Origin of the sequence: Thalassolituus sp., from assembly GCF_034111725.1 — a bacterium.
Lineage (GTDB): Bacteria > Pseudomonadota > Gammaproteobacteria > Pseudomonadales > Oceanobacteraceae > Thalassolituus.
Map to the genome: position 1 here is coordinate 1 of NZ_JAWUWR010000051.1, position 113,956 is coordinate 113,956.

The following is a 113,956-nucleotide window of genomic DNA, read 5'->3' on the forward strand; positions in this document are numbered from 1 at the left end:
GACCCTGTATCAAGATGTAATGCAGGATCTTGAACTCAAAGACTCAGTGGATATTTCTTTCCCTGATCTTATGAGCAGGTTTTGTTCAACAAAAGTTAATGGAAGGCAAAAGCTTCTTGAAAAGATTAGGAATCGTTTCGATTACTGTTTGAAATTTCATGAACTCTATCGAGGAGCAACTAGATTTCATAGAGAACTTGCTCCATTTTGGATGATTCAAGACATAATAACAACCAATTGGGACGATTACTTTGAAAGGGAATGTGACGCTATTCCAATTGTGACTCCTGAAGATTTTGCATTTTATAAAATAAAACAGCGAAAAGTATTTAAGATTCACAAGCGCCGTGCTGATAAAAGTCGTCGCGCAGGGCTAGTTACAAACCCCATTTGATGCTGTTGAGTTAACTACGTGAGGACGGGTGCCGCAAGGCACCCGCTGATCGACAAGTGACTAAACTTAAAGCTTACCGCTCATTAGCACCTGAATAAGACCCGGACGAGAAAGATCGGCATATAGCGCTGATAATTCTTCAGGCGTTTCTCTGAAGTCTTCGCGAATCCAACGCACGATCACCGAAAAAGACGCTCCCGCCAAGAAATCCACGACATAATGAATCTTACTATCGCTGCTGATCTTTAATTTGTGAGCTTCAACAAAACGATCGATCACATGGCCAACATAGCGCTTAAACTCATTCAGCAAAATCGCTTCGACATCCGGCGCTACCAATAAGCGAGCTAAATCTGCATGCTCCTGCCACTGGCGAAACATAATCGTCGCAATCTCAGGATCAACCGTCGGCGAAGCCGTCAGAATTGGATCAATTTGCTCGGCAAATTGTAAAAACATTTGCTCAATGTAATAACGTAGTAAATCGTCTTTGGAGCGAAAATGTAGGTAGAACGTGGGACGAGCAACACTTGAATGCTCACAAATATTGGCAACCGAAATTTTTGAATAAGGACGCTCTGCCATTAACTCCAGCAATGTATTGATGAGCAGACGGCGCGATCGCTCTACCCGCTTATCAAGTTCTTTGTTCATTTCGCTTAAACGCTCCATGTGTATCGACATCAGCCATCATAGTGTTATGTAGTCGCAAGTTTACCTTATTAGGTGGCCGCTAAGAATGGTCAGCCGCTGCCAATCCTCAGATCAATTGCCCTAACAAGCAAAAAAACCGCCCGAAGGCGGCTTTTTCATCATTGCTTCAGCGCTTACGCCGTTACAAATAAAGCTTCGTCTAATTCATACAGGCTTTCTGAACCACCTTTCACAACAGCACTTAAACCGATGTAACGAGGTAATACACGCTTGATATAGAAACGAGCAGTTGCCAACTTAGCTTTGTAGAAGTCTTCATTTGCTTTAGGCAAAGAGACAACAGCCATACGCGCCCACACAAAGGCGTATGCGGCATAACCAAACACGTGCAAGTATTCCAGAGAAGCTGCACCAATTTCGTTTGGATTGCCCTGAGCTTGATCGATAACCCACTGAGTAAGATCTGCTAGGTTTTCCATAGCAGCCTTCAGAGGCTCAATAAACTCAGCAGCTGCAGCATTTTCAGCCTGACTAGCAATGAAGTCGTTAACATCTTGCTCGAACAATTTGAAGAACGCACCGTTATTACCAACGATCTTACGTCCCATCAAATCTAATGCTTGAATACCGTTAGTGCCTTCATAAATCTGAGTAATACGGATATCACGTACATACTGCTCTTGACCCCATTCACGAATGAACCCGTGACCACCAAATACTTGCTGACCCGTGATCGCGACTTCCAAAGAAGTGTCGGTCAAAAATGCTTTAGCAATTGGCGTTAACAAAGCCAACATAGCATCAGCGTGTTTTTTCTCTTCTGCATTATCAGAGAATTTAGCACGATCTAACCAACCGGCCACGTAGGTCGAAAATGCACGACCACCTTCGTTGAACGAACGCATGGTCATCAGCATACGACGCACATCTGGATGCACAATAATCGGATCTGCTACTTTATCCTTAGCAACAGCACCTGTTGGTGCGCGACTTTGAATACGATCTAACGCATATTCAACCGCATTCTGATATGACGCTTCTGCTGCACCAACACCTTGGATACCAACACCTAAACGTTCGTAGTTCATCATAGTGAACATGCATGCTAGACCTTGGTTTTCATCACCCACCAGCCAGCCTTTAGCGCCATCAAAGTTCATCACGCAAGTAGCAGAACCTTTGATACCCATCTTGTGTTCGATCGAACCACAAGACATAGCATTGCGCTCACCTAGAGAACCATCATTATTTACCAAGAACTTAGGCACTAAGAACAATGAAATTCCTTTTGGACCAGCAGGCGCGTTTGGTAATTTAGCCAACACCAAGTGAATGATGTTCTCGGCCATATCATGCTCACCCCAAGTGATAAAAATCTTGGTGCCTGACACTAAATACGAACCGTCAGCTGAAGGCTCAGCTTTGGTGCGAATAATCCCTAAATCTGTACCAGCATGAGGCTCGGTTAAATCCATTGCACCCGACCAAACGCCAGAGTACATATTCGGCAGATACTTTTCTTTAAGTTCTTGCGAACCATGAGCGTTCAACGATAAGCAAGCGCCAGCGGTTAGCATCGGTGCTAAACCGAATGCCATGTTTGAGCCTTGAACCATCTCTTCAACTTGGCCAACTAAGGTTTTCGGCATGCCCATACCACCGAACTCTGGGTTACCACCCAAGCCGTTCAAGCCAGCATCTACGTAAGTTTGATAAGCATCCTTAAAACCAGGAGCGGCCGTTACAACGCCGTCTTTCCAAGTTGAGCCAACTTCATCACCTTCGCGATTAATCGGTGCCAGCACTTGGCTCGCGATCTTACCGCACTCACCCAGAATGGCGTCCGCGGTTTCCATATCAACCGCACCTTCCAATCCAGCTAAAGAAGCCCACAACTTATCTGCTTCAAATACTTCGTCTAGAACAAAGCGCATATCGCGCAATGGAGCCTTGTAATCTGCCATGTTTAACCTCGTTTTGTCGTTAACGACCACCAGTCGCGAGTCAAGATGTCCAGCGAATAGCTCAAAAGGCCGCTATTTTAACCACTATCCAGAGAATGGGTAGTAAAGAAAGTAAAAAACCGCGCCGGCATTATGGCCAAAGCGCGGTTTTCTTTATCAATAGATCAGAATTAGAACGCGAAGTGTTCTTCAGCCAGATCCATAAGACTGTCAGCACCCGCTAGCATAGTCGCTGCGTGTGCTTTAGTACGTGGCAAAATACGCGCGAAGTAGAACTTAGCGGTTGTTAATTTAGCCTTGTAGTAGTCTTCTTCAGTGGTGCCGTTAGCCAATGCATCTTGTGCAACTTTAGCCATACGAGCCCATAGGTAACCCAATACGGCATAACCAGAGTACATTAGGTAATCAACCGAAGCCGCACCCACTTCATCACGGTTCTTCATAGCGGTCATACCAATCTTCATGGTCAAATCGCCCCACTCTTTGTTCACTTCAGCCAATGGCTTAACAAGAGCAGCAAGTTCTTCGTTGCCTTCTTCAGCTTGGCAGAACTTGTGAACCATCTTAGTGAAGTTACGCAGTGAACCGCCTTGAGTCATCAGAACCTTACGGCCTAACAAGTCGAGTGCTTGAATACCGGTAGTACCTTCATAGATTGTAGAGATACGAGTATCACGAACAATCTGCTCCATACCCCACTCAGCGATAAAGCCATGGCCACCGAATACTTGCATACCCAAGTTAGCTGATTCCAAACCGCTTTCCGTTAGGAATGCTTTAGCAATTGGCGTTAAGAAGCCCAACAGTTCATCAGCTTCTTTACGTTGCTCTTCAGTTTCGCCTTTGTTAACGATATCGTTTTGCTGTGCTGCCAAGTACACAAGTGCACGGCCACCTTCAGCGAAGGCTTTTTGGGTCAACAACATACGACGTACATCTGGGTGAACAATGATAGGATCAGCCGCTTTTTCAGGCGCCTTAGGACCCGTCAATGAACGCATAGCCAAACGGTCTTTTGCGTAAGCCAAAGCACCTTGGAAAGACGCTTCAGACGCAGTTGCACCTTGCAATGCAGTACCAATACGAGCGGTGTTCATAAAGGTGAACATACAGTTCAAACCTTTGTTTTCTGGTCCGATCAACCAGCCTTTAGCACCGTCGAAGTTCATAACGCAAGTAGCGTTACCGTGGATACCCATTTTGTGTTCGATAGAACCACAGATCAGCGTATTACGCTCACCTAGAGTACCGTCTTCATTTGGTAGGAACTTAGGTACGATGAATAGAGAAATACCTTTAGTACCTTCTGGTGCACCTGGAAGGCGAGCCAACACGATATGGACAATGTTGCCAGACATATCGTGTTCACCAGCAGAGATAAAGATCTTGCTACCAGTGATTGCGTAAGAACCGTCAGCATTTGCTTCGGCTTTAGTTTTCAGAATGCCTAGGTCAGAACCACAATGTGACTCAGTTAGACACATAGTACCTGTCCACTCACCTGATACTAATTTAGTCAGGTAAGCTTCTTTTTGATCATGAGTACCGTGCAATGCAATGGTGTTCATTGCGCCGTGCGATAGACCTGGGTACATACCCCAAGACCAGTTAGCAGTACCAACCATCTCTGACATAACAGTGCCAAGAGATTCTGGTAGACCCTGACCGCCGTGCTCAACATCGTGAGCCAGTGAAGGCCAGCCGCCCTCAACAAACTTAGCGTACGCTTCTTTAAAGCCTGCCGGCGTCGTAACAGAACCATCGTCGTTACGAGTACAGCCTTCGATATCACCAATGCGGTTCAGCGGAGCCAATTCTTGCTCACAGAACTTCGCGCCTTCAGTCAGAATCGCATCAACCATGTCTGGTGTTGCAACATCTGCAAAAGCAGGAATGCTGGCATAATGACCAGGCATATCCAATAGTTCGTCCATTACGAACTTAATTTCACGTAGAGGAGCTTTATAATCTGGCATTAGGGTGACCTCGTTGCCTGTAATGTTCTTGCAGCTAGGCTGCTGTTTAGGGTTTGGATCAGTCAAACTGATCTAGATTCAAACAAGTGTTTGAAACATACGTTCGCATTGACCAATTGTCAAGCCCACCTGCGACGGATCCGTGCCATAAAAAAACCGACTGACGTCGGCTTCTTAATCGTTTTGTTTCAGTATCACGATCTAAATTGGATCAGGCTTCATCATCAAGTAGAGAACCCGCTTGCACAGCTGGGGGCTGAGTAATGCGCAGTAAAGTCTCGTTTATACGGCGTAATTTTACATTAAACTCAGCAAAGCGTTCGGCGGCACTAATGCGTTCCTGCTCGTCATCACCGCCACTCTCAGCTTCTTTTTGCGTTTTCTTCGCCGCTTTCAATTCTGCATCTAATGAGGTCTGCTGATCCGACTTTTTAGATTGTTCTAGATTAAGTAAATCTTGCTGCTGTTGGACTAACTCGCTACGAGCCTCCGCCATGCGCTGAGTCGCCATCGCTGCCACACGTCGATCTTGAGCCGATGGCTCAGCGGGCGCTAACGCTGCTCTGCGCACTTGTTGCATCTTAGCTAAGGTTGCTTCAGGGTTGCCGCTAACTTGTGATACATCGATAGATACTTCACCGGCAACCGCATAGCGCGCACCGTCTGGTCCTTGTTCAAAAGTAAAGGAGGCGGCCCCTGCCAACTCACCACCAACACTCGCGTGGGCTTGTTCATGCGAACGCACCTCAAGATCTCGTTGGCGCAACTGATTCAGTTCGGCGAGTACAGCCTCCTCTAAGGATGTCTCAGAATTTCTTTCGGAGCTTACTTCCGCTGCTACATCTTCGCTATCAACCGGTTTAGGTTTCGGTGAAAGCGAATAGGTATCAGATTCTTTGCGCTTACCAAATACAAAAGCGCCTTCTTCCGACGAAGCGACAGAACCGATGGCAACGATATCTGGAGAATATAGGCTTTCATTGGTGGCAGGCTTACCCGTCAGCGAGGGACGAAGTGAAGGATCAATAGAATACGATACAGCGCCGACCAAGGAACCGGAAGGTGTTGACGAACCGGAAACACCGACTGAAATTTGCATGCTAAAATCTCACGCTCGACCAGCTAGGCCAATGTGTCAATAAGTGTGCCCAACTGTTGATCTGACGCTTGCATTACTTTCGCATTGGCATCGACGGCTTGCTGACCTTGCTTCATGTCAGTCATGGCCGAGGCTAAATTGCCAGTTCCTTCAACAGGACGTTGGGTAGTTGCATCTGCAACCGTTTGCGCGGCACGTTGTACTTGGTCAGAACCTTGGCTAACGCCATAAGATGCTGTTGTAAACGCAGAACCAGTAGTTGACCCGATATTCATATGCACCTCGGGATGTTGATGTATCTGTATACAATTTAACCAACATTGAATTTAAACGCTACCCAAAAGCCAAGGCTAGATAGCGTTTAGACGCATTTGTCATATTAGACAGCTGATGCGTTATAGAAAAGCTCTTTGTCCGCGCTTACGGCTGCCGGTTGAACCAAGATCTCTTCCAACTCTTGCGGGGCTTGAGTGACTTTATGGTCGGAGTTAATACCCAATTTACGGAACAAGGCTTGGTCTTTGTTTGCTGCTGGGTTTGGCGTAGTAAGTAGGCACTCACCATAAAAGATCGAATTGGCACCCGCAAAGAAACACATGGCCTGCATTTCTTCGCTCATTTCTTCACGCCCAGCACTCAAACGCACATGGGATTTAGGCATCATTATACGTGCAGCAGCGATCGTGCGAATGAAGTCGAGTGGATCTAAATCACCTTCGTTTTCCAATGGCGTGCCAGCAACCTTAACCAATTGATTAATTGGTACTGAGTCCGGATGGGCCGGTAGATTCGCTAACTGCACCAGCAAACCAGCGCGATCTCGGTGAGTCTCTCCCATACCCAAGATGCCACCAGAACACACCTTCATTCCGGCATTGCGGACGTTAGCTAAAGTATTCAAGCGATCAGAATAAGTCCGCGTGGTAATAATTTCGCCGTAATACTCAGGCGAGGTATCAAGGTTATGATTGTAATAATCCAACCCTGCTTCAGCCAACGCGTCGGCTTTTTGATTGTCCAACATACCGAGCGTCATACAGGTTTCTAAGCCAAGCTCTTTGACGCCCTTCACCATTGCGATCACATAGGGCATGTCTTTCTCGCGTGGCGAACGCCAAGCCGCACCCATACAAAAACGATCAGAGCCTGCAGCCTTAGCCGCTTTTGCTTTTTCAATAACCGCTTCGACCTCCATCAGCTTTTCTTTCTCAAGCTTGGTATCGTAGCGCGCGCTCTGCGGGCAATAAGCACAATCTTCTGGGCAAGCACCGGTTTTAATCGACAACAAGGTGCTTACTTGAACGGCATTGGGATCAAAGTATTGGCGATGAGTCGTCTGGGCACGGAACAGCAGATCATTAAAAGGAAGCATTAGCAGTTGTTCAACTTCTGCCACCGTCCAGTCATGACGGATATCGTGGGTATTCTCAGCTGCATGCGCCATGGTGTAACCTCTTAAAACTAAATGCTGTATCACTACCACGGATGATAAAGATACTCATGAATTGGTCAACTAGATCAAGATTTATCGCTAACAACTGGTTGTTTTTTAATCAAGCATTAAAGCAGACTAGCGTCTGCCTCTACTGCTTAGCGTCTGCACCAGAAGAAGGAATCATCTGCAACGAATGCCGCGACGCCCTGCCCAAACAAGGATTGTGTTGCGCGCAATGTAGTGAACCAACAACCCAGCCCGGACGTTGCGGCAAGTGCCAACAGCACCCACCGACTTATCACTACAGCCACTGTAATTTTCATTACCAAGCACCACTCAGCGACTGGATTCGAAACTGCAAAGACAAACATAATGGCTTTTGGCTCAAATATTTCATTCGCTGGATGATAGACAATCCGCCCAATAGTCTCGATAGCATTGATGCCCTAGTATACATACCCAGTGACCGCTGGCGCTTAGCCCGGCGCGGCTTCAATGTTAGTGAATTAATCGCGCGTAAACTTAGCCGCGAGTTTGATATCCCCATTATTGAAGGATGTCTGCAAAAAAAATACGGGAAAGATCAGCGTGGATTGAGCGCGCAGCAGCGACGAACTCAACTTAAATCCCGATTATTAGCGGGGAGCAAAAATCTAACTAACAAACACGTCGTAATTATCGACGACGTGATGACCACTGGCGCAACAGCGGATCTCGCCGCGACTCACCTGCTCCATCAAGGTGCCCGACTAGTGGGAATTTGGTGCTTGGCAAGAACATTACCAAACAACAAATAATGTCGGCTAACAGCGCTGTCTGCTTGAGCATAGAACAGGCATAATGGCGCTCTTTTAATAGAGGTAACATTATGTCGTCTCATCCGTACGCCACGTTAACACCCGAACGTGTTATGGACGCCGTCGATTCACTTGGTTATCTCTGCGATGCTCGCATCTTAGCTTTAAATAGTTACGAAAATCGCGTCTACCAAGTTGGTATCGAAGACCAACTGCCACTAATTGCCAAGTTCTACCGGCCTGGGCGCTGGAGTCGCGCAGCGATTGCTGAGGAACATCAGTTTTTATTCGAACTCGAACGCGAAGAGCTTCCTGTGGTTGCTCCTATTTTGCATGGTGGCGAAAGTGTCTTTGAGTTTGATGGCTTTTATTTTGCGTTATTTCCTCGCCGCGGCGGACATGCGCCAGAATTAAGCAACGAAGACGACTTAGAATTATTAGGACGTTGGCTTGGGCGCCTACACAACATTGGTAGCCGCAAGCCGTTCGCCGAACGCGCGACTATTCGCGGAGGTGACGACATTCGCCTCGCCGCAGAACAAGTACTTAAATGCGGCTTAATGCCCGATGACTTTCGTCCCGCTTATGAATCATTAATTCGAGATTTACTAGCCCACATCGACCAGCAATATCCGGCTGATAAACTTAAAACGTTACGGCTACACGGTGACTTACACACAGGAAATTTATTACTGCGTGAAGATGTTTTACACATGGTCGACTTCGATGATTGCATTCAAGGCCCTGCGATGCAGGATATTTGGATGTTGCTTAGTGGTGATCGTGCGGAACAACGCCAGCAATTAATGGTCATTAGTGAAGGCTATGAAATGTTTCGACCATTCCCTAACCACGAGCTGCGCTTAATTGAGTCTTTGCGCACCGTGCGAATTGTACGTTACGCAGCTTGGCTATCGCAGCGCTGGGATGACCCCGCATTTCCTATTGCCTTCCCTTGGTTCGAAGGGCACAGGTTTTGGTCTGAACACCTTTTATCACTGCGCGAGCAACTAGCCGCATTGCAAGAAGAACCGCTTTCTATTTCTGTTTATTGATACAGAATTTCTGCAATTAAATAAGGATTTATCATGAAAAAGACCCTTGCACTTATCACTGTCTTAACGACCAGTTCTCTTGTGATGGCCGAAGAGCAAACGTCTTCAGACCTGGCCAATAATCTCTATATTGGCGGTACACTAAGCCATAACATGGTGGATTCTGCCTTTGGCGATGGTAGCGTCGACGCTCCCGGTTTTGGCTTATTCCTTGGCTATAAGTTAAACGACGACATGCCTGATATCGATACCAGCTTAGAAATTGGCTACAGCCAAACCGATGAATTTTTCGATGGTAGAAATAATGAAATTAACGGTATCTGGGTTGCTGCGGTTGGAGAAAAACGCTTACCTGAAATCAGCCCCAAAGTCTCGGTATTGGCTCGTCTTGGTTTAGATTTCGGGGACGACGATGGCATATTGATGGGCGCAGGCATGGGCTTCCACCCATCTGATCGCGTTGCTCTGCGTGGTGAGTACCTGAATAAAGATTCATCCAGTGTTATTCAACTAAGTGCCGTATTAAATTTTTAATACTGGTCCAATTCGCTGATTAGCATGTAATTACATAAATAAGTCACAATAAAAAAGGGCCTTTCGGCCCTTTTTTATTCTGTCGAGAGCGTGTTAACGAACACCTTCACGACGCAAGGCTGCTGGCGTGTAATCTGCCTGCGAACGCTTGAAGTTATACTCGTAACCACCGTGTTCTTCGCTATCTAAGCCGAGTACTAGGTAGCGACCAGAGGTTAAATCATACAAGGTTTCAACGGAATACCAAGGCACGTTTTGATCGTAGTACATTACGTTATGAGATTCAGCAACGCGCCATAAAGAACCACGACCGTCGTAGTGGTCAATCTCAGTCGCCTGCCATGTATCTTCATCGAAGTAGAATACGCGCTTAGCATAGATATGACGCTTTCCTTCTTTTAGGGTTGCAGTCACTTTCCACACACGATGCAATTCGTAGCGAGTTAGATCTTGGTTAATATGACCTGGTTTTACGATATCGCTATCTTTCAACTTACCGTCTTTCAAAGCGTAAGAGTTATACGGGATATACACTTCCATTTTGCCATCTAGTTGCCAGTCATACCGATCTGGAGAACCGTTGAACATATCGAAGTTGTCCGCTGTACGTAAACCATCTGATGCTGTACCTGGTCCGTCATAAGCAACCTGAGGAGCACGACGTACACGACGCTGACCCGCGTTATAAACCCATGCTTTACGAGGCTCTTTTACTTGGTCGAGAGTTTCGTGAACCAATAGTACGTTACCCGCTAAACGAGCTGGTGATAGCACGTCTTGCTTAAAGTAGAACAAAACGTTGGCATCAACATTGGGATCGTAATCCGTCAGTTTATTGCGGAACGTGAACTCATCTTGAAAGCGCACGACGGTGAAATCACCATTAACTTGCGGAGTAGCTTGACCAACTACACGAGCAACACTGCCGCCGCGATAACGGGTGATATGGTTCCATACCACTTCAACACCGCTTTGTGGGAATGGGAAAGGAGCGCCTTCTACGAAGTTGCTCAAGCCATTACCGTCATCCAACAATACAGTTTCAGTCGCATTGACCTTTGTCGCTGCGTAAATAGCCTCAGGATAACCTGAGGTGCGGCGAGTTTCATACACTGGCATTTTGTAAGTATCTGGATACTTAGCAAACATCGCTTTCTGACCATCAGTTAAATTCGCTGAATAATCTTTGTAGTTTGCTGCGGTAATCACAAACTTAGGCTTATCTTCAGGAAATGGGTTAGTAATTTTACCCTTCGCATCCAATCCACCCTTACCAACAGGAATACCACCTAACCACGCAGGAATATTACCTTCCGCTTTTTTGATTGCACCCATTGGAGTGAACTCATCGCCACCCAACTTTGCGGCTTGCTCCGCGGGAACACCTGCATTAGCGCCGGCGATCATCAGGGACAGCGCTACAGCGCCGCCCCATATTTTTGCTTGTTGTTTAAACATAATAAACCTCTGTAAATCGGATCTGATCAACACACTCAGAATGAATATTTAGCTGACAGACTAATGTTGTCGCGGTCTTTAAGTTGGTTGTACTTACCACCAGAGAAGTTGGTGTAAGACACATCAACAGACGTTTGGTTTAGGTACACAAACGACACACCTAGGCCAACAGTCAAACGATCATCAATGAACTGAGAACCGGGTTCAGGACCATTACCTTTATCAAAGGCAACCGACATATTCGGAGACATGTTGACGCCAGCAAATGCGTTGTTGAAGTCCATACCACCACGTAAACGGATACCGCCGGATAACTTGGTCACATAACCATCGTCAGAACAGTTGCTTGTATTGACGTTTGCAGCAGAACCGCCGTCTGTACAGAAATTGGTGTCGCCACCCAAATCCCAAACGCCATCGTTATTACCGATACCATAAGCACCAGAACGACCATAACGCGCATCATCTGTATCTGGTAAATCAGGAATAAAGTTCAAACCAAATTCGGCAACCAATGAAATACGGTCTGCACCGAAGGCACGATCGAAGAATTTGATAATGGTGGTTTGCGCCTGCCAAATATCAATTTCGTCATAGCCCTTAGCAATTTCGCCGTAAAGATCAGATGCAGAACCACCTTCTTCAGCACGCTGTTGGTACAAGCGGCTGTATGGCGCACCGTTACCAGAAAGGATTAACTCAAAGGCGTTCCACTGAAGTGGCGCATCTGGCTTGTAACTGATTTCACCACCGATAGACATACCGCTTTCAGTGCTACGCGCAAAACTCACACCCATAATCTGGATGTCTTCTGGGTAAGCAATTTGATACAACGGACGGTAAGTGTCGTAAGTAGCGTTGGTGTTAACCTGCGCACCTGTTGTACCTGTGATCGTCCCGGTAGAGTCATAGTTCGTGACAGCACCGTTGATGAACGGGGTACGGCTATGAATATTCATATAGTACAAGCCAAATTCCGTATCACCCAGTGCTTCGGAGTACCAGCGTAAGGCAGCACCAAACTGACCAGAGTCTTTCGGCTGATCATCAGGCAAGCGCTCAGTAACAGGAGACACACGAGATGATAAAGGCACACCCGCATCAATTTCAGCTTGGCGGAACGCTAACATATCGCGTTCATCCGCGATGCCACCAAGAATAACTGGCGCGCATCCATCTGCTATGAAATCAACGGTAGAAAAGAAAGTACCGCAAGGGTCAGTACGCGTCTTTTCCCACTCAAGTTGATAAAAGGCTTCTAACGTTACATCGCTGGTAATACCGATAGAGGTATAGGCCATACTAACGGGTAGCAAACCTTCTTTAACTTCAGCGCCCGGCTTACGGAAAGCAGACGCATCCACTGGGTTGATACTGTTAATGCCGCCCTGAATAAAGGTACTCTCACCCCAACTCAAAACCTGACGACCTAAACGGAATGTTACTGGCGTATCGCCAAGATCATAGTCGGCCCACACATAAGCATCTAATAACTCGGCACCTTTACCCGCTGCATTCTTGCCAGCATCGTTAATTGGCTTGAAATCCGTATCCTGATCCATCAAAGCCGCATCGTAATACGCACGACCACGGAAGAAACCACCATAGTTTTTGTAGTTCAACTCAAGGTCTGATGAGAACTTCAAAACATGAGTATAAACATCGCCCTGACTGTAGTTCAACGTACCATCGTCATAGTTGTACGAAGAACCTTGACCAGTAAAACCAAAATCACTGCCGTTGGCTGGCATGATCTGATCTTTATCTCGATCTTCTACACGCCACGCAATACCGTAACTGATGGTGTTATCAAGCTGGGCGCTGAAATCGCCAAAGTTAAATTCAACCGCATGAGCGGCGCCCATTGCGCTGGTCAATGCCAGTGCTAATGGGGCTTTCTTAAATACTTTATACATAGCTTTGCTTGTCATCTTTTTATACTCCGCAAGGCTTAATTAGATGTTTCGAGAACAGATGTGTCTTCAACAACAAACCCTTTCTGATCGCCTGGCAAACCTAAAAGCTGGGTTGCGCCATATGGATCAAAGAAAGTAATAATTTGTTGGAAGGTTTCAGCAAACACATCCTGCGGATCAGCAGAAGAGAAAGTGCTGTGTGTACCCTGAGCAATGCGAACATTGGCGCGTACAATCGAGTCATTCGCGGCATTCGGGAAGTAGTACTGTGGATCCATGTTAATCGCACCACCTTCAACGGCAGTTTCCTGCGTTACAAAGGTCGTAATACCCATTTCAGTTACTAGTGGATCTGTACCGGCTAGATACGATTTAGATGTATCTAAGACTGGAGTTAGCGCATTGTTAGGAACCACCTGATCAGATAATTCATCAGCGTCACCCTCGATACCAACGTCTTCGTATACAAGAACCGGAAGCGTTTCTAGATTCGATGCGAAGTTAATCGGATCAACAGAATCAATAGACGCCTGCAAGACACTAAAGAACGACTCGATACTGGTTGAACCCTGAGCAATACCAGAAGCTGCCAAACCACCTAACACTCGCGCACCAATGGTTGGCGAGTTTTCAAGTAACTTAACAACACCACCACCTGGATTACCTAAAGCAGCGGCTTTAACCAATGGTAAATCAGAGTTGTAGGCTTGCACTGAAGCATCGTTATTCACCGCTAAGAAAGTCGTACCAATGATGCCGCCCAGTGAATGACCGATAAAATAGACGTTCGCAGGATCTAAATCATCTGCAGTGCCATCAGCATTAACATCCATATCACCAATCGATGCGTTCAGGTTCATCATATCGAGAACGGTTTGACGCATACCATCACGCAAACGCGAGAAGTTCTGCAAGTTGATGTATAGCTCTCCAGAAGACCCGACAGAATCCGCTGTTACTGGATCACCATTAGCGTCTAAAGCACCGTTAAAGACCATAGCAATATTCGAGCTATCAGCAGCTTTTGCCACGTTATTGTGACGTTCTTTCAGTGCTGCCAATTCAGGAGCATTTTCGGCACCAACCGCAGTCACCCACCCCGCACGTGCCGCAGCAAATGGGCTATTGGTTGACACGTCAGCTGCCGCGACTTGCTCAACGTTGAACAAGCGCACTGAGTTCGCTTCGCTTTCATTATCGAGTGGAGCAACACCGTGCATAACATGGTCAATCGCAACCATAGCAATACACTGACCAGCCAATGCATTACCGACTAATACGCCAGCCGTGCGATCAACCGTGATACCGTGCTGGTAAATCACAACCGGCCAACCGTCAGCAGGCTTACCAGAGGCTGGACCTGCGCCGTCTGGATCACAGCTAGCATCAGGCATAGTCACCATAACCGGAATTACAGAGTCGCCCACTTTGTCAGCAAAAGGGAACCGATAAGTAACGTTGAAAGAACCGTTAACGTCTTCCGGAGCACCATCGAGTCCCAAAGCAATCGCAGCATCATTGCTACCCGTCCAGCTACCTAAACTAGCGTCAGTAACACCAGCTTCGGAATCAGCTAAAAACGATGGGATCTCTAAGGCACCTTGGAAAATATTGCCACCAGACGATAAGGCTGCAACTTGTGCAGCGACAGTCGAGCTGAGATCCGAAGCCAATTGAGCATCGACAGCCGCCTGAATAGTCGCTTCATCAGCGCCATCCAATGCTGGGTTTGCACGCACTTGAGCTTCAATCGCTGCCGCTACTATTGGCGTTAACTGAGCGGTCAGTAGCGTGTCGTAAGGAACAGCAACTGGCGTCGTTGGAGCTGATATAATCGGCGCATATGTGCGGGATTGTGGGCGATCAACGATAGAGTCGATGCCTGCACCACTGCCATCAGCAATAACAGTAATCAGACCTTTATAGTAGCTAGGGCTTAAAGTACTGCTAGATTTCAAAACAGTACGAGTGGTGCTGTCGATTGGCAAACCAGCCATCGTAGCAGCGTTGATTTGTAACGCGACACCTTGGGCAATAGTGTCGAGCGTTCCGGCTGCAGTAGCATCCGCCGTCGCTTGATCGCCACCACCACCGAGAACAGTCGCTACCACACTCGCAGTAATCGCCGCTTCAGCTGCATCAACCGTGGTGATCTGTGTTGTTAAGAAGGTTGCCGGAGCAGCCATTGCGTTAAGAACATCAACCGTACCACCGGTAGTAAAGGCATAGCTCAGTACCACATCGTCTTGAGTAACTGCATTGCTTGTTGCCACGGCAAGGAAGCCGCCCGCAATTTGTTCCCAACCTTTAACAGCGGCACGAACCGGAGCCAACGCAGCAGACGGCAACTGTAAAGAGCCACTTAATAATTCGTATTCTGCCGATCCTGTTACCGCTTCACCGCTCGCGGATGTAATACTGTTCGTCATCGCAACGATGTACTTAGTTTTTGGATCTAAAGGCGTTTTCGGCAAAATCTGAATTGCGTGCGTTGCGCCACCATCTAAGGTGATATAGCGAGCGTCATAATCAGTACCACCAACTGGTTGGTCAGAAGCCACTGGAGATGCGCCGCCATTCGCAATAATCGAAGTGATGTCTAACGCATCGATAGCAGCGTTGTCTTGAGCATTTTTCAGTTTGATCAAAAATACAGTCTGGCCGGCAATAACGCTTTCAGGAGCTAACGCAGCGTTAAAGTTGACGTAGAACGCCGCAGTATTAGAGAAACCATCAAGCTTGTTGATCGCTGTCGTCACTGGTGGCGTTGTATCTGCAGTATTCGCCGTACCATCGGAAGTCGATGCATCAGCAAACAGCAAATCAATGTTAAGTGGCAGCTTACGGCTACCTGCAGAGAAAATTGGGGCAACGCTATTTGGCGTTGATCCTGCACTTCCGGCTGTTACTGGAGAAAGGTCTATCTTGTTATTATCACCTTCCACGCTACTAATATTACAACCGGCCAGTCCTGCGGTCGCTGCTGCAACGGCCAGACTGAGGAGAGTCTTCTTCACCATATTGCTACCTGTATGAGTTTTTATGGTTATCGGTAAACATCGTGTACATGGACGATCCACATACGGACATGCTACCGACTATAATCTGGCAGACACGCACCCTCATCACTCGAAAGTATGATTCCTTGCGTAAGCACAGCTCATTTTGTATCTGATCGTAATCAAACATAGTTGAGATATTGAAAGGTGACAAACCCGACACCCGCTTTCGGACTGTGATTTACCTATCCCTTCCACTAGAATGGACGCCGTTTATTACTCAGTGTTTGCAGGAGACTCTCATGTCGAATCAGGATTCCGTAGTTATCGTTGCCGGTGCGCGCACACCGATGGGCGGCTTTCAAGGCAGCCTTAGCGCCGTTAGTGCAACCGATCTAGGTGCTATAGCCATCGCAGAAATTATTAAGCGCGCTGGCATTCAGCCTGCTGACGTGCAAGAAGTGATCATGGGGAACGTACTGCCAGCAGGGCTCAAACAAGGTCCAGCGCGCCAAGCAATGCGTAAAGCCGGATTATCGGATGCAACTGGTGCAACCACCATCAACAAGCTGTGCGGCTCGGGCATGAAAGCCACCATGATTGCCCACGACGCCATCAAAGCAGGTTCGGTTGATGTCGCTGTCGCAGGCGGCATGGAATCAATGTCCAACGCACCTTACATCTTAGAAAACGCGCGCACTGGCTACCGCATGGGGCATGGCGACCAAGCAAAAGATCACATGTTTTTAGACGGCTTAGAAGATGCTGAAACCGGCAAGCTCATGGGGGCTTTCGCTCAAGAAACTGCCGATAGCAAAGGCTATACCCGCAAACAAATGGATGATTATGCTATTCGTTCACTGACACGCGCCAAAGCTGCCATCGAGTCAGGCTTAAACGCTGCTGAAATCGTTTCTGTAACCGTGACTACTCGTAAAGGTGAAACAGTTGTCAGCCAAGACGAACAGCCGTTTAACGCGAACATCGACAAAATCCCAAGCTTACGTCCTGCCTTCCGTAAAGACGGTACCATTACCGCCGCCAACGCTTCATCAATTTCTGACGGTGCCTCTGCCTTATTGTTGATGCGTGAATCTGTTGCCCAAGCAAAAGGGGTTAAACCTATTGCTCGTATCGTCGCTCATGCAACGCAATCACAGCACCCATCTGAGTTTACCATTGCTCCATGCGGCGCGATTGAAACCGTGTTGGCTAAGGCTGGCTGGAATAGCCAAGAAGTTGACCTTTATGAGATCAACGAAGCATTCGCTATGGTTGCGATGATGCCGATTGATGCGCTAGGTCTTGATGCCGAAAAAGTGAACATCTACGGCGGCGCTTGCGCTCAAGGGCACCCTGTTGGCTCAACCGGTTCACGTTTGATCGTGACACTAATGAATGCATTGAAAAACACCGGTGGTACAAAAGGAGTAGCAGCTTTGTGCATCGGTGGCGGCGAAGCAACAGCCGTTGCGATCGAAATGTTATAAGACGTTGAATTAAGGTCAAACTTGGCCTTAATTCATGCATAAAAAACCGGCAATTGCCGGTTTTTTATGCAAAATAAAATCTGATTAAAATACGATGGTTTTATTACCATGCAGTAAAACGCGATCTTCTAAGTGACTGCGCACTCCGCGAGCCAACACAGATTTCTCTACGTCTTTACCCAAGCGCACCATATCTTCAACAGTATCGTTATGGCTAATGCGAATAACGTCCTGATCAATAATAGGCCCAGCATCAAGCTCCTGAGTGACGTAATGACAGGTCGCTCCGATTAATTTAACACCACGCTCAGCCGCTTGATGGTATGGCTTGGCGCCTACAAACGACGGTAAAAAGCTGTGATGAATATTGATCACTTGGCCTACATATTTCGTGCACAACTCAGGGGGAATAATCTGCATGTAGCGTGCAAGTACAATTGTATCTGCTGCGTGCTCTTCAACAATGGCATTTACGCGACGAAAATGTTCCGCTTTATTGTCTTTATCCACTGGTACGTGAAAAAACGGGATCCCATGCCACTCAACTAAGGAACGTAAATCGTCATGATTAGAAATAACACACGGAATATCGCAATTGAGTTCTTTGCTATGCCAGCGGTGCAACAAATCAACAAGGCAATGGCTCTGTTTACTTGCCATTAGAATTACTTTCTTTGGCGCACCCGAATCACTCACCTGCCAGCTCATCCCGAACTCATCCGCAATCGGCGCAAAGCTTTCTTTCAGGGCTTCAAGATCAAATGGCAATGAATCCGCACGAATGCAATGACGCATAAAAAACCGACTAGTCACTGGATCTGAGTAGTGGTTTGCTTCCACAATCCATCCACCATGCGCGGAGAAAAACTGACCGACTTTGGCCACAATGCCAACCCTGTCAGGACAGGATATTGTTAAACGGTAGACTCGTTCCATAACCTTCCAAATACGTAATTAAGGCCGAGCTGGCCCTTGCAGTCTGAGACAGTTAGTGGTGAACTCTCGTCAGCTTTTAATAAATATTTCAAAAAACAGAGATGGACCTATGTTACTCCTAAGATCCCTGCTCCTCACCTTGTTTGTTAGCCTACCAGCTTATGCCAACAATTCTGAGCTCGAACGCAGTGTCTTTCAATTGTCAGTCGACGTCAAAATGCTATTGCTGAAGTATTACCACGTCCAAGCTGATGAAGGAAATACCCAGCGCATTGCCGAACTTAGCCAGCGTCGTAGTGAAGTAGAAGTACTGCATGAGCACATTAGCAATCAATTGGATGGCTCCTATCTACCGTATAAACAAAACATCCAACAGCGTTGGATAACGTTTGACAGTTATTTGAAGCAAAACCTAAATGAAATCCAAGAAAGTAATTACCCTGAATTGCAGGTTGTAACTCTGATGCGCGAAGCGCAGCGCGCCATGCTTAATGAGCTAGAAAGACTGGGAGAAAATTTGAGACAAAATTCAGAAACAAAACCTTCTGAATACGAACAATGGAGCCGCAATCAAAAGAATCTTATGATCTCGGTCGTAGAACGCTATATAGAACGGGCCGCATCTTCTATCGGTGCTCCCCTAACCACAGATCAAATTGATCTCGCAGCCCTTTGTAAACAATTTGATCGTGGTTTAGTCGATATGAAAAGCCAAGCAACGTCAGACGAAGCCCAAGCTTTACTCTCGAAAATTCAGAGCCAATGGATATTTATTCAAACAGCGGCCACCAATACAGACGCTAAGCTAGTGCCCTTTTTAGTCATGCGCTACACCGATAATATTCTTGATCGGTTAACCTTACTCGATCAACACTCCTAATCGTTCAGCACCTATAATCGGCAGCAATGTCGTATTCGGGTGCATGACACTTAACTGTCGCACTGCTATAGTCAATGCAACTGTGGCGGAAAAGGATCGTACCAAACGTCTATGGGATTGTATGTTTTTGACATGGGACGGCGCATTGAAACGCCCGTGTCAGCCCCTTCGTTGCAAATCAAAGCAACACCAGCAACTCAAGCTGTTGCTAAGATACACTCGAATCTAAAATCGCCTTCGCAAAACTCTCAGCAGGCCATTCACGACTACCAAGAACACACTGAGCATGAGCCTCAGATTGTTGCTTATGCTACCGACATCATGGCAACCGAACTTAAAACCTTAAGCACAACGGCCACCGTCGGCGATGCATGGCTAGCCATAAAAGAAAGCGGATATCGACATCTCCCCGTCATCGACGAACACCATGCGATCCATGCAATTGTTTTCGACCGTGACATTATGGCAACGCTTATCGAAACACCTAAAGCCATTGGCAATAATATTTTGCAGCATGCTATGCATCCGGTTTACTGCATATTAGAAAACACCGATATACGCCAAACAGCAAAAATTTTATATCAACATGATCTCGGCGCTCTGCCGGTGATCAACCGTCAACATCAGTTGACAGGCATCATTACCCGCACTGATCTGTTGCGGTTATTAAGCCATTACGGCCCCATGGAACTGTGGGCATAGGAGTACTATATGGCAAGACACTACGAACTGATTCACCCAAAGACCCACCTACGCGTACTCTCACGTTACGAAATCCAGCAACTTAAAGATGTAAGTAGCCGCACTCATGAATTATTGCGACGCTGTTCTTATGCTGTATTGAGCGCAGGTAGCCTAAATGATGATTATTTAGAACTAGAGAAAGAATATAAAGACTTTAATATTGTCGTCGACCAAGAAGACCGTGGCATCATCTTACGACTTACTGGTGCTCCCGCTAGTGCTTTTGTCGATAACGAAATTATCCGCGGCGTGCGTGAACAATTATTTTCGGTGTTACGCGATATTTTATACGTCGATGAATCGATTTTAAAAGCTCACCGTTTTAACCTTAATAACAGCGAAGACATCACTAATGCTGTTTTTCACATTCTAAGAAATGCCAATATTTTACAACCCGACATGCAACCAAACTTGGTAGTTTGCTGGGGTGGCCATTCGATTGCACCGCACGAATATAAATACACCAAAGACGTTGGTTACCAGTTAGGCCTACGTGGTATGGATATTGGTACTGGTTGTGGCCCGGGTGCTATGAAAGGGCCGATGAAAGGTGCAACCATCGGCCATGCAAAACAACACATCCGCGACGGACGCTATATTGGTATTACTGAGCCGGGCATTATCGCAGCAGAAGCGCCCAACCCTATTGTGAATCAACTCGTGATTCTTCCAGATATCGAAAAGCGCCTAGAGGCTTTTATTCGTTTAGCCCATGGCATCGTTATATTCCCCGGCGGCCCGGGCACTGCAGAAGAGCTCCTTTATTTACTCGGAGTATTGTCTCACCCTGATAACGCGAGAATACCGTTTCCCCTAATTATTACAGGGCCAAAAGAAGCGGAGGAATATTTATACGATATTGATCGCTTTATTGGTGAAACTCTCGGTAAAGATGCGCAGCAGCGTTATGAAATAATCATAGCCGATGAAGAAAAGGTCGCTCGCCGAATGAAAGCTGGGATTCATGAAGTCGAGACGTTCAGACGTGAGCACAATGATGCTTTTTTCTATAATTGGGCACTGACCATTCAAGATGAATTTCAACATCCGTTTGATCCGACTCATGAAGCCATGCAGTCATTAGCCCTCAACCATACGTTACCGAGCCACGAACTCGCTGCGAATTTAAGACGTGCATTTTCTGGCATTGTAGCCGGCAATGTGAAAGCCGATGGCGTGAGTCGAGTACGAGAGCACGGGCCATATCAGATCACTGGTGATCGGGACATACTAGAAGGAATGGATCGACTACTCAGGGCCATGGTAGAGCATGGAAGAATGAAGATAAAAGGTAATTACAAACCTTGTTACGAAATAGTCTCTAGCTAAAAAATCGTATCTAAATAAAAAGCCCTGCATTGCAGGGCTTTTTTATAACTATATTTAAATGCTATTTTTTAGGCAGCGTCGACGTCGCTTTACCCGTTAAGTTAGCGACGTAATTCATAATATGAAAAATGACATTTTGCTCATGAACGCCACTCACTAAGTGTGCGCCCGGACCAGTCGCAAAAATACCGACATCTTCACCAGAGTGAGTCTCCGACTCTAAAGGAATTAAGGTTTCTTGGTGATATCCCGGTGCTTGGGTATTGATAGAATTTAGATCCTTACGCCCCTGATCAATAGGATGCTCATAAGCTAGATCAGCATCTGTTTCGTCACCTAGATCTTTAAAGCCACGCCCATTAGCATATCCAAGCGTGGTATAAGGCATATTATCCAAAGCCAGTGCTTCTTGATCACTACTGACAGAAACAACTTTACCTAAAATCGGATTACCACGCTTTGGGTAACCGGCCATGGTAAAAACATGGCTATGGTCCGACGTCACAATAATCAAGGTTTCATTCGGATTTGTAGATGCTTGAGCTCTAGCCACCGCTTGGCTAAGTTCAATGGATTCATGCAAAGCATTAAAGGCACTTCCTGCATGATGGCCGTGATCAATACGACCCGCTTCAACCATTAAAAAATACCCTTTATCCTTTGCCTCTAACAACTGAATCGCTTTAGCTGTCATCTCACTAAGCGATGGCTCACCTGAAATATCCTTTTTACGATCCATTTCGTAGCGCATATGCGATTCATTGAACAAGCCTAGTACTGGTAATTGTGCAGCTTTAGTGAGCGACTCAAACCCAGTCTGATCCATAACATATTGACCATAGGGATATAGCTTTTTCCATTCAGCAATTAGATCGCGATTGTCCGTACGATCACCTTCAATAGCACTTACGGCATCAGGCGAATTAAATGCAGCATCTTTCGGCAGAAAGTGACGTCGTCCACCACCCATAGCGACATCAATGCCATCAACACTGACGCCATACTCTTGTTGAATACGCTCTTTAAAATGCACAAATTGATCGGCAATATCGACACACCCTTGAGCAATCGCCTCGGTAGGCATATCCGACACATCTTCCCAGTCGCGATCAGGGCTATGAGCATAGGTTGCGGCAGGAGTAGCATGCGTTAAACGTGCAGTCGTAACGATGCCCGTCCCCATACCTGCGATTTCAGCCAGTTCGAGCGCAGAGATGACCTCAGTCCCCTTGCTACTAGCACAATCGCCCCGACTCACCTCTTCACTCAAGCCAATTATACCAGCGTCGGTTTTAACGCCCGACATCATTGCTGTCATAGTGCCAGCGGAGTCGGGGGTTTGCGCATCGACGTTGTAGGTTTTAGAAAATCCTGTAAATGGTAATTTTTCAAAACTTAATTGATTTTCTTCGCCACTTTCACCTCGCAGCTGACCATCCAAAATACGCGCTGCTGTAATGGTCGCGATACTCATACCATCACCGATAAACAAGATAACGTTTTTGGCACTACCCACTTCATTGTGAATGGTTTGAAACTTAGTGAGGTCGCTCTGCAACGAATTCTCAGCAGATTGATACCAAGGGTTGATACTCATGCTAGCTTGCAGACTAGGTGCTAACGGCTCATTCTCAGCAGTCTCTTTCGCTTGTTCAGTGATCGAAGTAATCTTGCTACAACCGGTAATAGCCAGCACGATTACCAAGGTAGCTATTTTTTGTCCAACCCTTTTCTTATTCACAATCACGCTCTGCATGAAACACCCTACTTAGAAAGAAAAGCTAATATAAATTAAAACCGGCGCTCAATAGTAACTCAGAACTTCCGTTATTCCGGTATCGCCTTCTAATTCCACTTCTTTCAAAACTTTGTCACGTGCATTTAAAACAGGCTCGCGCCCTAAACGATAGCTTTGTTCATCAACAATCACCTTATAGGCTTTGTTCAGTGCTATTGCTCGCTCTGGTGTGGGCATCAACAGTACCGAGATATCGTTTTTCAACTGCTCAAACATGTCAGCTTTTGCTTTACCATCTTTAGTGAAAAACTTGTTTAGTACCTCTTCATTATCGCGATATTCATTACCCGTAGGGTTATGCTGCAGGTAATACGCATACTCGCCATGACCATCTTCACGAATCGGATCGGCAACACCCTCTACACCACGCTCACTCCAGTGGTACCAACCCTCTTTATGAGAAGTCTCTTTAAACTTACGCGTAAAGGATATTGTTGTATCGTTGCTAGCACCGACGTATCCGTGACAACCAAGACATGCAAAGGTTTCTTCATAAGTTTGCGGTCGCAAATCACCGGTAGAATCTTCTATAAAGCCCTGATACGTCCAACCATGCGGGGTGTTCATACCATCTTCCATGTTACCGATCACGACTTTAGTGCGCTCCGGAAAATCGTGACGTTCTTTCGTTTCTTTTGTCACTATGGTGCGTAACTGATAGTAGTTTCTCCAACTATTTTTACGCGAATAACGCAGCTCCTTCATACGGGTTGCCATCTTAGTTTGATCACCGTCAACATCGATATAACGGACAGTGTGTAAAAACTCGGTGCCTTCTGGCAATAGACGAGCAGCAAGATGAATATCGCCCTTCTCTAGTAAAACACGGGCCATACCTACATAGCTCATCGTCTTGCCATTTCTAGGATCCCATTCGTACTTAACGTTAGTCGCAATTGCTAATTTCCCATCTTTATCGAGATCGACATTTAAGCTGGTTTCATCAACAGACGGAATCGCCACGTCTCGTTCATTCATTAAGGATTCTAAAATAGCGAAGTTAGTACGATAAATAACCAAATCAAAGTCGCCTGCTTCATTATTACGAAATGCCTCAGGTAAGCGCATCATGACATCATCAGTTGCACCGTTAGTAGGTAAAAAGGCTCCCGGAAATGGATAGTAGGCGTAGACTCGCCAGCCGGTATAAGTACCTTTAGGGTCATGATCAAAACCGAGATCATCGAAATTGAAATAGACGTCTGGAATAAAACCATCCCAACTACCGTTTTTGTTTCTATCCCAATTTTCAGGCACCGACTCTAAGCGTTTTTTAATGGCTATTTCACCGTCTTTATTGAAGTAGTTGTCAGTACGCACGTAAGAAATAATCGATTCATCGGAAATCGCCTTAATCTCTTCGCTACGATCTTTAAATATATTGTCCCACTCATTCTTTAAGCCTGACTCAGGAAAAACATAAGATAATTGAACATCAATATCATTGAGAAAATTAGGCTCTTTACTGGGGGTATGGCACACATAACAAGGATTGTGTTCGACCCCGTCGGCGACGGGGTCGGTAAAACACTGCGGAGGAATATACGCCGTAGCATTAATCGAGATATCGGCTGTCATTGTAGATTTAGACTGCTCAGACTTAACCGCTTGCGAATTTGATGAAGAACTATCTTCGCAACCCACCATGCAGACCACAAACAAACACAGGGCAATTTTTAAGTGGTGCATACTGACTTCCAAACAGAAAACAAAAAGGGCGACCTAAGTCGCCCTTAATGATATGGCAGATATGTTACTGAACGTTTACAGCGGGGAATGGACCGATATAACCCGTGTAAGCACGTGCTTCGCCCGAACCTGTATCCTTATCAGAGTCAGACTCACCATATGGATGCTGTACAACAGAAGTCATGTAAGACCAGCCGTTAATATTAGGATACCAATAAGGAGAGGTAGTCTCTGCACCATAAGGCGTTGTTTGGATACGAGTTAAACCTTTCTCAGCAAAGTCGTAAGCCCAAATAACGTCATTCTGATGACCAGAACCGGTATCTTCACCAACAATCAGAGCGTCATAGCCAGATACATAAACAACGTTATCCGGATTAGCAATGCCGTCGATATGACATTTATTATTGTCTTCAAAGCCGGCAGCTTGTGCTTCACCAGGGTTACCGTAACCTTTACCCGCAATTGGACGACCAAGGATCAAACCTTTCATATTGCGAGCAACATAGTTTGATTCCATATCTGAGTTTGAACTCAGTTCCATTTCATATACCGCACCACACTTATTTTGTTCTGTTAGCTGAATATGATCTGGACCACCAATATCCTTAGAGTTACCCGCTAGCATACCGCTAGAGATTTCTGACATACCGACGTACATTTTATGACGCTTGCTATCGTAGGTAATACCTTCTTCCTTACGGAATTCGGTAGTAGCACCCTGCATAGCAGCATAACGACGAGTTTCTAAACGTGAAGCCACAGTTTCCATACCGTCTTTAAGCTTCAAACATTCTTGGCCTACACCATTTGCACTAATCGACGTGAAGCCTTCACTACATACCTCTGCAACGGGTGCTTCGGAATCAAAAATGTCATTGAATGTCACTTTTGTTTTGCCGTTAGTACCATGTACATAATCGCTAATTTCAGCATTTGTTGCATGGCCAAGCTCAACCCACGTTAAATTGGCAGAGCCGGCGCCTTCAGCACTAGTTTGATTCCATTTAGCAGCATAAGTAGTACCCGCGCTTAAATCGCCAGCAGTATCGGCAATAAACATGTATAAACCAACGTTAGTACCATCGTCAGTCATATATACAGTTTTAGAATCTGGCATTACGTAAGACAATTCAAATGCTAAACGACCCATTGCATAGTGCTTAGTAACTTCAGTCGTTGCATCTTCATTAACTGTGATTTCAATATTCCAACCGTAGAAGTACGGGTTCCACTGAGTATCACCAGTGTAGTAATCAAGCATCGAATTGCCTGCCGCTTCAACAGCAGTTGGCAGTGCCTTAGCGTTCGGCTCATATTCTTCAGAAGCTAGATGCGTTGTCCAAGGTGTTACCGATCCTGCGCAATGAACCCAACCACCATCGATCCCAGACTGGTCAATTTGAGAAAGCGTTTTAACGGTTAAAGCACCATTTTCTGCGTTTTGATCTAATTCCATCAGGAACATCGCGCCAGGGCGAGATTCAAACTGAGAAACTGAAAAAAGCTTATCACCCACCGGCAGCAATGAAGTGTATTCATTGGAATCGGAGACACGAATAGAACCATCTTCCTCGGTTAATACTGTACCGGTTTCATCCACTAGCTGGCCAAAAGTCACGCCAGTAATTTCAGTCCCTGAACGAGCAAGCGTCTGGTACTCGCCGCCGTAGAACTTACCATCAACCAATACTTGCGATACGAAAATCTCACGTTTATCGGCATCGGTTTGCGGTGCATCGACACCAATAAATTTAGCAAAGGGAACCTTACCATCAGCACCGTTAGCACCATCAGCACCGTTAGCACCATCTGCACCGTTAGCACCATCTGCACCAGGAGCTCCTGGCGCACCATCTACAGTAGTGGTAGTAGTGACACCATTAACACCGTCTTTCCCATCTTTACCGTCGCCGCCACAAGCTACCAAGCTCGCAGAAGATACTAAAATGATCGCCTGCAACAGGTGATTTTTTTGAAAAAAAGCCATCGTAATCTCTCTCTACGTTATTCGGTTAGGAACTATTCCGTGGCAGAATCCTAGAGAAGAGAAATGACAAACAGCGTGCAATTAGATGACAAATTAAAAACAATCTAATGACAATTGATTAGATTGGATAAGAGAGGCGAGCTTCTGACGCGGCAAGGCTCATTAATACCGGCGCACGGCAACCACCACCCGACGATTGTCTTTACGCTGCTGCTCTAGACTCTCGCCATCAATCACTGGCTTAGGACGACTATCGGCAAAACCCGAGGCTTTTAAGCGCTCTTTCGCAATACCTGACGCTAACAGATACTTAACCACATGGGTTGCTCTTGCAGAAGACAGTTCCCAGTTTGACGGGAACTGTTCGGTTGTTATCGGTACACCATCCGTATGTCCTTCGACCTCAACCATATGGCTATCGCCACTGACGTCACGGATAACCCGACTTAACTCTTGTAACAAGGGTAGAGCATTGTCTTTTAAGTCTGCTGATCCAGAATCGTAGAGCGCTACATTCGCAAATTCAATTTGCACACCACGTTGATCCAACGTAACACTGACCTGATCTTCAAGCCCATTTTCTTTAACAAAGTCGTCTAAACCGCGCTTAATATCGGTGAATGGAGTCGTTGGTTGTTGCGAGGCATTGACCTCAGCTAAGCCTTGCTGCAAAGCCTCAACCTTGCCTTGATTTAAATCAGACACCGATAAAATCATGACGAAGAACGCCAGCAATAGCGTAATAGCATCCGAATACGTAACTAACCACGAACTCGATGAATCATCGTAATTAGGGCGACGACGACGCAGGCCACGCTGTTTCGCGGCGTGATTCATTCAAGCTCCTCAGTCAATGCTTTCATGCGCGCGTTGGGTCTTAAATAAGCATTTAACCGATCTTGAATGTAGAGAGCGTCGCGCTTCTCAGCGAGCAGTACAAAACCTTCCATAATTAATTGATGGCGAAAGTACATGGTCTCTTGCTTTTCAGTTACCTGATTGGCGGCGGGCTTAAAAAATAGGTTGGCCAAAACCACACCATACAAGGTGGTAATTAATGCGAGCGCTAAGCCTTTGCCTAAACCAGCCATATCGCCGTTAAGATTATCCAACATGATGATCAAGCCGACAATCGTGCCCACCATGCCGAAACCCGGAGAATACACAGCCATGGTATTCAACACCTTAGATTCCAAGGTATGACGCTGCCAGGTGGCATCCATCTGATCGGTTAATAAAATACGAATATCATGATTTTTATAGCCTGCGCCTATCATCTCAATACCATCACGAACATATTCGTCTTTTAAATCTGCTGATGTCACGGAAGACTCCAGCGCGGCAACGCCTCCTTGCCGATAAATCGTACTCCACTCAACAAAGCGTTGAGCCACCTGTCGTAAATGACGTTGTGATGTCGGCGAATGCAAGAAGGTCTGCATCATACTTTTTACCGCGCACAGAACATCAATCGTAGAATAACTAATTAAGGACGCTGCTAACGTGCTGCCCAAAACCAAAGCCAAACTCGAAATACTGACAAATATTTGATAGTTGCTTGTCGAGCTCATTACCGCGAAGATAAATAAACCAATTCCAGCGCAAAAACCAATTAAGGTACTAAAGGAAAAACGGAACACGATAGCTTACCCCTGTGAGATCTGAACCAGTTCATCCATCGAGAAACGACCCGCGCGAATAACGGCGCGCATCGCCTGTACAATATTCAAACGTGCCTGTTCTATAACTTCGGTACTATTTTCGCTTTCTGCTACTTTTAATTCCGCAATCACACCTGCACGTAATTTTTGTGGCAAGGCGGCAAGAACATGGCGTTTAAACTCAATAGAGCTATGACATAGTGCACTCGCTAAGACACTCCGATCCAACTCGCGCAATTCGTTGGATATCACACGATCTGGAGTCCGAGCTAAATCCGCGAAGGTAAAATAGACCTGTCTCAAGCGGTAATAGGTTTCTGGTTTTTCAGATTTAAGTGTTTTGAGTAAGCGTGTTTCTTCGGTCATTGTCATGCTATCCAACATGCGAATAAGCACTGACAAGCCATCAGCAGATATATTCTCGAATGAGGGAACGGTCAATGAAGCACGCGCCAAGCGATCAGCGACATCTTTGAATGCCGACACAGGTAAACTTTCAAACTGACCTAATTCAAAAGCAACATTGGCTAACTCTTTTTCATTAAGACGTAAAAACATATCGGCTGCTCGTTGCGCCGGCAATTGCGACATCACCAGGGCTTTAATGCGAGTATCTTCGTCCTTAATTAAATATAAAACCTGAGAATCATTTAACTTACTTAAAAAAGAGAATGGTGCATTATCATTATGTTCATCCGTTTGTTTGGTCAAACGCTCGGTAAATTGCTCCATACCTTCTAGTAATTGTGACTCACTCCAATTGCCTTCTTTCAGCATGTCATCAATTTGCCGCCATTGAGTAGGCGTCACTTGCGGCGCTAAGCTGGCGAACAAGCCCTTCCCCATAGTCATCGATAAAGCGGCAACCTCAAATGCTTGGGCACTCTGCAATGCTTGCGCAACACCCTGTTGAAAACGATGCGGTTGCGATAGACCTTGGCTGACGAGTTTCTGCCGAGCTTCATTAATACGATATTTAAGCTGGGCTTTTTCGTCGTCGGCGTGACTGCTCATTGTATTATCGGCGTTATTACCAACGGCACTCACGTCTACCGAACCATTAGCTAATGGACGGTTATTAACTGTTTCACCGCCGCTGAGAATACGACGCCAAAGAGCAAAAAACAGAGCAACGGTCAGTAAGGCAACGAGTAACATGGACGCTAGCCAAATCCATGGGCCATATTGCGCCCAGAAGGTTTGCACACTCGGTTTTGGTTCTATGCGATTAAATTCAGTGCGAACAACATTTAAGGTGTCGCCGCGCAATTCATTTAGCTGGGATTTCCGCGTAATTAAGTTTTTCAGAAACTCACCCTGCTCATCCTTTAAGGTGTTATCAACCACTAAAGTAATCGTTAACTTCTTAATAACATTACGATAACCAATGGTTTTTTCCGTTGCTTTTATGGCTGGCGAGCCCTGATTTGCAGCCTCTTTTAATTGGTCTGCATACTCACTTACTGCGTCGCGCTCTTGTTGCAACTTGCGTACTTGCTGCTGCAATGTTTGCATCTGCTGTTGGTTTTCCATTAAGAGCGGCAGTTCGTTGACCGGTAAGCCAGGTAACTCTTCATAATCCGCGGGATTAATGGCTTCTACCGGTTTCAGTGAAATACGAGAGCCTACTTGCGGCTTACTTGGTAAATCAGGCGCTGCTTTTGCTGGAGTCCCCTCCTGCTTAACAAAGGAACGCGTGCGCTCTAAAATAGCATCTACCTGAATAATAAATCGATCTTCACCAAGATAAGCTTGGATATCGCGTCCTAGACGCGCTTCCATTTCATTTTTAAAGCGCGCTTCCTCTACTTCGTCTTTTTTAACCGGTACTTCATAGGCTTCTTCTGCCTGAAGTAAACCGCTGATAAGCAGTAGTGGTAATGCTAAGAGAGATTTCGATAATATTTTCATCACCATCTCCTCAGCGTAATCGCGCTAAACTGGCTTTAACTTGATCCAACTCTGGATCTAGGCGTAAAGCCTCTTCCCAGCTGGTACGTGCTTCTGCAACCAAGCCCATTTTATAGTAGATACTGCCTTTTAATGCGTGAGCTTGAGCTGAATCTGGAACTTTATCTAACGCTGCATTGGTTTCATCTAAGGCATCCCAATACTGCTTTTTATAAAATAGACTTTGAGCATTGAGAATGTGCTTAGTCATTCCTTCAATACTGGCGATTTTACGCGCTTGCGTATCTTCAATGTCATTAGCTGCTGCGCCTTGTTCTGCCAGCGCTTTATCCTCAGCACTCTGTTCAGCATCATCGTTTACCAGAGGATCACCCGAGGCTTTTTCTTCATTACTGGATGGTAAATCCATAATAAACTTCACATCGCTATCGCCAGCATCCAAGGTCAGTAAAATATCGTAGCCTTCACCATAACGATGAATATGCATCAGTCCATGTTGTTTTTTTGCTTGCTCGGCTACTTTTTGCAAGGTGATTTCTTCTGGTTCAGGCGTCGCTTTCGTTTCCTCCACCCATTCAGAATTACCATAACCTTTAAGCATGCGATTTGAGCGTTCGTAGCTGCAACCTGAAACAACGCTAACCAGTACGATCGCAGAAATGAAAAGCGTTAAATTTTTCATAGTCATTCCTAAAATCGTAAACCAAGGGTTAAATCGTAGCTGGCACCACCGAATTTTCCGGTACGTTCGTAATCGGCGACATCCAGCCAACGAGCATCACCTTCAGGTATGTAAACCACGCCGTAATCAACAAAGCCGTCTTTAAAGAAAGGGAATTCAAAGCCAAAACGAAACACCAATGAGTTAGTATCGTTATAAAATGATTGACCTATTCCCATATAAACTTTGGTATCGAGTAGCGAATCCATTGCTGGAATATCGGCAATAATGCGACCTTCTAAATTAATGCCGGATACATCGAAATAGTCGGTATTGGAAAAGTTTTTGAAGTATTCAAGCGCTAATGTGTACTCAATACTGTCGTCTAGGCTGGTCGTTTCACGACGGCGAATGCCAAATACTGTCATACCTTTTACGTCTTCTGTCGCGTTAGTAACCGTGTTATCGCGCTCTGCACTAATACCCCATGCACCGACGGTAAACTCATAGGTAACACTGTCAAAACCTTCGGTTTCTTGTTCTAGCGTAGTCTTCTTGGAGTATTCTTTTATCCACAATAATTTATTGTCGCGCGCATCGACCATACGTAAATTAATAGTGAATTTATTTTCATGCACCGAGGCATTCCAAAACATAAATGCATCGGCACGTACTTGCTTACCCAGTTTACGTAGTGATTGGTTGTCTTCCGCAGGATGAGATATTTCTAATTTATCGGCTTTCATTGCCACTTGAGTAGTACGGCATTCTAAGCATTGAATAACTTCAAAACGTTCACTATCCATCATGCGATGCATCAGTTTATTTTCGATCATCAAATGCACTTGTTTAGGTATTTGGCGATGTAAGCGATCACCATTGTGATACAACGCAACGCGACGAATATTTGGATCTAGATCAATTAAATCCTCTAAAACAAGCGTTTGATCATCGTCCAATAACTGCTCAAAGCCGGTATACAAGCTGGAGGGAGCTACTTCTGCATCTAGTGCTGGAACATTATCTTGGGCATTTGCCGCAGCTATAAAAGTTGCGAGTAACGCCGTTAGAAATAATCGAAAGTTCATGCAATTTCCTTTCTTCAGGAATCTACGAAGGCTTTGCAGAGCATAGTTGATATTTCAAAGCTAACAGTTTGGTAACGTAGTTATAACCATTTATTAAACAATCGTTTCTTAATTAGAAAGGGCATTTGGTCATGCAACGTCAAAAAGTGATCGGAATTAACATTTAGAGGATAAAGCTTTGATTAAAAAGCAGACAAAAATACGCCGCTTTTCTGACGAGAACGGAGAAGCGTCAGTTAGAAGTCGTCGTTAAGAATGAACAACGTCAGAGAAATAATTATTTGTTTCGGATAGTAACAATGGTGAAATTACTGATATCAAATTCGAATAAGCCATTATATTGAACGAACCCATCGTACTGGTGGCTCATAAAGTGTTAAATAATGCATCACTGGCATGAGCGAGCTCGACATCTGAAGTGGTAATACCTTCGACATCATGTGACCACCAAAAGACATCTACACGACCCCACTGAACGTTGAGCTGCGGATGATGATTAGCCGCTTCTGCCAGCTCGCCAATGCGATTCGCAAATGTCAGGGCCGCCATAAAGTTTTTAAACGTATAGGAACGAGTAATACTTTGCGCCTCGGCAATCAACTCTGTATGCCATTGCGGCAATTCACTAAAAGCTTGCTGTAACTCTTGATCTGATAACTTTCTGCGCATATCAAATTCCTTCTGACGTTAAGCCTAGATATTTTAAGTGGACAACTAATAAAGCACAAAAAAGGAGCCGAAGCTCCTTTCATGTCGTTACTGATTCAACCCAAGTGGCGGATCAGTTAACTTCCGTTGCATTGATACGAGCAAACCACTCCTGTGGACCTGTCTTGTGGACAGACTCACCTTTGGTATCCACAGCTACGGTTACCGGCATGTCTTCTACATCAAACTCGTAGATCGCTTCCATACCCAGATCCGCGAAACCAACAACTTCCGCACCTTTAATCGCTTGGGATACTAAATACGCAGCACCACCAACAGCCATCAAGTAAACCGCTTCGTTATCTTTAATGGCTTCGATAGCAATATCACCGCGCTCTGATTTACCAATCATTCCGAGCAAACCGGTTTTTTCCAGTACGGTACGAGTAAACTTATCCATACGTGTTGCCGTTGTTGGGCCTGCAGGACCAACGACTTCTTCACGTACAGGATCAACTGGGCCTACGTAATAAATAAAACGACCTTTCAGATCAACGGGCAACTCTTCACCGCGAGCAATCATCTCAACCATGCGCTTATGTGCCGCATCGCGACCAGTCAGCATCTTGCCAGATAACAATACGGTTTCACCGGTTTTCCAATCTTTAACGTCTTCAGGCGTTACTGTATTCAAGTTCACACGACGAACGCTATCACCGACTTCCCAGCTAATTTCTGGCCAGTCTTCTAGCTTTGGTGCTTTCAACTGCGCAGGGCCAGATCCATCCAATACGAAATGCGTATGGCGAGTCGCAGCACAGTTAGGAATAATCGCCACAGGCTTGTTCGCAGCGTGTGTTGGGAAATCAGCCACCTTGATATCGAGAACCGTAGTTAAACCGCCCAAACCTTGAGCACCGATACCTAGCTTGTTTACTTTTTCGTATAGCTCTAAACGCAATTCTTCAGCACGATTCTGCGCGCCGCGCGCTTGCAACTCTTGAATATTCACTGGCTCAAGTAAGGCCTCTTTGGCCAGCATCATGGCTTTCTCAGCAGTACCACCGATGCCTATACCCAGCATACCTGGAGGACACCAGCCCGCACCCATTTTTGGCACTTGCTCTAATACCCAATCAACAATGGAATCCGACGGATTCAACATGGCGAACTTGGATTTAGCTTCAGAGCCACCGCCTTTTGCCGCAACATGCACATCCACTGTATTACCAGGAACCAGTTTCATGTGAATAATCGCAGGCGTATTGTCTTTAGTATTGGCACGCTTACCATCGGGATCAGCCAATACAGAGGCGCGAAGCACGTTGTCTGGATGTGTGTAAGCGCGACGAACGCCTTCATTACACATGTCTTCAACACTCATATCGCTTTCAAACTTAACATCCATACCTATCGTCAAAAACACAGTAACAATACCGGTATCCTGACAAATAGGACGTTTACCCATCGCACACATGCGCGAGTTGATCAGAATTTGAGCCATCGCATCTTTCGCGGCTTTAGATTCTTCACGCTCGTAGGCAGCATGAACTGCATCAATAAAATCTTTTGGGTGGTAGTACGATATGTACTGCAGCGCGTCAGCAACGCTCTGGATCAGGTCTTCTTGCTTGATCACAGTCATGGTCGGCTCTCTCTCAAAGGCTTATAGGCGTAATAGTGAAATATCTGAAAAGCGCTTCACGTTAGCCAACGGCAATGGATGGGCGTAAAAACGCCCACATCAGTGGGCGTCGGTCTGGTAGGTATTGTAGCGCAAGCGGTGTCAGTCTAAAACGCCCACATGCCTTGTTCTCAATTTAGAATGGCCACCATTCTTCTTGCTCTGAACGAGGTTTAGCTTTCAAGCCCTCTGGTGCGTCAATGCCACCTTTCGCTGGAATTGGTGCATTAGAGCTTGATTCACGGCGAGAACTATTCGTACTCGCATCGGCCATATCGCTCAGATCACGCTCTTTGCGACCGTTTTGCGTAATTAAATCACGGCCATGATGAATCATCTTAGTATCTTCCATTTCCTTCATCGCCAAGGAATGGGGGACCAACTGCAACGGGCCATCGCCAGTAGTCAGACCATTATCACCAACAATCACATTAACTGGATCTATTTCAGAGTAACGCAGGTAATAAACCTTGCCAGCTTCAACTTGAAAATCGAAGTCTGCATACTTAGCGAAAACAAAATCACCTATGCCTTCTAAGCCGAATATGCCTCGACGCACGACGATATCGTAGGTGCCAGGTTCCATTTCATACCAAGTGTAACCGCCGCCCTTGAAGTTAAATAGACGCTCGTTATTGACGTTGAAGCTAGGAGCTTCAACTTCATCCATAGCCCAGACGCTAATGGGACGATAGATATATACCAAAGCGGTATTTTCATAATCCCAACGGTAGCCCACAGATTTATAGTAATGACCCTTAGGGCCAAACAGCCACTTAGGGTAAGACCCAAAATTATCACCGATTGACTGGTGAAAATTAGTGCAACCCGTCATCGCCATTACGCTGGCAAAAATAGTTACAGGGATCAAGAAACTACGAGACAGTGTTTTTATCATTATTATCTTCCGCCTATTTGGCATTCGGTCTTTATACTGTTTAAGAATAACCGAGTTTGTTCATACTCACATGAATGTATCAGACCTGTGATGCAGTGCTCTATTGTTACCGTTGAACGACTTTGATGCAATCGGTAAAGTAGGACATAAAGTGTACACAAAGTGATCTTTGATCTATAATGACACAGTTGTAAAAAATAACAAAAACAAACAAAAAAGGGGTTGTTGTAATGATGCGCTGTCTATCTCGCGTTACCCTGCTGGCCACTGGTCTGCTTCTATGTACTTCGGCACTGTCATATGACGATGTCGTTAAGGCTTACTACTCCCCGCAATTGGACGAGGCAGTTGATGCTGCCAAGCATACGCCAGATAAAACTGAGTATGTCGGTCATGCTTGGTACAATCGTACAACGTCAAAAAGTTTTCCGCTTCCTAAGCTCCTCAATACTGAGATGGAAAACTTAGTGATTGAAGGCGCAATGGGACCAACGGCTGCCGGTGAAGCAGCGTCTGTTGAATCTCAAAAGCCCGTCCGCGATACTGCTCTTGGCCGCAACATTGCCGAAGATGACGTGACTGACACAGAGCAAGGCACTAGCCCAAAAGAAAATAATGATGCGCCACAGAAAAAAGAAACGTTGTTACGAAACGTGACTTATAAAGGCCAAAATTATGATTTACGCGTGAAGGATGCCCGTTCTAGTGCAACCATAACGGCACAAGTGCGTCGCTAAACGGGCCGTCATATGTATAGAAAAATAACGTCCTCTATACTCCTTTGCGCGCTAGCGACTTTAGTCATCGCTGATGCATCCTATCCCAGTGACAAGGATGATTATTATTCGGACGATCTTGAAGCGGCTGTCACCGAAGCAAAGCAACGCACTCATCATTACGATTACAGCAATACCTTGCGCTACAACCGCACGACTTCACAAAGTATTGAAATTCCGCGTTTACAAAATCAAGACCTTGCTTACACCGCAATTGAAACGCCAGCACTAGCGCCAACAGCTTCATCAGCAGAATCATTAAATGTTGAGCAATCAGCGGATCCTTTATTAAGCAACAAGGACGCGCATGTATTACCAGCGATTCAGGAGCCAAAGGTCACCTTACCTAACCCTAACATAGGTAATACATCTACCTTAGCATCTCCAGTAACCGTTACCGTGCGCTAAAAACCTGTATAACTAAAAAAATGGCCGACTAGTCGGCCATTTTTTCGCGTAACGTTTGCCTAGCTTTATCACCTAACACCATTAACACTCGATCTCTGTTCCACAAAATACTGGCATCACCTAGGATTTTATCGCCAGCAATCATCATCTCACGATACAAATCATCGACGAGCTTTAGCGTATCTATTTTGTAACCCTGAGTATTATTCGAAAACTCTGTCTGAATCTTTTGGATAGCATCAATTAACTCGATTGATATGTCACAATCCTGCTCAATAAGTTGGCGCACAATCCATCCTGAAAATGCCAAACCAACACATACATCCTCCCAATAGCGAAATGGACGATTAATGTTAGCGTGCGCATCGATAAATATAACTGCTGCCTTGACGTCAACAGCCTCTAACGCAATAGCAGAATGAACAGCATCTGGCACAAATGGCTGTGATTTATCTGAGGGGATAATTCGAATACCGTCGCTGTTGGCATCGATCTTAAGAGCAACAATATCATCATCACGCTTGGCTAATATATACAGCCAGTCCATGCCTTGCCCCATCATCAGTGCATGTGACTTAACGCCTGATAGCCAACCGCGCTCTTGATCTAAACGAGTTTTCATCGACGATAGTGATTTCAATCCTTTCTCGGAAACGCAAAATGCGCCCCATTGTTCAGCCTCTAACGAGGCATCAACAAAACGAATCGCGGCTTGATAACCACAAAAGAAAGCTGTTGATGGCGTATCGCTGCGCAAGCCTGAAGAAAACGCAGCGCCGGCTGGACCAACACTGCGTAACAAACGTCCATAGGTTAGTCTGAGGGTAAAGGGTGATTTCTTTAGCGACAATTCCGGTTGCTTTAGAGTGACCATCCATCCCTCAGGCAAAATCATGGAGCCGTACCACCGAGAGCATTTTGAATACGATCGAGACGAATTTGAATATCTTCTATTTCAAGCTTCATCCCACCAATATCACCCGATGTTCCAGCTTTGCGCATTTTTTCTACCGTGGCATTCAAACTAGCCAATGTAGTTTCAACCGTTTGTACTGCTTCTTTATTTTGCGCAATCGCTAACTCGGCTTCGGCAGGCAATGAACTAGCGGCAATTTCAACACGATCAAGGCGTTGACGAACAGCAGCGATTGCGACGTTAGCATCCGCAATTGATTTCGCAGCAGCATCGACAGTTGTCTGCATTTGCGCCTGTGATTTCTTCAAACCATCAACACCTGAACGCGCAATCGATACGCTTTTAGTATTATCTTCAATCGCAGACTTATTACGTTTATTCGCAACATCCCACAATTTACGAATTTCTTGATCATGCTCACGTAATAACGATTTTAAAGCATCTACGGATAAATCAGCATTTTCACCGGTTACCGATAACTTCTCATTTAATGAGTCGATGTTAACAGCCTGGTCGCGAATAACGGCTTGCGCGCTCGTTAATGCCGCTTGAGTTTCTTGCAATTGAGTAAATAAGAAACCCGCCCCTGCAACTGCGACTAGACCTATGACCAAAGCTGCAATGCCCAGGGTTTGATTAGCTTTTGGCGCAGGAGCAACAACTGCTCGTTGCGGGTTAGCCGTTTGTGCAGCACGTTGCGCAGCTTGGCGACGGGCCTGCTGTTGACGCAATGCGCTATCATCAGCGGATGCCGTCATTTTAGGCGCCACTGGTGCTTGCTCTTTGTCCATTATCATTCCTCTACTTTGCAGCTAGTGCGATCGACTTAATCAAATCGCATTTTTATAAAAATATTCTGATTAAGTACTGCTTTTGTTTGTTTTTCAACTATATAGGTAATAAAGCTTAAGCAAGTTATACCTGCATTGACGCCATTGTTCAGCTCTTTTTCTGATAAACGGTGGCAGATTTAAGTTCATATGCATTAATCACAGAAACTAATGGCGTCCATCGCGGCCTTAGTAGCTTAAATGTTATGAATAACCCTATGCTTTACGTGAATAGCACGCGATAGCAACTGGGTGCTATTATTCACCATCCGTTTTATGGATCTGGCATTTGTGCTTTCAATTGCAATTTTGCCCTTGAAATCCACTAACCTGCCCCCATTTCTGAAGGATATGCACCCAAGAGTGCGACCAAGCAACCTGACTCAGCACTAGAATGGAGACACACCATGGCGTTTGAACTTCCTGCCCTACCGTACGAAAAAACTGCTCTAGAACCTCATATTTCTGCAGAAACTCTGGATTTTCATCACGGTAAGCATCACAACACTTACGTTCAAAAATTGAACGGATTAATCGGTGGTACTGAATTCGACGGTAAAACCCTAGAAGACATCATCAAGACTTCATCTGGTGGTGTTTTCAATAACGCTGCTCAGATCTGGAACCACACCTTTTACTGGAACAGCCTAAGCCCTAACGGCGGTGGCGAGCCAACTGGCGCAATTGCTGACGCAATCATTGCTGCATTTGGATCTTTTGCTGATTTCCAAGCTAAATTCAATGACAGCGCAGTGAACAACTTTGGTTCAAGCTGGACTTGGTTAGTTAAGAAAGCAGATGGTTCTTTAGACATCGTTAATACTTCAAACGCTGCAACACCGATCACTGAAGAAGGTGTTACGCCGTTATTGACCGTTGATTTATGGGAACACGCTTACTACATCGATTACCGCAACGTGCGTCCTGATTACCTGAAAGGTTTCTGGGCACTGGTTAACTGGGACTTCGCGAACGCTAACTTCGCTTAATAATTCCAGTTTGATAAAAAAGGGAAGCTCAGCTTCCCTTTTTTACATCCACATAAAAGACCCTCAAATATGAGCCCCCAGCCTTTTAAATTACTACTTGCCTCAAGCTCACCTTATCGCCGAGAACTCTTAAGTCGATTACGCATTCCCTTTGAATGCGCCTCACCAGATATTGACGAATCGCAGCAAGCAGACGAGACACCTGAGCAATACGTCGGTCGCTTAGCCTTAGAAAAAGCCCAAGCATTACGCCAACAATATCCTCATCATTGGATTATTGGCAGCGATCAGGCCTGCGTGCTAAATGGTGCAGCAGTCAGTAAACCGGGCAATCGAGAAACAGCTATTAGGCAGTTAAAACAAGCTTCAGGAAACAAAATTCGTTTTCATACAGGGTTAGCTCTATTCAACGCCAACACCGGAGAATCATGGAGTTTAGTCGAGCCCTTTGATGTTTGTTTTCGCCAGCTGAGTAGCGACGAAATTGAGCATTATGTAGATATAGAGAAGCCGTATGACTGCGCCGGTAGTTTTAAAGCAGAAGGATTAGGAATTGCGCTGTTTAATGCACTAGAAGGTCGCGATAGCAATGCCTTGATAGGGCTACCACTGATTGGTTTAGTCGATTTATTTCAACAAGCGGGAATAGATGTCCTGCAATTAGCGGTTGCTCAATAGCCTATTGAGCCCCCGCAACAGCATTCTTCGATTCGCTTACTTCTCGCGAATTGGCAATCCTTTAAATAGATTGTTAATTTCAGCATCGATACTATCAACGCCTAATTTTTCAGACACCGTAAACTCCCAAATACCGTTGAATTTATCTTGAGTTAATTCACGGGCACCAGTGGAGCTACTAACAATCGTTGGACGCAAGAACACCATTAAATTGCTTTTAACTGTGCTAGTCGATTTAGAGCGGAACAACCAGCCAATTAATGGAATATCGCCCAATAACGGCACCTTACTCACCACTTCTCTAACATCATCACGAATTAAACCACCTAGCACTATGGTTTCTTTATCCGCAGATAAAATCATTGTTTTAATCGAACGCTTGTTAGTGATCAAGTCGGCGCTACCATCAACACTCGTCTGAGCAACAGATTCTGCAGTGGCTTCGACTTCGAGACGAATCGCTTGACCATCATGAATATGTGGTTTCACTTTCAGCGTAATACCAACATCTTCACGAGTAATCGTAGTAAACGGATTGGCGTTACTACTTGATGCCGTTGAACCGGTACGAAAAGGAACGTTTTGACCAACAATAATTTCCGCTTCCTGGTTGTCCAACGTCATGATACTTGGCGTCGATAATAGATTGGTGGCGGTATTGCTTTGCAAAGCCTGAATCACCACACCAAAATCAACTTCGCCATTAATTTCACTATAGCCACCTAATGTTAAGCCACTACCGACCGCAGAACCTACGTCACCCGTCGCAATGCCCGTGGCAATAGACGATAACGATGGGCCAGCGTTACTGAAGTTAGTACCCGCAACAGGCGCATCTAAATTACCGGTAGCCCATTGCACACCCAAAGCAGCACTGTTGTCACCGGTAACTTCAACGATGGCAGACTCAATTAATACTTGCGCACGGCGCACATCCAACGATGACACCAGCTCTTGTATTTCTTTCATCAACGACGGCTCGGCACGTACAACCAAAGCATTCAAATCTTCATCCGCATGAATAGCCGCTTGCCCTTTCGCTTGATTTTCGTCTTTACCCGCAGACGTATCGGCCATTAAGGCTTTCAACATTTCTGCAAGCTTAGTAGCGTCTGCATAATGCAAACGAATCACTTGCGCACTGCCACTGAAATACGAAGGTTGATCAAGCTGCTCTATCAACTGACGAATACGTTCGCGCGCGGTTTTCTCACCTTTAATAATTAAACGATTACTACGTTCATCAGCAACAACACGAATGCTGCCCGAGGTGTTGTCTGTATTACTTGCATTGCCTTGAGAAACTTTCGCCGGATCTAAACTTTGTAGCATTGTCACGACGTTCCCAACCCAAGCTTCCTTAAGCTGAATGACTTCCAGCTCTTCGCTACCGGATTTATCCAAACGATCAATGATTTGTTCGATACGGCGAATGTTCACCGCGTGATCAGAAATAATTAAAGCATTGGATGATTTAACACCGGCTAAATGACCATACTTAGCCACTAACGGGCGTAGGATTGGAACCAGATCAAGCGCTGGCGTGTTCTTAATCATGATGACTTTGGTCAGTAACTCTTGGCTACCAATGCCGGCCTTTTCTTCTAAATCGCGGCCGTTTTGCTTCACATCGTTTTGTTGCACGACAAGGATCACTTCACCCGCAGGTACGGCTGCAAAGCCATGCAGTTGCAACACTGACAAAAACAGTTCATACACACCGTGACTGTTCATCGCTTCACTAGTGATAACGTTAACCTTGCCTTTTACCCGAGGATCTACCACAAAGCTTTTGCCGGTAATATCGGCAACTTGACTAATAAATGCGCCGATATCTGCATCCTTCAGATTAATCTGCCAACTTTCCTGCGCCTGAATCGGGCTTACTACACTAATCAGTAGCAATACCGCCAAAACCCATTGTTTCAACACACTTAATTCCTTAATCCAAAACTCTGATTGACCATAAAGCGACTATTTCCGCGCTGTACTTCTATTTGAGCCGAACCTTCACTCATTACTTGTTCCAGTAAGCTAGAGTCACTTGAAGCATCACCCAATTGCTGTCCATTCACTGACAGCACAATATCCCCAGGTTTAAGATCAACCTGCGTCAGTATCGATCCAGCAGTTACCTTATAACCACTACCCGATCCTTGTGACTCTAATCCTAAACCACTCAACATTTCTTCAGGATCTTGCTGCGCGGCTTCGCTTGCTACCATCATAAAATCCTGAGTACTGCGCACTCGACTAAAGCGTTCGCGTAACGATTTAGCACGATCGTCGATATCCGGCGGTTCATTGCGTTCTGGCACTTGACTGGCAACACCAATACCGGCACTTGATACTTCATCAAACTTCAATGTTTCGAGCTTTCCTGCCGTGTCTAAGATCACTTTGTTTTTATACACTGCGGCTAATCGCGTACGACCTTCCACCACATCACCGATACGATAAAAATCTCCGCCACTGCCTTTACGCGCAATGATCGCACTTGATTCCTCTTCTACCGAGGATTGAGTCGCGCCCAATAAGGACAGACGCAGCCGTGTATCAGGGGCATCGACAGTCTTAACTTCAACAACTTCAGCAACGCCCACCTCGCCAAACACATGGTAAGAACCAGCACCGGCACTGTCGAAACTCGCTCGATTCGATCCACCCTTAGCTGGAGCCTTTAGATACAGCGGCTCAGGGGCGATAATTAGCCACACCAAAAGCGCCATCAACCAGGCCAACAGAAGCGTTAATACGATCTTACCAAAGCGCACCGCTAAGCGCTGCCAAGGTTTTATATCTGCTGCTTGTTCCATCAAAGGAAACTACCCCAAAAACAAAGGACTCAGGTTATAGAATCTTATGGGACACTTCAAAAATAACCGTGTCCTCCGTCGCCTGTTTATCCGGCCATTGCTGACCAACCAAATCCACGGCGCGTTTACGCATTGATGCACCACCCCAGCCATCTGCCTGCAAGAACACGCGAGCAATATCTTTACCTTCTGGTGTTTTAACATTCATAACAGCGGTATCGCCTTCCATCGCCATTTCACCAATAAGCATAGGCAGAACAGCGTCGACCTGATTGCGCTGAACCGGAAATTGCACGTTACCACCACTGTAAATAAGACGCCCAGCCAAACTCAGAACTTGTTTGCTGACTAAATCAAACTCACCATTCAGTTGAGACAACTCGGCGTCACCCTTTACAGACACTCGCATGCTTTTCAGTGCCTTAGCCGCAACTTGGCTATCTAGGTAACCCGACACGTCAGTTAGTACGATAGAGGCGGGGGTCATCGTTGCCAGATCCAAAGCTACGGCCGCTTCACCATGCAAGCGCACGCGCTCGTTATCGACACTTAAGGTCAATTCAGGCTGAGCACTCAACAACGACAGTGGACTTAAACGCCAAGTGACTTGCACAGGACCAACCTCTGGCGCATCAGCGATCATACGTCCTTGCCAAAGTGTGCCCGTAGGATTCTGAATACGAATCGGCATGCGGCCTAATGCTGGTTCAGCATATTGCCAAATAAAATGGAGCGGTGTATTCACCACTAGAACAATAAGAAAGGTCAGGATGCCCAGCAACAAGTACCAGCGAGCAGCCCAGATGGATTGCAACATGTTTAATTAATGATTCCGTGTCGAAGACTGCGGCCCATTCTACGCATAAGGGCGGCAAAGTTTAATGGGTGATTGTGACAGTCATGTAAAATGACGTCATCCTGCTGATCGCGCCATTGCGTCAATACCAGCACAACTATTGTTCCTTAAGCTGGTTTTAGCAGCTCATGCCTCGCTCGCGTCAACAATTTCGGGCAAATTTCTTAAGCCGGAAATCAACTTTTCTTTTTCATTTCGCGACAAACGTTTTACCGCAAACTCACACTTCAAAGCAGCACTTCGACTACCAATATAGCGCTGAAACTCTAAGGTCAAAGGGCCACGTCCACGCAGTGATTTCGCGGCTTTTATCCCACTACTCGAATGTTCATGAAAACGCCGCTCGACGTCCGTCGTAACGCCACAGTATAAACTACCGGCGTCGGTACGAATCAAATACAGACTCCATCCTGCTAATCCAGTTCCATCGTCCTCTGTGTCGATTATTGACAACACACTCTTCGACTCCGCTACCACTTTTATCCTTGCCGTAACTCAGAAAAACCGTATCGTACCTAGAGTAACCTCGAAAGCCAGCACCGTTACACTTTTATGCAAAGGCTCTCTCACATTCTTTTACCCAATAAGATCTCACCATGCATTCAGTTTTTCGCGATCCCATCAGTGGCTTAACCCATTTAATCGGTGCACTTTTTGCTATTGTTGCCCTCTACATCCTGACTGTTCAGGCCGCTACATACGGTGGCATTTGGCACATGGTATCGTTCTCTATTTTTGGCGCGACGTTATTCTTAATGTTTGCCAGCAGCGCACTGTACCACCTATTACATGCACCCGATCACATCATCGTCTGGCTCAAACGCCTAGATCACATGGCTATATTTCTACTGATCGCAGGAAGCTATACCCCCTTCTGCCTCGTTCCGTTACATGGACCGGTTGGTTGGGGTTTGTTTTCTGCCGTTTGGGGGTTGGCTTTAGCCGGCGTATTCTTGAAACTATTTTGGTTAAGTGCACCGCGCTGGCTCTCTACAGTTGTGTATCTCTTAATGGGTTGGATCATAGTATTCGCTATTGAGCCAGCGACTGAGACTATTCCTGAAGGTGCTTTATGGTGGTTACTTTATGGCGGACTTGCATACACCTTAGGGGCGATTGTTTATGCCACTAAAAAGCCGGACCCTTGGCCGCGCTGGTTTGGCTTTCATGAAATTTGGCATCTGTTTGTGATGGCGGGCGCTTTTTGCCATTTTTGGGCAATCGCCTTCTACTTAGCGGAAGTAAAGGTAGCTTAATGGACACAATAACAACGGGCTTATTCATTGGCCGAGGCGTCACGATTCCTTGGAGCGAACTAGAAATACGTGCAGTGCGCGCTCAGGGCGCCGGCGGTCAAAATGTGAATAAAGTATCAAGCGCAATTCATTTACGTTTCTCGGTGCCGAATTCCTCAATTCCGTCGAGCTGGAAAGAACGCTTATTGGCAACGGCCGACCAACGCCTAACCCAAGATGGCGTGCTAATTATAAAAGCCCAACAATTTCGGACCCAAGAACAAAACCGCGAAGACGCTATTGCGCGCTTACGACAGGTACTACTGGCTGCGAGTACTGTGCCGAAAACACGAATGGCAACTCGCCCTACACTCGCATCGAAAAAGCGTCGAGTAGAAAGCAAAGTTAAGCGTGGTCAAATAAAGGCATTGCGAGGCAAGGTTGATTAGCCAGCAGCACTGGCGCGACGATGCTTGCGGATTTTGTCATACGCGGTTTGAATTTCCTGCGTCTTTTCTTTCGCCAAGCGCATCATAGATTCGGGTAAGCCCTTGGCAATTAGCTTGTCGGGATGATGTTCACTCATCAGCCGACGATATGCTTTCTTCAATTCAGCGTCGGCGACAGTGGGCTTCACTCCAAGAATGGCGTAAGCATCATTCAACTCAGATGTTTTGCTCGCACGAGGAGCCTGCTGACGGCCTCCAGCTCGCCCCTGCGATTGCTGACTGCGCGCACCAGCGCGAACTCGATTATGAATCCATTCAAACTGAAATGCGCCAACGCCCAAGGCTTTGCAAATTTGCGAGAATAATTGCTTCTCGTCACGACTCAACTGACCATCGGCGTAGGCAACGCTCAATTGAATCTCAACAAACATCTGAATGAGATCATCGCGATCACGGCAGGCTGAACTGAGCGATTTAAGATCAGGCGCTAAATCGTAATTCGTACCTTTACCTTCAGTGAATAGTCCAATGGCTTTTTGACGCTGATCTCCGGTTAACCCCATTTGATCCATGATGGCCGTTGCGGCGGCGATTTCTCGCTCACTTACACGACCATCGGCTTTGGCAATACAACCCATCACACGAAAAACAGTCGCGAAGTAGACTTCTTGCACACGAGTATTTTGCTTACTTGACCCTTTACTATCTTTGAATGGCCCTCGCTCCGGGTTTCCTTGCGTCCACTCAGATTCACGCTTACCCAGTAGATTCTTTGAAATTGTTTGATCAAATAAGTGCCCAGCAAAAGCACCGATCAATAAACCAAACGGGCCACCACTAAACAATCCAATCACAGCACCAGCAAGCTTGCCGAACCAAACGTTCATCGCGTCGCCTCAGCCAATAGAAGCTGCTCAAGATCGTATAAACGCTGTGGCGTCCCAACATCTACCCATCGAGCCTGCATATGTTCACCGCGAATTTGTTGGTGTGTCATTGCAGTACGCAACATTGGGGCCAATGGATGCGCGCCCGCTACAAAACCTTGCCAAAGCTCAGGGCGCAACAAACTCATGCCGCTGAAGGTGTATCCCGTCATCTCCGGTTGTGGCAATACTAAGCCATCATTAGCCAACGCAAAATCACCGTTCGGGTTGTGATCAGGGTTGTCCACCAGCCATAAAAAACCTAAATCATTAGTACCTAGCTGGATCGTAAGCGCTCGCTCATAACCCCAATCAGTCCAGACATCGCCATTAACTAACAAGAATGGCTCGTCGCCGAGTAAAGGTAACGCTTGATAGACACCACCTGCAGTTTCTAATGCTTCTACTTCTCCAGAATACTGAATTGAGCAACCGAAGTTAGATCCATTACCTAACGCCTGCTCTATTGTTTCGCCCAACCATGCATGATTAACCACAATATCGGTAATGCCTGCCGCGACGAGTTTTTCGATGTGATGCACAATGAGCGGTTTACCAGCTAGCGGCAACAAAGGTTTAGGGCACGTATCCGTCAAAGGCGCCATACGAGCACCCCTACCAGCCGCTAAAATCATGGCTTTCATGACTCGCGGTGTCCTAGCCCAAGGCGCTCTACCTCCGGCATAAACCGAATGAGCAGCCACTGATGAAATTGAGCCAACTGCGGATCGTGAGCGCTACCGTCGAGTAAGTATTGGCAAGTATTTGGAATACTGGCCAAGTAACCATCTTTTCCATCGCGCAGATTCAAACGCGCAAAAATACCCGCTGCTTTCAAATGCCGCTGTAAGCCCATCGCATCAAAGGCTTGGCGGAAGTCCGACCAATCGCTGTGCCAAATACCTAAACGCCGAGCGTGCTGCCAGTAGTAACTCGCCAGTTCATCAACCCATTCAGCAGGCCAACGCACATAACAATCGCGCAGCAAAGACACTAAGTCATAGGTCGCAGGCCCAGCAACAGCATCCTGAAAATCAATCACAGCGATGCGCTGATCGCCATCCAACATTAAATTTCGTGAATGATAATCACGATGCACTGTGACGACACGCTGGGCGAGGGCTAATCCTGCTAGATAAGAGAATGCGTCATCCAATAATTTTCTTTCTTCCGCAGTCAGCTCCATCGCCAATTGCTGATCACAGAGCCAGTCAGGAAATAACGCCATTTCCTGTAGCAATAAGGCATTGTCATAGGGCGGCAATTGCATGCAAGGTAAAGCCTGGATCCGCAACAACTCATCAATGGCTTGCTGATAATGGTGCAAAACAGAAGCACGACTAGCATATTCAGAATGAAGAATGGGCCATAATATTTGATCACCAAAGTCCTGTAGCAACATAAATCCTTGCACAAAATCGTGGGCAATCACCTTGGGAACATGAACGCCACGCTTGTACCAGTCTTCTGCAATGCGCACAAAACGTGGGTTATCTTCTTTATCGGCCGGTGCATCAACTGCAATCCAACTGTGATCCAGCCAACGCAACCGAAAGTAACGTCGAAAGCTGGCATCACCTGATACCATCTCTAATTCTGGTGGTATTTGAAAATCTGTTTGCTGGCGAATTATCGCCGTTGCCCAGTGCGCGAGTGCGTCCCGCCGCTGATCCATGCTGGCCTCTCAGTGTCAGTCGTTCTAGAATTGGGCGCTGCGCGCGCCACACCATGTTATTCGCGCTAAGATATCACACTTCATATTGGAATCACGCTTGCTGCCGCACATGATAAAAATACCCAAGTTACCGGCCTGCACTGATGTGCCGTCGACTATATCACCGCGCACTGGCGTTCGGCATTCACCGTTAGTGAAGCATCTGCGCGCAAGTGTTTATGGCATCGCCTTACTCCTATTGAGTCTGAATAGTGTCGCCGAACTCGGCTGGGTGCCGAAACAAGAACTCAGCGACGAAGAGCAAGCGACATTGCCTTCCTTCTGTCGCGGCATGTATCGCCCTGCCGATATAACGCCACTCGATAGCGATCGCATTGAGGCGGATGCCGATGCTTCAGAAATGCAAATTGGCGGATCCATGCACCTCGAAGGTGATGTCATATTTCGCCAGCAAGATAGAGTTTTAACCGCCGATCAAGCCGATTGGCAGCCGGATGAACGTCAGGCGCTGTTTACTGGCAACGTGACGTTAAACACCCCCGTGCTGTCCCTTAGCGGTGATGCTGCAACCTACCAAGAAGTTGATGGCCAAGTGGCATTAAATCGTGCGGCTTATTCCATTCCTGCACGCCATATGCGCGGCACTGCGGCAAGCATAGAAACACCATCAGATAATTTACTAGAACTTGAAGATGCCACAGTTACCTTTTGCGAACCTGGCCGCAATGATTGGGATCTTGCCGCGAGTGAATTAACGCTCGATCAAGAAAAAGGCTTTGGTACCGCTTGGCATACGCGCTTGCGAGTTCGCGAAGTGCCAATTCTTTACATCCCTTATTACCGCTTTCCAATTGATGATCGTCGCTTAACTGGGTTTTTAGATCCCAAATTTACCGTCAACGAACTCGGCCAAGCGGAAGATATTCAATTACCATTTTATTTGAACCTCGCTCCGAATCTCGACGCTACCATTACGCCTCATCATATTCTTGATCGCGGTGTGGTGTGGGAGAGCCAATTACGACATAAAACCGAATGGCTGGGTGACGGTGAGCTAAATTACGCTTACCTCAACAACGACGCTACTGAGCAAGATGAGCGCTGGTTAATCAACTACCAGCAAGCCGGACGCTGGACGCCAAATTTGCAGCATCGTTGGGTGTACAATCATGTCAGTGATAGCGATTACTTAAATGACATGAATCCAAGTGCTGCCGTTGATAGAACAACACACCTACCTCGTCGTGGTGAGATTCTTTTCGATCAAGGTAATTGGCATGCCGACGTCACCATTGAAAGCTTCCAAACAATCGATGACGACATCACGTTAACCAATCGTCCATATCGACGTTTGCCGCAATTTAATGGGAACTACAAGCCGCAAACAGTTAATGGGCTGCGTTTTACCCAAACCCTGCAAACCACGCGTTTTAACCGTGACAGCGAAGCCACCATCAATAATATTGATCAAACATTATCTGGGTTTAGCGCCGTCAATGGTGACCGTTTCGTATCGGATACTGGTGCATTTTATCCTATGGAATGGCCCTTTGGTTATCTAACGCCTGGGGCAGAGTATCGCTATCGTAGTTACAATTTGTACGATACCGATGCGACAGTACTAGCACTGGAAGGCTTTGACGAGAAACCCGCCTATGGCGTCGCCCGCTATAGCGTCGATGCCGGACTCTATTTCGATCGAGAATTTGATTGGTTTGGCGATGAATATCAACAAACATTAGAACCGCGCGTCTACTATGTACGTAGCCCTTATATAGACAATCAAAATCTTGTGCCTAATTTCGATACCAAGTTAACTACCGTGACATTCGCTAGCCTATTTACCGGTGACCGCTTTACCGGAGGCGACCGCTTAGCAGATCTCAATCAAATGAGCGTTGGCTTAACCAGCCGCTTTATTCGAGATGATGGTTTAGAGCAGCTACGCGCTAGCGTTGGCCGAATTTATTACCAACGAGATCGCGACGTGCAATTGACCGGAACCAACGTTGGGGAGTACGACCTACGCGCAACTTCCAGTACACTGGGCGAAGTTGAATGGAACCCAAATGAATCTTGGTCTGTCTTCTCTACGTTAGAGTGGGATTCTTACTACGATTATGCTCGGCAGCGCAAGTACGGTGCCCGCTACGAAAGCACCCATAATCGCATGCTAAACGTAAGTAGCACGCGCACTCAGAGTTATTCGACTAGCACGGAATCCGTATCCACCAGCACTCATCAGCTCGATGCAGGGGTATTTTGGGCGCTAAACGACCGCTGGGCTCTAGTCGCGCGACAATTACGTGATTTGCGCCAGTACGATGCAAGTGAAAAGAAACCTGTTAGTCCAGTATTAGAGTCGCTAGCGGGATTCGAATATCAAAGTTGTTGCTGGCGCGTGCAGGCGCTGTATCGCGAAAGTTCCAGCAACAATAGCTCTAATGTGGATTACACCACCGATAAAAATTACGGCTTCATGCTTAGCTTCCAATTAAAAGGGCTAGGCAATTTTGGCAGCGGTACTGATGAACTTATCAGCGACGGCATCAATGGATACTCAAGACGGCAATATCATGACTTTTAAACAATTTATCGCCTGTGCCACCTTTGCGCTCAGTGCTATCACGGTACAAGCAGCACCGGTATTGATCGACCATGTAATCGCCATCGTTGACGACGACGTATTGATGGAAAGCGAGCTGCAAAAACGCCTGAATACCGTGCGAGTTCAGAATCGTGGGAGTGAATTACCCAGCCAAGATGTGCTGCGCGAACAGGTATTAGAACGCATGATCTCAGAGAGCATTCAAGTACAGATGGCTGACCGTTCTGGGATTCGCGTCACCGACAGCCAGCTCAACGATGCTATGCTGCGCATCGCCGAACAAAACAACATGAGCTTGCAACAGTTTGAACAAGCCATGAAAGATGAAGGTGTATCTTTCGTTGATGCTCGCGAGCAAATTCGTAATGAAATGCGCATTAGCCGTGTACAACAGTTCCAAGTTGGCGAGCGTATTCAGATCACCGACCAAGATATTGATTACTTTCTCGCGTCCGATATTGGCCGCATGGCTTCGGCGGAAGAGTATCACCTACGCCATATTTTGATTGAAGTACCCTCAAGCGCAAGTCCTGAAGCCTACCGAGCAGCCAATGACAAAGCTGATGACATCGTCAAGCGCCTTCGTGCCGGAGCCAATTTTGCCAGCACAGCCATGGCAGAATCGAGCGGTCGCACCGCTCTTAACGGTGGTGATATGGGCTGGCGCAAAGAAGCGCAACTACCGAGCCTGTTTGCTGGTATTGCCCCTAAGCTAGCGGTCGGTGAAGTATCAGATCCCATCAGCAGCGCCAGCGGATTCCACATTATCAAGCTGGAAGAAAAACGCGGCGGCAGCACTAAAATGATCGATCAAACCAATGTCCGTCATATTCTAATCCAAACCAACGAAGTGCGTGATGATGCGCAGGCTGAAGAACTCATTCAGCAATTGTACGAGCGCTTGCAAGCAGGCGAAGACTTTGCCGCACTAGCACGTGAATTCAGCGATGATCCAGGGAGCGGTACCAGTGGTGGCGATCTAGGATGGGTCAATCCTGGCGATATGGTGCCTGCGTTTGACGCCACCATGGAAAATACGGCCACTAACGAAATCAGCGCACCGTTTAAAAGCCGCTTCGGTTGGCATATTTTAGAAATCCAGGGTCGTAAGAAAACAGACGTTGGCGAAGAACTGCAACGCAACCAAATTCGCCAAATGTTGTACGGACGCCGCTTTGATGAAGAACTGCCGATCTGGTTGCGTAAAGTACGCTCCGAAGCGTATGTGGATATCAAGGAAGCTCAATGACACTACGTTTAGCCATTACCGCCGGTGAACCGGCGGGCATAGGCCCAGATTTATGCATTCAAATTGCGCAACAAGCGCAAGAGCACGAGCTGGTTGTGATCGCGAATGCCGACATGCTGCAGCAACGTGCCGCAGAACTGGGGTTACCGCTGACACTGCAAGCATTTGATCCAGATCGCCCCATCAGTGCGAGTGGAAACGGAACGCTGACTATCTACCCTGTTGCTCTGCGCACACCGGTTATTGCTGGTCAACTGGATGCCCGTAATAGTGATTACGTGCTAGAAACCCTGCGCCTTGCGGCTGCCGGTTGCTTAGATGGTCGCTGGCAGGGAATCGTGACAGCCCCTGTACATAAAGGCATTATCAATGAAGCAGGAATAGCCTTTAGCGGCCATACCGAATACTTCCGCGACTACTGCGACGTTGAAGAAGTTGTGATGATGTTAGCAACCACCGATTTACGCGTTGCCTTAGTCACCACACATCTGCCCTTGCGAGCCGTGGCTGATGCTATTACGCCTGATCGGATTTCACGCGTAGCGCGCATTTTGAATCACGATTTAAAGCAATATTTCGGTATCACGAATCCGCGGATCTTAGTCGCAGGACTCAATCCTCATGCGGGTGAAGATGGCCACCTAGGGCGTGAAGAATTGGATATTATCAATCCAACCTTAGCGCAGCTAAGAGCGGAAGGCATCGACTTGATCGGTCCCCTACCGGCCGATACATTATTCACCCCTAAGCATTTACAACACGCCGATGCGGCCTTAGCCATGTACCATGACCAAGGTTTACCGGTTCTTAAATTTCATGGATTTGGCCGTGCTGCCAACATTACGCTGGGTTTACCGTTAGTGCGCACCTCGGTCGACCATGGCACCGCATTGGATTTAGCCGCCACCGGCAAGGCCGATGCTGGCAGTTTGAACACCGCGATTGCGGTTGCTGCTCATATGGCAAGCAACCGCACATAAACCGTATTTATTTTTATTCCGCAGTGACCGCTAATAGATAAACAAGCGTGTCCTGCCGACACAGGCAATAGCATGAGCAAGCAACCCCAGAAGGCCCAAGGCCACCGCGCACGTAAGCGCTTTGGTCAAAACTTTTTGCACGATCACCATGTCATCGACAAGATTGTGCGTGCCATTCACCCGAAGGCAACCGATGCGCTGGTTGAAATCGGCCCGGGCATGGGCGCTCTGACAGAACCTCTATTAGAAGCCTGTGGCAAGCTGGATGTGGTCGAGCTTGACCGTGATCTCATCCCAATTTTGCGCACCAAGTTTTTTAACTACCCGGATTTCCGTATCCATGAAGGTGACGCGCTAAAGTTCGACTTCGGCACTATTTTACAGCCGGGTCAGCAGCTGCGCATTGTCGGCAACCTGCCTTACAATATTTCAACGCCGCTTATCTTCCATTTTCTAGCCCATCACCACATGGTGTTAGACATGCACTTTATGTTGCAGAAAGAAGTGGTTGAGCGACTAGCTGCAGGCCCAGGCACCGGTGACTATGGCCGCCTGAGCATCATGGCGCAGTACTTTTGTAAAGTAGAACCGCTATTTGTTGTCGGCCCAGGATCATTTAATCCACCACCTAAAGTTGACTCTGCGATTGTGCGCTTAGTCCCTTACGATGTATTGCCGTATCCAGCAAAAGATCACAAAACGCTTGAACATGTGGTGCGTGAAGCCTTTAGCATGCGCCGTAAAACACTGCGCAACACCCTCAAACGCTTAATTGATGCTAAGGCATTAGAAGCCATCGGGATTGATGTGACATTACGCCCCGAGCGTCTAACACTAGCAGAATACGTGCGTATCTCTGATGCAGTGTTTGACTTAAAAAGTGCCGAAGCGGATAACGCAGACAATGATATTGAACATAGCGATGCACTGAACAGTGATCCGGAGTCGCAGGATGAATATTGAAGACAGCATTGAAGTCAGCGTAAATACCGAATATCTGGCTGAGCAATCTATCCCCGAAGAAGACCGCTTTGTGTTTGCCTACCACATTCGCATACGCAATAGCGGCGACAACGGTGCGACATTGCGCAGCCGTCACTGGTTTATTGCCGACGGCAATGCCGATGTGCAAGAAGTACAAGGCGAAGGCGTTGTCGGTGAACAACCGACCATAGAACCGGGGGAAACCTACCGTTACTCATCTGGTTCAGTGTTGCGCACCAAAGTAGGAAGCATGCGCGGCTACTATGTCATGCAAGCGGACGATGGCACCCTATTTCACGCCACCATCCCAGTTTTTACTTTATCAGCACCGAACGCATTGAATTGATACTGCCAATATTCGCACGAATTTAACGCAGTCTGTTTCACCACGGAGCACACGCATGGCCACCTACGCAATCGGTGATGTCCAAGGCTGCTACGAACCGCTACAACGTTTGTTAGCACACATTAACTTTGATCCCCAGCAAGACCAGCTCTGGTTTGCTGGGGACTTGGTCAATCGTGGCCCACAGTCACTGGAAGTTCTGCGTTTTATTAAGAACTTAGGGGATAGCGCTATTAGCGTACTGGGTAATCACGACTTGCATCTATTAGCCATGCACTATGCCAAGCTCAATAGCCGTAAAAGCGATACGTTGAAAGCCATATTCGCGGCTTCAGATCGCGATGAATTACTCGATTGGTTGCGGCATCAGCCGCTACTGCATCTCGATCAAGCACAGAATTGGTGCATGACCCATGCAGGTCTGCCTCCAAAATGGTCGGCAACCACCGCACAAAAGTTGGCGCACGAAGTAGAAGCAGTACTAACGTCCTTCGACTGCACACCATTCTTCGAAAACATGTACGGCAACAAACCCAATCGCTGGTCGGACGATCTCACAGGTTTTGATCGTTTACGGACGATCGTCAACAGCCTGACGCGCATGCGCTTTGTTGATGACGAAGGTACGCTAGACCTAACCAGCAAGGAAGGTTTAGACACCGCACCTACGGGCTTTAAACCTTGGTTTGAAGTAACGCCCCGCCAAGCATCAGCCACGCGTTTGTTATTTGGCCACTGGGCAGCGTTAAACGGTCAGGCTAACGCAGGGAATGTCTTTGCACTGGATACCGGTTGCGTCTGGGGTGGTGCGTTAACGGCCTTACGACTAGAAGACCAACAGCGCTTTAGTGTTGCTGCTACCCCTGCATAAAATTCAGTATACTCGGACCCAATAACCCCAAAATTCTGATCCTATTCAGCACAAAGGTACCCACATGAGCGGATTTAAACGTATTTCCCCAGCCGATGCCAAAGCGATATTAGAGCAAGGTAAGGCTAAGGTTGCCGATATTCGTGATGCGATGAGCTTTCAAGCTGGGCACATTCGCGACGCCGTGCGCGTTGATAACGACAATCTCCCAGAATTTATGGCCACCGCAGGTAAAGAGTTGCCGCTACTGGTTTGCTGTTATCACGGCAACTCGAGTCAAGGCGCAGCCCAGTTCTTTAGTGAGCAGGGTTATAGCGACGTTTATAGCATCGATGGTGGCTACGAAATGTGGAAAATGGTTGCCCCTGACTGGTGTAACCGTTAAGCGTTCTATCTGTTTACAGCGGTAGCATCTCTGCTATCGCTCCTATCTTTGTTTGTCTATATTCGCATTCTCCTCCCCGCGTTTGTCTAACACCAATTCGACGCACAAAAACTTAACCGTGCATTGATCACATTCGAACACATCCATAGGTGCATCCCGGCACGGTGAATGCATACTAAAAATAAGGTGTCAGAAAAAGTTAAATTATCTGGCAGATCACAACCAACATAGACCATACTGGTTTTAAGAATAAGATTTCACTAACGGATTTATATGTAATTTAGACAACACGTTTTTAGACGAACAAGGGGTGCACCATGAGCGTATTCAGTCGTTATCAAGACAGATATCGTGATACTCAAGAAGAGGTCATGAGTCTGCAAGACTACCTCGAACTTTGTAAGCAAGATCCCAACGTATACGCCTCTGCTGCGGAACGTATGCTGACTGCCATTGGCAAGCCAGAATTTATCGATACCTCCAAAGACCTGCGCTACAGCCGCATTTTTTCCAATAAAGTTATCAAACGTTATCCTGCCTTTTCTGAATTTTACGGTATGGAAGATGCGGTAGAAAATATCGTGTCATATTTCCGTCACGCTGCCCAAGGCTTAGAAGAACGTAAACAAATTCTCTATTTACTGGGCCCTGTAGGTGGCGGTAAATCATCGTTAGCTGAACGCTTAAAAGCACTTATTCAAAACGTACCTTTTTATGCCATCAAAGGTTCACCGGTATTTGAATCCCCTTTAGGATTATTCGACGCTGAAGAAGATGGTGCTATTTTAGAAGAAGATTACGGCATCCAACGACGCTACCTTGGTCGCATCATGTCACCTTGGGCGGTAAAGCGTCTGCATGAACTCGGTGGTGACATCAGTAAATTTGAAGTCGTTAAACTCTACCCATCAATTCTCGATCAGGTCGGTGTTGCGAAAACAGAACCCGGCGATGAAAACAACCAAGATATTTCCGCCTTAGTCGGTAAAGTAGACATTCGTAAACTGGAAGATTTCTCCCAAGATGATCCAGATGCGTATTCCTATTCAGGTTCTCTCTGTCGTGCCAACCAAGGTTTGATGGAATTCGTAGAAATGTTTAAAGCACCAATTAAAGTGCTGCATCCACTATTAACCGCTACTCAAGAAGGTAACTATAACGGTACTGAAGGTACTGGCGCTATGCCGTTTGAAGGTATTATTTTAGCTCACTCAAACGAATCCGAATGGCAGGCATTCCGCAACAATAAAAACAACGAGGCCTTCCTCGACCGTGTTTATATTGTCAAGGTACCATACTGCATTCGTGTCGATGAAGAGGTGAAGATTTACGAGAAATTGTTATCAACCAGTTCTTTATCAACCGCTCATTGCGCTCCTGATACGCTCAGTATGCTCGCGAAGTTCACCGTACTATCACGTCTAAAAGTACCTGAGAACTCCAGTGTTTACTCAAAAATGCGGATTTACAACGGTGAGAATTTAAAAGATACCGATCCTAAAGCTAAATCGATGCAAGAATACCGTGATTCAGCAGGTGTCGACGAAGGCATGAACGGTATTTCTACCCGTTTCGCCTTTAAAATTCTGTCTAAAGTATTTAACTTCGATGCCACGGAAATAGCCGCCAACCCTGTACATTTAATGTATGTACTCGAACAAGCGATTGAACAAGAGCAATACCCTGAAGAAGTTCACAATCGATACCTCAACTATTTAAAAGAATACCTAGCGACTGAGTATGTCGACTTTATCGGTAAAGAAATCCAGACCGCCTATCTCGAATCTTACTCTGAATATGGTCAGAATATTTTTGATCGCTATATCACCTATGCAGACTTCTGGATTCAGGATCAAGAATACCGTGACCCTGAAACCGGCGAAATGCTCGACCGTGTTGCGATTAACGAAGAGCTAGAAAAAATTGAAAAATCCGCTGGCATCAGCAATCCAAAAGATTTCCGTAACGAAATCGTGAATTTTGTATTGCGTGCACGTGCAAATAACAACGGCAATAACCCGTCATGGCAGTCGTACGAAAAAATGCGCGCCGTGATCGAGAAGAAAATGTTCTCGAATACCGAAGATTTACTCCCAGTTATTTCCTTCTCGGCTAAATCGTCTAACGATGATCAAAGAAAACATGATGACTTTGTCGCCCGTATGACAGAACGAGGCTACACGGAGAAACAAGTAAGACTGCTGTCCGAATGGTATCTGCGCGTCCGTAAGTCGCAGTAAAAAGCCAATACTGGCGCCTAAGGGGAATTGCATGTCCTATGTTATTGACCGTCGTTTGAACGGCAAGAATAAAAGCACAGTAAACCGGCAGCGCTTTCTTAAGCGCTACCAGCAGCACATAAAAGAGGCAGTGTCGGATGCTGTTAATCGCCGCTCCATCACTGACATGGAACGCGGCGAGCAAATTAGTATTCCAACGCGTAATACCCATGAACCCGTTATATCGCACGGTAAAGGGGGCAAGCAGCACCGCGTGTATCCAGGTAATAAGCAATTTGGTACCGGCGACGAGTTAGAAAAACCCAAACAAGGTGGTGGCGGCGCTGGCAGTGGCAATGCCAGCAACTCAGGTGAAGGCGAAGAAGACTTCACTTTCTTTATCACTAAAGAGGAGTTTTTAAACTATTTATTCGACGATTTAGCCTTGCCGAATATGGTGAAAAAAACGTTAGCAAAAACCAAAGAATTCAAAACTCGTCGCGCAGGTTTTGTGTCTGAAGGTACACCAAATAATTTGTCGGTTGTGCGTTCAATGCGTAATGCCCATGCACGTCGTATCGGCATGGGCTCTGGTAAACGGCGTAAGCTAAAAGAACTGCAACAACTATTGCTTGATACCGAAGCGCAAACTCCAGCTGACGAAGTCATGCTGAACAGCTTAAAAGAACAAATCGCCGATGTAGAACGACGTTTAAAACTCATCCCCTTTATCGACGACATTGATCTGCGTTATCGCAACAAAGTAAAAGTGCCGACGCCATCCAGCAAAGCCGTGATGTTTTGTATTATGGATGTGTCAGGCTCCATGACTCAGGATGTGAAAGATATCGCTAAACGCTTTTATATTTTGCTGTATCTCTTCTTACAAAAAACCTACGAACACATTGAGATAGTATTCATTCGCCACCACACCAGCGCGAAAGAAGTAACCGAAGAAGAGTTTTTCTATTCTCGTGAAACTGGCGGCACCATAGTATCCAGCGCGTTAAATCTAATGAGCCAAATCATTGAGGATCGCTACAACTCAGAAGAATGGAATATCTATGCAGCCCAAGCGTCAGATGGCGACAACTGGGACGATGACTCACCGGTATGCTCACGTATATTGGCAGAAAAATTATTACCAGCGGTACAATACTTTGCTTACATAGAGATCACCCCGAATCAGCATCAAGCGCTGTGGACGGCGTATCAAAATTTAAGTCGAGCTTTTGCTAACCAATTTGCTCTTGCGCAAATACGCGGCCCCGAGGATATTTTTCCGGTATTCCGCGAACTATTCGCCAAAGATCGGGTTAAGGAGGCGATATGAGCAACTATATCTCGACGGATTCTGATTGGACTTTTGAATTATTAGAGGAGTACGACCGCGAAATAGCCCGGGTTGCTGCTATTTATAAGCTGGATACGTATCCGAACCAGATTGAAGTTATTAGCGCAGAGCAAATGATGGATGCCTACTCTTCAGTGGGCATGCCGATTGGCTACAACCACTGGTCGTACGGCAAACAATTTTTATCTACGCAAAAAAGCTATAAGCGCGGACAGATGGGGCTGGCCTACGAAATTGTCATTAACTCTAACCCCTGCATAGCCTACTTAATGGAAGAGAATACTCTTCCGATGCAAGCATTGGTCATTGCTCACGCTTGCTACGGCCATAATTCTTTTTTCAAAAACAACTATTTATTCCGTACTTGGACCGACGCTGGATCAATTATTGATTACTTAGTATTTGCCAAAAATTATGTACGTAAGTGCGAAGAACGCCACGGCCAAGAAGAAGTGGAACGCGTATTAGATGCTTGCCATGCTCTACAAAACTACGGCGTCGATCGCTATCGCAGACCGTCACCCATATCCGCAGCAGAAGAACGCGTACGCCAGCAAGAGCGAGAAGAAATTCGCCAGCAACAATTAAATGATTTATGGCGCACTATTCCATTAAAGAAAAAAGATGATGCCCCACGTAAACGCCGTCAGTATCCATCAGAACCACAAGAAAACTTACTCTATTTCCTAGAGAAAAATGCGCCTTTGCTAGAACCTTGGCAACGTGAGCTGATTCGTATTGTACGTAAAGTATCTCAGTACTTTTATCCTCAGCGCCAAACTCAGGTCATGAACGAAGGCTGGGCAACTTTTTGGCATTACACCATTCTTAACCACCTGTACGATGAAGGTAAGGTCAACGAAGGCTTTATGATGGAGTTTTTAACTTCTCATACTAATGTGGTGTTCCAACCTGGATTCGACTCTCCTTATTTCAACGGCATTAATCCCTACGCTTTAGGGTTTAATATGTTTTGCGACATTAAGCGGATTTGTGAAAATCCAACGGACGAAGATCGCGAGTGGTTCCCCGACATAGCAGGAAAAGACTGGTTAGAAACTGTCCATTTTGCGATGAAGAACTTTAAAGACGAAAGCTTTATTCAACAGTTTTTATCGCCTCACCTAATGCGTGAATTCCACTTATTTAGCATTTACGATGATGAAGAAGCACCAACCTATAAAGTAGGCGCTATCCACAACGAAAATGGTTATCGTAAGCTACGTGAAACCTTAGCGCGGCAATACGATTTATCCATGCGTGAACCTAACATTCAAATTGTATCGGTGGATATTGAAGGTGATCGTTCAATGACGCTGCGTCACACACGTCAAAATAGTACGCCGTTATCAGGCGATACCTATGAGGTACTGAAGCATCTGCATAGCTTATGGGGATTCGATATTCATTTAGAATCTTGGGATAACGACAAGAAAATAAGTCGAATGAGCTGCCCGTCTATTACCTTGGATGATTTATAGCAAGACGATACAAACAAGCTAGAAATGATGCAAACAAGCTAGGAACGAAATTTCACAGCAGCAGTATTAAACAGCAATAAAAAGCCGCCAACTTAGGCGGCTTTTTTATTATGACCTTTTTAATTACCAAGCTATAACCATGTCATCACGCTGAATCGACATATGCTCTGCTGACGATGCCATATCGGCAATAATAAACTGAGGCTGTACTTGCTTAACCGTTACCACGGTAGCCATGTCAGTTAATTCAGTACGTGGTTCTAGATCAAGATTATAAAATGTACCGGTACGATACACCTGAAACTTATCACCAGGACGAATACCCGCTCCAGCGCTTGCTTCAATGTGCAACCGGTTGCCACGCGCTTTTACAATACGAGCCATAAAAGGCTGACAACGCAAGACTTCACCGACATCATCCGCAACGGTCGTTAATACATCTTTAACTTGATCACCGTAATTTGTTAGCCAAAATGATGGAGTTGCAAAACCGACATCGGCATCAGCTCGCTCGCCCCAACCTCCTTGAGTGTGGTAACTACGTTGAAATAACATGGCCCCACTTAATCCATCGTGCACAAATACATCAACAACAAATTGACGTTGGCGATCTTTGTGGCCAAAGCCAACGCTGTCTAATAGTGAAAATCCTCTTTTTTGCTGCTCTGGTTCAAAATCCAGATCACGGACAACACCAGATACTACATATTGCGCGCCCAGCTGAGTCGCTAACGCAACCGAGGTGGTCAATCTTTGCTGCGCTGTCTCAGTCGACGGAGCACTACGAGGATCTTGATACAAACTGATTCGCGAGGCATCCATCACATGCACATTGCCACGCCCATTAAGTGTATTGACCAGCACTCTGGGGAGCGCCTGTTCAACATTTTCTAAGCGCCCATAGGTTGCTTGTTGCGGTTGCGCCAATCCGAAACCAGCAACAGCAATGGCCTTGCGGTAACGTTGAGATGAACCTGGGCACATAGCTTGGCTGCTGACTTCCGCACGAATAGCGACTTGATAAACACCATCATGGCTGTCTTCCCACAAGACTTCCACATCATGCACTTGAGCATTACTTTGCACACGTACTTCATCCTGTTCGATAACGCCGTGCTCCATTAATTGGGTGCTGCTAATTTGCGCACCACCGCGCAATGTCGCCTGTTGCAGAGCGTCTTTCAATGCCTGCTCGCGAGCATAAGATACCGCTCCAGTCAGAGCCGCCTCGCCCACCACCTCAACCGTTAACGCCTGTGCAGGCGCCGACAACGACACGAGAGCCATCAAACTCACAAACAAGAAAGTACGCATAGCTAACCCCTATTATTCAATAAAGTAGAAGCCGCCCTCAGGCACACTCGCTTCACCTTGCACGCGTTGACGTTGACTCGAGGCAAAGTTATTAGAACTCTGGCCACCAAGGGGAACCCGACAATCGACATTAAAACGCTGGCTATCTGCGGTTTGTAAACAGTTACGGAACCCTTGATCTATGATCATTTCCAATACAGTTTCGACACTGCCATCGGGCATCACATCGGAGGACACGACGCGAGCGCCATGCATATAGGTCTCAACATAAGAGCGGAAACGATCATTCAATACGACCATGTCACGCACTGTGGTGCTACCTTGAACGGAAGTCCCATAAACACGCTCAGCCATAGAGCGATAGGCGTCCATTTTCGACGCTCGAATCGCCATCAAGCGGCGTTGCACTTCGCTCTTTTTGGAATCGGTCGTATCCGTAGCGCCGTAGCCTACGACGCGCAGCACCATAGGAGCGATAGGATCAATTTCTTGTTCGACAGGTTGAAAATAGGCTTCCGGCTGCTCGACGTAATTACCATCCTGAATGAGTGCATCAGAACACCCCTGCAAACCGAAAACCGTGGCAACTCCTAACACCAACACCCGTAATTTACCGGCGACACCTGACTGTTTCATATTCATCTCCCACCCGATATAGGCTCTCATGCAATCTATATCGGCCGATTGACGAAATGTTTAATGTTTTTCTTGCTGAGTAGCGTGAATATCAGTGGCCGTGGCCGCTACAGCCTTGCCATTAAATGGCCATAACCAACGTAAGAGCCGATCTAACGACTGATGCCATTGATACAAGGCTAAGCCGCTCAACAACAATGCCGCGCCACCGGCAGAACTCCATTGCAGTCGTTCATCGCGCAACCAATATCCCCATAAAACAGCCAGAACCGGCGCGATCAAAGTAATAAGGGTCACTCGTGACGTCGGTAAATGTTTGAGCACCAAGAAATACAGCATAAAGCCCAACAATGAACCAAAGATAACTAGGTATCCTAAACCTAGCATTGAGCTAAGCGGCCATGCGTCGGGGATATGAACACCAAACCACGGCAACGATAGTGCATAGGCCAACGATGAAACCCAGAGTGTTCCACTGGTCTGCACCATAGGATGCAAGCCAGCATTCGCGGCTTTTACCCAAACGGCACTCGCTGCAAAGCACAATACCGACACTACCGTTCCCAAAATGCCGCGCCAAGACTCCGCATCGAACATCATGCGTGCCGATACGACTAACGCCAAACCACATATAGCAATTAAGAGCGCAATAATCCGCGCCGGCGTTAATTCGCGTTCACCTAACCACCAATAAGCGAGCGCTCCCGATAGCATGGGAGACAAGCCATATAAAACAGAGATTAAGCCCGAGGGAATATAGGCCGCTCCCCAATAAACCGACATCATAGCGCCATAGACCCCTAAACTACCGGCGACATAACTCATTAAGGCAGGACGAGTTAACACTAACCGTTGCCCCAAAATCAGTAATAGAGGTAACGACAACAAAGCGCTAAGCCACATACGCAGTGACACCGCCGTAAAAAAATCGAGTCCCCCTAAACTAAATTGAATAGCGACAGGGGTTGTCGACCAAATAAATATAACGAATAAATAAGCAATAATAATCAGCATGATTTCACCTGTATTTGCTGATTGAAACATCCTCCTAAATAACAACCACAAAAAAGGCCGCTATTATCGGCGGCCTTTTTAAATAGAGCGTTATTACACTAGATTCTCAGGCCAACATCGTCGCATTGCGCAAATCGCGCAGACACGAGCACGCATACGGACTGCCTTCGCAGGCACCGAAGCTGAGATCAGTGTAGAAGTAAAACATTGCAAAATAGATAACGTCATTGAAAATCGCTGAATTCTTAAAATGTCGCGTTAGGCAGGATAGTCCTTGTGCTATTGCCAAGCAAGCTCTCGTTCTCCAGCTAGGCTTACTGATAACCGAGATGACGGCTATTTAACATTACAGGACATGCCATGATTATCAAACCATCCTTACTTGCAACTGCGGTTGCTGCCATTTCAGCCCTGTCTGTGCACTCAGCGATGGCGACACCCTTTCTACCTATGGATGCTCGCGGGCTAGCAATGGGGGATACCGGGGTAGCCAGCGCAAAATTAGCTCATGCTCCCGCATATAACCCATCCCTGCTATCCCAAGCTCGTGCAGATGATGACTTTGCCATTATCTTTCCAGCTATTGGTGTCGTGGTTGCTGATGAAGAAGAATTAATTGATTCAGCCAATGATATTTCTGATATTACCGTGCCAAAATTTGAAGATTTATTCGACGATGCTTCCGGCAGTAACTTCACCAGTGCAGTGAATGATGTGCAAATATCATCAAGCGCATTAGTTGCTGAATTAGAAAGCTTAGATGATGTCGATGGCAGAACGAACGCGCAAAAAGCAGATGATCTGCGTACCGCCAACCAGAATTTTGCCGACGACCTCGATGAGGTAAATAGTCAATTAAGCGAAGTAAATGGTGTTACTAAAGAATTAACCGACGCTCTTAATTCTATTTCTGGAGATCCTATTCGCGGCCGTGCCGGTGTTGGTATGGCGGTTGCTATGCCGGGCAAAAAATTTGCTGCCGCGCTCTCAGTTAATGCGGATGTGCATTTTTCTGGCCGAACTATTTTTACTGGTACTGACCAGAATTTAATTACCGCATACGGTGTTGCTGCCCAAGGGTACGTTGATATTGCGCAGGCTATTCCGACCGATATTAATACACTGGCAGATGATGTCGAAGCCGGTGCAAGCCCAACCGATACTCAAACCGCAGCGACGAACATTCAAGATAGTCTTGATGAATTCCAAACCTATACATCAGACGATGTAGAGACAGCTGATGGGTCTATTCAGATATTCCAAAATGGTGATATTTCTGCAGAAGCCGAAAGCCCTAATTTAGATTCACGAGTAGAAATTGTTGCCGTTGGCATTGCTGATGTCGGCTTAAGTTTCTCACGCGAATTTACCATCGCCGATCGTAAAGTTGCTATCGGTGTGACACCTAAGCTGCAAACAATCGAGACATACCACTACATCACTGAAATGGACAACGAAAACGATATCGAAACCAGTGATATCGAAGACTCTCGCGCAACCTACAGTCACATTAACTTAGACATTGGTGCTTCCATGCGTCTGGGTGAAAGTAATCAATGGATGGTGGGTGTCGTTGCCAAAAACTTAATTGCCAAAGATTTTGACCTATCCGATGCGCCGGTGCGTGGCAGTGCAAACAATCTTGTTGTTGAAGGTGGCACTGTATCGCTTAAGCCGCAATATCGCGCCGGTGTATCGTACAGCAATAATTGGGTTACGGTTGCAGGCGACTTAGATCTAGTAGAAAACGATCCTGTCGCCTACGAACAAGCAACCCAATATGCAGCCATCGGTGCTGAATTCGATTTATATGAAACCTTTCAAATCCGAGCTGGTTACCGCACCAATTTAAGTGCGAGCAACAGTGAAGTTATTTCACTTGGCTTTGGCTTATCGCCATTCGGGGTACATATTGATATCGCAGCACTTGCTAATCCAAGCGATCCAAAAAAAGAAGCAGGTATCGCACTTGAGACGGGATTCTATTTCTAAGATGCCGTCGTAATTGCTCGATACACTTTAACGACTACCTAACTCGGGCTACACTCAATGGCTGTTGCATTAGCAACAGCCATTTTTTTGAACTTGAGAACCTAATGCAGATTTACTTGGTTGGCGGTGCCGTTCGCGATCGATTACTCAATATTCCAATCAAAGATCGTGATTGGATGGTCGTTGGCGCAACACCAGATGAATTAATTAGCCAAGGCTTTGAACAGGTCGGCGCTGATTTCCCAGTATTTTTGCATCCAAAAACGCACGAAGAATACGCACTTGCACGCACCGAACGGAAATCCGGCAAAGGCTATCAAGGCTTCGACTGCCGTTTCTCGCCCGACGTTACCTTAGAAGATGACCTATTGCGGCGCGACCTGACCATCAATGCCATGGCCCAAGATAACGACGGTATGGTTATTGATCCCTATGGTGGCCAGCAAGATTTAGCACAGCGCCTTCTGCGCCATGTTTCGCCAGCATTCAGCGAAGACCCCTTACGCGTACTCAGGGTAGCAAGATTCGCTGCTCGTTTTGCGCCTTTAGGCTTTACGGTCGCCGAGGACACCATGCACTTAATGCAGCGAATGGTAAGCGACGGTGAACTCGATCATTTAGTGGCCGAACGGGTATGGCAAGAAACTCAGCGCGCCTTAGGTGAAGCCCAACCCGAGGTCTACTTTGACGTATTGAGAACTTGCGAAGCTTTAAAAGTCTGGTTCCCTGAACTCGACGCCCTCTTCGGTGTGCCGCAACCCGAGGCACATCATCCTGAAGTTGATACGGGCGTGCATGCGCTGATGTCCCTATCGGCCGCGAGCAAAACGTCCAATGAAATTGCTGTACGCTGGGCTGCGCTGATTCACGATTTAGGTAAAGGCTTAACACCACCAGAAGAATGGCCACGGCATATTGCTCATGAGCGACGTGGCATTAAACCAATTAAAGCGTTAAATAAACGAGTAAAAGCCCCGAACGATGCCAGCACATTAGCGCTATTGAGCAGCGAATGGCACACGCATGTGCATCGCGCCTTTGAATTACGTGGTGAAACCTTACTGAAATTATTCGACGGTCTAGACGCTTGGCGCAAACCTGAACGCTTTGAACAATTTTTAATTGTTTGCAGCGCCGACGCTAGAGGGCGAACAGGACTGGAAAACACCCCATACCCGCAAGCCGATTACTGCCGAGAGGCACTTCAAGAAGCGTTAAAAATTAACGCACAAGATATGATCAAACAAGGATTACAAGGGGCAGAGATTCGCGCAGGACTGACGAAAGCCCGCGCACAACATTTGCAGCAATGGAAAGAAAACCAATTACCACGATGAACGCGCAGATTTTCGTGCCTTAGTATCACTCAAAATTAACTGCAGCGTTTGATTTGCCACTGCTGGCCAATAGCGGGCAAAGGCCTCACCGCTTTTAGGGCAAATTGCCTTCGGAACTAAATCCAACAATGGCTTTAAAACAAAAGCACATAGCCAAATATCGTTACGCGGCAATTCAATACCATCAAATTCGCCACACAAATCATCGACCAACAAAATATCAATATCTAAAGCACGAGAAGAATATTTCACTGCATTAGCAGCACGGCCAAAATCCATTTCTATCTGCTTTAGCTGCGCTGATAATTCAGCCACTGACATGTTTGATTCTATTTCAATGACTAGATTAACAAAGTCTGGACCAGAAAAGCCAAGCGCTGGCGATTGATACCAAGGCGAGACTTGCACCACTTTAAAATCCTGCGCAAGGCGCGCCAAGCCCATGCGAATATTCATCATAGGATCGAGATTCGCGCCAATACCTAAAAATACCCGCGCCATTAGCTATCGCCCCGCTCGATATACAAACCAACGGCCTTGGCTTGTGGCACAACCGCTGGTTTTTCTACACGAATACCTAACCACGGCATACCAAACTCTTGGCGCAAACCGGCAGCCAAACGCTCAAGTAATGATTCCAATAATTGAAAATGCTGCTCACGCACAAACTGTTCAATAAATTCTGTCACCGCCTGATAATTTAACGCATGCATTAAATCGTCGGTGGCCGCCGCTACGCGAATATCCCACGCCATTTCCAGATCGAAAATTAATGGTTGGCGTACCTGCTTTTCCCAATCATAAACACCGATGACTGCGTCAACCTGTAAACCACGGATAAACACCTTATCCATGCTTGGCATCCAAAGGTTTTAATTCAGTCATCGGCCAACGCGGAACTGCCGTTACTGCAAGGTCTGAACATTCGCCAGCGAGTAAACGTTGCGTACCCGCGTAGGCAATCATAGCGCCATTGTCTGTACACAATTCAGGGCGAGGGTAATAGACCTCCCCCCCCAACTCGGCCGCCGTTTCTTGCAAGCGTGCCCGCAAAGAACGATTAGCACCGACCCCACCGGCAATAATTAAACGGTAAATACCCGTTTGCTTCATCGCCCGTCGACATTTAATGGCTAACGTTTCAACCACAGCATCTTGGAAACCAGCAGAAATATCTGCTTTATCGGTATCACACAGCACGCCATCTTCGGCACAATCAAGAATGGTTGTACGCGTAAAGGTTTTTAAACCACTAAAACTAAAATCTAAGCCCGGACGATCTGTCATTGGTCGAGGAAAACGAAAACGCTTAGCATTTCCCGAATCAGCCAAACGACTAAGTTCAGGCCCTCCTGGATAAGGTAAGCCCATCATTTTAGCGGCTTTATCGAACGCTTCACCGGCAGCATCATCTAATGACTCACCTAATAAGGTGTACTGACCAATGCCTTCAACTTGCACCAACTGGGTATGACCACCAGATACAAGCAGTGCAATAAACGGAAACTCTGGTGCATTTTCTTCCAGCATAGGCGCCAATAAATGGCCTTCCATATGATGCACACCCACCGCTGGAATCCCGAGAGCCCACGCCAAACTGCGACCTAAGCACGCACCGACCAACAAAGCGCCCACTAAGCCTGGTCCGCGCGTAAAGGCAACACCGTCGAGATCAGCCAACGTCAAACCAGCTTCAACCATAACCTCACGAATGAGGGGCATAGCCTTGCGTACATGATCGCGTGACGCTAATTCAGGCACAACACCGCCATATTCCGCATGAACGGCTATTTGCGTATAAATTCGATGTGACAGCAGCCCAAGCTCACTGTCATATAAGGCAATACCGGTCTCGTCACATGACGTTTCCAGTCCCAGAACCCGCATAAACTACCCCTACAACGGTTTAGCCGACCATGATACTGCCAGCAGCCAGCAGGCGCTAGCGAAGGCTTCAACTGTGGCCTTTAAACCAATTCCAAACTACGCTTTGCAATCTGGATGCAAAAGCTTTAGAATGCCCGCCCTCTGACTGGGGCCATGATTCCCCCCCAGAATAAACGAATTGACTAAATACGTAGGTGATTGGATGCCAGCTGTAAAAGTTAAAGAAAACGAGCCGTTTGACGTTGCGTTACGCCGCTTCAAGCGTTCATGTGAAAAAGCCGGTGTACTGTCTGAAGTACGTCGTCGTGAACACTACGAAAAGCCAACCTGGATCCGCAAGCGTAAAGCAGCGGCTGCAGTAAAGCGTCACCTGAAGAAAGTACAGCGCGAACAGCGTAAAATGGTGCGTTTGTACTAATACAGGTTTTTCGAGGAGTTTGTTATGAGCTTGATAGCGACCATCAAAGATGCCGTAAAGGCAGCGATGCGCGCAAAAGATAAGCAACGCCTAACTGCGCTGCGTTCTATTCAAGCTGAATTCAAACGCATAGAAGTGGATGAGCGCATCGAAGTGGATGATGCTCGAGCTCTTGCGGTTCTCGATAAAATGACCAAACAGCGTCGTGACTCCCTATCTCAGTATCGGGAAGCAGGACGCGATGATCTGGCAGATATCGAACAGTTCGAAATTGACGTACTGCACGAATTTTTGCCAGAAGCCTTGAGCGAAGAAGAGTTGGCCAAACTGGTGGCTGATGCCGTTGCACAGTCCGGTGCTGCAAGTATGCAGGACATGGGCAAAGTCATGGGCATCCTAAAACCACAGGTGCAAGGTCGTGCCGATATGGCGCAGATCAGTCAACTAGTGAAGTCTCAACTGGGCTGATTCAGCTGCGGGCAATGCTAAAAGCGCTATTAACCTGTTAATGGCGCTTTTTGCGTTTCTGACGTTTAGGATTATAACCATTCGGTCTACACTAACCGATCCCGAACCATCATCCCGGTAACCAGAGAAGCAATCAGCACCATGGCAGGCCGTATCCCCCAGAGCTTTATTGACGAATTACTCGCCCGCCTTGATGTCATCGATGTGGTAGATAGTCGCGTAAAGTTGAAAAAAACGGGAAAGAATTACTCCGCCTGCTGCCCTTTTCATAACGAAAACACGCCGTCATTTACCGTAAGCCCCGACAAACAGTTTTATTATTGCTTTGGTTGTGGCGCGTCCGGCACAGCACTTAAATTCGTTATGGAATACGATGGTCTGAGTTTTCCTGATGCTGTAGAAAAACTTGCCTCTCAAGCTGGCCTAGAAGTACCCAAAGAACAAATCAGTCACGATGCCCGCCAAGAACAACAGCACCAAGGATTGTTCAAGCGAATGGAAGCCGCCAGCCAATATTTCGAACAAATGCTACGTCAGCATGAGCAACGCGGGCGGGCGGTCGATTATTTAAAAAATCGCGGTTTATCTGGCAAAGCAGCAAAATTCTTTGGTATTGGTTACGCGCCTCCGGGCTGGGATGGATTACAAGCCGAACTAGGAACAGATAAAGAAGCACTTCGTGAATTGGTAACCTGCGGCATGCTGATCGAAAAAGAAGACGGTCGAACTTACGATCGTTTTCGTGATCGCATTATGTTCCCTATTCGCGATGCGCGCGGACGTTTCATCGCCTTTGGCGGTCGCGTATTAGGCGACGAAAAACCCAAATATTTAAATTCGCCAGAAACACCAATATTCCAAAAAGGTCGTGAACTATATGGCCTTTATGAAGCACGAAAAATTCGCCAGAAACTGACGCGTTTTATTATTGTCGAAGGTTACATGGACGTTGTCGCACTGGCTGAATATGGCATTCATTACGCCGTCGCCACACTCGGCACCGCGACCAGCGAACACCATTTACGACGTTTATTTAAAATCGTACCCGAAGTTATTTTTTGCTTCGATGGCGACAACGCTGGGCGCACAGCAGCAGCACGAGCAATGGAAACCGTATTGCCCGTATTGAGCGACGGCGTACAAGCACGTTTTTTATTCCTGCCCGACGGCGAAGATCCCGATACACTGGTGCGCCAAGAAGGTAAAGCAGCCTTTGAAGAACGGTTAAATAAAGCGGTGCACTTGCCAGAATTTTTATTCGAATTTCTAAAGAAACAGGTCGACTTTGACACCCTAGACGGCAAAGCACGATTAGATCAACTGGCGGCGCCGCTCATTAATAAACTGCCCGCAGGCATGTTAAAAAAATTAATGAAAAAGCGCCTAGAAGATGAAATCGGCATGAGTAGCGAAGCACTCGCCGATATGGATAACCGCCCTGCTGCTCCCGCAAATATCGATTATGATTTACCGCCGGATGAGCCGAGCATTAACATTAGCGACTACATTCCGAATAGCGAAATAGAACAGCACCCATTAGCACCCTCTGTATATAAATCGCTTGCGCAATTGGTACGCCAGCCGAGCCTAGCACAACAGCTCGAATTGCCTGATGCAGAACCCGAAACGGAATACGAACGCCTGCTCTTGGAAGTTATTCGCAAACTGAAACAAGCACCACAACAAGGCAGCGTCGGCTTACTTATTCAATGGATAGGAACGCCCTATCAAGCTGAATTACAACAGATGGCAGAAAGCAGCTCCGACGGCCAGATTCCGCCGAGCGCTAACGATATTAACGATGTACTGAAACGCATGGGAGCGCGCCATCTCGATGTCGAACTCAACAAGCTCAAAGCAAAATTCGAACGAGGAGAAAAGCTCTCCACCGAAGAAAGGCAAAGGCTGCAAGAATTAAAACGCCAGCGCCACGAAATGAACAAAAAACGTACAAATATTTATCGGCGCTGATCAGAATTTATCTGTGTCAGCACCTTGAAATTAGATCGATCAGACCCAAACTTTACCTCATACACAGCGCGAACCGACACTACCTGCCAAATCCCATGGAAAAGCTGCAAATAATGCCAGCATTCGGAGGGAACAATACGCCGTGGTGCTGGCCTAACGTTAGCTTAAAAGTTATACTTCGGCGTTTTACTTCCGCCTTAGAAAAACGGAAAATAGGGCTTCTATGTCAGCGAATACGCAACAATCCCGTCTTAAAGAACTTATTGCCAAGGGTAAGGAACAGGGTTACCTAACCTACGCCCAGGTAAACGACCACTTGCCGGACGATATTGCCAATCCGGATCAGGTCGAAGACATCATCCGCATGATCAACGATATCGGTATTCCGGTATCCGAGGTTGCGCCTGATGGTGATTCGCTATTCATGTCTGATGCGGCAGATGACGCAGCAGCTGAAGAAGCCGCCGCCGCATTAGCACTTGTCGATTCAGATGTGGGCCGCACCACAGACCCAGTTCGTATGTATATGCGTGAAATGGGTACTGTTGAGCTGCTGACTCGCGAAGGCGAAATTGTCATTGCGAAACGTATCGAAGAAGGTATTCGCGAAGTGATGTCAGCATTGGCCTATTTCCCAGGCGCCGTGCAAACCATCATGAACGCTTTCAAAGAAGCCGAAGAAGATCCAAATCGCGTTGGCGACATCTTCAGTGGTTTTATCGATCCTTCTGACGAAGATCCAGAACCAGGTGTTCAAGCCGGTGCCGCCGCTCCTGTTGCTGACGATACAAGCGACGATGATAACGATTCTGATAGCGACGATGACGAAAGCGAAAGCGAAGACACTGGTATCGACTTAACCGAAGTTATCCGTCGCTTCGATGAAATCAGAGACGCCAATATCGATATGGTGGCGGCGATCGAAAAACACGGTCGTGCTAGCAAGCAAGCAGAAGAAGCTATTTCTCGCCTAGCGGAATTATTCGCTCCGATTAAATTAACGCCAAAACATTTTGAAGCGTTAGTGAACGGTGCGCGCGAAGCCCTTGATGCCATTCGTCATCAAGAACGCCAAATCATGGTTATGATGACGCGTAAATGCGGTATGAACCGTAAGGACTTTATTACCGGTTACCAAGGTAATGAAACCAACAATCAGTGGATTACCGACCTAATTGAAGCAGGCCATGCCTACTCCGATAAACTGGATACCTACCGTTTTGATATTTTCCGTGCGCAAAAGAAAATTAAATCTGTAGAAGATCGTGTAAGCCTGTCGATTGCTGAAATTAAAGAAGTTAACCGTCGTGTTTCTATCGGTGAAGCTCGTGCTCGCCGCGCCAAAAAAGAAATGGTGGAAGCGAACTTACGTCTGGTTATCTCGATTGCGAAAAAATACACCAACCGTGGTTTGCAGTTCCTCGACCTTATTCAAGAAGGCAACATCGGCTTAATGAAAGCCGTTGATAAATTCGAATACCGTCGTGGTTATAAGTTCTCAACTTATGCAACTTGGTGGATTCGTCAGGCTATCACCCGTTCGATTGCCGACCAAGCGCGTACTATCCGTATTCCGGTACACATGATCGAAACCATCAACAAACTGAACCGTATCTCTCGTCAGATGCTGCAGGAGATGGGTCGTGAGCCGACGCCAGAAGCATTGGCAGAGCGCATGGAAATGCCAGAAGACAAGATTCGCAAAGTGCTGAAAATTGCTAAAGAGCCGATCTCTATGGAGACGCCGATTGGTGATGACGAAGATTCACACTTGGGTGACTTTATTGAAGATACTCAATCAGAATCGCCAATGGATACAGCAACCGCTGAAGGTCTGACCGAAGCAACTCGTTCTGTATTAGCAGGACTTACCGCTCGCGAAGCCAAAGTATTGCGTATGCGTTTTGGTATCGATATGAACACTGACCACACGTTAGAAGAAGTGGGTAAACAGTTCGACGTAACGCGTGAGCGTATTCGTCAGATCGAAGCCAAAGCGTTGCGCAAGTTGCGTCACCCTAGCCGCTCTGATCACCTGCGTAGCTTCATCGACGAATAAGTTGTTGATAAAGTTCATAAAAAACCCAGCTTAGCTGGGTTTTTTATGGCTGGCACTTCGTAAAAATGCTGCTTATAATGCGTGCCAAGAAAACTGCTAGGACGCGAAAACATATTCTCTCCTATGCCGTTAGCTCAATCGTTCTATCACCTTGTGAATCATAGAACGTCTGCAATATCGTAGGGCCTTTAGCTCAGTTGGTTAGAGCACGCGACTCATAATCGCTAGGTCCCCGGTTCGAGTCCGGGAAGGCCCACCAATCCGATTAGTATCTTCTTGTTTTAAAAATATGAGCGCGTGCGACCCAGCTCTTTAGCTGCCTAGATCCCCTTGGGGTTCGAGTCCGGGAAGGCCCACCATTCCGATTAGTATCTTCTTGTTTTAAAAATATGAGCGCGTGCGATATTAAGTATTAACACTTAAACTCTACCCTATCCCGCCCTAGCTCTTTCGCGCGATACAAGTGCTCATCGGCTTCTTGCAGCAACTCAGCAACATCAATGCCCCGCTCATTCCCGTCTCTACTGGCGATGCCAATACTGATGGTGAGTGCCACTCGTTCGCCTTGTACCACAACGGCTTCGCTACGAAAATTAGTCAGTATTTTCTCAGCTATATACTTAGCAGCACTGACGGATGTATCCGGCAGCACAACTACAAATTCTTCACCGCCATAACGAAATACACGATCTTGCGGGCGCTTCACACACGCCTGAATACGCTCGCTGGCTTGTCGTAAACATTCATCACCAAAAATATGTCCGTACTTATCATTGAGCTGTTTAAAATGATCCAGATCTAAAATCAATAACGACAAAGTAATTGCTTTACGGTCCGCTAACCTTTGTTGCTCATCTAAGCACTCATCCAAATGACGACGATTATGCAATCCCGTTAATGCATCGGTAGTGCTGATTTTTTTCAGTAACGAGTTAGCGTTTTCCAACTCTTGGGTACGCATTTTCACAAGGTGATCAAGACGAATATTTTGCGCCAATTGAGCATCTAATAACTGATCTTTGGCATTAGCCGACTCTGCTTGCACTTGCTCCAACAAATCACGATCCATGGCAATACGCATCGATAGCGCAAAGGCAAACAGCAACACCTCAACTAAGGTAGCCACCATCATAGCGTTATCGACGAGTGTACTTGCCGGTATGATATTAAGGCGCGATAAAATTACGGCTGAAGAAGCAAATACTAAGCTAAAGCTAGCGAAGAAAATGACTTTTGCCGGTGGATAGCGATCCTTTAAGCGCACGAACACGAGAATACTATTAATGATAAAAGTAATTAACGACATCGCTAAAGTAACTACCGTGACCACCGCAAAAGGAAAGAAAAACGAAGCGACGACAGCAACAACACATAAACCAACAAATATCGCCTGCATACGCCCTAAGCGTGGATACTCCTCGGCAATATTGAGCAACCGCGTAATGAACATAGCACCAATCATATTGGTGATATTTAACGCCACAGGTAAGCTGACACTGTTCCAATAAATGGCGTTAGGCCATAACCACTGAAACGCCTGACCGCTGATACTGGCATGCACAATCGTCAGTATCAAAGTAAACAAACCAAAATATAAAAAGCCAAAATCACGAACGGATGCAAAAATCAGAACGTGATAAAGCCCAATCAGAACCAAAGCGCCAAAATAGAAACCCGTTAGTGTCGAATCTTTATCAATATGTTCAGCCAGCGCTTGGCGCTTCCACACCACCAATGGCATCTGTAATGAGGTTTCGGATTGCACTCGAATGACAACGTCCAAGTAACCTGACGTAATATCGTTTAAGGGAATGAGAAAGGTTCTGTGCAACATGGGACGCTGTGAAAATGGCATGGCATCACCTAAACGCCATTCGCGTAAAACCTGACCATCCCGCTGCAGATATACGTCAACATGATTCAATAATGGGTTACTGATTTCAATCACGCTGTCAGAAAAGTCATCGCGGTTGCCTTCTAACCCCAGATGTATCCAGTAGGCTTGCTCTCCATAACCAAACTGTAGGGGATTCGCTTGCGCGGCCTGCCACTCTGCCAACGGCGGCAATTGTTCTAAGGTCAGCTCCGCGCTAGGATCAACGAGGTAACTCACCGCAGATATTGGGTACTCTCTACTATTGTCAGCCGACAAGCGCAGAACATCCGCCCGAGTTAACGAAGTAATCAGAATTAGTGTAAAGAATATAAATGCAGCACCGACGGTAGATGCCCGACAACGGAAAAGCTTCACGCTTCCGATAACCCCCAATTGGCCCAAACAGTGGCATAAAATAACAATAGCGTATTGATTGGCGCTATCCGACCATTTGATCGCAGAAGTTAGACTCATTCCACATTAATATTGTTACTTTAGGTCAGGAAGCCGTTGGGGCGGCCTGATACTGTGTTGGTAGGAGTCCTGTCCAGCGCTTGAACGCAGCACGAAAGCTGGCAATATCTTGATAGCCGCAACGCATTCCAATGTCGTTAATGGTTAAGTTACCTTGCTGTAGCAAACGCAGAGCGAGCTGAAGGCTATGTTCTTCTTGCAAACTCTTGAAGCTGTATCCAACCGACTCAAGTTTACGGCGCAATGTACGAGCTGACATTTTCAGAGTTTCAGCGGTCAGTTCTAGCGTTAATCGAGTATCTTCATTGCGCACTAAGACTTCCCTTACCTGCCACACAATATCTCCTTGCCGAACCCGAACCAAACGTTCCGCTTCAATACGACAAACATGGAGTACTTGTTTGCGTGCCACCGGATTGGCGAGTGGTAATGGCCGTTTTAACGTGTCGAGTTTTAGCGTTAATCGCGTTTTAGGCGCTGAAAAGTGCACTGGACACTGAAGTAATAAACGATACCGATCAGCATAAGTTGGCGCTGGAAAAGCGAAATCGACTGCCTCGAAATGAATGTCTTCGCTTAATAAATCACGAATCTGTGTCTGTAGACTTGCCGTCAATACCTCATAAGCAAAACGCAAACTCAGAGGGAACTCTTGAGCATCGTGAGTGGAGACTTCGATATGACATAGCTCACCCACAATATTCGTTGCTAAGTCGAAGCGACTGCGCACCAGAGAGCGCATGTCATTCGCGGTTGCCAGAGCCTGGCCAAGTGTGCGACTCGTCAGCAAGGCGCCCGACAACATGCCCCAGCGCGATAAATTAAGCGCAGCACCGAGAGTAAGTCCCAAATCCCGCTGCGGCGCTAAGCGATAAATATTGCGATAGATAATATCGAACTGGCGCAACGACACACGGGTATCAGGATCAAATACTTGAGCTTCTGTTAAGCCAACCCCAAACAGCCACTGCCTAGCGCTAATATCTTGTGTTTGCATGAATTCATGAATCAAAAACAACTCGGCGCCAGGGTAGATTGCGTGGTCTTGATATTCCGCCATTCATCATGCCTCTTTTGCGTCAATCTCTTCGCGAATAAGCCCTTAAGGGGCCACCAATGATAGGTTTTACGGCCAAATTATAACTAGGTGCTAGCCACTTTTACCATTAACCGTTCTAATATTGCCTATATTGCACCTAGCGGAACACGATTTATGACATCTACGACTAGCACCGATGCCGAGCGTATCGAAACAATCAAAGCGGTGATTCGCGAAAGTGGTGATAACTGGCGTCGACGCCATAGCATCCTCGCCAATCAAAACTTCATGGGCATGACGATTTTCTTGGGGTCCATTGCCGGTATTTTGCTGTGTGGCTGGGCCTATCTTGACGGGTATTTATCAGCGTGGCTGTGCATTCCATTGGTCGCTATTTTAACCTCGTTTTTGCATGAGCTAGAGCACGATTTAATTCATTGGATGTATTTTAAAAACAATAAAAAGATTCATAACTTAATGTTATTGGGAGTGTGGATCTTCCGACCTGGGACAATTAACCCGTGGATTCGTCGTAAACTGCATTTTGTGCATCACAAAACTTCCGGTACTTCCCAAGACTTAGAAGAGCGCGGCATAGGCAATGGCCACCCTTATGGTTTTGTGCGCTTCTGGGTCATGATGGATACCTTTACCGGTAATCTGTTGCGCGTATGGATGTTCGTGCCGGCGGGTCGTCGTTGGCATTCAGCGAAACGTATCATTGCTTCGAATCTGCCATTCGGCGTCATCACTGCTATCGTGTGGTATAGCTTTTTAGCCATTCATCTCATTAATGGCCTGCTAAGCCTTGCAAGCTGGTCGGTTCCGTCAGCTTTACTCAATTACGCTAACGCCGTAACACCGTTAATCGTGATTTTAATTGCGCCATTTTATCTGCGTTCTTTTTGCTTAAATTTCATTAGCTCCAATATGCATTATTACGGCAATGTGGAGTCAGTACTGACGCAAACTCAGGTACTCAATGCTAAACGTTTTTTACCGTTCCAGTTATTTTGCTTTAACTTTGGCAGCACACATGGCATTCATCACTTTGTAGTTGGCGAGCCGTTTTATATTCGCCAATTAACGGCTAGCGATGCTCACAAAGTGATGGGCGAAAACGGCGTGCCATTTAACGACTTAGGTACATTTGTTAGGGCTAATCGCTATGAAGATGTCGCGCCAAACCAAGCAAGCACAACACCAGCGTAGTTTCTGTCTCCAATCACGCTAATTCTGGCGTGTATCTACCTGTTATTATCAGCGACTAGGGGCGAGAGTATCGCCCCTGCTGCTTTTTTTATTGATGAGGTTTTCATGTCATTACCCGCTGCATTACAACGAGGTTTATCATTGCCTCTTGTAGTTTCACCTATGTTTTTAGCATCTGGCCCGGCGCTGGTCAGTGCCTGCTGTAAAGCTGGGGCTATTGGTACATTCCCTGCTCTAAACCAACGCTCAAGTGCTGGACTTGATCAATGGCTTAGTGAAATCCGCACCGATCTCGATGAGTATGAAGCCAGCACCGGCAAGCTGGCGGCGCCTTTCGGGGTCAATCTTGTGGTGCACAAAAGCAATACTCGCTTACATGAAGATTTAGCCATTTTAGTGAAGCATAAAGTGCCTTTGGTGATTACTTCTCTTGGTGCAGTGCAGGACGTAGTCGATGCCGTGCATAGCTACGGTGGTGTGGTATTTCATGATGTTGTTAACGTACGTTTCGCGCGCAAAGCAGCGTCGGTTGGTGTGGATGGCTTAATTGCCGTTGCTGCTGGAGCTGGCGGTCATGCCGGCGATTGGAGTCCGTTTGCATTGGTCAATGAATTACGCCAATTCTTCGATAAAACATTATTACTGGCAGGTAGTTTGTCCACCGGTCGGGATATTGCTGCGGCACGCATGATGGGCGCCGATTTAGCTTATATGGGAACCCGTTTTATTGGCCCCCAAGAATGCCAAGTGCACCCTGAGTACAAACAAATGCTGATCCATAGTTCGGCAGCCGACATTGTCTACACTCCGCAAATATCAGGCGTAAATGCGAGTTTTTTACGCCCAAGCATCGAAGCTAATGGCATTGATTTAGGCTCCCATAAAAAGCCGGATCATGTTGATTTTGGGGCTGAACTAGACGATGCCGCGAATGATAAATCAACGACCAAAGCGAAGCCTTGGAAAGATTTGTGGTCGGCAGGTCAAGGCGTCGGCAGCATCAGTGATTTGCCCGATGCAGGTACTTTAGTCGTGCGCTTAAAAGAAGAATATCGCGCAGCGATCAATCAGTTTTGTGGAGAAGAATTATGAGTTACAACACTCTGTCACACGTCATCAGTGACAATATTTTAACGATTACTCTAAATCGTCCAGAACAATTAAACGCCTTTACCGTCGAAATGTGCGAAGAGCTGATTCGTGCTTTTGATAGCGCCAGTGCTGATGACGAGGTTAGAGCCATTATCGTTACCGGATCAGGCCGTGCATTTTGCGCCGGTATGGACTTAAGCCGCGAAGGCAACGTATTCGGTTTAGATGAAAGCATTGAGCCAACATTAGAAGACATGACGACCCGATATAACGACCCAGACATAATTGCCGGTGTACGAGATACAGGTGGGCGCGTAGCTTTATCGATCTACCGCTGCACCAAACCTGTTATTGCTGCCATTAACGGCGCGGCAGTAGGAATTGGCGCAACCATGACCTGTGCCATGGATATTCGCTTAGCCACTGAGCATACTCGCATTGGCTTTATCTTTAGCAAGGTCGGGGTCGTGCCTGAAGCTTGCTCTAGCTGGTTTTTACCACGTATCGTTGGTATTTCACGAGCTTTAGAGTGGACCATGACCGGCGACATATTTGATGGTGCCGAAGCAATGGAAGCCGGCTTCGTACGCGCGGTCTTACCTGCCGCTGAGTTACTCGACGAAGCGCGGAAGATTGCCAAGCGCATTAGCAGTCGGTCGGCAGTGTCGGTCGCTATGATTCGCCAAATGATGTATCGCAATAGTGCTTTCAATAATCCAGAAGACGCCCATCGTATTGAGTCGTTGGGTATGTATTACACCAGTCTCGTTGATGGTAAAGAGGGGGTGGCTTCCTTCCTTGAGAAACGTCCGTCTAACTTCACGGCTAAGGTCAGTGATGGAATGCCGCCGTTTTATCCATGGTGGGAAGAAAAGTCCAACTGATCAAATTGTAAACAGCGGTCAGTAACACAAACAGACTACCTCCTGTGTAATTCACTGTGCTAGGGTCTGCAATGGCTCTAGCAATAGACACCAAAGGAGAAGTATATGGGTATTGGTATCATCATCCTTGCAGCGGGGCGCAGTGAACGCTTTGGTCAGGATAAACGCTGTTTACCATTAAATGACAAGGATTCAGTCTTACTCGCGACTATTCATGCCGCCAAAGCAAGCGGACTGCATTGCTACGTTGTTTTGCACCCTGGCGACCACGATCTTATGCACCAATGCCAGCAAGATGGCGTTGAAGCGGGTATTTGTCCTGATGCTAGCCTTGGCATCGGTCACAGCATTGCGTTTGGTGTACGCGCAAACCAGCACTGGCAAGGTTGGATTATAGCGCGCGGCAATATGCCTTGGGTGCAGCCTGTGACCTATCAGCAGTTAGCCGCATCCTTATTTGATCATCCTTGCATACGTCCTGTGGACGGTGATGGACACCCCGGATTTCCAACAGCTTTTCGTCGTGAGTTTGGCTGGAATTTAATGCAGCTTCGTGGTCATCGTACAGAGGTGAGACTAATGCCTTCCTGTTCCGATATTGATCTTGTAGTAAATGATCCTGCAATTTCTCGCGTCATTCGTATTCCCAAAGATCTTTGCCCTTTGCATCAAATAGCTCATGACAGCCATCTACCTACATTTTCGCAAGCTACCATTTAATTAGCAAAAAAAACCCACGTATTAACGTGGGTTTTAATAACACTTAATTCAGCAAAATAATTACGCGTTTTCTCTTTCGATCAAATAATTCTCATATTCTTTGCGCAAATTAATTTTCAACAATTTACCGGTTGCTGTATGCGGTAAAGAATCAACAAAAATAACAGCATCGGGCATCCACCATTTTGCAATTTTATCTTGCAAGAAAGCCAGTACTCCCGCTTCATCCACCTCTACATCCGGATGACGGATCGCTAATAAAATAGGTCGTTCATCCCACTTCGGATGACGCGCGCCAATCACACAGCATTCCGCTAAATCCGGATGACCAACCGCTGCGTTCTCTAAATCAATCGAGCTGATCCACTCTCCACCCGACTTAATAACGTCTTTAGAACGATCAACAATCTGCATGTAATTATTTTCGTCGATAGTCGCTACGTCTCCGGTATCGAACCAACCGTTTTCGAAGCTACTCATGTCGTCATTTTTATAATAGCTATTAACAATCCAAGGACCACTAACCATCAAACGACCAAAGGTTTTGCCATCGCAGGGGAATTCATTTCCAGCATCATCGACGATTTTAATTTGCACGCCATAAATAGGTCGCCCCTGCTTTTGTTGTAGCAAATAGCGCTCTTCACGCGGCAGTTTTTCCATAATATGGTTATGAGCATTAATCGTCCCGATAGGGCTCATCTCAGTCATACCCCACGCATGAATCAGGAACGCATCGTGTTTTTGATCAAAATCTTTGATCATTTGCAGCGGTGCTGCAGCGCCACCAACAATTACGTTTTGCACCGACTCAAGTTTCTTACCGATTTTATCCATATGATTAAGCAGCATTAACCATACGGTTGGAACGCCTAACAATAAGTCGGGCTGCTCGGCTTCAATCAATTCCCATAAAGATGCGCCGTCCATACCCGGACCAGGGAAAACTTGCTTAGCACCGGTAATACAGGCGGAATACGGCGTACCCCAAGCGTTCACATGAAACATAGGCACAACAGGCAAGAAGCAAGACGACGATGATAAGCCCATCACCTCATCACCCACTGATGCCAAGGCGTGCAATACGGTTGAACGGTGGCTGTACAGTACGCCTTTTGGATTACCCGTAGTACCTGAGGTGTAACACATACTTGCGCCGTGAGTTTCTGGGAACTCAGGCCAAGCAAAGTCAGACGACTCAGCAGCCAGTAGAGTTTCGTAACACATAGCGTTAGGCAAGCTAGTGTCCGGCATCTTGTTTTCGTCACACAAAATGACAAAGCCTTCAACGCCGGTAATGTGATCTTTAATGGCTTCTAATAATGGTACAAAAGTTAAATCAACGAAGATAAAACGATCTTCGGCATGGTTCACAATGTAGATAAGTTGTTCGGCGAACAGGCGCGGGTTAATCGTGTGCAGGACAGCGCCAAAACCAGAAACACCAAAGTACATCTCGAAATGGCGGTAGTTATTCCAAGCCAGCGTCGCCACGCGATCACCCTGCTGAATACCGAATCGAGCTAACAAGTTAGCGACTTTACGCGCGCGAATAGCCGTGTCTTTCATGGTGTAACGATGAATATCGCCTTCACAACGACGACTAACAATTTCAGAATGGGGGTGGGAAGTCTCTGCGTGTTCCAGCAAACCTGAAATCAGCAGTGGACGGTCCATCATCTGGCCTAACATACGTATCTCCTCGGGTATTCTGCATTATTTTTTTATGACGAATACCATAGGTGGATTAAGCATGAAACTCAAGGTGGCTATGTTGCCAAAATGTAAGCGAAAATTGTGCAAAATGACCGTGCAAGGTGCTAAAAAAACCTTAGTCATAGAGCAGCTGGCCTAAGCCAGCTGCAAGGGAAGGTTACGCGCTCTTTGCTTTCTCAGCAGCTCGTTGTGCGCCCACATCCTGGTCTTCACGATAAAACTCTCTCTGCCAACGTTCAATCAACTCGCGGTTCTCATGATCCCAAGGGTGAAAACCTTTTTTGTAGAAGTCTAAATAGTTCTTAGTAATACCTGTGAACATGCCCTTTTTACCGAACATAAAACCGGCAAAGCCTTTGATATCCGACCACGATGGTAACTTCTTTTGCTGCCATAACAGTTTGCCCATATACCAGCTGATACGATGAATAAAAAATAACGTCGCCCACACCATCATGCGGCGCAAATATTTTTGGTCATTTTCTATCGACATAAAGGTGTCAAAGGCCACAGCTTTATGTTCAATCTCTTCGACCGCATGCCAGTACAATAAATCTTTTACTGGCTCAGAAAGCGTTTCTACGATTTCTGGATACGTTAAAATATGTTCCGCTAAAATCGCGGTTAAATGCTCCATGCCGACCGTTGTCGCCAAGCGGAATTTCGGCGAATGCTTATGAACACGACGGGCGATGTAACTCTCTAAATGTTTATCGAGAGCAACCGCGTCTAAACCAAGATCGCGAAGCACTTCGTTTGCCCGCTGGTGTTGACGGCTGTGATGTCCTTCTTGACCAATAAACCCACGAATTTGCTCTTGCAATAGCGGGTCTTTTACCTTGTCCCGATATAAGCGAACAGACGCAATAAACTCACCTTCACCCGCAGGAAAGGTCGACGAAAGAGCTGCGAAGAAAGTCGACAACAAAGCGTTACCAGCAAAAAAATACGGCGTATCAATTTGCTCAAAAGGCATCGACATATGGCGAGGCTTAATTTCTGGTTTGATATCCAGATTGGTTACTGTAGCGTTCATACCGTTCTCCCAAAAGAGCATCGTTAGATTTATTCTTGCGTTAGCATGAGAATAAGTATCGACGATGGCCGAAGAATGAGACAGGTGGAATACAAACAAAATACTGTAGTTTCAAAGCATTCGGAGATGCTAAAAAGAGAGGGCCATGACGTTATAAGTCGTAGTTTCAACAGAACCCTAAGACTTATAACGAGATATAACTAAGCAGTTTTTTCTCGCCCTTGATCATGTTCTTCACGATAGAATTCTTTCTTCCAGCGCTCTATCAATGCGGTATTTTCGTGGTCCCACGGATGAAATCCAGGTTTAAAGAAATCTTTATAATTACTACGAACACCACTAATCATTCCTTTTTTACCAAACAGGAAATTATAAAATGCTTTTACGTCGCGCCATGATGGACGTTTTTTCGACCACCATAATAGCGCCACCATATAAAAGCTAATGCGCACAATAAACATCGCGGTTGCAAAACGTAAAATACGACGTAGATACGCCTGATCACCCTCGGTACTCATAAATACATCAAAGGCGACTGCCTTATGTTCTATTTCCTCTACTGCATGCCAGTAGAGTAATTCTTTAACAGAATCGTCTAAGCCGTCGAAGATCTCGGGGTTCGTTAACACATGCTCAGCTAGGATTGCCGTTAAATGCTCCATACCAACCGTCAATGCTAAGCGAAATTTAGGCTTAGCTTTTCCGCCATGTAAACGCGTTTTAATTTCGCGCTCTAAACTTTTCTCTAAGCGCACAGCGTCAATACCTAGATCACGCAGTACTTCATTCGCGCGCTTATGCTGATGGCTATGATGCCCTTCCTGACCAATAAAGCTGCGAATTTGCTCCTGTAATTCTGGCGATGTTACTTTGTCGCGGTACAGGCGCACAGAGGCGATAAACTCCGCCTCACCGGGTGGAAACGTGGATGATAAAGCACCTACAAAGACACTCAGTAAAGGATTGCCAGCAAAGAAAAAGCGTTGTGTCATTGAATCAAACGGTATCGCCATGCGGCGCGGTTGTATCTCTGGTGTAATAGCTGACATGCTGCATTCCTTAGAAGAGCGAATTCGACGTTTTTAAATATGGGTCCAACTCACAAGATATGACAGGTGCAAGTATGCCATTCACCTTATATGGCTGCGAAAGTCAGGTCATATTCTGCCATAATGCAGTATCGTTAATATTCAGTTCAGTTGAGAGATGACTTCTATGCCGACCATCTGGGTGGATGCCGATGCGACACCAAAGCCAGTACGTGACGTTATTTGTAAAGCGGCTATCCGTACTGTGATTACAACCTACTTTGTAGCCAATCACCGCGTACCGGTTGCACCCTGCCCGCATATTCATACGGTTCAAGTCGAAGCAGGCTTTGATGTTGCTGACAACGTGATAGTGCAGCGTGCAGAAGACGGCGATCTAGTGATTACGCAAGATATTCCGCTGGCAGCAGAATTAATGGAACGCGCTATTACTGTGATTAACAATCGCGGCGAAACCTATACAGCAGAAACCATTCGTCAGCGTCTCAATATGCGTGATTTTATGGAAACCTTGCGCTCAAGTGGTGTACAAAGTGGAGGGCCCGCGGCCTTCTCTGACCGCGACAAACAGCAATTTGCCAATTCTCTAGATCGTTGGTTAACTCGCCAACGTAGGGCTTAGCTATGAAAATCGTAATTCTTGGTGCAGGTGCTATCGGATGTTATCTAGGAGCAGCGCTCAAGGCTGGCGGACTAGCGCCAACCTTAATCGCTAGGCCGCGAGTGATAGCGGATATCAACCAAGCCGGTGGTTTGACAATTAGCGACTACCAAGAGGAACAATGGCACGTTGGCGCCCCTGACATGACGGAAAGCAATGACGCTCTCGCCGATGCTGACTTAGTGCTACTCACGGTTAAGTGTCTTGCCATTGAAGAGTCGGCCAAGTTACTCCAACAGTACTGCAAAGCCGGCACGGTTGTGTTGTGTCTACAAAACGGCTTAGGCAGTGATGCCGTCATTAAACGTTTATGCCCAACACTTAAAATCGTTCGAGGAATAGTGGGCTTTAACGTCGCCCCCCTAGGTGAGGGCCGTTTTCATCGCGGTACAGAAGGTGATATCTACCACGAGCCTAACGCTACCATTAATTCCGTTTTAACCTCGGCTCTTGTAAAAACCAAGATTCAATTATTATCGAGTTCTGATTACGATGCCATCGTCTGGGCTAAGTTACAGTTAAATTTAAACAACGCTATCAATGCGTTATCGGGTTTACCACTTAAAACTGAACTAGAACGATCGGGATATCGCCGCATTTTAAGTGCAGCTATGACGGAATTACTGGTTGTCGCTAAAACAAAAAATCTTAACCTACCAAAACTGACGCGACTCCCAGCTCGTTGGTTACCGCCGTTAATGAATTTTCCCGATTGGTTATTTAAAAAATTAGCAGCAAGCATGCTGGCTATAGATCCTCAAGCGCGTTCATCTATGTGGGAAGACCTACACTTAGGGCGTTTAACCGAGGTTGAATATGTAAACGGTGCGGTGGTTAAAGCTGCAAGTAAACTTGGTATAGATACTCCAGTGAATGCCGCATTGTGCACGCTAATACACCAAGTAGAACACCATCAACGGCATGAGGGGTTATCTTCCGCTGACATTGAAAAAGCCATTAAGAAAGAAAAGAAGAAAATTGAACAAAAAAAAGGACGTTAATAATAACGCCCAAAGAGGTCTATCAGGACTCAAACACTCAACTCAAAAAGTTATGACAGGCTTATTGAGTTGATCTTGCATCACGCGCTGACTTCCTTCGCTACAGCCGTCTTACTTTTAGCTTTAGCAACAACGCACTCCTTCGAACCAAGCTGTACTGTTGCTTGCGGCTTAGCTTCAACTTTTACCCACTCGTAGTGACGAGCAATAACATTGCGGTTACGACGGTAGAACTCCATGGTTGATGAAGGCCATAAAGCGAAGTTTTTACCATCCGCTTGCTGATACCAGCTCTTACAGCCTGAAGTCCAAACCGAACCTTTAATGCGAGATTGCATCTCTTCGTTAAATTCAACTTGAGCTTCTTTCTTCACATTTAAGTAACCCACATCACGCTTCTGAACTTCTTTCATACACTGAAGAATGTAGTGCACTTGAGATTCAATCATAAACAAGATCGAGTTATGTCCTAAGCCAGCGTTCGGCCCCACTAATTGGAACATATTTGGGTAACCCGTTACCGTATTGCCTAAATAAGCTTCAGCACCATCTTTCCAATCTTCTAAGATATCGTGGCCTGGCAAGCCTTTCAGGTTGAATTTATTCATATAGCCACGGGGATCAACAATAAAACCTGTGCCTAAAATAATGGTATCTACTTCGCGCTCGACACCATTGCTATCAACAATACTATTGGCGCGAATTTCTTTAATGCCATCGGTAATTAAATCAACATTATCGCGATTAAAAGCTGGATACCATTTATTCGAAATCAAAATTCGCTTACAGCCTAGCATGTAATCAGGTGTTAGTTTTTTACGAACAACCGGATCTTTTACCTGCGCACGAATAAACTGCTTAGCGAAAAACTCAGCAACCATAGCGATGCTTGGATGAAAGATCGGCCAAACACGCATTTCGTTAGTCATGTATAAGCGCGCGCGATATAAGCGACGTAATGATGGGAATTTTTCAAATACCCATTTACTGGCTTTGCTGTACTTGCGCTCATCGCGCGGAATCACCCAAGCAGCACTGCGCTGATAAACATCCAAACGCTCAACGTCGGGAGCAATTTCAGGTACATACTGAATTGCACTGCCGCCAGTACCGATAGATGCAACTTTTTTACCTTTAAGATCATAACCATGATCCCAGCGCGCCGAATGCATCACCTTACCTTTAAAGGTATCTAATCCCGGAATATTTGGAATTTGTGGATGATGTAATGGGCCAGTAGCAAGAATAAAGTACTTACATTTCACCGTTTGGCCATCGGCAGTGCCCACCGTCCAAGTCGCCGTTTTTTCATCAAAAACAGAGCTATTTACTTCAAGGCCAAAGCGAATATTAGGACGTACGTTATACTCACTCACGGTCGCCAAAATATAATCTTGGATTTCATCCCATGGAGCATAGCGTTTTGTCCAATCTGCTTTATCGGTAAAAGAGAAAGAATATAAATGCGATTGCACATCACAAGCGCAACCCGGATAAGAATTGTCGCGCCATGAACCGCCTACTTCGACATCTTTCTCAACGATTACGTAATCATTGATACCATGTTTTTGTAGCTGGATACCCATAGCAAGGCCACCCAAGCCGCCACCGACAATAACGACTTCTGTGTATTTTGGTAGAGTACGTTTAATATCCGTCATTGTGATAAACCTTTCGTTCGTTGTTATGATTTATCCAATGTACTGCCGAGCGACCACGGCAAACTATGTCCAGAATTTCTAAAAATTAACATATTCGGCCACCATGACTCTTAGATCTATCCTTGCACTCAGTTTTACCATCGACCAAATTCAACGTAATTATGGTCTAGACCCCGCGCCAATACTGGCTCGACACGGCATGCGCAAAGATCAATTTGATGGTAATGCGGTAATCAGTCAGGCCGACGAATTGGCGATACTTTCTGACCTGTTTATTGATCTAAGTCATGACCCATTAGCCGCTGTAAAAATCGGTTCGACCTTCGGACTATCAGGATATGGCGCTTACGCCATGATGTTGATGAGTTGCAGTACCGTATACGAAGCCATTCAGCTAGGCGTTCACTATCAAGAAATGAGTTATTTGTTCAGTAAACTTAGTCTCGAGATAGAGGGGGAAGTTGCCAGCATAATTCTAACTCCCTGCCGAGTACCTGAGCATTTGCACCGGTTTATCATTGATCGAGATGTCGCTGGAACTTATCAATTTTTAAATTTAATGCAAACCATGATAGGACAGCACACCCAACCATTAGAAATTTGTATTCCTTACCCAAAGCCTATAGAAGCAGCTTTTTACGAAAAACAATTTCAATGTCCGGTAAGATTTGGTACTGATGCTATTCGCTTTTTAATTCCCAGTGATATCTTAAAAAAATCATTACCTAATGCGAACACCACGGCATTGACACTATATCGCCAACAATGCGACGAAGTATTAAGTAAGCGTAATCAATTAAATAACGGCACTCTAACTGAGCGAGTAAAACACCATTTAGAAATGTTCAAAGAGGAACTGCCAGCAATAAAAGATTGCGCCGAATCATTCAGTAGCAGCGAGCGAAAATTTCGGCGTGATTTAAAAGAAGAAGGAACTACGTATCAGCAACTGCTAGATCAAGTACGCTCAGACAGAGCCTGCAAATTACTCGACAACAGTAAAACCAGTGTCGAACAAATCGCTATATTACTAGGCTATACCGAATCGGCAGCGTTTATTCGTGCATTCAAGAAATGGCACGGTATTACTCCAGCGCAATATCGCAAGCGCTAATCTCCGCCAAACAAGCCTCGTAAAGCATCTTTCTCGTCTTTACTAACGCCTTGGTCGCGCTCGACCGGCGTATTAAAACAGACTCGATTGCGTCCTTGACGTTTGGCTTCGTACAGCCATCTATCAGCTTCTTGCACCAACTGAGCCGAACCAACATATTCATCGACCCGACAAATAGCCAAACCAATGCTGGCCGTCGCTGTAATTGAGTTTTCGCTAATATCGACGGGTGTTGATGCTAGGGCTGCTCGCACGCGTTCAGCAACCCGCTTCGCTACCGCTAATTCTGTCGATGGCAAAATGACGACAAACTCTTCACCGCCATATCGACAACGTACGTCCAATCGACGTGTCATAGCTTCAATTAAACGGGCCGTATGACGTAAGACCGTATTACCTTCTTCGTGACCGTAACTGTCATTAATGCGTTTAAAATGATCAAGATCGATCATCATCACCGCTGTCGACATACGAGTTCGCTGCGTGCGCTCTAACTCTTGCTCGAGCATTTCACGAAAATGCCGGACGTTGAATAAACCGGTTAACGGATCGGTAATCACCTGCTGACGCAAGTGCACCACCTCATCAACCAGAGGACAACTTAACTCTCCTACCGGACAGGTAGCGGTTTGATTGGGCATAAGTGCAGAATCACCTTTAAACGGCCGACTAAAGATCAAAATTCAGTGTAGACCAATAATATTAAGAGGTGAGGCTGAGCATAAGAAACATTGTTATTCGTCTTCGGGAGGAATCCCCAAAGGGACAAAGCTGGTATCGACCACATAAAGAGAACGTCGATGCTGGTTTTCACGTGCTTCTCGACGAGCATGTAATGACCAGATTGAGGTGCGCTTCTCACCGTCATAACCATCAACCGTTAACGCCCAGCGAATGGCACTCAAAGCCGCCTTGGCTTGGTTCTTATCATGATAAGGGCCTTGGCAATTAATAGAGGCAGGCATGCTATCGTCGCGCCCCACCAGCATGACGAGCACAAATAGCTCCTCGTCTAGTTCACATACATGCAGCTCAATACGTTTTCCAGAACGGATAAGGACTGATTCTGCTACCGCTCCGTCATAGACCAGTTTCATTCATACCATCCATATTCTGGCGCTGTTGCTCAGACGCCCTTTACACACTATCCGATATCCTGAAACCGATTACTAGCCATCAATTTGTCAGTTTGAGCCCCTGTTCACATTGTCATTTGGGGGATTGAGTTGGCTGGCGTACTATTCTTGCCATTGTTTACTTAACTCAGCCAAAGCGCACCATAATGACCCACGACTCCGCCGATCACTCCACTAAAGACGCCGCTCATAAACATCTAACGCTCGATCGTAATTTCGATGACTTGGCCGCACGTTTTAGTCGCACCATCTACGCGACGCCGCGGGGACAATTGCGATTATTGGCGTTAGCTCAGGATTTCAATGATTTAGAAATCCCTATAGAGCGGGCAACCGTACTCGATATCGGCGGTGGCCAAGGGCAATTTAGTTTGCAACTGGCCAAACAGGGCGCAAGCATCTCACTCTGTGATGTCTCCCAAGAAATGCTCAGTCTTGCGCGTGATCTATTTGCAGCAGAAGCGCTATCCCTTAACAGTCAGTGCTGCAGCCTGCAAGATGCCAGCAGCGCTTATCCGCAGCAGTTCGATATTGTTCTTAATCACGCCGTTTTAGAATGGTTAGAGCATCCTTTCGAAGCACTCCCCCTACTTGCGGCTCGTGTGCGTCCAGGAGGCTGGTTATCACTTATGTTCTATAACTTGCATGGCCATGAATGGCGCCAGTTAATGAATGGCCGCACACACGCTCCTAAAGATGCGAACCCGAGATTGCGCCGTGAGGGCAATGCGCCGCAACATCCGCTAGACCCTGATGCCATTGAGGAAGCCCTTACTCAGCTCGGCTTTAGCGTTCAGCGCTGGCGCGGTATTCGTTGTATTCACGATCATATGCATCAAAAAATTCGTGAACGTATCGGGCAAGAGGCCGTTAATAAATCCGATTTAGAAGTCGGGCTGCAAGAGCCCTATCGGCGCTTAGGGCGCTACGTGCATTTTCTCGCACAGCGCAACCCATGAAGCGCTTATTAGTGAGCGCCTGCTTACTCGGTCAGCCAGTCAGATACGATGGTGAGAGCAACGCGAACAAAGTAAACCAACTCGCTGAACAGCTGCGCCAGTGGCAACAAGAAGGCCGCATTATCGCGGTGTGCCCGGAAGTCGCTGGCGGCCTAACAACGCCCGCCCAGCCGCAGAGATCCAAGGCGGAGACGGCAACGACGTATTAGATGGCAAAGCCGTAGTGATCACTCATCAAGGGGAAGACGTCAGCGCCGAATTCATCACTGGCGCGCAACACGCCCTAGCATTAGCGCAAAAATATCGCGCTACAGCAGCTTTGCTTGCTGCGCGCTCACCGTCGTGCGGCACAGGCGAAATCTACAATGGCGAATTCAAAAGAGAAGCGGTTAAAGGCGATGGGGTTACCGTGGCCTTGTTACAACGCCACGGTGTTCGCTGTTTCTCTCCTGATAATGATGCCCAGCTCATCGAATGGATGAATCAGCCCGATCAACTCGAATAAGGCGCATCAATTCGCTCCAACTTGCGCAGCAATCCTGGCCAAGCCAGCTTCCCTCCCGCATTGCGCGTTACTTCTTTAGCCGCCTGTTTGATACCCGCAACAATAGGTTGAGGTATAGGAATTAACTCTACACCGCCAGATTGAGCCAGAAGCTGTACTTCACAAGCACGCTGCAGAATAAACATGTTCAAAAATGCATCGGCTATATTTTCAGCGCAGGTAAGTAGTCCGTGATTACGCAGAATCATAAAGTCGTTAACGCCGAGATCAGCAACGAGCCGCACCTTCTCTTCTGGATTTAACGCAACGCCTTCATAGGCGTGATAGCTAAGCCCAGACAGCGGAAATAGTGACTGCTGCGAAATAGGTAACAGCCCCTGTGCTTGCGCCGATACAGCAACGCCCTCTTTAGTATGGAGATGCATAACGCAATGCGCATCATTGCGAGCATCATGAACGGCACTGTGAATAATAAATCCAGCAGGATTAATATCGTAATCCGCTGGCATCACTTTATTACCGTGCAAATCCACCTTCACCAAACTTGAAGCGCTGACCTCATCAAACATCATGCCGTACGGGTTAATCAAAAAATGTGCATCTGGACCGGGAACTCGTGCTGATATATGAGTAAAAATTAAATCATCCCAGCCATACATAGCCACAAGGTTATAAGCTGCTGCTAAATTAACGCGGGTTTCCCATTCGGCAGCGGATACTTGATCGCGGACGGAAGTCATGCGAACTCCAGTTATAGTTAGTGATGTCGTAACCATAACCCGAGTAAATGAAATTTTCTGTAACGAATTGCAGGAAAAAGATGATGGGCAAAGGAGCGAGTTAATAACTCAACATATCTGTCGTGACTACGAACAAAAAACGTTCGTTGAGTCACTCCTACAAAATCGGGAAAACTCAAGGAGCAAAGGTAGCAGTGACTCAAGGAGCGTAGGTAGGAGTGACTCAAGGAGCGAAGCGAGTAGTCACGATAAAAGTTCTGGGAATTTTAGTTCTAGATAGGCCTAAGTGGCGCGCTCGGGAGGATTACTGGCGCCCTTCGGGCCGTCGTCGCAAGCTCCAACGTTCTTTCGCTTCGCTCTAGTCGAACCTAAGGAGGTTCTCACCTCCGTCGCGCTGACGAAGATAATTGAAACGCATGATAAAATTTTAGGAATTGTATAACTTATAGAAGGGCCTAAGTGGCGCGCTCGGGAGGATTCGAACCTCCGACCGCCTGGTTCGTAGCCAGGTACTCTATCCAGCTGAGCTACGAGCGCGCATTAGGTAAGGCAATTTCACGATTAGGTTCATTCGGTAAAGAATGGCGCGCTCGGGAGGATTCGAACCTCCGACCGCCTGGTTCGTAGCCAGGTACTCTATCCAGCTGAGCTACGAGCGCACATCGTGGGGCGCGTATTATAGGTTTATTGACTAAACTGTCAATCAACTTTATACGCTACTGCACAAGGCAGAAATAGTGGCGGAGAGAGAGGGATTCGAACCCTCGATAGGGTATAAACCTATACACCCTTAGCAGGGGTGCGCCTTCAGCCACTCGGCCATCTCTCCAGTTCACGGCGCGCATGATAGCACGTCCGTGAAAAATTCAAAGGAAAAATTTAAGGAAATTAATACGTTAGCAAATTAATAGTTGCCAGCGTCCTCATCACCGTCTTTTTCACGCTGAATACGTTGGTAAATTTCTTCACGGTGAACCGCAACTTCTTTAGGTGCATTAACACCAATGCGGACCTGATTTCCTTTTACTCCTAACACAGTAACGGTCACTTCATCACCGACCATCAGTGTTTCGCCCACGCGACGGGTCAAAATAAGCATAGGTTGTCTCCTAACATTCCTGTTTCATTCTAGGGTGCTGTTGGCAAAAGCCGATTCTCTGCTCCGCTTCTTCCAGTATTGACTAGTTCAGTCAAAGATAAAGCGTCAGCGGAAACATATTGAGAATATTTAGTTATTAAGAGGCCCCCAATCATTGAGTACCCCTTAATTCTCTTGTGGAAAGGGACGATCAGTCTTCAACGGCTTCGGCGTCTAAGCCGAAAGCAGTATGCAAAGACCTAACAGCCAGTTCCAAATACTTCTCAGCAATCACCACAGAAATTTTAATTTCAGACGTAGTAATAGCCAAAATATTGATATTTTCATCCGCTAGCGTTTTGAACATTTTACTAGCAACACCCGCATGTGAACGCATGCCCACACCAACCATAGACACTTTACAGATGTCATCAGTTCCATGGACGCCACGAGCGTTCAGCTCGGTTGCCAGAGCATTCAAAAGCGTCATCGCTTTTTTGTAGTCATTGCGATGCACAGTAAAGGTAAAGTCAGTCGTGCCATCGGCAGAAACGTTTTGCACGATCATATCGACTTCAATGTTTGCGTCGCTGATCGGTACAAGAATACGCGACGCAACACCAGGAACGTCGGGTACACCTTGCACGGTAACTTTGGCTTCATCGCGATTGAACGCGATACCAGCAATAACGGGATTTTCCACGGAAGCATTCTCCTCCATTGTAATCAGCGTGCCATTACCTTCGGAAAAAGACGAAAGAACACGCAGCGGAACTTTATATTTGCCAGCAAATTCAACCGAGCGAATTTGCAAAATTTTAGAGCCGAGACTGGCCATCTCGAGCATTTCTTCAAACGTAACGCGGTCCATGCGACGGGCGTTAGGTACAACACGCGGGTCAGTGGTGTAGACACCATCAACATCGGTATAAATCTGACACTCATCAGCACCCAGCGCAGCCGCCAATGCCACACCTGTCGTATCCGAACCACCACGACCTAGCGTCGTGATATTATTGTCAGGATCAATACCTTGGAAACCAGCGACGACAACAACACCGCCGCTGTCCAGATGCTCACGCATAGGTATAGTGTCAATTTCTTCAATACGCGCTTTCATGAAGGCGTTGTCAGTTTTAATACCGACCTGCCACCCAGTAAATGAACGCGCGTTAATACCGCGTTTTTGCAAAGCCATTGCCAATAACGCAATAGTGACTTGCTCGCCAGTTGAAACCAACACATCCATTTCGCGAGGAGATGGTGTATCTGAAATCCCCTTAGCCAAACCGATCAAACGGTTGGTTTCGCCACTCATGGCAGAAACTGCAACAACGATCTGATGACCCGCGTCGTGGAAGGATTTAACCTTGTCGGCGACATGTTCAATGCGCTCAACAGTGCCTACGGAAGTACCGCCATATTTCTGTACGTATAACGCCATGGTGCTATTACTGGAATTGACTGAAAAAAGGTCGCTAATTAAACAACAATTGCGGGGTTCAGGGAAGCGAGTACACGCAGCAAACACTGTTCCCTTGGCGTTAAAAGCGAAAAAGCGGACCGATGGCCCGCTTTTTCCTGTTTGCCGTGTCGAAACAGCAATATTACAGTGCTGTTGCCGCCCAAGTTTCGAATGCAGCAAGTGCGTCATCAATACCTTCAGGCTTCTGACCACCGGCTTGGGCCATTTCAGGCTTACCGCCACCACGACCATCAACGTATGGCGCGCATTCTTTCACGGCGTCGCCAGCTTTCGCCTTGCCAATCAAATCTTTAGTAACACCCGCCAGCAAAGTAACCTTTCCGTCGGTTTCTGCAGCTAACATGATCAAGGCCGAACCTAGCTTATTTTTAAGCTGATCCATCGTCTCACGTAGAGCATTAACATCGGCACCGTCTAAGCGTGCAGCCAAGACTTTCACACCGTTAATGTCTTTCGCACTACCCGCTAAATCAGAACCGGCACTGCTCGCCAATTTTGACTTCAAGGCTTCCAATTCTTTTTCTAACTGACGACTACGGGCCTGCAACTGCTCAACCTTATCAGCAACATTATCCGTAGAACCTTTCAAGGCACGAGCAATAGTCGTAAGCGTGCGCTCTTCTTGAGCAATGAAATCTAATGCCGACTGCCCGACCACCGCTTCAATACGACGAATACCTGCAGCAATGCCGCCTTCTGAACTGATTTTTAGTAAGCCGATATCACCGGTACGAGTCGCATGAGTACCACCACACAATTCAACCGAGAAATCATTAATCCCCATCGACAACACACGAACTTCGTCGTCGTACTTTTCGCCAAACAAGGCCATCGCGCCGGATTCACGCGCCGCGTCGATGTCCATTAAGCGTGTAGTAACCGGCGTGTTAGCACGAATTTGCGTATTCACGATGGTTTCGATTAACGCAATTTCATCGGCCGATACAGCTTCTAAGTGCGAGAAGTCGAAGCGCAGTTTATCGTAGGTTACCAATGAGCCTTTCTGGCTCACATGCTCACCCAACACTTGGCGCAAAGCCGCGTGTAACAAATGTGTGGCTGAATGATGGATTGCAGTAGATTGGCGCTTTTCAGCATCGACAACCGCTGTCAGCTGATTGCCAACGACGACTGATCCCTCGACTAAAACACCTTTGTGCAGATGGTTTTTGCCTTCTTTGCTGGTGTCTTTCACTTGAAAAACAACACCATTGGCTTTAAGGAAACCTGAATCGCCCGCTTGGCCGCCGCTTTCGGCATAGAATGCGGTTTCATCTAACACCAGTACAGCTTCGTCGCCAGCGCTCAATGACTCAACCGCAACGCCTTCTTTAAACAAGGCTTTCACCACACCGGTATTTTCCAGCGAGGTGTACCCCAAGAATTGCGTTTGACCGTCGATTTCTAAGCCTTTGCCGTAATTACCACCAAAGTTGCTGCCCGCGCGCGCCATTTCACGTTGTTTATCCATCGCTACATTAAAGCCATCTTCATCGACTTTAAGATCGCGTTCGCGCGCTACGTCAGCGGTTAAATCCAGAGGAAAGCCATAGGTATCGTACAACTTAAACGCGGTTTCACCCGGAATGGTATCACCGTTCAAATCAGCGATCGCATCATTCAAAATCGCCATACCTTTATCTAAGGTCTTAGCGAACTGTTCTTCTTCTAAGCGCAATACTTTTTCGACATGCGCTTGAAGCGTGCGTAACTCTGGATAGGCTTCGCCCATTTGCTCAACCAGCGCACCCACCAATTGGTGGAAGAAACCCACTTTTGCACCCAACATGTGGCCATGGCGCACCGCACGACGAATGATACGACGCAATACATAACCGCGACCTTCGTTCGACGGCAACACGCCATCCACGATCAAGAAGCTAGTAGAACGAATATGGTCGGCAATCACGCGAAGTGATTTGTTTTCCATGTCGGTGCAACCGGTCAACTCACTGGCTGCTTTTAGCAACGCTTGGAATAAATCGATTTCGTAGTTGCTGTGCACGCCCTGCATAATTGCAGAAATACGCTCCAAGCCCATGCCCGTATCAACAGAAGGCTTAGGTAACGGTTGCATTTCACCGTCGGGCTGACGGTTAAACTGCATGAATACGTTGTTCCAGATTTCAATGAAACGATCACCGTCTTCTTCTAGTGAACCTGGAGGACCACCCCAAATGTGTTCGCCGTGATCGTAGAAGATCTCGGTGCATGGACCACAAGGGCCTGTATCACCCATCTGCCAGAAGTTATCCGAGGCGTAGCGTGAACCTTTATTGTCGCCGATGCGGATAATTTTCTCGGCTGGAATACCCATTTTTTTATTCCAGATATCGAACGCTTCGTCGTCTTCGGCGTAAACCGTGACCAGCAATTTTTCTTTTGGCAGATTCAGCCACTGTGGTGATGTCAGAAATTCCCACGCAAATTTGATCGCGTCTTCTTTAAAGTAATCGCCAAAGCTGAAGTTACCTAGCATCTCAAAGAAGGTGTGGTGACGTGCGGTATAACCGACGTTTTCTAGATCGTTATGCTTACCGCCAGCACGCACACAGCGCTGCGATGACACTGCGCGGGTATAACTGCGCTGGTCCTGACCGAGAAAACAATCTTTAAACTGAACCATACCGGCGTTGGTGAACAACAAGGTGGGATCATTACCAGGAATCAATGGGCTGGAAGCGACCACTTCATGACCTTGAGCGGCGAAGTAATCAAGAAATGCCTTGCGAATGTCTGAGCTTTTCATACGGCTACGGGTATCCGGAAGCGAGTTAATAATATAAGGGGACGAAGTATAGCGGTTTGCGCTGCTAAGTCCGAGTCCCTGATGCGATATCTATTGAAAGCATGATGTCTCTGGCCTAACTCCGCTATTTTTTCACTGCTATGCTTGACCTAAAACCCATTCGCCACCACAATATAACCATATTGGAATATATGAATTTAACTTATTAACAGTCAGATGGAAGGTACTTATGAATATTGATCGTCTTGTTTTTGCCATTGCCGGTACATTTATTTTACTCAGCTTGGCCCTAGCGCAAACACACTCGTCATATTGGCTGTGGTTTACTGCGTTCGTCGGCGCTAACATGTTGCAAGCGGCGTTTACTGGGTTTTGCCCTCTAGCAAAAATTCTGAAAGCTCTTGGTGTCAAAGCAGGCAACGCATTTTAATTCTGCTCTAAACCGAAGCCAACATTGGCTGGATCTGACAGTTTAAACTAGACCAACGCCGTTATAATCGCGCCTCAGACAAGGATATATTATGCGCCGTTGGTTTTTGTCATTACTCATTTCTGTTGCTTCTACTGCATCCGCTGGGACATGGGTTGCCTATCCGAACGATCTGCCGCAATTTGATTACAGCGGTGATTTACTTTTGACTCACTGGCAAGAGTTAACACTGATTTCTCGTGTCGACTTTCCTGATGTTGAACATATTCTCGATCAAATGAAGGCATATCCAAATCTGGCCTTACGCACACTCCAAGATGCTCAACAACCAGGTGCTCATCCAGCTTTACATGCTGTCGCTGAAGGTGATTACGAGCCGCTGAGCATCGCTATACAAGAAGTTTGGCGTTTGCATTATGAAGGTCACTTCGAAGAAGCTTACGAACTGGGTATGCAACTAGGTCCGTTTGGCAAAGTGCCAGCTATATATGCACTTTCTATGTATGCCGCTCTCGTGGTTGAAGATAACAATAAAAAACTGGAACTATTTGCTGCCAGCGCTTCACAGTCAGAAGCCCTGTTGCCGCTAAGCCCAGATTATGCCTTTGGTCAATTCGGTTTGGTTTATTCTCATGCACGCACACTAGAATTGCTCGATACCTCCGCTGCGCGGTCGAGTGGCTACATCAACTCATCACTAGAAATTCTGAAGGACCTGCATGAGCGGTATCAGGATCGCGCTATTTATTTAGGAACCATAGGGGCGATACAAGCAGGCATTGTAGAAAGAGTAGGCTCCTTTTTGGGTCGTATAACTTATGGCGCAACAGAAAGCCGTGCCATTGATGCGTTCGAGCAAGCCCTAGAATTAGAGCGCTCCATGCCGGTCATCTACAACGAATACACCAAAGCGCTGGCGCGCTTAAATAATTCCGACTCCCACGATCATTCAATTGAACTCCTTACGACCTGTATCGGTTTGACGCCCCGCAATGCTGAAGAAGCGCTAAACCTGCGCGCCTGTCAGCGTCAACTGGATGCCATGCAAAAGCCAAAGGGCAAATCGTGATTGGCCTGCTCTATTTTGCTATGGCATTAGCCATGGCTTGGGTGATGTTGCACTTGGCTATCGGCCCATTTGGACATCCCAAGTTTTTGCACTGGCATCAAGGCTACTTAAAATTGCCTAAAGCTTTGCGCGCCATTGCGCTCGGTTTTTGTGGCTTAATCGCCATACTGGCGATTAGCCATTTATTGGGCCTTTACCAATTACCAGGGCAAGCATCAGTCTCCAACTAGAGGAAGTACCTGTGATGGAAGTCATCAATATTGAGCACAACGGCATCAATCTAGAAACCCGCGTCGCGGGTCCTGAAAATGGTGAAGTTGTCATTCTTCTGCATGGTTTTCCTGAATGCTGGGCTACTTGGAAACACCAAATACCGGTGCTTGCTGAGGCAGACTACCGAGTATACGTACCGAATCAACGCGGTTATGGACACTCGTCAAAGCCGAAAGCCATCAGCGCTTACCATGTTGATCGTTTAATCGAAGATGTTGATGCTATCCGCCAATTTAGTGGTGCCGACAAAATCCATCTGGTCGGTCACGACTGGGGAGCCATTATTGCTTGGTGGTATGCCATTCACATGGGCGAAAAGTTAAGCAGCCTAAGCGTTTTGAATGTTCCGCACCCAGAAGTTTTTTTGGGCTCGCTCAAAAGCAACCCGCTGCAGGTATTGAAAAGCTGGTACATGTTTTTCTTCCAAATTCCTTGGTTGCCAGAAAAAATGATCAGTCTATTTAACTATATTACCTTCCGTAAGTTACTGACCCAGACCTCGATCAAGGGCAGCTATCAGCCAGACGACATCAAAACATTAATCGAGCATTGGAAAATTCCAGGCGCAATGACCGGTATGGTGAATTATTATCGTTCTGTCATTCGTACCATGCCGCATCCTAAAGGCGACGGCCAGGTTCATTGCCCGACTCAAATTTTATGGGGCGAACAAGACTTAGCTTTGACCCTACCAATGGCCACTAAAAGCTTGGATTACACTAGTCGCGCGCGTTTATTCACCTATCCAGATGCCACACACTGGTTAGCACACGATAAACCAGAAGAAGTAAATTCACGCCTTATTGAATTTTTCACGACACACAAGGCCGTAAATTAATCCTACGATTTACCGTCCCTTCACAACGTGACCGAAAATAGCGCACCATTTTCGGTCACGGTCTAGGCTCTTTCCCCGTATAATGTCGATAATTTCTTAATCTTCGGAGTTCTCTGATATGCAACGCATCGTTATTGTTGGCGGTGGTGCAGGAGGGCTGGAATTGGCTACTCAGCTAGGTCGTGCGCTTGGGCGCAGCGGCAAAGCCGAGATTGTATTAGTCGATGCCAACTCTACGCACCTTTGGAAGCCACTACTGCACGAGGTCGCGACCGGCGCACTCGATTCTGGTATCGACGAATTGGATTATCGTGGTCATGGAAAAGTGCATGGGTTCGATTTTCAATTGGGCCGTATGTGTGGCTTAGATCGTGAGCAGCAGCACGTCATTTTATCGCCAGTCTATGACGAAGACGGCGAAGTCGTATTACCCGAGCGTAATATCCCTTACCACACACTCGTACTGGCGATCGGCAGTATTACCAACGACTTTGGCACTCCTGGCGCAAAAGAACACTGCATCTTTTTAGATAGTCGTCGTCAGGCAGAACGCTTTCACCGCACGTTACTGAATGAGTTCTTACGGGCAAATTCTAGCGAAAATCCAAAAAACCTTGAGATAGCGATCGTCGGGGCAGGTGCAACTGGAGTAGAGCTATCTGCAGAGCTATACAACACCGCTGAAGTATTAACTCGCTATGGCATGAAAAACGTATCACCAAAGCAGCTAAGCGTCACACTTATTGAAGCCGGAGAACGTATTCTTCCCGCCCTGCCCAAACGCATATCAAACGCGGCAACTCGTGAGCTGGAAGCACTCGGCGTATCTGTCCGCACTGGCACGTTAATTACCGAAGCTGCGGCAGATGGCTTTGTTACCAAAAATGATGGGCTAATTAGTGCCAAGCTTAAAGTATGGGCAGCCGGGGTTCGCGCTCCGAGTTTTATGGCCACTCTTGGTCTCGAAACGAATCGAGCCAATCAGATAATGGTCGATAGCAGTTTGCAAAGCGAAGATCCGAACATCTTCGCCATGGGTGATTGTGCCTGTGTACTACAAGCGAATGGCAAGCCTGTTCCACCTCGGGCACAAGCAGCTCACCAGCAAGCAACTCATATGTTCAAAGCCTTGAAAGCGCGCTACAAAGGGCAGCCAATGCCTGAGTTTGTATATAAAGACAAAGGTTCGCTCGTGTCGCTTAGCCGCTACAGTACCGTCGGGAGTTTAATGGGGAATCTAAGTAGTGGTTCTATGATGATAGAAGGAAGGCTGGCGCGCATCGTGTACGTTTCTTTGTATCGTATGCATCAAATTGCATTACACGGATACTGGCATACCCTATTGCTAAGCCTAGTTGGCCACATTAATAAGGTTATTCGGCCCCGTTTGAAACTGCATTGAGGCTTTTCTGATGCGCTTGGCGATAATCGCCAGGCGTTGATCCGGTCCAGCGTTTGAAAGCTTTATAAAAGGCGCTCGGTTCGGTATATCCCACTAAGTAAGCGACTTCGTATAAAGGCATGTCACCTTCGCGAATCACCTTCATCGCTAAGGCCTGCCGGCCCTCATCAAGCAAATTTTGATAGGTGGTACCCAGTGCCTTTAAACGCCGCTGTAAGTTACGAACGCTAATCCCCAGCTGATCAGCCACATCGTCTTGGGATACGTGACGTTTTAATAAGCACATCTGCAATATATCCCGCAACTCATTGTATATAGCTAAGTGATCTTTGAATTTTTCATCTTGGCGGCCTAAGTCTCGCAACACACTGGCATAAAGAATGGGCTGCTGTTCTGAATTCAAACGCTGCCAAGCACTACCGCTAATTTCAAGACCAAAACCTGAAGCGCCAGTCACATGGATCTTCATGCGCTGCTCGATCGCACACTGGTACGACATAAATTCTTTAGGAATACAGAGTAAAAGGTCGCCTTCTTCGTAGTGCTTTCCCAACGCTATACGACAGGCCTCCGCAATACAGGCGAGTGCAGCACTTTGCTGCAACTGGCTCATCGTATGGGAGGTTTTGCGCTCGACACTGATGACCGAACGCACTTCTGTAACCTGCAATTCGAGACAAACACTACCCGTCATCAGATAGAAATAAGGAACGAAAGCATTCAAACCAGTACGCAAGGTATCGGCATAACGCAATAGACGAGCCATAGGTAAATCTCGACGAGCAATATATTGCCCAAGATCGATACCAATCAGATCATCATTGAAAAATTGAAATGCATAGCGGTGCGCGTCGGCTACACGCTCGGAATTTACCCAGCGAGGTAATGGATCGCCAATCTCGATACCCAATAGCGGCCAAACGGGATCCATCTCGACTCCGCGGCTGCTCCAAAAATTGAGCAGGTGCTGCACCAGTACAATGTCAACCTGAGCAGTCGGGCCCATATCCTTCCCCAACAATATTCTAATTATCGTCCTCTTACCAAAATGAACATCCGTTCTCTTTCAGTACGTTGCATCCGATCATGGTTAGCATGAGCACATGTGTCAATAGACTGAGGCGACACTGCCCTTATAGTCAGGAAAAACAGGATAAAATCATCAGTCACAAGTGTCTTCGATTGACACTCGTTCAATAACTGTCTGAATTTGATCGGAAGAGAACCCACGGTAAGCAAGGAAACGATAGAGTTTCGCTTTTATATCTTTCGGCTCACCCTTGAGGTTCGCGAGCTTCTTTGCTGCGACATCCGATGCCAACTGATACCAATCTTGATCGCACGCATCTAAGGATTGCTTTACCAGCTCATCCTTAATGCCTTTCTCTCTCAGAGCTTGGCGAACACGCACAGGGCCATGGCCGCGCGCAACTCGACTACGAAGAAAAGATTCAGAGAATCGTTCATCTGACTGCCAATGCCGTTCAGATAAATCAATAAGTACACTTTCGACATCGGCTGTATCAGCCGCTCGAGGGGAGAGCTTGCGCCAAAGTTCTTGACGCGAGTATTCACGGCGGGAAAGTAAATCGACCGCAACACGCATTAATGCGGCACGGTCTAATGGATCAGGCTTCTGCTTCTTCATCCACTTCGCTAGATGTTTCAGCGGCGATAGCAGGGGTCAACATTTGCGCACGAATGCCCGCTTCAATTTCTACTGCAAGTTCAGGGTGCTCACCTAAATACACAGCAGCATTGGCTTTACCTTGGCCAATTTTATCGCCTTTGTAACTGTACCAAGCGCCAGACTTATCGACTAAACCAGCTTTAACGCCTAGGTCGATTACTTCACCCATGTGGTAAATGCCAGAGCCGTACATAATTTGGAATTCGGCTTGTTTAAACGGTGGCGCAACTTTGTTTTTAACCACCTTCACGCGGGTCTCATTACCGACCACTTCATCGCCTTGCTTCACTGAACCAATACGACGGATATCCAAACGTACCGAAGCATAGAATTTTAGCGCGTTACCACCCGTAGTGGTTTCAGGGCTACCGAACATCACACCAATTTTCATACGAATTTGGTTAATGAAGATCACTAAACAATTCGCATTTTTGATGTTACCGGTGATTTTACGTAGCGCTTGCGACATTAAACGTGCCTGCAAACCCACGTGAGTATCACCCATCTCGCCTTCAATCTCTGCGCGAGGCGTTAGAGCAGCAACAGAGTCGACCACAATGACATCCACAGCACCTGAGCGAACCAAACTATCACAAATCTCTAGGGCTTGTTCGCCAGTATCTGGCTGAGAAACCAACAGGCTGTTTAAATCGATACCTAACTTCTCAGCGTACAGTGGGTCTAGTGCGTGTTCCGCATCAATAATGGCAACGGTTTTACCCATTTTCTGCGCTTGCGCCATAACCGACAAACACATTGTGGTTTTACCCGAGCTTTCAGGACCGTAGATCTCAACAATACGACCGACTGGCAAACCGCCTATGCCTAAGGCAATGTCTAATCCTAGTGAACCGGTGGAAATCGCAGGAATCGCTTCGCGTGGCTGCTCGCCCATTTTCATGACAGCACCTTTACCAAACTGACGTTCGATTTGGCTGAGCGCGGCGTCGAGTGCTTTTTGCTTGTTAGCGTCCATGATCATGTCCTTTCTAGTGTCTGAGTAGTATCTACGTGATTTCAAAGTAGAGGCTAACGGTAGCCGTCACTGTAAATTTAAACAGTATTTAACCACAGCTTTTTTTAATGTCAACAACTACTGGTTATTCATCCAGCCATGAGTTGAGATTAGAGATAGCAACGAGCACACTTTGCTCTCGTACCGATGCTCGATCACCGGCAAAGTGCATACAACATGCTTGCTGCTCAGTTGCGCTGCCCCAAGCAAACCAAACAGTACCCACGGGTTTATCAGCAGTACCTCCCCCCGGCCCAGCGATTCCGCTAATCGCAATGGCGACATCAGCACGGCTATTGGCAACAGCACCTTTAACCATAGCGATCACCGTAGCCTCACTGACCGCGCCATGTGCGGCAAGAACATCCGCAGAGACGTTAAGATGCTGCATTTTAGCTTCGTTGGAATAGGTCACAAACCCACATTCAAACCATGCCGAACTGCCAGCAAGATCCGTCATAGCAAAGGCTACTCCACCGCCGGTGCAAGACTCAGCAGTAGCAACTCGTAGATTTTTAGACTGTAGACATTGAGCAAGCCGAACGACTTGTGTCTCAACAGAAGAATTCATGGTTAACCTTCAATGCCAGTGAACATACTGAGCATTGAGGTTACCAAAAAGTGAAGAGTTATCACATCGCGACGGAGTTGGTTTTAAGCATCATCCGACATAAGACAGGGATTACGATCAAAGTTAGCAAGGTCGACATCAACAACCCGGAAATAATGGCCCAAGCCATCGGTGGCCATAATGTCGACGCCGAAAATGCTAACGGTAACAACCCCAATACCGTGGTAGCCGTTGTTAACAGAATGGGAGCCGTACGCGCATCGATCGACTGCGCGACAGCACTATCAATATCGGCACCTTCACGTAAGCGCGCATCGACAACATCTAATAAAACAATGGCGTTATTCACAACGATCCCAATCAAGGCAATCACCCCAAGTAAGGATTGAAATCCAAACGGCTGATCACTTAAGACCAACCCCGGTATTATTCCAACGGCAGCCAAGGGAATGGTTGCCAGAATAATCGTTAGCCGACGAAAACTATTAAATTGCACCAACATAAATAGCAGTAGCAACATAACGCCAATCGGTACAGATTTTAAAATTGCACGATTGGCATCGGCCGAGCCTTCAGCATCTCCACCCAGTTGCAAAGTAACCGCATCTGGTAACGGCTTTTCATCTAAGGCAGCGAATACCTTTTTAAGCACAGTGTTATAGGCTGCGCCGGGCATTAATTCGCTGTGAATCGTAACCGTAGGAATGCCTCTGTAGTGGCGAATAACTGCCGAGGTCCACTGTGATTTAAGAGTAGCAACGGCATCCAGCGGTACGGATTGGCCTGCGGCGTTATAGATATATTGGCTAGACAATTCCGCTGTCGTTGTAAGATCGCCCGCTGCAGAGCGCACCCGCATGGTGATCGGATCATCACTATAAAGAAATTCGCCCGCATCTAAACCACGAGTTTGGCCAAATAAGCTAGCAGCAACCTGATCGCGACGAACGCCCAATTCTTGGGCAATGGTTTTATCTATATTGACGCTAAGCTCGGCAAGACCGTTGTCTTTATCGGAACGAATCATCGTTGTCTCAGGAAGAGCATTTAAAATTGCCAGCACCTGATCTGCAGCCTGATAAAGACTCAATGAATCATCACTTTGTAAACGCAACTCTACCGGCGCCGGAGTCGGTGGCCCTTGTCCCAAACGCTTAGCAATAATGGTCGCCTCTGGCAGCGCCGTTTGTATGTCGTGAGTAATCCAATCAATTACTGCTTGGTTTGCCGCCATATCCCGGGTATTGACCATTAATCGCGCAGAATTGGTTGAATCAATAGTCGCCAATAAATTGTAATAAAAGCGAAACCCCGACATACCCACCGAGCGCATCACACCAACGACATCGTCGCGGGCTAATAATTGTTGCTCGACGTCTGCACTCACCTCGGCCATACGCTCAAGGCTGCTATCTCCCGGCAGTGTCATATCAATCACAACTTGATTTCGATCCGCCTGCGGAAAGAATTGTAACTTCAATAGTGGAAAAGCCATGATAGTCAGTGCCATAACACCAACAACCAGCAAGAGCGCTAACTTAGCTTTGTAACGACTAATATGAATTAATTTATCCGATATTTTTTTAATCCAACGCTGGTTATCGTGTTTTGGAATACCAACCAATCGCTCGGCTACTAAAGGCAATACCAAAACGGAAATAACATAACTAACCAATAAAGAGAGAATAATCATTACCGGAATGCCACGCGTAAAATCGCCCGTACCACCCTTACTTAATAGCAAAGGAATAAAGGCCGCGACGGTTGTACCTGTGGACGTAAATAGTGGAAAAGCCATTTGCTCAAACGCACTTTCTACGGCTTCGCGCCGACTGCGCCCCGCTTGAAGTTCTTGCACAATAGACTCGACCACCACAATGGCGTTATCGACCAAAATACCTAACGAAATCACAATACCGATGACGGCAATTTGATGTAGCACTCCACCGCCCAAGTTATAAAGTGCCAGTACAATAATCGCCACAACAGGTAATACCCCAGCGACCAGCAATCCATTGCGCCACCCCAATGCCGCAATCACCGTAATAGCTATAATTAAAATACTGCCCAACAGATTAAACTGCAGTCCTTCGAGTCGATCCGCGACATAATCTGGCTGGAAAAATGTTTCAACTATTTCCAGTGGTTGATAATCCGCGCGAACCGCACTAATGCGTTGACGAATTTGCTCGCCAAAAACAATCGCATCCACCTGTCCGCGTTTGGCATAAATTCCAAGAGCGACACTGCGCATGCCGTTGTGGTATGTCTGCGCAGCCGATGGCTCGCGCGCTACGAAATCAATATGAGCAATGGCGCTTAATGGAATTTGCTGCCCTGTCGCCAAGCGAATGGGAATACTCTCAACATCGGATTTTTGTTGTAAATCAGATCCTGTATCTACCCGTAAGGCGTGATCACCAATACGAATAACGCCACCCGGAATAATTTGATTGTGCGCCTGAATAGCAGCGACAACTTGATCACGGTTAATACTCAGTTGACTCAAAATCGCGCTATCGAGATCGATACGAAGTTCTTTCTCCGGGTCACCTTCGATCTCAATGCGCGACACGCCATTAACCGCTAATAATTGCCGCTTTAATATTTCCGCTTGATGCGCTAATTCAAGCGTGTCAGCAGTTCCAACCATGCTGATTACGGCCGCCGGAATATCCATACGGCGATCTTCTAATACATACTCAACAACACCTTTAGGAAAATCTTGTTCGGCTTTTTCCATGGCTCGCCGCACTCGATCCCAAGCCGCATCGGTGTCGTAAATTCGGTCGAGCAACTCCACAACAAAAATAGCGACATTATCGCGCGAGGTTGATTTAACCCGACGGAGCTCTTCAACCTCGGCTAACTGTTCCTCTAACGGCTCGGTAATTAACTTTTCTATTTGATCGGCGGAGACACCCGGAAATACCACCCGAATAGTGCCGGTACGGTAAGGAAAACTCGGATCTTCTTGCCGCGCCATGGTTAGCCAAGATGCAATGCCTAGCAACATAAACATGGCGGTTAATGCCAAAACCAAACGCTTATAACGATGAATATAGCCGAAGAGCTTCATGGCAATATCTCCACATTGGCTCCATCGAATAAGCGATGACTACCCGCAACAACGATTTCATCGCCAGCGGTTAAGCCCAACTCGTCAGCGGAACTAATTACAATACCGTCGGCTTGCATTAATCCCATGACCACAGGTACAGCTTCTACGTTATGCGTGGAATTAACTCGATAAATTACAGCGCCTTGGCCTTTACGCACTAAGGCACTCATAGGTACTTTAAAGCCATCGCCTCTGTTGATTTCAAAACGCGCATGCACTGCAATTCCTGGGCGAACTTCTTGGCCGGGAAATGCCAGAACGATACTAGGCAATGCACCTCGTTCACGAAATGGGCTAATTTCAGTAACAACCCCTTGGCGCTCGCTGTTTTGCTCAAACGGTAAAATAACGCTCACGCTATCACCGACTTTTACATTGGTGGCGATGTCATCGTTAATGACCATTTCAACTTCAGTTTGTGCTGGATCAGCAATACCCAACAAGGCTTGACCGGGCGAGACCACCTCGCCAATATCGGTATCAATCGTCGTCACGACGCCAGCAAACGGCGCAGTAATCCAACGTTCCATATTTAACTGCTGAGCGCGATTAAATTGCTTTTTCGCCGACAAAGTTGCATCAGTTAGGGCGTCCAAATCGGTACGCACTTGCTCAAATTCCTGCAAACTTGCTGTGCCCTTGTCGTACAGCAAACTAATGCGATCAAAATCACGTTGGCGCTGGGTTTGCTGCGACTCCAACCGACGCCATTGGCGCTCAGCAGACTGTGCAGCAGGATTCGCCTCGGGGTTATACAGCTCTAGCAACACATCCCCCGGCTGGACTTTTTTGCCCAACGTAACCGGCAAGCTAGCCACCCGACCTGCAATTTGCGAACGCATAATGGCGCGATTCACGGCTCGAGTTGTACCCACAAATACGCGCGATTCCAGCACGGGTTCGCGAGCTAACTCAACCACCCTTACCGACAAGAATTTCGCCGGAGACGCAGCCGCCAAGTCACTACCAACCTCGGGCACCGATGGCTCATTCGTTTCAGAGCAAGCCGCTAGCCCTGCACCCAATACCATCCCAATCAATAAAAACTGTTTCATACTCGCACCGCCATTAACAAACTGTCAGCAATTGACAATATGTCAATTAGATATAAAGTGTCAATATATGCGAAGTTAAAAACAAGGCCTCACCAGCGTGCGATCACGGAACTCAGACGAAAAATTAGAACGCCGCGAAGCCATTTTGGATGCCGCTGAAGAAGCATTCATCCAACAACGCTTCGACAAAACCTCAATGAACTCGATAGCGCAAAGCGCCGGATTGAGTCGCGCCTTACTGTATGTGTACTTCCACGACAAAGAAGATATCCATCTAGGATTATGCGCCCGCGCTGCCGATTCATTACATCAGCGCATGGCCCAGTACACCGAAAAATGCACTAGCGGCTATACCGCCATGGCCGCTATTGGTGAGGCTTATCTTGATTTTTATTACAACGAGCGCGACTATTTTCGAATTATCACGCTGGCAAGTGGCCTAGGTAACGTAAAGCACGACGTAGCGAAAGAAATCACCCCGTCACAACAGGCTTACATAGCTGCAGAAAAACGCATCATGGCGCTCATGGCCAGTTGCGTGCAGCGCGGCATTGACGACCAGTCCGTCGATACCAATGTTATTACTGATCCAATGAAAACCGCCATGTATATGCGCGGTTCATTACACGGCTTAATCATGCTGCAAGATGCCGGCGGCAGTTCGTTATTTGAATCGGAAGGTATCGACCGCAAAGCCTGGCTAACTCAATGCAAATTACTGATTTCGCGGGCCATGGCACCGCATAGAAACTGATCATGACGATCAAAGAAATTCTTAGCGGTATCGCCATGCTGCTTACCTTTATTGCCTTCGCCCCCTACATTCGCTCCGTGCTTAAAAGAACAGTAAAACCGCATATTTTCTCTTGGGCCATATGGGGGATTACCACCTGCTCCGTATTTTTTGCCCAACTTGCTGATAATGGTGGCGCAGGCGCTTGGGCCATCGGCTTTTCCGGCAGTATTACACTATGCATTGCTATTCTCGCTTATAGTAAACGTGGAGACATCAGCATAACCCGCAGTGATTGGGCGTTTTTCGGCGCAGCACTTGCAGCCTTGCCCATTTGGTTTTTCACCAACGACCCAACATGGGCAGTGATCGTATTAACCACCGTCGATTTACTCGGCTTCGGACCAACCATTCGTAAAACATGGCACCATCCCTATTCTGAGTCGTTGACCTTTATGGTGTTATTTTTACTGCGGAATTTACTGGTGTTAACGGCTTTAGAACATTACTCCGTAACAACTGCGCTATTTCCGGCAGCAGTTGCAGCAGCGTTGGTGGGATTGATTGCGATGATGGTGTGGCGGCGGAGTCGTCGATAATCATAGTCATCAACCCGACAGAAGCGCATCAACCCGCCTATAAAAGCGAATATAGAAGCAATCAATAATAAAAGAATCCAATAGATATAAGTGTTCAATGCGCATGCGATTCCCTAGCAAAAGCATAAACTGACGTATATCCGTAAGGAATTGGCTTTTGACCATCCGGCACTTCCGTTTGTAAAGACATACTCGTTATATGCACAGTATATTTTTACAAAGGCAATCGACTGCGGCACACATCACAAATTTGGTTGCACGCTTTACCAGTGGGTGCTAGCTTAAACTCCACTTAAATCAGCAAGTTACAAACTTGGTTTACAAATTAGTGTGCCATAAGTCACCGAAATAGTGTGCCAGCACACTTTCACCCAATGGATTTTGCGTGTAATGGATTATGCCCCTTTTAAAACAATGAGTTACGACCGAATCGGAACTTTGTCAAAACCGACAAAGTGTGCCGGCATACTATTACGCTGTTAGCTGGTTGTAGTGGCCTACAATGAATCAGGGAAGTTGAAATATGAGCGGATATATAATTTATCACTACAATGTTGTCGATAAGGAGCGAATCAATGAGCTTGGGCCGTTATCCTTACCGATTATAGAAAAACATAGTGGAGAGTTGATTGTTGCTTCCACTGTAACTAGCCTTGAAGGCTCACCATACACTCATATGGTTGTGTATAAATTTAATAGTATGAAAAAGGCGCAGGCCTTCTATGACTCGGAAGAAAGTAGAGAGTTATCTAAGTTAAGAAATAAGGTCACTGAAGGCTTTGTTGTAATTGTTCCAGAGTATGGTCATAACTAGACTGCACAGCTAACAAGCGGCTGCAACGGACAAATTTTCGCTGTCACCTTTTGTGCAAAAACACGCACAAAAACCGCCATCAAAAATTTGCTCGTTGAGCCGAGCGTTATATTTCAAAGAGTGTGCAATGGAAGATGTCAAGGATCTCTGGCTAAAGTTTAACGAATACTCTAATAAGCTTACGATCGCTCTTGGCCGGACAAGTAATATCGTCGGAGAGTACGCAGAGCATCTTGCTCATAAACACTACGGCGGTCGTTTACTAGACATCTCTGGTGCTAGTGCTGACCTTGAGGCACCTGATGGCACCCTATACCAAGTGAAGTCTCGAAAAATTAAGGGCTCGCCATCTACTCAGCTAAATGTTATTCGGTCGTGGGACTTTGATTTTTTGGTTGTTATTCTATTTGAGTCCAGTGGCGCAATAAAAAAGGCTGTTCAGGTTCCAGTTGAGGTCGCCAAAGAATATGGTGCGTCCAATAACCATCAAAATGGCTGGGTTATAACAACTAGCCAAAAGTTTTTAAATGATCATCGGTCAACAGACGTTACAGTATCGTTGTCCGTGCTAAACAAATGAAATATAACAAAAATCTGCAGGTGAGCTTGGCGTTAAATATTTTATGGGATACATATGCGCATTGACTGTGATTGTTCTAGGTTCATTGAGTAGAGCAGATGACTTGGCTGGCCTCGATGAAATAGAAGCAGGCCTTAACTCTGTGGAAGCACATGCATACGCCTACGATCTGTTTACAAATGATTCTAAGTTTAATTCTGTGCTTGAAGGAATTGAATCGGGAAATGCTGACTGGATAAGAATCGGAAAGCACCTCGAACAGTATAGTGATGGAGGTATGGCTACTGACCTCGCTATATCCTTCGCTAAGGCAGTTCAGAGTAATCCTAGCTACTCCTTATCGGTCATGAGTGACTATGAAGTCTGGTGGTCTTGTTCCGTGCCACTGCTTGAGCCTACAAAAGCCGAATTCGATTCATTTATAGAAAGTACAATCATTGCGCTTGAAAAACTCGATGATATTAAGGTATTTGAAAAGCAGAAGTCTTGTCTTGATGCGTTAGAAAAGGCGCGGAATTTCTCCGAAAATGAATGGCCAGATAATATTTAACAAAGCCAGGCAGGCCGGCGACTCCGCACAGGGCGTTTCAATTAGAATGGTAAAGCTTAATCCAGCCTCTTAAATATTGACGGCTCATAGAAGTTGATCGCGCATAGACACGCTCCAATTGCAGATGATTATCGAGACTACGAACAAAATGCGTTCGTTGAGTCGCTCCTACTGGGTGTGTAGTTGAATTGAAACTTTAGGTACCCCAGCTTAATTGTAGGAGGTACGAATATTACCGAGTATGCCGTGATAGAAGGTTTCAAATACACTGGCGAGTTCGCGCGCGACGCAAGAGAGGCCGTCAGGGCCGATGTATTCTTCTATTGGTGTTAGTGTCTCGGTATTGAAGCCAACACCCTAACCGCTTAGTATTACGCCTAATTGTTTTGCTACAGTCGCAGCTGAATACCCGCTGCAATAATGGACTAAATGGGAAGAACATAGGGATATGGCCGATTTCGAGTTAGAAGATAAACACGGCAACCGCTACCGCATGCGCCAAGGCGCAGGCCCAACGTTTTGGCATCCCGAAAATCTCGGCGCTGGCAGCTCGCTACTGGCCGACAACTTACTCAGAGCCATGCCTGCCAATGGGCTTCAACAAGCGCACAACCACTTTTACTTCGGCACGCTGCATGACATCCCGAATCTGCCGAGCGGCCCACAAGCGGCACTCAGTACAGCCCTAAGCAATTCGTATCTCACGATTGAAAAAATTGGCACCGCGCTCGCCATCAACGACGATGAACCTGATCCGCGCAACGAACTGCGAGTAAAAATCCGCAATGCATTAATGGCCATCGTGGCGGGCGAACGCGCCGAAGCGGCCATGTATCAAAAGCAGATGGATAAAGAAACCACCGTAATGAAAGGCGTCATCTACACCGGTGCCTTTATGCAAGGCATTGGTTCATCCGCTTGGGGTATGGTGGTATGGCTAAAAGAAGTGAGCGACGTCGTAAACCCCTTTGTAAAAATGCAGCACCATGCCCGCGCACTACAAGCTGCATGGGAATCGGAGGACTTTACTAAAACCTACTCCGAAACCTACGTAAAAGGCGAAAAGCGCGAGCTAGTCGAAGCTCTTGGCTTCGACCCCACACAAATTACCGAACAACAAATTGACGAAGCCATGGCGATGGCCAACTTGGTGATCGAAGACCCAAGCCTGCGCGACATGCTCTATCAATTTGTAAAAGACTACGCCGAAGCC

Annotated in this window: 101 protein-coding genes, 4 tRNA genes, 1 other RNA gene and 3 pseudogenes; 51 read left to right on the forward strand and 58 right to left on the reverse strand. The window is 46.6% G+C overall.

Annotated elements, in window-relative coordinates:
* A partial coding sequence (locus UXZ23_RS08180) for a hypothetical protein (RefSeq protein ID WP_320820114.1) occupies positions 1-394 on the forward strand: 394 nt, incomplete at its 5' end.
* A 66-nt stretch (positions 395-460) separates the two neighbouring features.
* On the opposite strand, the gene UXZ23_RS08185 is transcribed toward UXZ23_RS08180, so the two are convergent.
* From UXZ23_RS08185 to bioB, 6 genes are all read right to left on the reverse strand, one after another.
* Positions 461-1,078, reverse strand: a complete 618-nt coding sequence (locus tag UXZ23_RS08185) for a TetR/AcrR family transcriptional regulator (protein ID WP_320820115.1) — start codon at positions 1,076-1,078, stop codon at positions 461-463.
* 143 nt (positions 1,079-1,221) lie between these two features.
* Positions 1,222-3,012: an acyl-CoA dehydrogenase C-terminal domain-containing protein gene (locus UXZ23_RS08190; RefSeq protein WP_320820116.1), complete on the reverse strand. Its 1,791-nt coding sequence runs from the start codon at positions 3,010-3,012 to the stop codon at positions 1,222-1,224.
* Positions 3,013-3,182: 170 nt separating this feature from the next.
* Complete coding sequence (locus UXZ23_RS08195; protein ID WP_320820117.1) at positions 3,183-4,988, reverse strand: acyl-CoA dehydrogenase C-terminal domain-containing protein; 1,806 nt, start codon at positions 4,986-4,988, stop codon at positions 3,183-3,185.
* 211 nt (positions 4,989-5,199) lie between these two features.
* Positions 5,200-6,087 carry a putative metalloprotease CJM1_0395 family protein gene (locus tag UXZ23_RS08200; RefSeq protein WP_320820118.1) on the reverse strand — a complete coding sequence of 296 codons (888 nt, stop codon included), beginning with the start codon at positions 6,085-6,087 and terminating at the stop codon, positions 5,200-5,202.
* 23 nt (positions 6,088-6,110) lie between these two features.
* Complete coding sequence (locus tag UXZ23_RS08205) at positions 6,111-6,362, reverse strand: flagellar basal body rod C-terminal domain-containing protein (RefSeq protein ID WP_320820119.1); 252 nt, start codon at positions 6,360-6,362, stop codon at positions 6,111-6,113.
* Between the two features lie 104 nt (positions 6,363-6,466).
* Positions 6,467-7,531: a biotin synthase BioB gene (gene bioB, locus UXZ23_RS08210; RefSeq protein ID WP_320820120.1), complete on the reverse strand. Its 1,065-nt coding sequence runs from the start codon at positions 7,529-7,531 to the stop codon at positions 6,467-6,469.
* A 56-nt stretch (positions 7,532-7,587) separates the two neighbouring features.
* Here bioB and UXZ23_RS08215 point away from each other — a divergent pair, with 56 nt between their 5' ends.
* The 3 genes from UXZ23_RS08215 to UXZ23_RS08225 all read left to right on the forward strand — a co-directional run bounded on the left by UXZ23_RS08215 (position 7,588) and on the right by UXZ23_RS08225 (position 9,908).
* Entirely contained in the window at positions 7,588-8,319 is a 732-nt protein-coding gene (locus UXZ23_RS08215; RefSeq protein WP_320820121.1) for a ComF family protein, read from the forward strand.
* Between the two features lie 71 nt (positions 8,320-8,390).
* Entirely contained in the window at positions 8,391-9,374 is a 984-nt protein-coding gene (locus UXZ23_RS08220) for a serine/threonine protein kinase (RefSeq protein ID WP_277289548.1), read from the forward strand.
* A 33-nt stretch (positions 9,375-9,407) separates the two neighbouring features.
* A complete protein-coding gene (locus tag UXZ23_RS08225; protein ID WP_320820122.1) occupies positions 9,408-9,908 on the forward strand; it encodes an outer membrane beta-barrel protein in 501 nt (166 codons plus the stop codon).
* A 93-nt stretch (positions 9,909-10,001) separates the two neighbouring features.
* Here the strand turns inward: UXZ23_RS08225 and UXZ23_RS08230 are convergent, their stop codons facing one another.
* Genes UXZ23_RS08230 through UXZ23_RS08240 form a run of 3 tightly spaced genes read right to left on the reverse strand, consistent with a single transcriptional unit; the run spans position 10,002 to position 16,302 of the window.
* Entirely contained in the window at positions 10,002-11,366 is a 1,365-nt protein-coding gene (locus UXZ23_RS08230; RefSeq protein WP_320820123.1) for a DUF1329 domain-containing protein, read from the reverse strand.
* Between the two features lie 35 nt (positions 11,367-11,401).
* The gene (locus UXZ23_RS08235; RefSeq protein ID WP_320820124.1) at positions 11,402-13,297 is read right to left on the reverse strand and encodes a DUF1302 domain-containing protein; all 1,896 of its coding nucleotides are present in this window, start codon (positions 13,295-13,297) and stop codon (positions 11,402-11,404) included.
* 20 nt (positions 13,298-13,317) lie between these two features.
* Complete coding sequence (locus tag UXZ23_RS08240) at positions 13,318-16,302, reverse strand: hypothetical protein (RefSeq protein WP_320820125.1); 2,985 nt, start codon at positions 16,300-16,302, stop codon at positions 13,318-13,320.
* A 281-nt stretch (positions 16,303-16,583) separates the two neighbouring features.
* Here UXZ23_RS08240 and UXZ23_RS08245 point away from each other — a divergent pair, with 281 nt between their 5' ends.
* Positions 16,584-17,771, forward strand: coding sequence for an acetyl-CoA C-acyltransferase (locus UXZ23_RS08245; RefSeq protein ID WP_320820126.1), 1,188 nt, complete (start codon positions 16,584-16,586; stop codon positions 17,769-17,771).
* 84 nt (positions 17,772-17,855) lie between these two features.
* On the opposite strand, the gene purU is transcribed toward UXZ23_RS08245, so the two are convergent.
* Positions 17,856-18,707, reverse strand: coding sequence for a formyltetrahydrofolate deformylase (gene purU / locus UXZ23_RS08250; protein WP_320820127.1), 852 nt, complete (start codon positions 18,705-18,707; stop codon positions 17,856-17,858).
* A 109-nt stretch (positions 18,708-18,816) separates the two neighbouring features.
* On the opposite strand from purU, the gene UXZ23_RS08255 reads away from it, so the two are divergent.
* The 3 genes from UXZ23_RS08255 to ppnN all read left to right on the forward strand — a co-directional run bounded on the left by UXZ23_RS08255 (position 18,817) and on the right by ppnN (position 21,660).
* On the forward strand, positions 18,817-19,587 hold the full coding sequence (locus UXZ23_RS08255; RefSeq protein WP_320820128.1) for a hypothetical protein: 771 nt from the start codon (positions 18,817-18,819) through the stop codon (positions 19,585-19,587).
* 132 nt (positions 19,588-19,719) lie between these two features.
* Positions 19,720-20,289, forward strand: a complete 570-nt coding sequence (locus tag UXZ23_RS08260) for an HPP family protein (protein WP_320820129.1) — start codon at positions 19,720-19,722, stop codon at positions 20,287-20,289.
* A gap of 9 nt (positions 20,290-20,298) precedes the next feature.
* Positions 20,299-21,660, forward strand: coding sequence for a nucleotide 5'-monophosphate nucleosidase PpnN (gene ppnN / locus UXZ23_RS08265; protein ID WP_320820130.1), 1,362 nt, complete (start codon positions 20,299-20,301; stop codon positions 21,658-21,660).
* 61 nt (positions 21,661-21,721) lie between these two features.
* On the opposite strand, the gene UXZ23_RS08270 is transcribed toward ppnN, so the two are convergent.
* From UXZ23_RS08270 to UXZ23_RS08320, 11 genes are all read right to left on the reverse strand, one after another.
* The gene (locus UXZ23_RS08270; RefSeq protein ID WP_320820131.1) at positions 21,722-23,401 is read right to left on the reverse strand and encodes an alkaline phosphatase; all 1,680 of its coding nucleotides are present in this window, start codon (positions 23,399-23,401) and stop codon (positions 21,722-21,724) included.
* A gap of 63 nt (positions 23,402-23,464) precedes the next feature.
* Positions 23,465-25,147, reverse strand: a complete 1,683-nt coding sequence (locus UXZ23_RS08275) for a hypothetical protein (protein WP_320820132.1) — start codon at positions 25,145-25,147, stop codon at positions 23,465-23,467.
* Positions 25,148-25,211: 64 nt separating this feature from the next.
* The gene (locus tag UXZ23_RS08280) at positions 25,212-27,137 is read right to left on the reverse strand and encodes an alkaline phosphatase PhoX (RefSeq protein WP_320820133.1); all 1,926 of its coding nucleotides are present in this window, start codon (positions 27,135-27,137) and stop codon (positions 25,212-25,214) included.
* 162 nt (positions 27,138-27,299) lie between these two features.
* Complete coding sequence (locus tag UXZ23_RS08285; RefSeq protein ID WP_320820134.1) at positions 27,300-27,974, reverse strand: flagellar motor protein MotB; 675 nt, start codon at positions 27,972-27,974, stop codon at positions 27,300-27,302.
* Positions 27,971-28,777 (reverse strand): motility protein A, encoded by an 807-nt coding sequence (locus UXZ23_RS08290; protein ID WP_320820135.1) that lies wholly within the window; start codon positions 28,775-28,777, stop codon positions 27,971-27,973. Before UXZ23_RS08290 ends, UXZ23_RS08285 begins: the two co-directional genes overlap by 4 nt.
* Positions 28,778-28,783: 6 nt before the next feature.
* The gene (locus UXZ23_RS08295; protein ID WP_320820136.1) at positions 28,784-30,709 is read right to left on the reverse strand and encodes a FliG C-terminal domain-containing protein; all 1,926 of its coding nucleotides are present in this window, start codon (positions 30,707-30,709) and stop codon (positions 28,784-28,786) included.
* 10 nt (positions 30,710-30,719) lie between these two features.
* Positions 30,720-31,391, reverse strand: a complete 672-nt coding sequence (locus UXZ23_RS08300) for a tetratricopeptide repeat protein (protein WP_320820137.1) — start codon at positions 31,389-31,391, stop codon at positions 30,720-30,722.
* Positions 31,392-31,399: 8 nt separating this feature from the next.
* A complete protein-coding gene (locus UXZ23_RS08305) occupies positions 31,400-32,458 on the reverse strand; it encodes a hypothetical protein (RefSeq protein ID WP_320820138.1) in 1,059 nt (352 codons plus the stop codon).
* A 366-nt stretch (positions 32,459-32,824) separates the two neighbouring features.
* The gene (locus tag UXZ23_RS08310) at positions 32,825-33,127 is read right to left on the reverse strand and encodes a 4a-hydroxytetrahydrobiopterin dehydratase (RefSeq protein ID WP_320820139.1); all 303 of its coding nucleotides are present in this window, start codon (positions 33,125-33,127) and stop codon (positions 32,825-32,827) included.
* Positions 33,128-33,239: 112 nt separating this feature from the next.
* Positions 33,240-34,751: a fumarate hydratase gene (locus UXZ23_RS08315; RefSeq protein WP_320820140.1), complete on the reverse strand. Its 1,512-nt coding sequence runs from the start codon at positions 34,749-34,751 to the stop codon at positions 33,240-33,242.
* Between the two features lie 175 nt (positions 34,752-34,926).
* The gene (locus UXZ23_RS08320; RefSeq protein ID WP_320820141.1) at positions 34,927-35,688 is read right to left on the reverse strand and encodes a DUF2846 domain-containing protein; all 762 of its coding nucleotides are present in this window, start codon (positions 35,686-35,688) and stop codon (positions 34,927-34,929) included.
* 230 nt (positions 35,689-35,918) lie between these two features.
* Here UXZ23_RS08320 and UXZ23_RS08325 point away from each other — a divergent pair, with 230 nt between their 5' ends.
* Together UXZ23_RS08325 and UXZ23_RS08330 are read left to right on the forward strand one after the other, a co-directional pair.
* Entirely contained in the window at positions 35,919-36,425 is a 507-nt protein-coding gene (locus UXZ23_RS08325; protein ID WP_320820142.1) for a hypothetical protein, read from the forward strand.
* A 12-nt stretch (positions 36,426-36,437) separates the two neighbouring features.
* Complete coding sequence (locus tag UXZ23_RS08330; RefSeq protein ID WP_320820143.1) at positions 36,438-36,872, forward strand: hypothetical protein; 435 nt, start codon at positions 36,438-36,440, stop codon at positions 36,870-36,872.
* A 28-nt stretch (positions 36,873-36,900) separates the two neighbouring features.
* Here the strand turns inward: UXZ23_RS08330 and UXZ23_RS08335 are convergent, their stop codons facing one another.
* A complete protein-coding gene (locus UXZ23_RS08335; RefSeq protein WP_320820144.1) occupies positions 36,901-37,767 on the reverse strand; it encodes a hypothetical protein in 867 nt (288 codons plus the stop codon).
* Positions 37,764-38,579, reverse strand: a complete 816-nt coding sequence (locus tag UXZ23_RS08340; RefSeq protein WP_320820145.1) for a hypothetical protein — start codon at positions 38,577-38,579, stop codon at positions 37,764-37,766. The genes UXZ23_RS08335 and UXZ23_RS08340 overlap by 4 nt, the downstream gene beginning before the upstream one ends.
* 446 nt (positions 38,580-39,025) lie before the next feature.
* Between UXZ23_RS08340 and UXZ23_RS08345 the strand changes: the two genes are divergently transcribed.
* A complete protein-coding gene (locus UXZ23_RS08345; RefSeq protein ID WP_320820146.1) occupies positions 39,026-39,607 on the forward strand; it encodes a Fe-Mn family superoxide dismutase in 582 nt (193 codons plus the stop codon).
* Positions 39,608-39,676: 69 nt separating this feature from the next.
* Positions 39,677-40,285: a nucleoside triphosphate pyrophosphatase gene (locus UXZ23_RS08350; RefSeq protein ID WP_320820147.1), complete on the forward strand. Its 609-nt coding sequence runs from the start codon at positions 39,677-39,679 to the stop codon at positions 40,283-40,285.
* Positions 40,286-40,321: 36 nt separating this feature from the next.
* Here the strand turns inward: UXZ23_RS08350 and gspD are convergent, their stop codons facing one another.
* The 4 genes from gspD to UXZ23_RS08370 all read right to left on the reverse strand — a co-directional run bounded on the left by gspD (position 40,322) and on the right by UXZ23_RS08370 (position 44,413).
* Complete coding sequence (gene gspD, locus UXZ23_RS08355) at positions 40,322-42,217, reverse strand: type II secretion system secretin GspD (RefSeq protein ID WP_320820148.1); 1,896 nt, start codon at positions 42,215-42,217, stop codon at positions 40,322-40,324.
* A gap of 2 nt (positions 42,218-42,219) precedes the next feature.
* Complete coding sequence (locus UXZ23_RS08360; RefSeq protein WP_320820149.1) at positions 42,220-43,101, reverse strand: type II secretion system protein N; 882 nt, start codon at positions 43,099-43,101, stop codon at positions 42,220-42,222.
* Positions 43,102-43,135: 34 nt separating this feature from the next.
* Positions 43,136-43,918, reverse strand: a complete 783-nt coding sequence (gene gspN / locus UXZ23_RS08365) for a type II secretion system protein N (protein WP_320820150.1) — start codon at positions 43,916-43,918, stop codon at positions 43,136-43,138.
* A gap of 165 nt (positions 43,919-44,083) precedes the next feature.
* Positions 44,084-44,413 carry a GIY-YIG nuclease family protein gene (locus tag UXZ23_RS08370; RefSeq protein WP_320820151.1) on the reverse strand — a complete coding sequence of 110 codons (330 nt, stop codon included), beginning with the start codon at positions 44,411-44,413 and terminating at the stop codon, positions 44,084-44,086.
* Between the two features lie 140 nt (positions 44,414-44,553).
* Between UXZ23_RS08370 and trhA the strand changes: the two genes are divergently transcribed.
* Both trhA and arfB read left to right on the forward strand, forming a co-directional pair.
* Complete coding sequence (gene trhA / locus UXZ23_RS08375; RefSeq protein WP_320820152.1) at positions 44,554-45,213, forward strand: PAQR family membrane homeostasis protein TrhA; 660 nt, start codon at positions 44,554-44,556, stop codon at positions 45,211-45,213.
* A complete protein-coding gene (gene arfB, locus UXZ23_RS08380; protein ID WP_320820153.1) occupies positions 45,213-45,641 on the forward strand; it encodes an alternative ribosome rescue aminoacyl-tRNA hydrolase ArfB in 429 nt (142 codons plus the stop codon). Before trhA ends, arfB begins: the two co-directional genes overlap by 1 nt.
* On the opposite strand, the gene djlA is transcribed toward arfB, so the two are convergent.
* Genes djlA through UXZ23_RS08395 form a run of 3 tightly spaced genes read right to left on the reverse strand, consistent with a single transcriptional unit; the run spans position 45,638 to position 48,242 of the window.
* Positions 45,638-46,528 carry a co-chaperone DjlA gene (gene djlA, locus UXZ23_RS08385; protein ID WP_320820154.1) on the reverse strand — a complete coding sequence of 297 codons (891 nt, stop codon included), beginning with the start codon at positions 46,526-46,528 and terminating at the stop codon, positions 45,638-45,640. The two genes, arfB and djlA, sit on opposite strands and share 4 nt — an antisense overlap.
* Positions 46,525-47,211, reverse strand: coding sequence for an N-acetylmuramate alpha-1-phosphate uridylyltransferase MurU (murU, locus tag UXZ23_RS08390; protein ID WP_320820155.1), 687 nt, complete (start codon positions 47,209-47,211; stop codon positions 46,525-46,527). Before murU ends, djlA begins: the two co-directional genes overlap by 4 nt.
* On the reverse strand, positions 47,208-48,242 hold the full coding sequence (locus UXZ23_RS08395; RefSeq protein ID WP_320820156.1) for an aminoglycoside phosphotransferase family protein: 1,035 nt from the start codon (positions 48,240-48,242) through the stop codon (positions 47,208-47,210). The genes murU and UXZ23_RS08395 overlap by 4 nt, the downstream gene beginning before the upstream one ends.
* A 109-nt stretch (positions 48,243-48,351) precedes the next feature.
* On the opposite strand from UXZ23_RS08395, the gene UXZ23_RS08400 reads away from it, so the two are divergent.
* From UXZ23_RS08400 to UXZ23_RS08445, 10 genes are all read left to right on the forward strand, one after another.
* Complete coding sequence (locus UXZ23_RS08400) at positions 48,352-50,829, forward strand: LPS-assembly protein LptD (RefSeq protein ID WP_320820157.1); 2,478 nt, start codon at positions 48,352-48,354, stop codon at positions 50,827-50,829.
* Positions 50,771-52,099: a peptidylprolyl isomerase gene (locus UXZ23_RS08405; RefSeq protein ID WP_320820158.1), complete on the forward strand. Its 1,329-nt coding sequence runs from the start codon at positions 50,771-50,773 to the stop codon at positions 52,097-52,099. The genes UXZ23_RS08400 and UXZ23_RS08405 overlap by 59 nt, the downstream gene beginning before the upstream one ends.
* On the forward strand, positions 52,096-53,079 hold the full coding sequence (gene pdxA / locus UXZ23_RS08410) for a 4-hydroxythreonine-4-phosphate dehydrogenase PdxA (RefSeq protein WP_320820159.1): 984 nt from the start codon (positions 52,096-52,098) through the stop codon (positions 53,077-53,079). The genes UXZ23_RS08405 and pdxA overlap by 4 nt, the downstream gene beginning before the upstream one ends.
* A 72-nt stretch (positions 53,080-53,151) precedes the next feature.
* A complete protein-coding gene (rsmA, locus tag UXZ23_RS08415; RefSeq protein ID WP_320820160.1) occupies positions 53,152-54,042 on the forward strand; it encodes a 16S rRNA (adenine(1518)-N(6)/adenine(1519)-N(6))-dimethyltransferase RsmA in 891 nt (296 codons plus the stop codon).
* Positions 54,032-54,409 (forward strand): Co2+/Mg2+ efflux protein ApaG, encoded by a 378-nt coding sequence (gene apaG / locus UXZ23_RS08420; protein WP_320820161.1) that lies wholly within the window; start codon positions 54,032-54,034, stop codon positions 54,407-54,409. The genes rsmA and apaG overlap by 11 nt, the downstream gene beginning before the upstream one ends.
* Positions 54,410-54,464: 55 nt before the next feature.
* Positions 54,465-55,280, forward strand: a complete 816-nt coding sequence (locus UXZ23_RS08425; RefSeq protein ID WP_320820162.1) for a symmetrical bis(5'-nucleosyl)-tetraphosphatase — start codon at positions 54,465-54,467, stop codon at positions 55,278-55,280.
* Between the two features lie 64 nt (positions 55,281-55,344).
* Positions 55,345-55,665 (forward strand): thiosulfate sulfurtransferase GlpE, encoded by a 321-nt coding sequence (gene glpE / locus UXZ23_RS08430; protein WP_320820163.1) that lies wholly within the window; start codon positions 55,345-55,347, stop codon positions 55,663-55,665.
* A 317-nt stretch (positions 55,666-55,982) separates the two neighbouring features.
* Positions 55,983-57,905: a PrkA family serine protein kinase gene (locus UXZ23_RS08435; protein ID WP_320820164.1), complete on the forward strand. Its 1,923-nt coding sequence runs from the start codon at positions 55,983-55,985 to the stop codon at positions 57,903-57,905.
* A 31-nt stretch (positions 57,906-57,936) separates the two neighbouring features.
* Positions 57,937-59,217 (forward strand): YeaH/YhbH family protein, encoded by a 1,281-nt coding sequence (locus UXZ23_RS08440; protein WP_320820165.1) that lies wholly within the window; start codon positions 57,937-57,939, stop codon positions 59,215-59,217.
* Positions 59,214-60,719 carry a SpoVR family protein gene (locus tag UXZ23_RS08445; RefSeq protein WP_320820166.1) on the forward strand — a complete coding sequence of 502 codons (1,506 nt, stop codon included), beginning with the start codon at positions 59,214-59,216 and terminating at the stop codon, positions 60,717-60,719. Before UXZ23_RS08440 ends, UXZ23_RS08445 begins: the two co-directional genes overlap by 4 nt.
* A 123-nt stretch (positions 60,720-60,842) precedes the next feature.
* Here the strand turns inward: UXZ23_RS08445 and UXZ23_RS08450 are convergent, their stop codons facing one another.
* Genes UXZ23_RS08450 through UXZ23_RS08460 form a run of 3 tightly spaced genes read right to left on the reverse strand, consistent with a single transcriptional unit; the run spans position 60,843 to position 63,683 of the window.
* Positions 60,843-62,033, reverse strand: a complete 1,191-nt coding sequence (locus UXZ23_RS08450; RefSeq protein ID WP_320820167.1) for a flagellar assembly protein FlgT — start codon at positions 62,031-62,033, stop codon at positions 60,843-60,845.
* A gap of 12 nt (positions 62,034-62,045) precedes the next feature.
* A complete protein-coding gene (locus UXZ23_RS08455) occupies positions 62,046-62,669 on the reverse strand; it encodes an LPP20 family lipoprotein (RefSeq protein WP_320820168.1) in 624 nt (207 codons plus the stop codon).
* Between the two features lie 60 nt (positions 62,670-62,729).
* A complete protein-coding gene (locus UXZ23_RS08460) occupies positions 62,730-63,683 on the reverse strand; it encodes a DMT family transporter (RefSeq protein ID WP_320820169.1) in 954 nt (317 codons plus the stop codon).
* Positions 63,684-64,043: 360 nt separating this feature from the next.
* Between UXZ23_RS08460 and traF the strand changes: the two genes are divergently transcribed.
* Positions 64,044-65,675 (forward strand): conjugal transfer protein TraF, encoded by a 1,632-nt coding sequence (gene traF / locus UXZ23_RS08465; protein ID WP_320820170.1) that lies wholly within the window; start codon positions 64,044-64,046, stop codon positions 65,673-65,675.
* 104 nt (positions 65,676-65,779) lie between these two features.
* Entirely contained in the window at positions 65,780-67,012 is a 1,233-nt protein-coding gene (locus UXZ23_RS08470) for a multifunctional CCA addition/repair protein (protein ID WP_320820171.1), read from the forward strand.
* Here UXZ23_RS08470 and folK read toward each other — a convergent pair.
* From folK to tsaD, 3 genes are read right to left on the reverse strand one after another with little or no spacing between them, the layout of a single operon-like run.
* The gene (folK, locus tag UXZ23_RS08475; RefSeq protein WP_320820172.1) at positions 67,001-67,513 is read right to left on the reverse strand and encodes a 2-amino-4-hydroxy-6-hydroxymethyldihydropteridine diphosphokinase; all 513 of its coding nucleotides are present in this window, start codon (positions 67,511-67,513) and stop codon (positions 67,001-67,003) included. The genes UXZ23_RS08470 and folK overlap by 12 nt on opposite strands.
* A complete protein-coding gene (folB, locus tag UXZ23_RS08480; protein WP_320820173.1) occupies positions 67,513-67,866 on the reverse strand; it encodes a dihydroneopterin aldolase in 354 nt (117 codons plus the stop codon). Before folB ends, folK begins: the two co-directional genes overlap by 1 nt.
* Entirely contained in the window at positions 67,859-68,899 is a 1,041-nt protein-coding gene (gene tsaD, locus UXZ23_RS08485) for a tRNA (adenosine(37)-N6)-threonylcarbamoyltransferase complex transferase subunit TsaD (RefSeq protein WP_320820174.1), read from the reverse strand. Before tsaD ends, folB begins: the two co-directional genes overlap by 8 nt.
* A 202-nt stretch (positions 68,900-69,101) precedes the next feature.
* Here tsaD and rpsU point away from each other — a divergent pair, with 202 nt between their 5' ends.
* From rpsU to UXZ23_RS08510, 5 genes and pseudogenes are all read left to right on the forward strand, one after another.
* Positions 69,102-69,317, forward strand: coding sequence for a 30S ribosomal protein S21 (gene rpsU, locus UXZ23_RS08490; RefSeq protein WP_015485757.1), 216 nt, complete (start codon positions 69,102-69,104; stop codon positions 69,315-69,317).
* 24 nt (positions 69,318-69,341) lie between these two features.
* Positions 69,342-69,785: a GatB/YqeY domain-containing protein gene (locus UXZ23_RS08495; RefSeq protein WP_320820175.1), complete on the forward strand. Its 444-nt coding sequence runs from the start codon at positions 69,342-69,344 to the stop codon at positions 69,783-69,785.
* Positions 69,786-69,926: 141 nt separating this feature from the next.
* Positions 69,927-71,756, forward strand: coding sequence for a DNA primase (dnaG, locus tag UXZ23_RS08500; RefSeq protein WP_320820176.1), 1,830 nt, complete (start codon positions 69,927-69,929; stop codon positions 71,754-71,756).
* 214 nt (positions 71,757-71,970) lie between these two features.
* Positions 71,971-73,815, forward strand: a pseudogene (rpoD, locus tag UXZ23_RS08505) (RNA polymerase sigma factor RpoD); the annotation flags it as partial.
* Positions 73,816-73,997: 182 nt separating this feature from the next.
* Positions 73,998-74,074, forward strand: a tRNA-Ile gene (locus tag UXZ23_RS08510).
* Positions 74,075-74,227: 153 nt separating this feature from the next.
* Here UXZ23_RS08510 and UXZ23_RS08515 read toward each other — a convergent pair.
* Together UXZ23_RS08515 and UXZ23_RS08520 are read right to left on the reverse strand one after the other, a co-directional pair.
* Entirely contained in the window at positions 74,228-76,066 is a 1,839-nt protein-coding gene (locus UXZ23_RS08515) for a diguanylate cyclase (protein WP_320820177.1), read from the reverse strand.
* 124 nt (positions 76,067-76,190) lie between these two features.
* Entirely contained in the window at positions 76,191-77,225 is a 1,035-nt protein-coding gene (locus tag UXZ23_RS08520) for an AraC family transcriptional regulator (RefSeq protein ID WP_320820178.1), read from the reverse strand.
* 153 nt (positions 77,226-77,378) lie between these two features.
* Here UXZ23_RS08520 and UXZ23_RS08525 point away from each other — a divergent pair, with 153 nt between their 5' ends.
* The 4 genes from UXZ23_RS08525 (at position 77,379) to UXZ23_RS08540 (ending at position 81,112) form a co-directional block, all read left to right on the forward strand.
* Complete coding sequence (locus tag UXZ23_RS08525) at positions 77,379-78,416, forward strand: fatty acid desaturase (protein ID WP_320820179.1); 1,038 nt, start codon at positions 77,379-77,381, stop codon at positions 78,414-78,416.
* Positions 78,417-78,521: 105 nt separating this feature from the next.
* Entirely contained in the window at positions 78,522-79,508 is a 987-nt protein-coding gene (locus tag UXZ23_RS08530) for a nitronate monooxygenase family protein (RefSeq protein ID WP_320820180.1), read from the forward strand.
* Positions 79,505-80,392: a crotonase/enoyl-CoA hydratase family protein gene (locus tag UXZ23_RS08535; protein ID WP_320820181.1), complete on the forward strand. Its 888-nt coding sequence runs from the start codon at positions 79,505-79,507 to the stop codon at positions 80,390-80,392. Before UXZ23_RS08530 ends, UXZ23_RS08535 begins: the two co-directional genes overlap by 4 nt.
* A gap of 105 nt (positions 80,393-80,497) precedes the next feature.
* Positions 80,498-81,112 (forward strand): NTP transferase domain-containing protein, encoded by a 615-nt coding sequence (locus UXZ23_RS08540; protein ID WP_320820182.1) that lies wholly within the window; start codon positions 80,498-80,500, stop codon positions 81,110-81,112.
* 60 nt (positions 81,113-81,172) lie between these two features.
* On the opposite strand, the gene UXZ23_RS08545 is transcribed toward UXZ23_RS08540, so the two are convergent.
* From UXZ23_RS08545 to UXZ23_RS08555, 3 genes are all read right to left on the reverse strand, one after another.
* Positions 81,173-82,804, reverse strand: a complete 1,632-nt coding sequence (locus UXZ23_RS08545; RefSeq protein WP_320820183.1) for a long-chain-fatty-acid--CoA ligase — start codon at positions 82,802-82,804, stop codon at positions 81,173-81,175.
* A gap of 181 nt (positions 82,805-82,985) precedes the next feature.
* Positions 82,986-83,864: a metal-dependent hydrolase gene (locus tag UXZ23_RS08550; RefSeq protein WP_320820184.1), complete on the reverse strand. Its 879-nt coding sequence runs from the start codon at positions 83,862-83,864 to the stop codon at positions 82,986-82,988.
* Positions 83,865-84,064: 200 nt separating this feature from the next.
* A complete protein-coding gene (locus UXZ23_RS08555) occupies positions 84,065-84,913 on the reverse strand; it encodes a metal-dependent hydrolase (protein ID WP_320820185.1) in 849 nt (282 codons plus the stop codon).
* Between the two features lie 166 nt (positions 84,914-85,079).
* Here UXZ23_RS08555 and UXZ23_RS08560 point away from each other — a divergent pair, with 166 nt between their 5' ends.
* Positions 85,080-85,535, forward strand: coding sequence for a YaiI/YqxD family protein (locus UXZ23_RS08560; protein WP_320820186.1), 456 nt, complete (start codon positions 85,080-85,082; stop codon positions 85,533-85,535).
* A 2-nt stretch (positions 85,536-85,537) separates the two neighbouring features.
* On the forward strand, positions 85,538-86,575 hold the full coding sequence (locus tag UXZ23_RS08565) for a 2-dehydropantoate 2-reductase (protein WP_320820187.1): 1,038 nt from the start codon (positions 85,538-85,540) through the stop codon (positions 86,573-86,575).
* 80 nt (positions 86,576-86,655) lie between these two features.
* Here UXZ23_RS08565 and UXZ23_RS08570 read toward each other — a convergent pair whose 3' ends face one another.
* Positions 86,656-88,236, reverse strand: a complete 1,581-nt coding sequence (locus tag UXZ23_RS08570) for an NAD(P)/FAD-dependent oxidoreductase (protein WP_320820188.1) — start codon at positions 88,234-88,236, stop codon at positions 86,656-86,658.
* Positions 88,237-88,339: 103 nt separating this feature from the next.
* On the opposite strand from UXZ23_RS08570, the gene UXZ23_RS08575 reads away from it, so the two are divergent.
* Positions 88,340-89,350: an AraC family transcriptional regulator gene (locus tag UXZ23_RS08575; RefSeq protein ID WP_320820189.1), complete on the forward strand. Its 1,011-nt coding sequence runs from the start codon at positions 88,340-88,342 to the stop codon at positions 89,348-89,350.
* On the opposite strand, the gene UXZ23_RS08580 is transcribed toward UXZ23_RS08575, so the two are convergent.
* Positions 89,347-89,991: a GGDEF domain-containing protein gene (locus tag UXZ23_RS08580; RefSeq protein WP_320820190.1), complete on the reverse strand. Its 645-nt coding sequence runs from the start codon at positions 89,989-89,991 to the stop codon at positions 89,347-89,349. The two genes, UXZ23_RS08575 and UXZ23_RS08580, sit on opposite strands and share 4 nt — an antisense overlap.
* Positions 89,992-90,084: 93 nt before the next feature.
* Complete coding sequence (locus UXZ23_RS08585; protein WP_320820191.1) at positions 90,085-90,447, reverse strand: hypothetical protein; 363 nt, start codon at positions 90,445-90,447, stop codon at positions 90,085-90,087.
* A 185-nt stretch (positions 90,448-90,632) separates the two neighbouring features.
* On the opposite strand from UXZ23_RS08585, the gene UXZ23_RS08590 reads away from it, so the two are divergent.
* Positions 90,633-91,445, forward strand: coding sequence for a methyltransferase domain-containing protein (locus UXZ23_RS08590; protein ID WP_320820192.1), 813 nt, complete (start codon positions 90,633-90,635; stop codon positions 91,443-91,445).
* Positions 91,442-91,950: pseudogene (locus UXZ23_RS08595) on the forward strand (DUF523 domain-containing protein). Before UXZ23_RS08590 ends, UXZ23_RS08595 begins: the two are co-directional and overlap by 4 nt.
* On the opposite strand, the gene UXZ23_RS08600 reads toward UXZ23_RS08595, so the two are convergent.
* From UXZ23_RS08600 to alaS, 8 genes are all read right to left on the reverse strand, one after another.
* Complete coding sequence (locus UXZ23_RS08600; protein WP_320820193.1) at positions 91,938-92,690, reverse strand: class II aldolase/adducin family protein; 753 nt, start codon at positions 92,688-92,690, stop codon at positions 91,938-91,940. The pseudogene UXZ23_RS08595 and the gene UXZ23_RS08600 overlap by 13 nt on opposite strands.
* A gap of 287 nt (positions 92,691-92,977) precedes the next feature.
* Positions 92,978-93,094, reverse strand: a non-coding RNA gene (locus UXZ23_RS08605) — RtT sRNA.
* A 56-nt stretch (positions 93,095-93,150) separates the two neighbouring features.
* A tRNA-Arg gene (locus tag UXZ23_RS08610) sits at positions 93,151-93,227 on the reverse strand.
* Between the two features lie 45 nt (positions 93,228-93,272).
* Positions 93,273-93,349: transfer RNA gene (locus UXZ23_RS08615), tRNA-Arg, on the reverse strand.
* A gap of 79 nt (positions 93,350-93,428) precedes the next feature.
* Positions 93,429-93,519 (reverse strand) — tRNA-Ser (locus tag UXZ23_RS08620).
* A gap of 75 nt (positions 93,520-93,594) precedes the next feature.
* Entirely contained in the window at positions 93,595-93,789 is a 195-nt protein-coding gene (gene csrA / locus UXZ23_RS08625) for a carbon storage regulator CsrA (RefSeq protein WP_320820194.1), read from the reverse strand.
* A gap of 190 nt (positions 93,790-93,979) precedes the next feature.
* Positions 93,980-95,212, reverse strand: a complete 1,233-nt coding sequence (locus UXZ23_RS08630; RefSeq protein WP_320820195.1) for an aspartate kinase — start codon at positions 95,210-95,212, stop codon at positions 93,980-93,982.
* A gap of 163 nt (positions 95,213-95,375) precedes the next feature.
* Positions 95,376-98,003, reverse strand: coding sequence for an alanine--tRNA ligase (alaS, locus tag UXZ23_RS08635; protein ID WP_320820196.1), 2,628 nt, complete (start codon positions 98,001-98,003; stop codon positions 95,376-95,378).
* Between the two features lie 229 nt (positions 98,004-98,232).
* Here alaS and UXZ23_RS08640 point away from each other — a divergent pair, with 229 nt between their 5' ends.
* The 5 genes from UXZ23_RS08640 to UXZ23_RS08660 all read left to right on the forward strand — a co-directional run bounded on the left by UXZ23_RS08640 (position 98,233) and on the right by UXZ23_RS08660 (position 102,015).
* On the forward strand, positions 98,233-98,433 hold the full coding sequence (locus UXZ23_RS08640; RefSeq protein ID WP_320820197.1) for a DUF2892 domain-containing protein: 201 nt from the start codon (positions 98,233-98,235) through the stop codon (positions 98,431-98,433).
* A 91-nt stretch (positions 98,434-98,524) separates the two neighbouring features.
* Positions 98,525-99,502, forward strand: a complete 978-nt coding sequence (locus tag UXZ23_RS08645; RefSeq protein ID WP_320820198.1) for a hypothetical protein — start codon at positions 98,525-98,527, stop codon at positions 99,500-99,502.
* Positions 99,499-99,732, forward strand: a complete 234-nt coding sequence (locus UXZ23_RS08650) for a hypothetical protein (RefSeq protein WP_320820199.1) — start codon at positions 99,499-99,501, stop codon at positions 99,730-99,732. Before UXZ23_RS08645 ends, UXZ23_RS08650 begins: the two co-directional genes overlap by 4 nt.
* Before the next feature lie 14 nt (positions 99,733-99,746).
* Positions 99,747-100,613 carry an alpha/beta hydrolase gene (locus UXZ23_RS08655; protein ID WP_320820212.1) on the forward strand — a complete coding sequence of 289 codons (867 nt, stop codon included), beginning with the start codon at positions 99,747-99,749 and terminating at the stop codon, positions 100,611-100,613.
* Positions 100,614-100,731: 118 nt separating this feature from the next.
* Positions 100,732-102,015, forward strand: coding sequence for an NAD(P)/FAD-dependent oxidoreductase (locus UXZ23_RS08660; protein ID WP_320820200.1), 1,284 nt, complete (start codon positions 100,732-100,734; stop codon positions 102,013-102,015).
* On the opposite strand, the gene UXZ23_RS08665 is transcribed toward UXZ23_RS08660, so the two are convergent.
* The 6 genes from UXZ23_RS08665 to UXZ23_RS08690 all read right to left on the reverse strand — a co-directional run bounded on the left by UXZ23_RS08665 (position 101,987) and on the right by UXZ23_RS08690 (position 109,467).
* Complete coding sequence (locus tag UXZ23_RS08665; RefSeq protein WP_320820201.1) at positions 101,987-103,021, reverse strand: helix-turn-helix transcriptional regulator; 1,035 nt, start codon at positions 103,019-103,021, stop codon at positions 101,987-101,989. The two genes, UXZ23_RS08660 and UXZ23_RS08665, sit on opposite strands and share 29 nt — an antisense overlap.
* A gap of 156 nt (positions 103,022-103,177) precedes the next feature.
* Positions 103,178-103,663: a recombination regulator RecX gene (gene recX, locus UXZ23_RS08670; protein WP_320820202.1), complete on the reverse strand. Its 486-nt coding sequence runs from the start codon at positions 103,661-103,663 to the stop codon at positions 103,178-103,180.
* Complete coding sequence (gene recA / locus UXZ23_RS08675) at positions 103,644-104,681, reverse strand: recombinase RecA (protein WP_320820203.1); 1,038 nt, start codon at positions 104,679-104,681, stop codon at positions 103,644-103,646. The genes recX and recA overlap by 20 nt, the downstream gene beginning before the upstream one ends.
* Before the next feature lie 124 nt (positions 104,682-104,805).
* A complete protein-coding gene (locus tag UXZ23_RS08680) occupies positions 104,806-105,291 on the reverse strand; it encodes a CinA family protein (protein WP_320820204.1) in 486 nt (161 codons plus the stop codon).
* Positions 105,292-105,352: 61 nt separating this feature from the next.
* Positions 105,353-108,370 (reverse strand): efflux RND transporter permease subunit, encoded by a 3,018-nt coding sequence (locus tag UXZ23_RS08685; RefSeq protein ID WP_320820205.1) that lies wholly within the window; start codon positions 108,368-108,370, stop codon positions 105,353-105,355.
* Positions 108,367-109,467 (reverse strand): efflux RND transporter periplasmic adaptor subunit, encoded by a 1,101-nt coding sequence (locus tag UXZ23_RS08690; protein WP_320820206.1) that lies wholly within the window; start codon positions 109,465-109,467, stop codon positions 108,367-108,369. The genes UXZ23_RS08685 and UXZ23_RS08690 overlap by 4 nt, the downstream gene beginning before the upstream one ends.
* Positions 109,468-109,564: 97 nt before the next feature.
* Here UXZ23_RS08690 and UXZ23_RS08695 point away from each other — a divergent pair, with 97 nt between their 5' ends.
* The 6 genes and pseudogenes from UXZ23_RS08695 to UXZ23_RS08720 all read left to right on the forward strand — a co-directional run.
* Positions 109,565-110,221: a TetR/AcrR family transcriptional regulator gene (locus tag UXZ23_RS08695; protein WP_320820207.1), complete on the forward strand. Its 657-nt coding sequence runs from the start codon at positions 109,565-109,567 to the stop codon at positions 110,219-110,221.
* Positions 110,222-110,223: 2 nt separating this feature from the next.
* Entirely contained in the window at positions 110,224-110,799 is a 576-nt protein-coding gene (locus tag UXZ23_RS08700) for a hypothetical protein (RefSeq protein WP_320820208.1), read from the forward strand.
* Between the two features lie 523 nt (positions 110,800-111,322).
* Positions 111,323-111,613 carry a DUF1330 domain-containing protein gene (locus UXZ23_RS08705; protein ID WP_320820209.1) on the forward strand — a complete coding sequence of 97 codons (291 nt, stop codon included), beginning with the start codon at positions 111,323-111,325 and terminating at the stop codon, positions 111,611-111,613.
* Positions 111,614-111,740: 127 nt separating this feature from the next.
* Positions 111,741-112,193, forward strand: a complete 453-nt coding sequence (locus UXZ23_RS08710) for a DUF6998 domain-containing protein (protein ID WP_320820210.1) — start codon at positions 111,741-111,743, stop codon at positions 112,191-112,193.
* A 103-nt stretch (positions 112,194-112,296) separates the two neighbouring features.
* Complete coding sequence (locus tag UXZ23_RS08715; protein ID WP_320820211.1) at positions 112,297-112,743, forward strand: hypothetical protein; 447 nt, start codon at positions 112,297-112,299, stop codon at positions 112,741-112,743.
* Between the two features lie 448 nt (positions 112,744-113,191).
* Positions 113,192-113,956 (forward strand): annotated as a pseudogene (locus UXZ23_RS08720) (hypothetical protein); the annotation flags it as partial.

What these genes read in the sequence shown, in the direction of transcription:
- rpsU (WP_015485757.1), top strand. Translation starts at nt 69,102, where the DNA reads ATGCCAGCTGTAAAAGTTAAAGAAAACGAGCCGTTTGACGTTGCGTTA.
- UXZ23_RS08295 (WP_320820136.1), bottom strand. Translation starts at nt 30,709, where the DNA reads ATGAAAATATTATCGAAATCTCTCTTAGCATTACCACTACTGCTTATC.
- UXZ23_RS08435 (WP_320820164.1), top strand. Translation starts at nt 55,983, where the DNA reads ATGAGCGTATTCAGTCGTTATCAAGACAGATATCGTGATACTCAAGAA.
- UXZ23_RS08350 (WP_320820147.1), top strand. Translation starts at nt 39,677, where the DNA reads ATGAGCCCCCAGCCTTTTAAATTACTACTTGCCTCAAGCTCACCTTAT.
- UXZ23_RS08495 (WP_320820175.1), top strand. Translation starts at nt 69,342, where the DNA reads ATGAGCTTGATAGCGACCATCAAAGATGCCGTAAAGGCAGCGATGCGC.
- recX (WP_320820202.1), bottom strand. Translation starts at nt 103,663, where the DNA reads ATGAAGAAGCAGAAGCCTGATCCATTAGACCGTGCCGCATTAATGCGT.
- UXZ23_RS08445 (WP_320820166.1), top strand. Translation starts at nt 59,214, where the DNA reads ATGAGCAACTATATCTCGACGGATTCTGATTGGACTTTTGAATTATTA.
- UXZ23_RS08690 (WP_320820206.1), bottom strand. Translation starts at nt 109,467, where the DNA reads ATGAAACAGTTTTTATTGATTGGGATGGTATTGGGTGCAGGGCTAGCG.
- UXZ23_RS08590 (WP_320820192.1), top strand. Translation starts at nt 90,633, where the DNA reads ATGACCCACGACTCCGCCGATCACTCCACTAAAGACGCCGCTCATAAA.
- UXZ23_RS08520 (WP_320820178.1), bottom strand. Translation starts at nt 77,225, where the DNA reads ATGGCGGAATATCAAGACCACGCAATCTACCCTGGCGCCGAGTTGTTT.
- tsaD (WP_320820174.1), bottom strand. Translation starts at nt 68,899, where the DNA reads ATGCGGGTTCTGGGACTGGAAACGTCATGTGACGAGACCGGTATTGCC.
- UXZ23_RS08440 (WP_320820165.1), top strand. Translation starts at nt 57,937, where the DNA reads ATGTCCTATGTTATTGACCGTCGTTTGAACGGCAAGAATAAAAGCACA.
- UXZ23_RS08220 (WP_277289548.1), top strand. Translation starts at nt 8,391, where the DNA reads ATGTCGTCTCATCCGTACGCCACGTTAACACCCGAACGTGTTATGGAC.
- UXZ23_RS08660 (WP_320820200.1), top strand. Translation starts at nt 100,732, where the DNA reads ATGCAACGCATCGTTATTGTTGGCGGTGGTGCAGGAGGGCTGGAATTG.
- arfB (WP_320820153.1), top strand. Translation starts at nt 45,213, where the DNA reads ATGGACACAATAACAACGGGCTTATTCATTGGCCGAGGCGTCACGATT.
- UXZ23_RS08455 (WP_320820168.1), bottom strand. Translation starts at nt 62,669, where the DNA reads ATGAAACAGTCAGGTGTCGCCGGTAAATTACGGGTGTTGGTGTTAGGA.
- UXZ23_RS08640 (WP_320820197.1), top strand. Translation starts at nt 98,233, where the DNA reads ATGAATATTGATCGTCTTGTTTTTGCCATTGCCGGTACATTTATTTTA.
- apaG (WP_320820161.1), top strand. Translation starts at nt 54,032, where the DNA reads ATGAATATTGAAGACAGCATTGAAGTCAGCGTAAATACCGAATATCTG.
- purU (WP_320820127.1), bottom strand. Translation starts at nt 18,707, where the DNA reads ATGGAACGAGTCTACCGTTTAACAATATCCTGTCCTGACAGGGTTGGC.
- UXZ23_RS08310 (WP_320820139.1), bottom strand. Translation starts at nt 33,127, where the DNA reads ATGCGCAGAAAGTTATCAGATCAAGAGTTACAGCAAGCTTTTAGTGAA.
- UXZ23_RS08580 (WP_320820190.1), bottom strand. Translation starts at nt 89,991, where the DNA reads ATGCCCAATCAAACCGCTACCTGTCCGGTAGGAGAGTTAAGTTGTCCT.
- UXZ23_RS08200 (WP_320820118.1), bottom strand. Translation starts at nt 6,087, where the DNA reads ATGCAAATTTCAGTCGGTGTTTCCGGTTCGTCAACACCTTCCGGTTCC.
- UXZ23_RS08340 (WP_320820145.1), bottom strand. Translation starts at nt 38,579, where the DNA reads ATGGACAAAGAGCAAGCACCAGTGGCGCCTAAAATGACGGCATCCGCT.
- UXZ23_RS08665 (WP_320820201.1), bottom strand. Translation starts at nt 103,021, where the DNA reads ATGGGCCCGACTGCTCAGGTTGACATTGTACTGGTGCAGCACCTGCTC.
- UXZ23_RS08305 (WP_320820138.1), bottom strand. Translation starts at nt 32,458, where the DNA reads ATGAACTTTCGATTATTTCTAACGGCGTTACTCGCAACTTTTATAGCT.
- UXZ23_RS08225 (WP_320820122.1), top strand. Translation starts at nt 9,408, where the DNA reads ATGAAAAAGACCCTTGCACTTATCACTGTCTTAACGACCAGTTCTCTT.
- trhA (WP_320820152.1), top strand. Translation starts at nt 44,554, where the DNA reads ATGCATTCAGTTTTTCGCGATCCCATCAGTGGCTTAACCCATTTAATC.
- UXZ23_RS08260 (WP_320820129.1), top strand. Translation starts at nt 19,720, where the DNA reads ATGGGACGGCGCATTGAAACGCCCGTGTCAGCCCCTTCGTTGCAAATC.
- UXZ23_RS08185 (WP_320820115.1), bottom strand. Translation starts at nt 1,078, where the DNA reads ATGTCGATACACATGGAGCGTTTAAGCGAAATGAACAAAGAACTTGAT.
- UXZ23_RS08555 (WP_320820185.1), bottom strand. Translation starts at nt 84,913, where the DNA reads ATGTCAGCTATTACACCAGAGATACAACCGCGCCGCATGGCGATACCG.
- UXZ23_RS08540 (WP_320820182.1), top strand. Translation starts at nt 80,498, where the DNA reads ATGGGTATTGGTATCATCATCCTTGCAGCGGGGCGCAGTGAACGCTTT.
- folB (WP_320820173.1), bottom strand. Translation starts at nt 67,866, where the DNA reads ATGGATAAGGTGTTTATCCGTGGTTTACAGGTTGACGCAGTCATCGGT.
- UXZ23_RS08535 (WP_320820181.1), top strand. Translation starts at nt 79,505, where the DNA reads ATGAGTTACAACACTCTGTCACACGTCATCAGTGACAATATTTTAACG.
- UXZ23_RS08190 (WP_320820116.1), bottom strand. Translation starts at nt 3,012, where the DNA reads ATGGCAGATTACAAGGCTCCATTGCGCGATATGCGCTTTGTTCTAGAC.
- UXZ23_RS08705 (WP_320820209.1), top strand. Translation starts at nt 111,323, where the DNA reads ATGAGCGGATATATAATTTATCACTACAATGTTGTCGATAAGGAGCGA.
- UXZ23_RS08425 (WP_320820162.1), top strand. Translation starts at nt 54,465, where the DNA reads ATGGCCACCTACGCAATCGGTGATGTCCAAGGCTGCTACGAACCGCTA.
- UXZ23_RS08285 (WP_320820134.1), bottom strand. Translation starts at nt 27,974, where the DNA reads ATGAATCACGCCGCGAAACAGCGTGGCCTGCGTCGTCGTCGCCCTAAT.
- UXZ23_RS08245 (WP_320820126.1), top strand. Translation starts at nt 16,584, where the DNA reads ATGTCGAATCAGGATTCCGTAGTTATCGTTGCCGGTGCGCGCACACCG.
- glpE (WP_320820163.1), top strand. Translation starts at nt 55,345, where the DNA reads ATGAGCGGATTTAAACGTATTTCCCCAGCCGATGCCAAAGCGATATTA.
- UXZ23_RS08330 (WP_320820143.1), top strand. Translation starts at nt 36,438, where the DNA reads ATGTATAGAAAAATAACGTCCTCTATACTCCTTTGCGCGCTAGCGACT.
- ppnN (WP_320820130.1), top strand. Translation starts at nt 20,299, where the DNA reads ATGGCAAGACACTACGAACTGATTCACCCAAAGACCCACCTACGCGTA.
- UXZ23_RS08405 (WP_320820158.1), top strand. Translation starts at nt 50,771, where the DNA reads ATGAACTTATCAGCGACGGCATCAATGGATACTCAAGACGGCAATATC.
- UXZ23_RS08360 (WP_320820149.1), bottom strand. Translation starts at nt 43,101, where the DNA reads ATGGAACAAGCAGCAGATATAAAACCTTGGCAGCGCTTAGCGGTGCGC.
- murU (WP_320820155.1), bottom strand. Translation starts at nt 47,211, where the DNA reads ATGAAAGCCATGATTTTAGCGGCTGGTAGGGGTGCTCGTATGGCGCCT.
- gspN (WP_320820150.1), bottom strand. Translation starts at nt 43,918, where the DNA reads ATGTTGCAATCCATCTGGGCTGCTCGCTGGTACTTGTTGCTGGGCATC.
- UXZ23_RS08685 (WP_320820205.1), bottom strand. Translation starts at nt 108,370, where the DNA reads ATGAAGCTCTTCGGCTATATTCATCGTTATAAGCGTTTGGTTTTGGCA.
- UXZ23_RS08300 (WP_320820137.1), bottom strand. Translation starts at nt 31,391, where the DNA reads ATGAAAAATTTAACGCTTTTCATTTCTGCGATCGTACTGGTTAGCGTT.
- UXZ23_RS08320 (WP_320820141.1), bottom strand. Translation starts at nt 35,688, where the DNA reads ATGATAAAAACACTGTCTCGTAGTTTCTTGATCCCTGTAACTATTTTT.
- UXZ23_RS08560 (WP_320820186.1), top strand. Translation starts at nt 85,080, where the DNA reads ATGCCGACCATCTGGGTGGATGCCGATGCGACACCAAAGCCAGTACGT.
- UXZ23_RS08545 (WP_320820183.1), bottom strand. Translation starts at nt 82,804, where the DNA reads ATGTTAGGCCAGATGATGGACCGTCCACTGCTGATTTCAGGTTTGCTG.
- rsmA (WP_320820160.1), top strand. Translation starts at nt 53,152, where the DNA reads ATGAGCAAGCAACCCCAGAAGGCCCAAGGCCACCGCGCACGTAAGCGC.
- UXZ23_RS08315 (WP_320820140.1), bottom strand. Translation starts at nt 34,751, where the DNA reads ATGACTGTGATCAAGCAAGAAGACCTGATCCAGAGCGTTGCTGACGCG.
- UXZ23_RS08255 (WP_320820128.1), top strand. Translation starts at nt 18,817, where the DNA reads ATGTTACTCCTAAGATCCCTGCTCCTCACCTTGTTTGTTAGCCTACCA.
- UXZ23_RS08280 (WP_320820133.1), bottom strand. Translation starts at nt 27,137, where the DNA reads ATGGCTTTTTTTCAAAAAAATCACCTGTTGCAGGCGATCATTTTAGTA.
- UXZ23_RS08345 (WP_320820146.1), top strand. Translation starts at nt 39,026, where the DNA reads ATGGCGTTTGAACTTCCTGCCCTACCGTACGAAAAAACTGCTCTAGAA.
- UXZ23_RS08525 (WP_320820179.1), top strand. Translation starts at nt 77,379, where the DNA reads ATGACATCTACGACTAGCACCGATGCCGAGCGTATCGAAACAATCAAA.
- UXZ23_RS08645 (WP_320820198.1), top strand. Translation starts at nt 98,525, where the DNA reads ATGCGCCGTTGGTTTTTGTCATTACTCATTTCTGTTGCTTCTACTGCA.
- UXZ23_RS08565 (WP_320820187.1), top strand. Translation starts at nt 85,538, where the DNA reads ATGAAAATCGTAATTCTTGGTGCAGGTGCTATCGGATGTTATCTAGGA.
- UXZ23_RS08400 (WP_320820157.1), top strand. Translation starts at nt 48,352, where the DNA reads ATGATAAAAATACCCAAGTTACCGGCCTGCACTGATGTGCCGTCGACT.
- pdxA (WP_320820159.1), top strand. Translation starts at nt 52,096, where the DNA reads ATGACACTACGTTTAGCCATTACCGCCGGTGAACCGGCGGGCATAGGC.
- UXZ23_RS08630 (WP_320820195.1), bottom strand. Translation starts at nt 95,212, where the DNA reads ATGGCGTTATACGTACAGAAATATGGCGGTACTTCCGTAGGCACTGTT.
- UXZ23_RS08450 (WP_320820167.1), bottom strand. Translation starts at nt 62,033, where the DNA reads ATGCGTACTTTCTTGTTTGTGAGTTTGATGGCTCTCGTGTCGTTGTCG.
- UXZ23_RS08575 (WP_320820189.1), top strand. Translation starts at nt 88,340, where the DNA reads ATGACTCTTAGATCTATCCTTGCACTCAGTTTTACCATCGACCAAATT.
- UXZ23_RS08530 (WP_320820180.1), top strand. Translation starts at nt 78,522, where the DNA reads ATGTCATTACCCGCTGCATTACAACGAGGTTTATCATTGCCTCTTGTA.
- csrA (WP_320820194.1), bottom strand. Translation starts at nt 93,789, where the DNA reads ATGCTTATTTTGACCCGTCGCGTGGGCGAAACACTGATGGTCGGTGAT.
- UXZ23_RS08230 (WP_320820123.1), bottom strand. Translation starts at nt 11,366, where the DNA reads ATGTTTAAACAACAAGCAAAAATATGGGGCGGCGCTGTAGCGCTGTCC.
- UXZ23_RS08335 (WP_320820144.1), bottom strand. Translation starts at nt 37,767, where the DNA reads ATGATTTTGCCTGAGGGATGGATGGTCACTCTAAAGCAACCGGAATTG.
- UXZ23_RS08710 (WP_320820210.1), top strand. Translation starts at nt 111,741, where the DNA reads ATGGAAGATGTCAAGGATCTCTGGCTAAAGTTTAACGAATACTCTAAT.
- UXZ23_RS08460 (WP_320820169.1), bottom strand. Translation starts at nt 63,683, where the DNA reads ATGCTGATTATTATTGCTTATTTATTCGTTATATTTATTTGGTCGACA.
- UXZ23_RS08680 (WP_320820204.1), bottom strand. Translation starts at nt 105,291, where the DNA reads ATGAATTCTTCTGTTGAGACACAAGTCGTTCGGCTTGCTCAATGTCTA.
- UXZ23_RS08195 (WP_320820117.1), bottom strand. Translation starts at nt 4,988, where the DNA reads ATGCCAGATTATAAAGCTCCTCTACGTGAAATTAAGTTCGTAATGGAC.
- dnaG (WP_320820176.1), top strand. Translation starts at nt 69,927, where the DNA reads ATGGCAGGCCGTATCCCCCAGAGCTTTATTGACGAATTACTCGCCCGC.
- UXZ23_RS08470 (WP_320820171.1), top strand. Translation starts at nt 65,780, where the DNA reads ATGCAGATTTACTTGGTTGGCGGTGCCGTTCGCGATCGATTACTCAAT.
- UXZ23_RS08550 (WP_320820184.1), bottom strand. Translation starts at nt 83,864, where the DNA reads ATGAACGCTACAGTAACCAATCTGGATATCAAACCAGAAATTAAGCCT.
- UXZ23_RS08395 (WP_320820156.1), bottom strand. Translation starts at nt 48,242, where the DNA reads ATGGATCAGCGGCGGGACGCACTCGCGCACTGGGCAACGGCGATAATT.
- UXZ23_RS08240 (WP_320820125.1), bottom strand. Translation starts at nt 16,302, where the DNA reads ATGGTGAAGAAGACTCTCCTCAGTCTGGCCGTTGCAGCAGCGACCGCA.
- bioB (WP_320820120.1), bottom strand. Translation starts at nt 7,531, where the DNA reads ATGGCGCATGCAGCTGAGAATACCCACGATATCCGTCATGACTGGACG.
- UXZ23_RS08655 (WP_320820212.1), top strand. Translation starts at nt 99,747, where the DNA reads ATGGAAGTCATCAATATTGAGCACAACGGCATCAATCTAGAAACCCGC.
- UXZ23_RS08215 (WP_320820121.1), top strand. Translation starts at nt 7,588, where the DNA reads ATGAATTGGTCAACTAGATCAAGATTTATCGCTAACAACTGGTTGTTT.
- recA (WP_320820203.1), bottom strand. Translation starts at nt 104,681, where the DNA reads ATGGACGCTAACAAGCAAAAAGCACTCGACGCCGCGCTCAGCCAAATC.
- UXZ23_RS08275 (WP_320820132.1), bottom strand. Translation starts at nt 25,147, where the DNA reads ATGCACCACTTAAAAATTGCCCTGTGTTTGTTTGTGGTCTGCATGGTG.
- UXZ23_RS08205 (WP_320820119.1), bottom strand. Translation starts at nt 6,362, where the DNA reads ATGAATATCGGGTCAACTACTGGTTCTGCGTTTACAACAGCATCTTAT.
- alaS (WP_320820196.1), bottom strand. Translation starts at nt 98,003, where the DNA reads ATGAAAAGCTCAGACATTCGCAAGGCATTTCTTGATTACTTCGCCGCT.
- djlA (WP_320820154.1), bottom strand. Translation starts at nt 46,528, where the DNA reads ATGAACGTTTGGTTCGGCAAGCTTGCTGGTGCTGTGATTGGATTGTTT.
- UXZ23_RS08325 (WP_320820142.1), top strand. Translation starts at nt 35,919, where the DNA reads ATGATGCGCTGTCTATCTCGCGTTACCCTGCTGGCCACTGGTCTGCTT.
- UXZ23_RS08600 (WP_320820193.1), bottom strand. Translation starts at nt 92,690, where the DNA reads ATGACTTCCGTCCGCGATCAAGTATCCGCTGCCGAATGGGAAACCCGC.
- folK (WP_320820172.1), bottom strand. Translation starts at nt 67,513, where the DNA reads ATGGCGCGGGTATTTTTAGGTATTGGCGCGAATCTCGATCCTATGATG.
- UXZ23_RS08585 (WP_320820191.1), bottom strand. Translation starts at nt 90,447, where the DNA reads ATGAAACTGGTCTATGACGGAGCGGTAGCAGAATCAGTCCTTATCCGT.
- UXZ23_RS08700 (WP_320820208.1), top strand. Translation starts at nt 110,224, where the DNA reads ATGACGATCAAAGAAATTCTTAGCGGTATCGCCATGCTGCTTACCTTT.
- UXZ23_RS08235 (WP_320820124.1), bottom strand. Translation starts at nt 13,297, where the DNA reads ATGACAAGCAAAGCTATGTATAAAGTATTTAAGAAAGCCCCATTAGCA.
- traF (WP_320820170.1), top strand. Translation starts at nt 64,044, where the DNA reads ATGATTATCAAACCATCCTTACTTGCAACTGCGGTTGCTGCCATTTCA.
- UXZ23_RS08570 (WP_320820188.1), bottom strand. Translation starts at nt 88,236, where the DNA reads ATGACGGATATTAAACGTACTCTACCAAAATACACAGAAGTCGTTATT.